At 59.0% G+C, this 113778-nt stretch carries 104 protein-coding genes and 21 pseudogenes (2 of these 125 only partly in view); 62 read left to right on the top strand and 63 right to left on the bottom strand.

Annotated features, from left to right (window positions below):
* On the bottom strand, positions 1-238 hold the 5' end (the start) of the coding sequence (locus tag WGT02_RS35380; RefSeq protein WP_208245349.1) for a transglutaminase family protein. It extends 572 nt beyond the left edge of the window; only the first 238 of its 810 coding nucleotides appear in the window; the start codon lies at positions 236-238; its stop codon lies beyond the left edge, outside the window.
* A gap of 299 nt (positions 239-537) precedes the next feature.
* On the opposite strand from WGT02_RS35380, the gene WGT02_RS35385 reads away from it, so the two are divergent.
* From WGT02_RS35385 to WGT02_RS35400, 4 genes are read left to right on the top strand one after another with little or no spacing between them, the layout of a single operon-like run.
* Positions 538-999 (top strand): transposase, encoded by a 462-nt coding sequence (locus WGT02_RS35385; RefSeq protein WP_375678551.1) that lies wholly within the window; start codon positions 538-540, stop codon positions 997-999.
* Positions 996-1349, top strand: coding sequence for an IS66 family insertion sequence element accessory protein TnpB (gene tnpB / locus WGT02_RS35390; RefSeq protein ID WP_208245196.1), 354 nt, complete (start codon positions 996-998; stop codon positions 1347-1349). The genes WGT02_RS35385 and tnpB overlap by 4 nt, the downstream gene beginning before the upstream one ends.
* A gap of 45 nt (positions 1350-1394) precedes the next feature.
* Positions 1395-3053: an IS66 family transposase gene (locus WGT02_RS35395; RefSeq protein WP_208245348.1), complete on the top strand. Its 1659-nt coding sequence runs from the start codon at positions 1395-1397 to the stop codon at positions 3051-3053.
* 2 nt (positions 3054-3055) lie between these two features.
* On the top strand, positions 3056-3640 hold the full coding sequence (locus WGT02_RS35400; RefSeq protein ID WP_208245634.1) for a plasmid pRiA4b ORF-3 family protein: 585 nt from the start codon (positions 3056-3058) through the stop codon (positions 3638-3640).
* A gap of 334 nt (positions 3641-3974) precedes the next feature.
* On the opposite strand, the gene WGT02_RS35405 is transcribed toward WGT02_RS35400, so the two are convergent.
* The 11 genes from WGT02_RS35405 to WGT02_RS35455 form a co-directional block, all read right to left on the bottom strand.
* Positions 3975-4220, bottom strand: coding sequence for a hypothetical protein (locus WGT02_RS35405; protein WP_024315579.1), 246 nt, complete (start codon positions 4218-4220; stop codon positions 3975-3977).
* Positions 4221-5130: 910 nt separating this feature from the next.
* Positions 5131-5685: a DAK2 domain-containing protein gene (locus WGT02_RS35410; RefSeq protein ID WP_208245347.1), complete on the bottom strand. Its 555-nt coding sequence runs from the start codon at positions 5683-5685 to the stop codon at positions 5131-5133.
* A gap of 62 nt (positions 5686-5747) precedes the next feature.
* Positions 5748-6743, bottom strand: coding sequence for a dihydroxyacetone kinase subunit DhaK (locus tag WGT02_RS35415; protein ID WP_208245345.1), 996 nt, complete (start codon positions 6741-6743; stop codon positions 5748-5750).
* Positions 6744-6762: 19 nt separating this feature from the next.
* Positions 6763-7479 carry an amino acid ABC transporter permease gene (locus WGT02_RS35420; protein WP_024315577.1) on the bottom strand — a complete coding sequence of 239 codons (717 nt, stop codon included), beginning with the start codon at positions 7477-7479 and terminating at the stop codon, positions 6763-6765.
* 1 nt (position 7480) lies between these two features.
* Positions 7481-8128, bottom strand: coding sequence for an amino acid ABC transporter permease (locus tag WGT02_RS35425; protein ID WP_024315576.1), 648 nt, complete (start codon positions 8126-8128; stop codon positions 7481-7483).
* Positions 8125-8901: an amino acid ABC transporter ATP-binding protein gene (locus WGT02_RS35430; protein ID WP_208245342.1), complete on the bottom strand. Its 777-nt coding sequence runs from the start codon at positions 8899-8901 to the stop codon at positions 8125-8127. The genes WGT02_RS35425 and WGT02_RS35430 overlap by 4 nt, the downstream gene beginning before the upstream one ends.
* Positions 8902-8956: 55 nt before the next feature.
* Positions 8957-9598, bottom strand: coding sequence for an ABC transporter substrate-binding protein (locus WGT02_RS35435; protein WP_263623174.1), 642 nt, complete (start codon positions 9596-9598; stop codon positions 8957-8959).
* A gap of 41 nt (positions 9599-9639) precedes the next feature.
* Entirely contained in the window at positions 9640-9825 is a 186-nt protein-coding gene (locus WGT02_RS35440; protein WP_225040480.1) for a hypothetical protein, read from the bottom strand.
* 33 nt (positions 9826-9858) lie between these two features.
* On the bottom strand, positions 9859-11013 hold the full coding sequence (locus WGT02_RS35445) for an FAD-binding oxidoreductase (RefSeq protein ID WP_208245341.1): 1155 nt from the start codon (positions 11011-11013) through the stop codon (positions 9859-9861).
* Positions 11000-12385, bottom strand: coding sequence for an NAD(P)/FAD-dependent oxidoreductase (locus WGT02_RS35450; protein WP_208245339.1), 1386 nt, complete (start codon positions 12383-12385; stop codon positions 11000-11002). The genes WGT02_RS35445 and WGT02_RS35450 overlap by 14 nt, the downstream gene beginning before the upstream one ends.
* On the bottom strand, positions 12382-12696 hold the full coding sequence (locus WGT02_RS35455; protein WP_208245337.1) for a (2Fe-2S)-binding protein: 315 nt from the start codon (positions 12694-12696) through the stop codon (positions 12382-12384). Before WGT02_RS35455 ends, WGT02_RS35450 begins: the two co-directional genes overlap by 4 nt.
* A gap of 144 nt (positions 12697-12840) precedes the next feature.
* Between WGT02_RS35455 and WGT02_RS35460 the strand changes: the two genes are divergently transcribed.
* Together WGT02_RS35460 and WGT02_RS35465 are read left to right on the top strand one after the other, a co-directional pair.
* Positions 12841-14172 (top strand): MmgE/PrpD family protein, encoded by a 1332-nt coding sequence (locus tag WGT02_RS35460; RefSeq protein WP_024315571.1) that lies wholly within the window; start codon positions 12841-12843, stop codon positions 14170-14172.
* Between the two features lie 63 nt (positions 14173-14235).
* Positions 14236-15066, top strand: coding sequence for an IclR family transcriptional regulator (locus WGT02_RS35465; protein ID WP_024315570.1), 831 nt, complete (start codon positions 14236-14238; stop codon positions 15064-15066).
* Positions 15067-15102: 36 nt separating this feature from the next.
* Here the strand turns inward: WGT02_RS35465 and WGT02_RS35470 are convergent, their stop codons facing one another.
* The 3 genes from WGT02_RS35470 to alr are packed head-to-tail and all read right to left on the bottom strand — an operon-like array spanning position 15103 to position 17944.
* Positions 15103-15984, bottom strand: coding sequence for a TIGR01459 family HAD-type hydrolase (locus WGT02_RS35470; protein ID WP_024315569.1), 882 nt, complete (start codon positions 15982-15984; stop codon positions 15103-15105).
* Complete coding sequence (locus tag WGT02_RS35475; protein WP_024315568.1) at positions 15981-16859, bottom strand: DMT family transporter; 879 nt, start codon at positions 16857-16859, stop codon at positions 15981-15983. Before WGT02_RS35475 ends, WGT02_RS35470 begins: the two co-directional genes overlap by 4 nt.
* Complete coding sequence (alr, locus tag WGT02_RS35480) at positions 16856-17944, bottom strand: alanine racemase (protein WP_040680832.1); 1089 nt, start codon at positions 17942-17944, stop codon at positions 16856-16858. Before alr ends, WGT02_RS35475 begins: the two co-directional genes overlap by 4 nt.
* Positions 17945-18072: 128 nt before the next feature.
* On the opposite strand from alr, the gene WGT02_RS35485 reads away from it, so the two are divergent.
* A complete protein-coding gene (locus tag WGT02_RS35485; protein ID WP_225040478.1) occupies positions 18073-18750 on the top strand; it encodes a hypothetical protein in 678 nt (225 codons plus the stop codon).
* Positions 18695-19237 (top strand): hypothetical protein, encoded by a 543-nt coding sequence (locus WGT02_RS35490; protein WP_225040475.1) that lies wholly within the window; start codon positions 18695-18697, stop codon positions 19235-19237. The genes WGT02_RS35485 and WGT02_RS35490 overlap by 56 nt, the downstream gene beginning before the upstream one ends.
* Here the strand turns inward: WGT02_RS35490 and WGT02_RS35495 are convergent.
* Complete coding sequence (locus tag WGT02_RS35495) at positions 19234-20301, bottom strand: C45 family peptidase (RefSeq protein ID WP_341353347.1); 1068 nt, start codon at positions 20299-20301, stop codon at positions 19234-19236. The two genes, WGT02_RS35490 and WGT02_RS35495, sit on opposite strands and share 4 nt — an antisense overlap.
* A gap of 579 nt (positions 20302-20880) precedes the next feature.
* Between WGT02_RS35495 and WGT02_RS35500 the strand changes: the two genes are divergently transcribed.
* The 4 genes from WGT02_RS35500 to istB (WGT02_RS35515) all read left to right on the top strand — a co-directional run bounded on the left by WGT02_RS35500 (position 20881) and on the right by istB (WGT02_RS35515) (position 24344).
* On the top strand, positions 20881-21012 hold the full coding sequence (locus tag WGT02_RS35500; protein ID WP_258579645.1) for a hypothetical protein: 132 nt from the start codon (positions 20881-20883) through the stop codon (positions 21010-21012).
* Positions 21013-21436: 424 nt separating this feature from the next.
* Positions 21437-21622 carry a hypothetical protein gene (locus WGT02_RS35505; protein WP_024315564.1) on the top strand — a complete coding sequence of 62 codons (186 nt, stop codon included), beginning with the start codon at positions 21437-21439 and terminating at the stop codon, positions 21620-21622.
* Positions 21623-22039: 417 nt separating this feature from the next.
* The gene (istA, locus tag WGT02_RS35510) at positions 22040-23560 is read left to right on the top strand and encodes an IS21 family transposase (RefSeq protein WP_208180357.1); all 1521 of its coding nucleotides are present in this window, start codon (positions 22040-22042) and stop codon (positions 23558-23560) included.
* Positions 23550-24344, top strand: a complete 795-nt coding sequence (istB, locus tag WGT02_RS35515) for an IS21-like element helper ATPase IstB (RefSeq protein WP_208245060.1) — start codon at positions 23550-23552, stop codon at positions 24342-24344. The genes istA (WGT02_RS35510) and istB (WGT02_RS35515) overlap by 11 nt, the downstream gene beginning before the upstream one ends.
* Here the strand turns inward: istB (WGT02_RS35515) and WGT02_RS35520 are convergent.
* Positions 24345-24657 (bottom strand): annotated as a pseudogene (locus WGT02_RS35520) (substrate-binding domain-containing protein); the annotation flags it as partial.
* On the opposite strand from WGT02_RS35520, the pseudogene WGT02_RS35525 reads away from it, so the two are divergent.
* A pseudogene (locus WGT02_RS35525) lies at positions 24654-24836 on the top strand (hypothetical protein); the annotation flags it as partial. The pseudogenes WGT02_RS35520 and WGT02_RS35525 sit on opposite strands and share 4 nt — an antisense overlap.
* Before the next feature lie 223 nt (positions 24837-25059).
* Here WGT02_RS35525 and WGT02_RS35530 read toward each other — a convergent pair.
* The gene (locus WGT02_RS35530) at positions 25060-26724 is read right to left on the bottom strand and encodes a Na/Pi cotransporter family protein (protein ID WP_024315562.1); all 1665 of its coding nucleotides are present in this window, start codon (positions 26722-26724) and stop codon (positions 25060-25062) included.
* Between the two features lie 297 nt (positions 26725-27021).
* Between WGT02_RS35530 and WGT02_RS35535 the strand changes: the two genes are divergently transcribed.
* From WGT02_RS35535 to WGT02_RS35550, 4 genes are all read left to right on the top strand, one after another.
* Positions 27022-27408 carry a hypothetical protein gene (locus tag WGT02_RS35535; RefSeq protein WP_208245335.1) on the top strand — a complete coding sequence of 129 codons (387 nt, stop codon included), beginning with the start codon at positions 27022-27024 and terminating at the stop codon, positions 27406-27408.
* Positions 27409-27666: 258 nt separating this feature from the next.
* Complete coding sequence (locus tag WGT02_RS35540; protein WP_208245333.1) at positions 27667-27999, top strand: hypothetical protein; 333 nt, start codon at positions 27667-27669, stop codon at positions 27997-27999.
* 342 nt (positions 28000-28341) lie between these two features.
* Complete coding sequence (locus tag WGT02_RS35545; RefSeq protein ID WP_210363023.1) at positions 28342-28530, top strand: DUF982 domain-containing protein; 189 nt, start codon at positions 28342-28344, stop codon at positions 28528-28530.
* Between the two features lie 235 nt (positions 28531-28765).
* Positions 28766-29026, top strand: a complete 261-nt coding sequence (locus WGT02_RS35550) for a hypothetical protein (RefSeq protein WP_024315558.1) — start codon at positions 28766-28768, stop codon at positions 29024-29026.
* A 413-nt stretch (positions 29027-29439) separates the two neighbouring features.
* Here the strand turns inward: WGT02_RS35550 and WGT02_RS35555 are convergent, their stop codons facing one another.
* The 4 genes and pseudogenes from WGT02_RS35555 to WGT02_RS35570 form a co-directional block, all read right to left on the bottom strand.
* Positions 29440-29697 carry a hypothetical protein gene (locus WGT02_RS35555; RefSeq protein WP_208245329.1) on the bottom strand — a complete coding sequence of 86 codons (258 nt, stop codon included), beginning with the start codon at positions 29695-29697 and terminating at the stop codon, positions 29440-29442.
* Positions 29698-30252: 555 nt separating this feature from the next.
* The gene (locus tag WGT02_RS35560; RefSeq protein WP_051166794.1) at positions 30253-30510 is read right to left on the bottom strand and encodes a hypothetical protein; all 258 of its coding nucleotides are present in this window, start codon (positions 30508-30510) and stop codon (positions 30253-30255) included.
* Positions 30511-30636: 126 nt separating this feature from the next.
* Positions 30637-31092, bottom strand: a complete 456-nt coding sequence (locus WGT02_RS35565) for a hypothetical protein (RefSeq protein ID WP_375680021.1) — start codon at positions 31090-31092, stop codon at positions 30637-30639.
* 85 nt (positions 31093-31177) lie between these two features.
* Positions 31178-31264, bottom strand: a pseudogene (locus WGT02_RS35570) (alcohol dehydrogenase); the annotation flags it as partial.
* A gap of 233 nt (positions 31265-31497) precedes the next feature.
* On the opposite strand from WGT02_RS35570, the gene istA (WGT02_RS35575) reads away from it, so the two are divergent.
* Positions 31498-32970: an IS21 family transposase gene (istA, locus tag WGT02_RS35575; RefSeq protein WP_208245170.1), complete on the top strand. Its 1473-nt coding sequence runs from the start codon at positions 31498-31500 to the stop codon at positions 32968-32970.
* Entirely contained in the window at positions 32967-33863 is an 897-nt protein-coding gene (gene istB, locus WGT02_RS35580; RefSeq protein WP_208245168.1) for an IS21-like element helper ATPase IstB, read from the top strand. Before istA (WGT02_RS35575) ends, istB (WGT02_RS35580) begins: the two co-directional genes overlap by 4 nt.
* Before the next feature lie 49 nt (positions 33864-33912).
* Here istB (WGT02_RS35580) and WGT02_RS35585 read toward each other — a convergent pair.
* Positions 33913-34809 (bottom strand): annotated as a pseudogene (locus WGT02_RS35585) (zinc-dependent alcohol dehydrogenase family protein); the annotation flags it as partial.
* A gap of 159 nt (positions 34810-34968) precedes the next feature.
* Between WGT02_RS35585 and WGT02_RS35590 the strand changes: the two are divergent.
* From WGT02_RS35590 to WGT02_RS35630, 9 genes and pseudogenes are all read left to right on the top strand, one after another.
* Positions 34969-35145, top strand: a pseudogene (locus WGT02_RS35590) (hypothetical protein); the annotation flags it as partial.
* A gap of 850 nt (positions 35146-35995) precedes the next feature.
* Positions 35996-36177, top strand: a pseudogene (locus WGT02_RS35595) (integrase); the annotation flags it as partial.
* Positions 36146-36253: pseudogene (locus WGT02_RS35600) on the top strand (prevent-host-death protein); the annotation flags it as partial. The pseudogenes WGT02_RS35595 and WGT02_RS35600, both read left to right, overlap by 32 nt.
* Positions 36250-36700: pseudogene (locus tag WGT02_RS35605) on the top strand (type II toxin-antitoxin system VapC family toxin). The pseudogenes WGT02_RS35600 and WGT02_RS35605, both read left to right, overlap by 4 nt.
* 211 nt (positions 36701-36911) lie before the next feature.
* A complete protein-coding gene (locus WGT02_RS35610; protein WP_225040471.1) occupies positions 36912-37199 on the top strand; it encodes a cell division protein ZapB in 288 nt (95 codons plus the stop codon).
* Positions 37196-37498, top strand: coding sequence for a hypothetical protein (locus WGT02_RS35615; protein WP_225040469.1), 303 nt, complete (start codon positions 37196-37198; stop codon positions 37496-37498). The genes WGT02_RS35610 and WGT02_RS35615 overlap by 4 nt, the downstream gene beginning before the upstream one ends.
* Complete coding sequence (locus tag WGT02_RS35620; protein WP_225040467.1) at positions 37495-38088, top strand: hypothetical protein; 594 nt, start codon at positions 37495-37497, stop codon at positions 38086-38088. The genes WGT02_RS35615 and WGT02_RS35620 overlap by 4 nt, the downstream gene beginning before the upstream one ends.
* Before the next feature lie 261 nt (positions 38089-38349).
* Positions 38350-38544, top strand: a complete 195-nt coding sequence (locus WGT02_RS35625; RefSeq protein WP_225040465.1) for a hypothetical protein — start codon at positions 38350-38352, stop codon at positions 38542-38544.
* 238 nt (positions 38545-38782) lie between these two features.
* A complete protein-coding gene (locus WGT02_RS35630) occupies positions 38783-40183 on the top strand; it encodes a transposase (protein WP_375680022.1) in 1401 nt (466 codons plus the stop codon).
* A 6-nt stretch (positions 40184-40189) separates the two neighbouring features.
* Here WGT02_RS35630 and WGT02_RS35635 read toward each other — a convergent pair whose 3' ends face one another.
* Entirely contained in the window at positions 40190-40528 is a 339-nt protein-coding gene (locus WGT02_RS35635; RefSeq protein WP_024317801.1) for a hypothetical protein, read from the bottom strand.
* Positions 40529-40788: 260 nt separating this feature from the next.
* Here WGT02_RS35635 and WGT02_RS35640 point away from each other — a divergent pair, with 260 nt between their 5' ends.
* The 6 genes and pseudogenes from WGT02_RS35640 (at position 40789) to repC (ending at position 51152) form a co-directional block, all read left to right on the top strand.
* Positions 40789-42462 (top strand): transposase, encoded by a 1674-nt coding sequence (locus tag WGT02_RS35640; RefSeq protein ID WP_208245323.1) that lies wholly within the window; start codon positions 40789-40791, stop codon positions 42460-42462.
* Positions 42463-43045: 583 nt separating this feature from the next.
* A pseudogene (locus WGT02_RS35645) lies at positions 43046-43962 on the top strand (recombinase family protein).
* 1532 nt (positions 43963-45494) lie between these two features.
* Positions 45495-45726 (top strand): annotated as a pseudogene (locus WGT02_RS35650) (hypothetical protein).
* A 1611-nt stretch (positions 45727-47337) separates the two neighbouring features.
* Entirely contained in the window at positions 47338-48543 is a 1206-nt protein-coding gene (gene repA / locus WGT02_RS35655) for a plasmid partitioning protein RepA (RefSeq protein ID WP_024317803.1), read from the top strand.
* 75 nt (positions 48544-48618) lie between these two features.
* A complete protein-coding gene (gene repB, locus WGT02_RS35660) occupies positions 48619-49632 on the top strand; it encodes a plasmid partitioning protein RepB (protein WP_024317804.1) in 1014 nt (337 codons plus the stop codon).
* 155 nt (positions 49633-49787) lie between these two features.
* Positions 49788-51152: a plasmid replication protein RepC gene (repC, locus tag WGT02_RS35665; protein ID WP_208245322.1), complete on the top strand. Its 1365-nt coding sequence runs from the start codon at positions 49788-49790 to the stop codon at positions 51150-51152.
* 33 nt (positions 51153-51185) lie between these two features.
* Here the strand turns inward: repC and WGT02_RS35670 are convergent, their stop codons facing one another.
* Positions 51186-51428, bottom strand: coding sequence for a hypothetical protein (locus WGT02_RS35670; protein WP_024317806.1), 243 nt, complete (start codon positions 51426-51428; stop codon positions 51186-51188).
* A gap of 124 nt (positions 51429-51552) precedes the next feature.
* Entirely contained in the window at positions 51553-51774 is a 222-nt protein-coding gene (locus tag WGT02_RS35675; protein WP_024317807.1) for a hypothetical protein, read from the bottom strand.
* Positions 51775-52140: 366 nt separating this feature from the next.
* Between WGT02_RS35675 and WGT02_RS35680 the strand changes: the two genes are divergently transcribed.
* The 4 genes from WGT02_RS35680 to WGT02_RS35695 all read left to right on the top strand — a co-directional run bounded on the left by WGT02_RS35680 (position 52141) and on the right by WGT02_RS35695 (position 53902).
* Positions 52141-52875 (top strand): NYN domain-containing protein, encoded by a 735-nt coding sequence (locus tag WGT02_RS35680; protein WP_024317808.1) that lies wholly within the window; start codon positions 52141-52143, stop codon positions 52873-52875.
* 148 nt (positions 52876-53023) lie between these two features.
* Entirely contained in the window at positions 53024-53230 is a 207-nt protein-coding gene (locus tag WGT02_RS35685; protein WP_027511051.1) for a cold-shock protein, read from the top strand.
* Positions 53231-53566: 336 nt separating this feature from the next.
* Positions 53567-53707 carry a hypothetical protein gene (locus WGT02_RS35690; protein ID WP_374046211.1) on the top strand — a complete coding sequence of 47 codons (141 nt, stop codon included), beginning with the start codon at positions 53567-53569 and terminating at the stop codon, positions 53705-53707.
* 69 nt (positions 53708-53776) lie between these two features.
* Positions 53777-53902 (top strand): hypothetical protein, encoded by a 126-nt coding sequence (locus WGT02_RS35695; RefSeq protein WP_374046212.1) that lies wholly within the window; start codon positions 53777-53779, stop codon positions 53900-53902.
* A gap of 6 nt (positions 53903-53908) precedes the next feature.
* On the opposite strand, the pseudogene WGT02_RS35700 reads toward WGT02_RS35695, so the two are convergent.
* Positions 53909-55061 (bottom strand): annotated as a pseudogene (locus tag WGT02_RS35700) (site-specific integrase).
* Between the two features lie 85 nt (positions 55062-55146).
* On the opposite strand from WGT02_RS35700, the gene WGT02_RS35705 reads away from it, so the two are divergent.
* The 3 genes from WGT02_RS35705 (at position 55147) to WGT02_RS35715 (ending at position 56777) form a co-directional block, all read left to right on the top strand.
* Positions 55147-55425 (top strand): type II toxin-antitoxin system Phd/YefM family antitoxin, encoded by a 279-nt coding sequence (locus WGT02_RS35705; RefSeq protein ID WP_024317813.1) that lies wholly within the window; start codon positions 55147-55149, stop codon positions 55423-55425.
* Positions 55412-55843, top strand: coding sequence for a plasmid maintenance toxin (PemK-like) (locus WGT02_RS35710; RefSeq protein ID WP_208245321.1), 432 nt, complete (start codon positions 55412-55414; stop codon positions 55841-55843). The genes WGT02_RS35705 and WGT02_RS35710 overlap by 14 nt, the downstream gene beginning before the upstream one ends.
* Positions 55844-56360: 517 nt before the next feature.
* On the top strand, positions 56361-56777 hold the full coding sequence (locus tag WGT02_RS35715) for a UPF0158 family protein (protein WP_208245649.1): 417 nt from the start codon (positions 56361-56363) through the stop codon (positions 56775-56777).
* Between the two features lie 160 nt (positions 56778-56937).
* Here WGT02_RS35715 and WGT02_RS35720 read toward each other — a convergent pair.
* From WGT02_RS35720 to WGT02_RS35750, 7 genes and pseudogenes are all read right to left on the bottom strand, one after another.
* Positions 56938-57166: pseudogene (locus WGT02_RS35720) on the bottom strand (GNAT family N-acetyltransferase); the annotation flags it as partial.
* A gap of 259 nt (positions 57167-57425) precedes the next feature.
* The gene (locus WGT02_RS35725) at positions 57426-58241 is read right to left on the bottom strand and encodes an oxidoreductase (RefSeq protein ID WP_208245320.1); all 816 of its coding nucleotides are present in this window, start codon (positions 58239-58241) and stop codon (positions 57426-57428) included.
* A 985-nt stretch (positions 58242-59226) separates the two neighbouring features.
* The gene (gene iolG, locus WGT02_RS35730) at positions 59227-60225 is read right to left on the bottom strand and encodes an inositol 2-dehydrogenase (protein WP_208245319.1); all 999 of its coding nucleotides are present in this window, start codon (positions 60223-60225) and stop codon (positions 59227-59229) included.
* 61 nt (positions 60226-60286) lie between these two features.
* Positions 60287-61090 (bottom strand): TIM barrel protein, encoded by an 804-nt coding sequence (locus tag WGT02_RS35735; RefSeq protein ID WP_176703624.1) that lies wholly within the window; start codon positions 61088-61090, stop codon positions 60287-60289.
* Positions 61091-61109: 19 nt separating this feature from the next.
* Positions 61110-61910, bottom strand: a complete 801-nt coding sequence (locus WGT02_RS35740) for an ATP-binding cassette domain-containing protein (RefSeq protein WP_024317821.1) — start codon at positions 61908-61910, stop codon at positions 61110-61112.
* Positions 61911-61912: 2 nt separating this feature from the next.
* Positions 61913-63034, bottom strand: a complete 1122-nt coding sequence (locus WGT02_RS35745; protein ID WP_208245318.1) for an ABC transporter permease — start codon at positions 63032-63034, stop codon at positions 61913-61915.
* Positions 63035-63147: 113 nt separating this feature from the next.
* Positions 63148-64085, bottom strand: a pseudogene (locus WGT02_RS35750) (substrate-binding domain-containing protein).
* Positions 64086-64294: 209 nt separating this feature from the next.
* Between WGT02_RS35750 and WGT02_RS35755 the strand changes: the two are divergent.
* On the top strand, positions 64295-65287 hold the full coding sequence (locus WGT02_RS35755) for a LacI family DNA-binding transcriptional regulator (RefSeq protein WP_024317823.1): 993 nt from the start codon (positions 64295-64297) through the stop codon (positions 65285-65287).
* Between the two features lie 213 nt (positions 65288-65500).
* Here WGT02_RS35755 and WGT02_RS35760 read toward each other — a convergent pair whose 3' ends face one another.
* On the bottom strand, positions 65501-65725 hold the full coding sequence (locus tag WGT02_RS35760; RefSeq protein ID WP_225040537.1) for an MATE family efflux transporter: 225 nt from the start codon (positions 65723-65725) through the stop codon (positions 65501-65503).
* 59 nt (positions 65726-65784) lie between these two features.
* Here WGT02_RS35760 and WGT02_RS35765 point away from each other — a divergent pair, with 59 nt between their 5' ends.
* Positions 65785-66090 carry a hypothetical protein gene (locus WGT02_RS35765; protein ID WP_208245317.1) on the top strand — a complete coding sequence of 102 codons (306 nt, stop codon included), beginning with the start codon at positions 65785-65787 and terminating at the stop codon, positions 66088-66090.
* Between the two features lie 495 nt (positions 66091-66585).
* Here the strand turns inward: WGT02_RS35765 and fabF are convergent, their stop codons facing one another.
* Both fabF and WGT02_RS35775 read right to left on the bottom strand, forming a co-directional pair.
* Positions 66586-67851, bottom strand: a complete 1266-nt coding sequence (gene fabF / locus WGT02_RS35770) for a beta-ketoacyl-ACP synthase II (protein ID WP_029710350.1) — start codon at positions 67849-67851, stop codon at positions 66586-66588.
* A 191-nt stretch (positions 67852-68042) separates the two neighbouring features.
* Positions 68043-68630, bottom strand: coding sequence for a TetR/AcrR family transcriptional regulator (locus WGT02_RS35775; protein ID WP_024317826.1), 588 nt, complete (start codon positions 68628-68630; stop codon positions 68043-68045).
* Between the two features lie 98 nt (positions 68631-68728).
* Here WGT02_RS35775 and WGT02_RS35780 point away from each other — a divergent pair, with 98 nt between their 5' ends.
* The 6 genes and pseudogenes from WGT02_RS35780 to WGT02_RS35805 all read left to right on the top strand — a co-directional run bounded on the left by WGT02_RS35780 (position 68729) and on the right by WGT02_RS35805 (position 76420).
* The gene (locus tag WGT02_RS35780) at positions 68729-69841 is read left to right on the top strand and encodes an efflux RND transporter periplasmic adaptor subunit (protein ID WP_024317827.1); all 1113 of its coding nucleotides are present in this window, start codon (positions 68729-68731) and stop codon (positions 69839-69841) included.
* Positions 69841-72938: pseudogene (locus WGT02_RS35785) on the top strand (efflux RND transporter permease subunit). Before WGT02_RS35780 ends, WGT02_RS35785 begins: the two are co-directional and overlap by 1 nt.
* 142 nt (positions 72939-73080) lie before the next feature.
* Positions 73081-73695: a TetR/AcrR family transcriptional regulator gene (locus WGT02_RS35790; protein ID WP_024317829.1), complete on the top strand. Its 615-nt coding sequence runs from the start codon at positions 73081-73083 to the stop codon at positions 73693-73695.
* Positions 73696-73756: 61 nt separating this feature from the next.
* Positions 73757-73996: pseudogene (locus WGT02_RS35795) on the top strand (IS110 family transposase); the annotation flags it as partial.
* Between the two features lie 321 nt (positions 73997-74317).
* Positions 74318-75223 carry a tyrosine-type recombinase/integrase gene (locus tag WGT02_RS35800; RefSeq protein ID WP_208245313.1) on the top strand — a complete coding sequence of 302 codons (906 nt, stop codon included), beginning with the start codon at positions 74318-74320 and terminating at the stop codon, positions 75221-75223.
* Positions 75224-75226: 3 nt separating this feature from the next.
* Positions 75227-76420: an IS91 family transposase gene (locus tag WGT02_RS35805; protein ID WP_040680937.1), complete on the top strand. Its 1194-nt coding sequence runs from the start codon at positions 75227-75229 to the stop codon at positions 76418-76420.
* Between the two features lie 407 nt (positions 76421-76827).
* Here WGT02_RS35805 and WGT02_RS35810 read toward each other — a convergent pair whose 3' ends face one another.
* The 3 genes and pseudogenes from WGT02_RS35810 to WGT02_RS35820 form a co-directional block, all read right to left on the bottom strand.
* The gene (locus WGT02_RS35810) at positions 76828-77937 is read right to left on the bottom strand and encodes a sulfite oxidase (protein ID WP_210363019.1); all 1110 of its coding nucleotides are present in this window, start codon (positions 77935-77937) and stop codon (positions 76828-76830) included.
* Positions 77938-78147: 210 nt separating this feature from the next.
* A complete protein-coding gene (locus WGT02_RS35815) occupies positions 78148-78819 on the bottom strand; it encodes a DUF938 domain-containing protein (protein ID WP_024318632.1) in 672 nt (223 codons plus the stop codon).
* A 205-nt stretch (positions 78820-79024) separates the two neighbouring features.
* A pseudogene (locus WGT02_RS35820) lies at positions 79025-80082 on the bottom strand (IS256 family transposase).
* 490 nt (positions 80083-80572) lie between these two features.
* On the opposite strand from WGT02_RS35820, the gene ltrA reads away from it, so the two are divergent.
* Positions 80573-81982 carry a group II intron reverse transcriptase/maturase gene (ltrA, locus tag WGT02_RS35825; RefSeq protein ID WP_208245311.1) on the top strand — a complete coding sequence of 470 codons (1410 nt, stop codon included), beginning with the start codon at positions 80573-80575 and terminating at the stop codon, positions 81980-81982.
* On the opposite strand, the gene WGT02_RS35830 is transcribed toward ltrA, so the two are convergent.
* Positions 81951-82412, bottom strand: a complete 462-nt coding sequence (locus tag WGT02_RS35830) for an aminotransferase class V-fold PLP-dependent enzyme (protein WP_225040456.1) — start codon at positions 82410-82412, stop codon at positions 81951-81953. The two genes, ltrA and WGT02_RS35830, sit on opposite strands and share 32 nt — an antisense overlap.
* A gap of 10 nt (positions 82413-82422) precedes the next feature.
* On the opposite strand from WGT02_RS35830, the pseudogene WGT02_RS35835 reads away from it, so the two are divergent.
* Positions 82423-82883: pseudogene (locus WGT02_RS35835) on the top strand (NADPH-dependent F420 reductase); the annotation flags it as partial.
* A 16-nt stretch (positions 82884-82899) separates the two neighbouring features.
* On the opposite strand, the pseudogene WGT02_RS35840 reads toward WGT02_RS35835, so the two are convergent.
* The 7 genes and pseudogenes from WGT02_RS35840 to WGT02_RS35870 form a co-directional block, all read right to left on the bottom strand.
* Positions 82900-83240: pseudogene (locus WGT02_RS35840) on the bottom strand (PfkB family carbohydrate kinase); the annotation flags it as partial.
* Positions 83237-84904, bottom strand: coding sequence for a GH32 C-terminal domain-containing protein (locus WGT02_RS35845; RefSeq protein ID WP_024318635.1), 1668 nt, complete (start codon positions 84902-84904; stop codon positions 83237-83239). The gene WGT02_RS35845 and the pseudogene WGT02_RS35840, both read right to left, overlap by 4 nt.
* Positions 84905-85018: 114 nt before the next feature.
* Positions 85019-86374: a NosD domain-containing protein gene (locus tag WGT02_RS35850; protein ID WP_024318636.1), complete on the bottom strand. Its 1356-nt coding sequence runs from the start codon at positions 86372-86374 to the stop codon at positions 85019-85021.
* A gap of 139 nt (positions 86375-86513) precedes the next feature.
* Complete coding sequence (locus WGT02_RS35855) at positions 86514-87656, bottom strand: ABC transporter ATP-binding protein (RefSeq protein WP_024318637.1); 1143 nt, start codon at positions 87654-87656, stop codon at positions 86514-86516.
* A gap of 13 nt (positions 87657-87669) precedes the next feature.
* Positions 87670-88506 carry a carbohydrate ABC transporter permease gene (locus WGT02_RS35860; RefSeq protein ID WP_024318638.1) on the bottom strand — a complete coding sequence of 279 codons (837 nt, stop codon included), beginning with the start codon at positions 88504-88506 and terminating at the stop codon, positions 87670-87672.
* A complete protein-coding gene (locus WGT02_RS35865; RefSeq protein ID WP_024318639.1) occupies positions 88499-89380 on the bottom strand; it encodes a carbohydrate ABC transporter permease in 882 nt (293 codons plus the stop codon). The genes WGT02_RS35860 and WGT02_RS35865 overlap by 8 nt, the downstream gene beginning before the upstream one ends.
* Before the next feature lie 63 nt (positions 89381-89443).
* Positions 89444-90703 carry a sugar ABC transporter substrate-binding protein gene (locus tag WGT02_RS35870; protein WP_208245648.1) on the bottom strand — a complete coding sequence of 420 codons (1260 nt, stop codon included), beginning with the start codon at positions 90701-90703 and terminating at the stop codon, positions 89444-89446.
* A 171-nt stretch (positions 90704-90874) separates the two neighbouring features.
* Here WGT02_RS35870 and WGT02_RS35875 point away from each other — a divergent pair, with 171 nt between their 5' ends.
* Positions 90875-91894: a LacI family DNA-binding transcriptional regulator gene (locus WGT02_RS35875; RefSeq protein WP_024318641.1), complete on the top strand. Its 1020-nt coding sequence runs from the start codon at positions 90875-90877 to the stop codon at positions 91892-91894.
* Positions 91895-92032: 138 nt separating this feature from the next.
* Here the strand turns inward: WGT02_RS35875 and WGT02_RS35880 are convergent.
* From WGT02_RS35880 to WGT02_RS35915, 8 genes and pseudogenes are all read right to left on the bottom strand, one after another.
* Positions 92033-92458 (bottom strand): annotated as a pseudogene (locus tag WGT02_RS35880) (IS6 family transposase); the annotation flags it as partial.
* A gap of 214 nt (positions 92459-92672) precedes the next feature.
* Complete coding sequence (locus WGT02_RS35885) at positions 92673-92897, bottom strand: hypothetical protein (RefSeq protein WP_208245309.1); 225 nt, start codon at positions 92895-92897, stop codon at positions 92673-92675.
* Between the two features lie 35 nt (positions 92898-92932).
* Positions 92933-94285, bottom strand: coding sequence for a cytosine deaminase (locus tag WGT02_RS35890; protein WP_208245307.1), 1353 nt, complete (start codon positions 94283-94285; stop codon positions 92933-92935).
* A gap of 25 nt (positions 94286-94310) precedes the next feature.
* Complete coding sequence (locus tag WGT02_RS35895) at positions 94311-95291, bottom strand: LysR family transcriptional regulator (protein ID WP_208245305.1); 981 nt, start codon at positions 95289-95291, stop codon at positions 94311-94313.
* Between the two features lie 2 nt (positions 95292-95293).
* Positions 95294-96289, bottom strand: a complete 996-nt coding sequence (locus WGT02_RS35900) for an isopenicillin N synthase family oxygenase (RefSeq protein ID WP_208245303.1) — start codon at positions 96287-96289, stop codon at positions 95294-95296.
* An 86-nt stretch (positions 96290-96375) separates the two neighbouring features.
* Positions 96376-97170: an ABC transporter permease gene (locus WGT02_RS35905; protein ID WP_208245647.1), complete on the bottom strand. Its 795-nt coding sequence runs from the start codon at positions 97168-97170 to the stop codon at positions 96376-96378.
* 4 nt (positions 97171-97174) lie between these two features.
* On the bottom strand, positions 97175-97948 hold the full coding sequence (locus WGT02_RS35910; RefSeq protein WP_024316425.1) for an ABC transporter ATP-binding protein: 774 nt from the start codon (positions 97946-97948) through the stop codon (positions 97175-97177).
* A gap of 5 nt (positions 97949-97953) precedes the next feature.
* Positions 97954-98943 carry an ABC transporter substrate-binding protein gene (locus WGT02_RS35915; protein ID WP_208245301.1) on the bottom strand — a complete coding sequence of 330 codons (990 nt, stop codon included), beginning with the start codon at positions 98941-98943 and terminating at the stop codon, positions 97954-97956.
* A gap of 767 nt (positions 98944-99710) precedes the next feature.
* On the opposite strand from WGT02_RS35915, the pseudogene WGT02_RS35920 reads away from it, so the two are divergent.
* The 10 genes and pseudogenes from WGT02_RS35920 to WGT02_RS35965 all read left to right on the top strand — a co-directional run.
* A pseudogene (locus tag WGT02_RS35920) lies at positions 99711-100107 on the top strand (type 1 glutamine amidotransferase domain-containing protein); the annotation flags it as partial.
* Between the two features lie 546 nt (positions 100108-100653).
* A complete protein-coding gene (locus tag WGT02_RS35925; RefSeq protein WP_024316420.1) occupies positions 100654-100962 on the top strand; it encodes a putative quinol monooxygenase in 309 nt (102 codons plus the stop codon).
* A 185-nt stretch (positions 100963-101147) separates the two neighbouring features.
* Entirely contained in the window at positions 101148-101492 is a 345-nt protein-coding gene (locus tag WGT02_RS35930) for a DUF2282 domain-containing protein (RefSeq protein WP_208245299.1), read from the top strand.
* A 74-nt stretch (positions 101493-101566) separates the two neighbouring features.
* Entirely contained in the window at positions 101567-102466 is a 900-nt protein-coding gene (locus WGT02_RS35935) for a DUF692 domain-containing protein (RefSeq protein WP_024316418.1), read from the top strand.
* 15 nt (positions 102467-102481) lie between these two features.
* Positions 102482-103468: a hypothetical protein gene (locus WGT02_RS35940; RefSeq protein ID WP_208245297.1), complete on the top strand. Its 987-nt coding sequence runs from the start codon at positions 102482-102484 to the stop codon at positions 103466-103468.
* The gene (locus tag WGT02_RS35945) at positions 103465-104313 is read left to right on the top strand and encodes a DNA-binding domain-containing protein (RefSeq protein WP_318246604.1); all 849 of its coding nucleotides are present in this window, start codon (positions 103465-103467) and stop codon (positions 104311-104313) included. The genes WGT02_RS35940 and WGT02_RS35945 overlap by 4 nt, the downstream gene beginning before the upstream one ends.
* Positions 104310-104822 carry a DoxX family protein gene (locus WGT02_RS35950; protein WP_208245295.1) on the top strand — a complete coding sequence of 171 codons (513 nt, stop codon included), beginning with the start codon at positions 104310-104312 and terminating at the stop codon, positions 104820-104822. Before WGT02_RS35945 ends, WGT02_RS35950 begins: the two co-directional genes overlap by 4 nt.
* Positions 104823-104874: 52 nt before the next feature.
* On the top strand, positions 104875-105522 hold the full coding sequence (locus tag WGT02_RS35955) for a sigma-70 family RNA polymerase sigma factor (RefSeq protein ID WP_208245293.1): 648 nt from the start codon (positions 104875-104877) through the stop codon (positions 105520-105522).
* A gap of 2 nt (positions 105523-105524) precedes the next feature.
* Positions 105525-106193 (top strand): NrsF family protein, encoded by a 669-nt coding sequence (locus WGT02_RS35960; protein WP_208245291.1) that lies wholly within the window; start codon positions 105525-105527, stop codon positions 106191-106193.
* A gap of 63 nt (positions 106194-106256) precedes the next feature.
* On the top strand, positions 106257-107663 hold the full coding sequence (locus WGT02_RS35965; RefSeq protein WP_208245290.1) for an adenylate/guanylate cyclase domain-containing protein: 1407 nt from the start codon (positions 106257-106259) through the stop codon (positions 107661-107663).
* 519 nt (positions 107664-108182) lie between these two features.
* Here the strand turns inward: WGT02_RS35965 and WGT02_RS35970 are convergent.
* From WGT02_RS35970 to WGT02_RS36000, 7 genes and pseudogenes are all read right to left on the bottom strand, one after another.
* On the bottom strand, positions 108183-109409 hold the full coding sequence (locus WGT02_RS35970; protein WP_208245289.1) for an SLC13 family permease: 1227 nt from the start codon (positions 109407-109409) through the stop codon (positions 108183-108185).
* Positions 109410-110192: 783 nt separating this feature from the next.
* Positions 110193-110480, bottom strand: coding sequence for a hypothetical protein (locus WGT02_RS35975; protein ID WP_208245288.1), 288 nt, complete (start codon positions 110478-110480; stop codon positions 110193-110195).
* A gap of 440 nt (positions 110481-110920) precedes the next feature.
* Positions 110921-111556, bottom strand: a pseudogene (locus WGT02_RS35980) (helix-turn-helix domain-containing protein); the annotation flags it as partial.
* Positions 111557-111696: 140 nt separating this feature from the next.
* On the bottom strand, positions 111697-112023 hold the full coding sequence (locus WGT02_RS35985; protein ID WP_024316411.1) for a hypothetical protein: 327 nt from the start codon (positions 112021-112023) through the stop codon (positions 111697-111699).
* A 1-nt stretch (position 112024) separates the two neighbouring features.
* Complete coding sequence (locus tag WGT02_RS35990) at positions 112025-112384, bottom strand: hypothetical protein (RefSeq protein WP_024316410.1); 360 nt, start codon at positions 112382-112384, stop codon at positions 112025-112027.
* The gene (locus WGT02_RS35995; protein ID WP_208245287.1) at positions 112384-113604 is read right to left on the bottom strand and encodes an Nramp family divalent metal transporter; all 1221 of its coding nucleotides are present in this window, start codon (positions 113602-113604) and stop codon (positions 112384-112386) included. The genes WGT02_RS35990 and WGT02_RS35995 overlap by 1 nt, the downstream gene beginning before the upstream one ends.
* On the bottom strand, positions 113601-113778 hold the 3' portion of the coding sequence (locus tag WGT02_RS36000; protein WP_037070913.1) for a hypothetical protein. It continues 254 nt past the right edge of the window; only the last 178 of its 432 coding nucleotides appear in the window; its start codon lies beyond the right edge, outside the window — the gene reads right to left on this strand; its stop codon occupies positions 113601-113603. The genes WGT02_RS35995 and WGT02_RS36000 overlap by 4 nt, the downstream gene beginning before the upstream one ends.

Genomic DNA, 113778 nt, shown 5'->3' on the forward strand with positions numbered 1-113778 from the left:
CGCTGTCATAGATTTCAAACGACGTGGAGATAGTCGTCATACCAGGAGGCGCAACGATTCTGCTGCATGCATTGCCGAAAACATCGTTATAGCCCCACGCTTCGATGGTACGGTCGAAACTTAAAACCTGTTCAGTCAGAAGATCGACGCGTCGGGAGGGATGGATGTTGAGCACAAGAAGCATCGGCGTTTCGTGTTCGCATTCGTAGCCCAGATGAAAGCCTGCGCGAATCTTCATGTGGCACTGGTCCTTTGGCATGAGCGATCATCAAGATAGTGAACGCACGGATATGGGGAGCCGTTCCGCTCACCGGTGTTTGCACGTTCATGCTGTCGAAATCGACTTGCCGCCAACGGGTCCTGCTTTAAGTTAACGGCTTCGGTGACATCTTAGGTGAAGGGAAAGCTGAGGGCATGCGTGTCTATCTCAACGAGGGGAATCTGCGCTGATAATCAAGGCGGATCCCCAATTTCGACGTATGCATCCGGGGGAGGCCGCCTTGCTGAGAAGTGAGCGGAATTGGATGATCTGTCTATATGGACGTCAATATAGACGGTGTAATAGCGATGGACGTAACGATAGAGGGCCGGCCGCAAGTCAGCCGGATGGAGATTGTCGACAGTGGGCGGCGTCGCCGTTTCAGTAACGAGGCCAAACTTGCGATCGTTGCGGAGAGTTATTCCGCTCCCCAGCAGGTCACGGCAACGGCACGGCGACATGGCATCACGCGCTTTCAGTTGAACGATTGGCGTAAGGCAGCACGTGAGGGACGGCTTGGCAGTGGCCGTGGCATTGAGGGGTTTATTCCTGCCCTGTTGGTTCCGGAGCCAGGCATCCCGGTCGCTGCGACCAAGCCTTCGATGGCACAAAGTGGCCTTATGGCACAAAGTGGCCTTATGGAGGTGCTGAGCGCGAACGGCCGCCGTGTGATCGTGGACCGCGATGTCGACGTTGAGGCTCTGCTGCGGATTGTCCGAGGACTGGAGACATTGCGATGAACCCGTTTCCGATGGGAACAGGGGTCAAAGTCTGGCTTTCGACGGGGTATACGGACATGCGCTGTGGCTTTCCCTCTCTGGCGCTTCGGGTGCAGGAGGTCTTGAAGCATGACCCGCTCGGCGGTCATTTGTTTTGCTTCAGGGGCCGGCGCGGTGACCTGATAAAATTGGTTTGGCATGACGGCCAGGGCAGTTGCTTGTTCACAAAAAGATTGGAACGCGGGAAGTTCATATGGCCTTCTGCCGAAGGTGGTGCGGTTGCAATATCACCTGCACAGCTCAGCTATCTCCTGTCTGGCATAGACTGGCGCCATCCGCAGGAAACATGGCGTCCAACGAGGGTTGGATAGCATTATTCCATTGAAAATACAGTGAGAATCTGATCGAATGACTTCATGACTGTGAAGCCTGACGATCTTCCTGCGGACCTTGCCGGCGCCTATATGGCGCTGCTGGCCGAGCGCGAGGTATTGCAGGCTGAACGTGATGTGGCGGTTGCCGAAGCTGCTAATGCGCAAGCCCTGCTGTCCGACCGCGACGCCCTGATCGCCAGTCTTGAATTGAGGATCGACAAGCTCAAGCGCGAACTGCGCGGTCAGAGCAGCGAGCGCACGGCGCGCCTGATCGACCAGTTGGAATTGCAGCTTGAGGAACTGGTCACGGCAGCTACGGAAGATGAGATTGCAGCGCAGGCTGCCGCCGCCCGGACCTCGTCCGTGCGTCCGTTTGTGCGCAAACGGCCGGTGCGAAAGCCCTGGCCGGAGGATATCGAGCGCGAGCGCGTGGTGATCGATCCTCCGATCAATTGTGTATGCTGCGGTGGCTCGCGCCTGTCTAAACTGGGTGAGGACGTCACCGAAACGCTGGAAGAGATCCCGCGCCGGTTCAAAGTGATCGAAACAGTGCGGGAAAAGTTCTCTTGCCGTGATTGTGAGGCGATCAGCCAGCCGCCAGCGCCTTTCCATGCCACGCCGCGCGGCTTTATCGGCCCTCATCTCCTGACGACGATCCTGTTTGACAAGTTCGGCATGCACAGCCCGCTCAACCGCCAGAGCACCCGGTTCAAATGCGAAGGGATCGATCTTTCGACTTCGACGCTAGCCGATCAGGTTGGTTTTGGAACATCCGCTCTCATGCCGGTTGTTGATCTGATCGAGAAGCATGTCTTTGCGGCTGAGCGGCTTTTTGGCGACGACACCACCATTCCCATCCGGGCCAAAAGCAAATGCACGACCGGGCGCATATGGACCTACGTGTGTGATGATAGGCCCTATGGCGGCGGGGCCGCGCCGGCGGCGATCTACTATGCTTCAAGCGACCGTCGGGGCGAGCATCCGCAAAAACATCTGGCCGGATATGGCGGCATTCTACAGACGGATTGTTACAACGGGTTCGAACCGATATCGGTTGCCGAAAAGAAAGAAGTGCCGATCACGTTTGCTTTTTGCCATGCCCATGCGCGGCGGAAATTCTTTGAGCTGGCCGATATCGAGAAAAGCGCCCGCGATAGCAAACGCAACGGCAGGCCGATCTCCCCGATCGCGCTGGAGGCGGTCAAACGATTTGACGCCCTGTTTGAAATCGAACGACAGATCAACGGCTTGAGTGCAGCAGAACGACTGGCCGTGCGGCAGGAAAAGAGCAAGCCTCTGTTCGACGACATGCACGAGTGGCTGAAACGCGAACGTGCCGCGCTCAGCAGATCCTCCGACCTCATCAAAGCCATGGACTACATGCTGAAACGTTGGGATGGTTTTGCCCGCTTCCTCGAAGACGGAAGAGTTTGTCTCACGAATAATGCCGCCGAGCGCGCGCTGAGAGGTATTGCATTGGGAAGGCGGAATTGGACCTTCGCCGGTTCCCCGCGCGGGGCCGATCGTGCCGCCGTCATGCTGACGCTCATTACGACCTGCCGCCTCAACGACATCGACCCGAAAGCCTGGCTCGCCGACGTCCTGGCCCGCATCGCTGATCTTCCCGCCTCTCGCCTGCACGAACTGCTTCCATGGAACTGGAAAAGTGCGTCGGCGACAGCTCATATGCTGGCGGCCTGAAGATGGCTGCCTCCGTCGTCCGCCTGAAGGTCACCCTCGATCAAGTCGATCCAATGGTGATGCGGCGTGTTGTCGTGCCATTCCGTATCAGGCTCAGTCGGCTGCACGAGGTGTTGCAGGCGGCGATGGGCTGGACCAACAGCCATCTTTATGAATTCCGCATGCGTGACGTCGGTTTTGGATTGCCTGACGAGGAATGGGGGGATGGTCCCATCGACGCTCGCAAAGTCTCGCTGCTGTCGGCAGTCCAGGACACCGGCGCGAAATCGTTCAAATACCTTTACGACTTTGGCGACGGCTGGACGCACAGCATCAAGATCGAGCGCACCTTCCCGGCAATCGGCACGGAAGGCCCGATGCTCCTCGAAGCGGCAGGACACTGCCCACCCGAGGACGTCGGTGGCCCATGGGGGTATCAGGAGTTCCGCGAGGCGCTTGTCGATCCGGCACACGAGCGACATGCCGAACTCGTCGAATGGTGGGGCGGCAGCGATTACGATCCTGGCAATGCCAACCTCAGCCAACTCAACAAAGCCGTCGACGATCTGGCTGCCAAATGGGCCCGAAGAGCGCGCCGAAAAATCTGAAGGCATGCAAAAGGACCCAACTTGAACCGTATCACTCGATCATAACCCGGCTGAAGTTCACGCGCGAGCCTTCATCCCGCGTGATTGCTCGGATGCATACATTTCGACACGCGGCTCGGACGACTTAGTGGCGGTGTCGATCGACACGACGCAGGTTTCAAAAACGCGTGAATCCAGCCGACGCGACCCGGTTGCGGAATGAGATCCAGACTGCAAGTCAAAGTGTCTGTTCGAACTGTCGCAAAGGGCACGTCAGCCGACGCTAACCGAAAGCCACCTGCCTCTTTGCATTCTTCCCTGAGGTTTCACAGCGCACGGCCGCCACGGCTTCTGGTCATTCGCCCCGGCGCCTCAGCGGATAGCCGGGATCGTCATAAAGCATGCGGATCTGCCTATCGTCGAAACGCGCCTCGTCCACTTCCAGCACAGACCCGCGCAGTTGTCGTATTGGCATTTGCTCGATGGCGAAGCGTAGGGCTTCTGCTGCGGTTTCAAACCGCCTGTAACGGGGAGCACTGACGCCACGGAGCTTCTTGCCAGCGTAAAGTCCGGCTCCAGTCGTATAGTCGAATTCAACCATGTTCATGATCCAATGCGCTCGCAATACAACCGAATGCGCGCATATGAGGAGGATGAGGATAGCACAGGCAAAGAAGTGTGTCCCTATTGTCTTGACGGGGCCAATGGCTTCGTGCGCCAAAGCACAGATTTGTGCAGTTTCATCCAGCTGAGAACGCCTCAGTTCCGCGCACTTCCTGTCGCTGGTGCTTTTTGCTGATCGGCGCAAGCCTCACGCCGAACCTCGCCCATTCGGGCAATGCCGGCTCGCCCAACGCTATTGCCAGGGCCAATTCGATCCGATCAAGTTGTGATCGGGGGCTCTCGTCGGACCCGACTTCAACGCAAACCTCGACAGCGTCAGCAGCCGGCCATTCCGATGGTCCGAGTGCTCTGTTTTTCGTGTTCGAAGCTAATCCGAGGTCGCGAGCGTCATAGATGCCATGAAGATTCACAAGATCATCGTGGCCTTCAATCAGATGAACGGAAATTCCGACGAGCAGGCCAGCTGTTGGTCGTCACCTGTAACTCTTGCCGGGTGACCGCTACCTGGCCAAGGACGTCTGGAGCTTCCCGGAAAGACCACGCTGGATCGGGCCCCTTCTCGCTTTAAGTGCGAGCGGTGCAACAAGAAGAACTATATGGCGCTCAAGCGGCATTTCCCTCACGGGAGCGAATACGGCCAAACCGAAATCCGGCGTTTGAAAGCCGCCAAGACAATGCGCGTCCCCGTCTGGCGGGGCGATAAGCTTTTGACGCGATGGATGGCGAGTTGATGCAAGGGCTTGGCTCGCGCTCGCTTTATGTCCTATGTCGTTCGGCCTTAATCCTCGACACCGATCCCTGTGTCGTCCGCTCGTGCGACACTAAAATAGTTTCGGCGTCGGCCGACGTTTCGTTCACTTGCACACAATAGGCATTTCAGGAGGCGGTCACGGGTCCGAGTGTGGTGTCCCAATCGCTCGCACTATGCCTGCCAGAGCTACCATGCCTGGATCATCAAGCTTCGTGCTCTGCTCGGTCCAGATGCGGGCGCGGCCGACCCTGCAGGGCTTTCCTTTGAACTCTCGGATTGCGTGTTTGGCCGCTTCATCTGCAGCCAGCGCAAGCTCGTCCTGCGTGGTCCGCCCTTCGATAGCCATCGCTACCGCATGCAAACCGTCGATGATTGTTTTGTCACCCAGCTGCGAACGACCAAGTGACAGCATCTCGTCCCTGGCTGTTTTCAGCAATGCCGACAGTTCGACGAGCGGGAGTTCCGAACGACTTCCGCAAGATCTGCTCATCGAAAACAGCGCCGCACTGATAAGGGTTCCAAGACTTGAACCGGTGCTCTCCGCCGCAGCCATGGCCATAGCTGCGAATGTGTCTCCAAGGTTCTCCTTATCCAAGTCAGCGGCTTCGATGGTCGATAGTAAGCGTGCGAGCATCGTGCCGGTGTCACCATCACCCAGACGACTGTCGGCTGCGTTGAGCTCGGCTTCCATCGCTCGTGCCGCGATCGCACTACGGTTTGCGGCGGTGATCACGTCTTGGTAGGTTAGAGATCTCATTGAATGCTCCAGAATGGTGAACAGGCGGGCGCCGAAAACAGAGGTTCGATCTCATCATCGATGAAGCAGACGCTAATCGACATGCCGGCCATCTCCATCGATGTGGCGAAAGACCCGACGAACGACCGCGCAATCGAGATGTCGTTTGCTGTTAGCACCTCGTGAGCACGTCGATAGGCGATAAAGAGCTCGTCTACCGGCGTGGCACCGAGATTGTTGACCATCAAGACGACTTTGTTGCCATCGCTTTCAGGCAAGCGGTCTTCCAGGAGCCTCTCAACCATCTCCGCGACCAACGCATCAACTGGCGCCATTGGTCTTCGCCAAATTCCTGGTTCACCGTGAATGCCGATCCCCAATTCGACGTCACCGTCGCTGATATCGACAAGCGGTTCATCTGCGGAGGGCAGCCTGCATCCGGCCCAGGCAATGCCTATCGAATGTGTCCGCTCGACGGTCTTTTGTGCGATCCGTGTGACCTCCTCCAGCGGGGCTCCGCGTTCCGCAGCGGCGCCTGCGGACTTAAAGACGAGGGTAAGTCCGGCCACGCCACGGCGCTTGTGACGCTCATGCGGTCCCGCGCTCGCGATATCGTCAATCCCAAGGACAGTGCGCACCTGCTCCACCCGGGTCATCTTCGATGCCATGTCGAAATTCATCCGATCGCCACCATAATTGCCGTAGAGAAGCAGAACGCCGGCCCCTGCATCCGCCATATCGATAGCGTCGAGGCAGGATTGCAACGTCGGCCCCTCAAAGACGTTACCAACCGCACAGGCATCCAGCAGCCCCGGACCGACGTAGCCGCAGAACAAAGGTAGATGGCCAGAGCCGCCGCCCGTTACGATTCCGACCTTACCGTTCCTGGCGCCGCCACGGCGGACGATCGTGCGGCCGGCCTTGCCCGCCCGAACGAGGTCGGGATAGGCAAATGTCAAACCCGAAAGGCTGTCATCGACGTAGGTCGAAGGGCTATTCATCAACTTCTTCAATAGAGTCTCCCTTAGGTGCTCAGGTGGGCTGCGCCAACAGTGCGTTTGACGCAGCGATGGGTCTTGATGACTTCACACCGCGTGCAAGCCGTCGTTCGACGAACCTGACGGCAAGCGAGGCCGGCCATGCCATTGCGAAATACAGACCCGCCGTCAGCGCAAACACGTGGAGCGGCAAAAAACTCTCCGACATGATCGCTCGCGAGGTCAGTGTCAGCTCGGGCACCGCAATCAGCGCGCAGATCGAACTGTCTTTCAGCAGCGAGACAAGGTTGATCAGCAAGGGTGCGAGCATATGCCGGATCGCTTGGGGCAGCAGGATAAGACGGAACGTCTGGGCGGGCGTCAGCCCGGCGGCGAGCGCCGCCTCACGCTGCCCTGGCGGGATCGCGTTCAAACCCGCTCTGAACACCTCGGACAGATATGCGCCGTAGACGAGCGCCAGTCCGAGAGATCCTGCAGCAAAGGCCGACAGGACGATGCCTGTACCCGGCAAGCCGAAGTAGATCAGATAAAGAATGACAAGGATAGGAACGCCGCGTGCCGCGATGACATAGGTTCCAGCAGCGGCCCGAACGACAACAGAATGGCGCGACCGGAGATATTGCAGCACCAGCCCGAGTGCGAAGGCGAGACCGAATCCAGCACATGTCAGCGCAAGACTCACCCCCAAAGCGTCGACTAGTCTCGGGCCCCAATCTACGAGATTGGCGATGATTGTCCGAAGGAAACCCATATCAATACTCCAGCCGACGCTCGACCAGGATGAAGGCCTGGCCAACAACGAAAGTTAGTGCGAGATAGAGAACTGCTGCGGCGCCATAGACCCAGGCGGTCGCGAAAGTCTCGTTTACGATCTGGCGCGCATTGAACATCACTTCGGGCGCGGCGATCGCGGCAACAAGAGACGTGTCCTTCACGAGACCGACGGCGTAATTGCCAAGCGGCGGCAGTGCGAGGCGCAGGCCCTGGGGCAGAATGACGAGGCGGAAGGCGGCCAGGGGCCTCAGGCCGATTGCTGCGGCAGCCTCGTTCTGTCCTTTCGGAACCGATCGGAAGCCAGCCCTAAATATGTCAATGACGACAGCGCCGCCGATCAGCCCGAGGCCTATGACAGCGGCGGTCATCGATGACAGGCGCACGCCGACCGCCGCCAGCCCAAAATAGAGGAGGAACAGGAATGTCAGGCTAGGCACGTTTCTCAGTGACTCGACATAGGATCGAATGAGGAAGCTGATTGCACGATTGACAGTAAGGTGCTCGATCGTGGCAAGCGTCAAACCGATCACGAGCGCCACGGCAAGCGCACCAACGCTGACTTCGACAGTGACGATTGCTCCGGTGAGCAGCGCGTCGATTATTCTGTTCAGCAACACCTCGTTCATGAGCACGCTCCCCGCGAGGACAGACTGGACAGAAATTGCCTGAGCCTGGGCTCCTGAGGCCGATCGAGAATCTGGCGGGCCGGACCCTCTTCAACGATGCGACCAGCGTCCATAAACAGGATCCGGTCGGCGACCTCGCGTGCAAAGGCGATCTCATGGGTGACGAGCACCATCGATCGCCCTTCGCTGGCGAGTTCCTTGATGACGTTCAACACCTCCCAGACAAGTTCGGGGTCAAGTGCTGACGTAGGCTCGTCGAAAAGCAGAAGCTTTGGACGTTGCGCGAGTGCGCGGGCAATCGCGACTCGTTGTTGTTGCCCGCCAGAGAGCCGCGAGGGCATTTCGCCGGCCTTGTGGCCGAGATGAACCTTGGCGAGCAGTTCCTCGGCGAGCTCTGTTGCCGCGGCAGCCGGAAGGCCGCGCACCTTCCTGGGTTGAAGAGCAACGTTCGCCCTGACATTCAGATGCGGCCAGAGGTGGAAGTGTTGAAACACCATGCCTATGTCAGCGCGCTGCGGTGCCAGTTCCGCATCGGTCATCCGCCGGCCATTGGGTTGTTGACCGATCAGTCGACCGTCGATCCTGATCTCGCCACTGGTCGGAGGATCGAGAAAGTTGATCGCCCTGAGGCAAGTTGATTTCCCAGATCCGCTGGGACCGATCAGGGCTATGCGCTCTCCGCGCCGAAGGGAAAACGAAACATTTTTGAGTACAGCCAGCTGGCCATAGGATTTGTTGAGCTTGTCGACAGTCAAAAGTATGTCGCCAGGCATGGGTGCCTCCACGTGAAAGAAAGATGCGACCGGCGCGCCGGTCGCAGGGGACCGATTATTGGCTGCAGACGGGCGGTTTCCAGTCGACTGGTCGATCGACACCAGCGCGGAAGTTTTGCGCCGAAGGTGTATAATTCGCCGCGCTGACGTTGCCGTATCTGCTGCCGATCGCCTTGACCTCGCAGGCGGTCCAGAGCTTGCGGATCTCTGCACTGATTGCGTCGGCAAGTGTCTTGTTTTCCTTGGAGAGGCCGAAAACGTACTGGCGGCCGACGCCGGTCAGCAGGGGGAAATCCGACTTGTTGTCGGTGAAAGGCAGATTGGCGAGGCCCCAGGCGGGGTTCTTCGAAATCGCATAGTCGATGACGGGTGGATCGCCGACAAGGGCCTGAATGCGCCCTGCAACAAGATCGCGCAATGCTGCATCCGAGCTGTCATAGAGCGACAGTTCAACACCCGAGATGCGCCGCAACTCCGGCAGAAACGAAAAGCCGGTCATTGAACCGACCGTCTTGCCTTCGAGGTTTGTGAGCGTATGCCAGCCGTTCTCCGTCTTCGACGTGATGCCGTTCTGGAAGTAGCCGGTGGGGTCGGTGAGCGAGAGCGTGTTCGCCCGCTGCTCGGTCCAGGCGACGTTGCCGCCAATGATATCGACGCGGCCAGTTTGGACAGCTGCAATTGCCCCCGACCATTCCATCGGGACGGGCTTGACGGTAAGGCCAAGGCGATCGGCGGCGATTATCCGACGAGCTTGCCATCCCGGGCGACAAGTCCCGGCATGTCACCGGTTATCGCGACCGACAGGATCCCTGGTTCGACAAGATTGTAGGCAGCATTATCCGCCGCACTCGCCGGTGGGGCGCTGAGCGCCACCAGGAGTGCCAAGGCGCCAGCCGTCATTCCGGTCATCGTTAAAGGCTGCATGATCGTTGTTCCCTTTCCTTGTTTTGAGGTTGATCAGGTTTGACCGGCAGCAGCACGTGCTGCCGGATTGGTGGGCCGCCTGATGAAGCGGGTCATGGAGAGGCCTTCGAGTGAGGTTGGAGAACCGCCGTCGAGACACAGTTCCGCGAGCACTGCGCCGACCGCAGGCCCAAGCTGGAACCCGTGCCCGGAGAATCCGAAAGCGTGAAAGAGGTTGGATGTGGTCGGGCTTGATCCCACCACAGGCAGTCCGTCCGACATGCGCCCCTCAATACCGGTCCAACTGCGAACCAACAGGACGTTGGCGAGGGCTGGAACCATCTCGATCGCTGCCTTTGCCGCATCCATCGTGACATCAGCAAGCGGTCGGGCGCGCAGAGTGTCACGATCGGCGACGCCGAGTCCTGAGCCGAAGATCACGCTCCCGTGTCCCCTCGCCTGCCTGATATACATGCCGCCGCCGCAGATGCCGAGGTTCGGGCCGATTAGCGGTGCTATCGGTTCGGTGACACACATGTTTGGCGCCATCACATCTTCGCGCACGGTGTCTCCGAACCATTCTGCGACGCGCGCCCCCCATGCGCCTGCGGTGTTGACCAGCCGGCGCGCATGAACGGGCGTGGTGTCGCCAGCAATGAAGAGTGCAAAACCCGTGTGCGAGGCCGCTGCGCGCTCGATCGTGCATCCCTCACGGATCACGGCGCCAAAACGCTTTGCGGTGCGCGCGAAAGCGGGCGTGACAAGCCGGGGATTGGCCTGACCGTCTTCGGCACAAAGCGAGCCGCCGACAAATCCTTCGCCGAGATAGGGGTAGCGGCGGCGCAAGTCCGCACGCTCGAGAACATCGAGCGTCAGGCCATGCTGGCGGGCGATCTCTTGATGGGCGACCAGCTCAGCCATATCAGGGTCGCTCCGCGCAAGCTTGAGATGGCCCGTGACAGCAAACTCGCAGTCGCTTCCGACAAGTTCGGCGAGCCTTCCCCAAATTTTCCGGCTACGTTGGGCCAGCGGCAATTCAGCGGGGTGACGGCCTTGCTGGCGTACGCCTCCGTAATTGACGCCGCTGGCCTGCGCGCCGCAGCGCCCGCGTTCGAGCAGAACGACGGAGGCTCCCTTCCGACGCGCGTGCAACGCGGCCGAACAGCCGGCAAGTCCGCCGCCGATGATGGCCAAATCAAATACCGTCATGGGCGCCTCCCGCAAGGGTGGTAAGCGTGAGCGGTTTAATCGGCGCCTGTCCACGCAAGCGGCCAGCCTGACTGACATGGACGGATCCTTTGGCGGCGATCAGTTCGGCAGCGACCAGCCCACAGATGCGCCCTTGGCAACGACCCATGCCTAGGCGCGTGAACGCCTTGATGCGATTGATGTCGCACTCTCCCGATGCTGCCACGGCATCGCGCAAAGCATGAGCTGTCAACCCCTCGCAGCGGCAGATTACGGTCTCGTTTGGAAGTTCGGCCGCCAGCTGCTGGGGAAACGGGAAGACTTTATTGAGAGACCGTCGAAAACGATCCATTCGCTCGAGACCGCGGCGTAATCGCGCGGCGCGCGACGCATCCGCCCGTCCGGCATCTGCCAAAACTGCCAGGGCTGCAAGCTCACCTGTCATGGCCGCGACTTCGCTGCCACGGATCGCGAGCCCGTCGCCGGCGAGATAAACGCCGTCAACGGAACTGCGCCCGTCCCCGTCTGTGACAGGAAGCCACTGACGGTGCTGTTCGTCGAAGCGAAAATCGACCCCGAGTAGATCGGCAAGTTGTGTTTCCGACGTCAGCCCAAAGCCAATGGCGAGCGCGTCGCAGGACAAGGTGGTCTCAGCCTTTGACTGACGATAGAGCAAGCCGGCGACACGACCGTCTGAGGCTTTGAGGATCTCGAGTGGTTGGACGTCTGTTTTGATGGGAACGCCGTGTGTGCGAAGCCAGGCCATGTAATACAGGCCTTTGGCAAAGATCCGTCCGCCGACCATCAATCCTGGAAGGGCGGACACGTGTCGCAACGGCCTGCCGGATTCGAGGACGGCCACGACCCGTGCCCCGGCTCGCGCGTACTGGTATGCCACCAGGTAAAGGAGCGGCCCGCTGCCCATAAAGATGACGTCGTGGCCTATTGTCGAGGCTTGGGCCTTCAGGGCGATCTGCGCCCCACCCAGCGTGAAGACTCCTGGCGCCGTCCACCCGTTGATTGGCACGATTCGATCCATTGCGCCGGTCGCAACGATCAGTCGTCCCCATGGCTGTCGCATCACCTCGTTTCTGCGGGCCAGGTGAAGAACCCCAGGTTCGACACCCCAGATCAAGGTCTCGGCGCGATAGGCAATCGAGGGCAAAATGGCTGCGAACTGATCGCGCATCCTGCATGCGCGACCAGCATCGAATCCGTAGAGATCCCGGTCACTTCGCCGCAGCGGAGCCGGCGGACGGCGGAAAATCTGGCCCCCTGGAAACACTCCTTCGTCGATCAGAACAGGCTTGTGGCCGGCCGCTACCAAGGTGCGGGCAGCGCTTACACCTGCCGGGCCTGCACCGACGATGACGATAGGAACCCCGCCGCTCATGCCCTTACCTCCGGCGCGACGGTTGATAGCGACATGCCCGCTTCAACGAGGCTGGTGCACGCGCGGATACGTTCGCCCGAAGTCTTCCACAGCCAGCAATCTTGGCAGGCTCCCATGAAACAGAAGCCAGCCCTGCGTTCGTGGTGGAACTCAAAGTTGCGGACATGCCCAAGCTCGGTGTTGAGCGCAACAAGTACCGTTTCGCCGGCGCGCGCCATGACGGATTGGCCATCGACAGCGAATTCGATGACGGGCGGAGCAATTGCGCACAGCCTCTTGAAGCTTTTTTCTCGGCATTTTTCCAAGGTCATGCCTCTTCCTCCCCATTGTCAGCCCAACCATATTAATCCATAATGTGGATGTCAATTGGGAATGGAATCCACGCTTGTCCATCTCTAGCCACGGCTGTTCGAAACTTTGAAACCACCTGAGGTAGTATCGAAAGGAAGTCCGCCTTGCCGAACGCAATATCCGAGCTCGCCGCCTTTTGCGGCTCAATTGAAACCGTAGGCGAAACGACCTTAAAGGCCGCCCGCAGAACGGTTCTTGACACGATCGGGGTCGCCGCCAGTGGTGCTGCCACGCCTGGAGGTCGCGCCTCCTTTAAAGCTGCGAGCGCCATCTGGGGCGCCGGGGCGTCATCGATCTGGTTCTCCAGCATGCTGCTCACGCCAGCCGGTGCCACCTTCGTCAACGCCACCTATGCGGCAAGCCTCGACCTTGACGACGGTCACCGCGCTGCTGCCGGACATCCGGCCGCTGCCATCGTTCCAGCAGTACTCGCGCTTGTCGGCTGCCACGTGGTTTCGGGTCGCCGGTTGCTAACGGCGATTGCCATTGGATACGAGATTGCGGTTCGTGCCGCGGCCTCCCGTGACGTCAATAGCCTGCGCACAACCGACACGGGCCTCTGGTGCGGTTATGGCGCGGCCGCCGCCGCCGGCTGGCTCATGGCGCTTCCTCTTCCGGCGATTGCGCATGCGATGGCGATCGCAGGTCAGACTGCGACTGGTCAATTTTCCACGGGCTGGACGCGTGTCGGCCACACGGTAAAGGAAGGAATTCCCTGGGCGGCAGCAAACGGTATTCAGGCAGCATATCTCGCTGCCGCCGGCCATAGGGGTCCGCTCGATCTGCTTGACGAGGAACCTGTCTACAACAGGACGCGGCTGCTTGCGGGGCTCGGAGACGCATGGGCTGTCGAACACGCGTATTTCAAGCGCTATAGCTGCTGCCGCTGGGCGCATGCCGCGATCGACGCAGCGGTGCTTCTACAGGACGAGCGCAAGCTACCCGCCCGCGCGATCGAGGGGATCGTCGTTGAAATATTCGACAGAGCGCTCACCCTGCCGAACCAGGTTATACCCACCTCGAACGAGGCTGCGCAGTACAGCATTCCCTTCTGCATCGCCGTGGCGCTTCTACACGGGCAAACCGCGTTGTTGCCGCTCGAGGATCGCCACCTCGCAGACCCCGATGTCATCGCACTCGCTTCGCGGGTTCGGCTGGAAGCTAGCCCAAGATATGTCGGCGCTTTTCCAGCAACGACCCCTGCCACAGTCAGTATCTCGGCAGGCGGCGAGATGTCTGCGCTTGAGATCACCTACCCAAAGGGAGAGCCCGCCAATCCGATGAGTGATGCAGAGCTTAGGGAGAAGTTCGCCACGCTGACATCACGGCTGCCCATGCCTTTTCTCCAGGCGCGCTCCATTTCCGATGCGGTCAGTGCACTGATGGACGGGACGGTAACGACTTCACTCCTCGACGCCCTTTGCAACGCCTCATAGTCATTCTACAAAGCTGCCATTTGATATACGAATCCGCCAAACCGGCAGACGGATGAGGTTGAAATGGCAAGAGACGAGGTCGCGGCAACAGGAACACAGCTGCTCGACAGAGCGGTCGCGATCTTGAAATTCCTCGGCGATATCGGACAGCACGGCGCGACGATGGCGATGATTGGCGATGTGCTTGGCCTGAAGCAGCCGACCGCCCATCGCATCATTACTGCGCTGGAGCGCCACGGTCTGGTCGATCGCGAACGCGAAACGAAGCGCTATCGCCTGGGGCTCGCGCTCTTTGCCATGGGCGCTGCGGCGGCTGATGGGACGGGATTGCGCGTGCTCGCTCGCCCTGCCCTGATGCGGATTTCGGCGGCGACCGGCGATTCCGTATTTCTGATGGCACGTGCAGGCTTCAACACGGTCTGCGTCGATCGTCAGCAGGGCTCTTACATCATTGACAGCTTGACCGGTCATATCGGGGGACAGATCCCGATGGGCGTCGGCCCTGCAAGCCAGGCGATCCTCGCCTTCCTGCCGTCAGCGGAGGCAGCGGTGATTGTTGCGACCAATGCGCCTCTTTACAAACAGTACGCACCGCTGACCGAACGAAAGGTCAAGGATGCTTTGGCGGCTGTCAGACAGAACGGCTACGCCATCGATCACGGAGAACTTGTGGCCGGCATATCGGCGATCGCCGTGCCGATCCTGCCACCCGGTCGTGACGCTGTGGCGGCAATCGCCATCAACCTAACAAGCGCCCGCTTGACGGAGGAGCGGCTCCCAACCCTGGTCAACATGCTGCAGAGTGAAGTCCGCCAGATCGAGGAAAGTCTTAATCCGCTTGACGAGCCACGTTTGGGATCGGCTGCCGCGGCCATGGTTTCGCCGCGGAGATGATAGACCCTGTTTGCATTCATCACGGTCGCGCTTACGTCATGATTGAACTCGCCTCCCCCACGTAAAGGCCGGCATAACGAAATCAGGCAGACGCTCGTGGCCTAAGCACAGGCGAGCGAGCCTGCCCCAGAGCACGTGGCCAGTCTTGGGATTGACGATTTGGTCATGATGGATGCCGGTCAGCACCAGGGCCGCATCCATTCCGGCTCTGCGCGCTCCAACGATGTCGGTTTCAAGCCCATCGCCAATCGCCAGAACATGGTCTCGGGCGAGGCCGAGGACTGAGAGGGCCCGATCATAAGCCGGTAGGAGCGGCTTTCCGTAATAGAGAACGGTTCCCCCAAGACACTCGTAGTGCGCGGCGATCGTACCCGCGCAATCGACGCGCGTCTTGCCGACCATGACAGCGTGGTCGGGATTGGCGCAGACCATGACAAGTCCTCTCACCTGCGCGTTCCCCAAGACGCGTTCAGCCTCCTCAAGAGCCTGGTTCCCACTTGCTCCCGTACACAACAGGAAGTCGGCCTGATCAACCGCTTCTGCGCGTTCCCGCCCGGATCCATCAAAAAGGCCGGACAATTCCGGTGGGCCGATATGGAAAAAGCGGCGTCCAAGATCTCGGTTAGCGTCGTTCGACAAGGCCTCGAAGGCAAGTTCACCGGACGTTACCAGGCCGCGGTATAGTTCTGGTGCGAAGCCCATTTGAGCGAGACGGGCGGCAACGTCCTCGCGCCGCCGAGGCGAGTTGGACAGGAGACACACGGCAATCTCACCTCGACGAAGCATGCGTAGGGCGTCGATGGCCCCGTCGAGAGGATTGAGGCCGTCATGCACCGTACCGAAAAGGTCGAGAATGATGCCGCGGTAACCCGAAGCGATATCCCGAAGGTTTGTCAGGACCGATGGCCGGCCAGTCATGGCGGACACCTCCATTGGCGATCTGCATCTCGCCGCCATCGCGTCAGAATATGACCGATGGCGGTCGTAACGATGATCGCGCCGCCGAGTACGCTTGGTAGTCCCGGCCGTTGGTCGAACATCAGCCAGACCCATAGCGGCGAAAGAGGGACTTCGACGAGTGAGAACAGCGCTACTTCGGCGCTGGGCAGCAATTGTGCTCCCTTGCTGTAAAGCACCAGGCCGAGCACCATCTGGATGAGCGCAAAGCAAGCGAGAAGGAGTGCCTCGTTAAGATCAATGCTGATGCTGGGTGCGAAACAGAGCGCAACAATTGCGGCAATCACATTGGATGCCGCGATAATCCAAAGAACCGATCGGCCCCGGTCGGCGCGCAACGCCACCGTCATGAACGCGATCGATATTGTCATTAGAAGTGCCAGCAGGTTGCCCAACTGACTGGAGCTTCCGCTGGGAGAACCGGTGAAGATGACTGCGGCGCCGACAAGTGCTGCGCCTGAAAAGAAGACTGTTGGGGGCGACGGTCGCTCACGAAGCGTGAGGGCAGACGCGATGGCGGCGAGGACAGGAAGCGATGCGTGGACCATCGCAACATTGGCGACCGATGTCAGATGCAATGCGGGGATGAAGGCGACCATTCCGAGCGCCGAGCAGCAGGTAGCGACAAACCACGATCGTCTCAAGACGCGTGGATGAAACGCTGCGTCACCGCGCATCAAGGCCGCTCCGCCGACCGCGATCGCCCCAAAGAAGCTGCGCCAGAAGAGAATTGTCCAGACGTCGAGTGTCACGAGCAGACCCATAAACAATCCGGCGGTGCTCCAAAGCATGGCTGCCCCGAGGATGTAGAACGTTCCCAGTTGCTGAACCTTCATGCGCCTACTCCGATGGACGGTTCCTGGCAGAGGAGCGCGTAGTGACGGGGACAACTTGATCCGAGCCGAACCAGTAGCTCTTGTGGGATTGTACCGGCTGCCCTTGCCATCGCTTCGACAGACAAACGAGGGCCCAGAAACTCGACAGCCCGCCCCGGCCTGCACAGAGCTAGGGGAACATCGCTGAGATCTATCGCGACATACTCCATGGCGACGCGGCCAACGACAGGAACCATGTATGAGCCGATCGCCGCGGCGATGGCGTTTCCCGCCGACCAGGGCAGGCCAACCGCGTAGCCCAGGGCGACGATACCAATACGCATGGAATGTGCGGCGCGAAAACTCGCGGCATATCCGACCGCCTCGCCGCGCTGGACGGTCCTGACATCGGCAAGGCGCGCAAAGAGCTGCACAACGGGCAGAAGAGGGTTTGGTTCTACGCGTGCATTGTTTAGTCCAAAGAGCGCGGACCCTGCTCGAACAAGATCGAAATGGAAGCTCTGATCGAGCCAGACAGCAGCCGAGGCAGCCAGGCTGCGCCTTCGCGGATCGAGCACTTGGCACATCGCTACGAAGCGGTCTCGTTGCAGACGGTTTGTGGGGTCATTGCGGGCATCAGCGCATGCGAGGTGGCTAATCACAAGATCAGGTGGGCGTTGCGAGCTGTGCACAAGGGCCCGTGCCTCGGTGAATGTAAGGCCGAAGCGTGAAAAGCCGGTATCGACGTTGATGACCAATTCAGGAAGTTGACGGGACGCAACGAGCGCGTCGGCCAGAGAATGGCAAACGGGGGTCAAGCGGAGGCTGAGACATGTTTCCAACTCGCTCTCTTGGGCCCCTGAGAGGATATAGATATGAGGCAGGTTTGCGAGCGTTCGGCGAACGTGAACCGCCTCGCGAAGGTTAGCGACAAAAATGCTCTTGCAGCCCGCTGCGACGAGGGTTGGAACGATCAGGTCGATACCCAAGCCATAGGCATCACTTTTGACCACGGCGGCGATTTCCGTGTCCGACCCAACCAGCGATCTTAGACGGTGAAAGTTTGCTCCAATCGCTGACACGTCGATTCGCAGTTCTGCTGACATGGACGACAACCTGAAGGGATATTAAAATATCGTTGCAATCTACGGTAAAATGCTCCAGATTGCTATCTGGAAATGTGAAGGACTATTAAATTCGTCTCTTGGTTGCTGTCAAATTGGAGGAGATCGCAATGACTGCGAGTAGGAAAACACCCCGTATTCTCATTATCGGCAGCGGTGTGCTGGGTGGCGATGTTCTTGATTTTCTGCTTCAGAGCGGGCGGGACTATGCGTTGACTGTCGGCGCTCGAAGACTCGAAACCGCGTTGCTGCGGGTTAATCTCGCGCGCTATACAGCGATGAATCTCGGCCGTGAGCCACAGGTCGATATCATGCCTCTCGATTTGATGAACATCGAGCAGACGGCCGAGCGCTTGGACAAGCTCAAGCCCGACATCATTTTCAATGCGGCCACGTTACACAGTTGGTGGGTTATCACCAAACTACCGTCTGAGGCATACAAGTGTCTGGACATGGCGCGTGGGGGCGTGTGGACGCCCATGCACCAGGTCCTCGTGCGTCGCCTGATGAAGGCAGTGCGACTTGCTGACAGCCCCGCAGTCGTCGTCAACGCTTCCTATCCCGATGTCGTCAATGCGTCGCTTGCCGCAGAAGGGCTGGCGCCTGCGGTTGGCATCGGCAACATTGCAAATGCGGTCCCGGGTATTCGCCTCGCCGCAGCTTACATGCTCAGGCTGGGATCCAGCAGCGATCGATATCCGCTTCTTTGCCCATCACTATCTGAGCTACCGAATGCCAAGCACCGGCGGAACGGATGGTGCTCCCTACCATCTGACAATTTATGCTGATGGCGCCGAGGTCCCCGCGGCCGAGATTGATCACACCATTCTGTTTTCTCATGTCGCCGGGCGGTTCCGGCGGGTCAAAGGGCTTGCCGGGCAGTCCGTCACCGCATCCTCTGCGACCGCGATGCTCCATGCGGTCGCCTCTCGCTCCGGCCAGGTCGTTCATGGACCTGGGCCGCTCGGTCTTGTCGGCGGCTATCCGATCCGTGTGTCGCCGACGGGTTTTCTCGTCGATCTGCCGCCCGGTCTGACGCTTGACGAGGCAATCGACATCAACCGGCGATGCCAGCGCTACGACGGTATCGAGAGCGTCGATGATGACGGCACTATTCGCATGACGGAAGCGTCGTCGAAGATCATGAGGGAGGTGATCGGCTACGACTGCCGTCCGTATCGGCCGGAAGAATGCGAGGAACGAGCCGAAGAGCTTGCGTCCCGCTTGGCTGAATATGCTCGTAGATTGGGCATCAGCGATCTTGTCGTGGCCTAGGCCGCCGCGGTCCATGCGGTGTCGAAGGCGTGAAAATCACCCCGGTCCGGCCGTCCGAGGCAAATCGATGCGCGGCGGCTCCTGCAATCGAAGATGACGGAAAATGCAGTCTGTGTCGGTTCTCGCGAGGACGCGGTCTTGCATATCGCGTCCGGCGAACCGTTGGTGTCCGACAGAAGGCGGCGGATACCAGCGACGTCACTGATGCAATGGAGCTTGGCGGCTCGAAGACGCTCTCGGCTGGAGGGATAGACACGTGCCACTGTTTCTATGTCCTCCATGATCGCAACCGCCGGCGTGACAGGATGATTTGTATGAACGATTGGGTTTCCCGTGAGGGTGACAGGGCCGATTGATGGTGAAATCTCCACACCGTCCACCTGGCCCGAGGCGTCTGCGAGGAGGTAGCAGCGTCCGGACAGGTGGCTGACCCGTCTAAGTGTCGCCAGCGCACCGGCAGCGTGGCGCTCCTTAAGGATCAGGCGTCTGACCACGAGGCTTGGTATTCCATGGGCGGCAGCATCAAGCATGAGATCGTTCGTCACGAACGCCAACCCGGCACGATTCATCCCAACCCAGCCGAGCGTGCCGGGGGACGTCACCATGATCAGGCCATCATGATCGTCAGTGCCATCGTGGACGAGAAGAACGAGCTCCTCTTCCGTGCCAGGATGCGCGTCCCAGTTTTGCGCCAAGACCGCGCCAGCTCCTGTGGCACATGCCACCGTCGTGCAGCCGCTGGCAATCGCACCATCGAAGAACTCGAAAGCGGAAAGGAGATAGATATCAAGGGGAGCCAATCCACTTCCGTCAGCGATACCTTTGATCTCCGCGACAAGGGTAGGCGCCACGCTCTCAAGCAACCTCCAGGAGTTTGCCGCGCGCCGCTCCGCGCACAGCCAGCTCCGATCCGCCGTCGATCGCCTGAGGCGCCCGAACGACGTTTGGATCGATGTGGACAATGCAACTCCGTGTAGCCTTCCGCGGGTGTAGGCATCGCCGCGCAGATGGAGAATCGGAATCTTACCAGAACTCATAGGTGGCCCGCTCTTTCGAATATGCATCCACAATATGGATTCTCGTTTTTTCCGAGTCTACGCGTGTACAAGCTGTCGCTGTGCGAAAGTTGAGTGCTACTACGGGTCGAGGTTCGGGCTCGTTTTGAAAAAGTAAGGTTCTTACCCCCAGACAAACAAACAAGACGAGATCGAAGCTTAAATAGCCGCACGGCGAGGAACCGGTGTTGCCAGCTCAACTCGCCGCGCGTCACCGTCGCCAACAACGATCGGCGCCAGGTGATTCAGATCGTCGGTGAAGCGGCGGCCCACTCACGGCAAACACTGCTCAACGCTATGAGCCGACCTCGCGCTGGTCGTTTTGGGAACGGGCCCAGCGCATTTTGATGTGGGGATTATAGCGTCTGGTTTCTAGGTTCCCCAACGTACGAAGTGAGATAGCAAAGCGGTAGGCAGCGTGCCTGTGGTCAGGTTGCAGGCGCATGACCTCCTGGGGCTGTTATTACCTTATCTTTGATCGAGCTCGATGCCGTCCTGCCTGACGTCGCCCACCTCAACACGAAGGGAGTTAGCTCGATAAGGAACTCTCCATCCTCGGCGTGCGTTCACGTCACGAGGAGACAAGGCATGGCACTTGGAATTGCAGTCGGAATTGGCGTTGGGACGGTCATCGGCGCCGCACTTTATGACATCTCCATCGGCACCGCGATCGGCATCGCGATCGGCGCAGCAGTTGGCGCTTTGCGTTACTCGATTTAACCATCTCAAATAAGCAAACGCGGAGAGGAGCCAGTGTACGTCGCTGTGCTCTCCGCCTGATCGCCCTGTCGCCGCACCGCCGCCCCGCCAGGTGATGGGATGGAACAGGAAACTTGAGCATGAGTTGCATGTTCATGCGGCTCGAGGAGGAGATGGGTTTCCCATGAACAACGTTATTTGGTTTGTCGGTGCGATCGTTATCGTTCTCGCCATTTTGAGCTTCTTCGGCCTGCGCTGATCCGTCGGGGCCACGAAGCTAAAGCTGGTCTCCAATCGTCCGGCCCCATCCACTGGTCGAGCGTCCGTCGCAGGAGGATTGCGCCTGGCGCTCGCTGCAAGGTCCCTAAAATTTCACGGAGCATGTCTTATTTTATTGCAAGCTAAAATAGACTTTAGTAGCGTCCTCACGTCAGGGGAGGATTTCATGCAGCAAGTAGAGCTTGAAGGCACCAATTCCATCATGGCGACCAGGGTCTGGAGCGTGCCGGAATTTTGCGCTCGCCACCGGTTGGACAATAATGAGGAAGCGAGGCTGATCGCGCTGTTCGGCCCGTTTGCGACGGCAGCTGAGCTTATGCACAACATGACACGTGCGCCAAAGTTCAGGTAAGAGGTACTTACATTTATCGCTCACGCGGGCTCGGTCGCAAATGAAGCTGCGCACCGATACCGAAACCCGGCGCTTTGGCCGGGTCCAATTCCGATCTTGACCATAAGTGATGCATAGGCCTGTGGCGATATCCGGATATGGCGTGGCGCCTCGTTTACCTTCTGGGCTGAACGACGCCGTTGTCTGACGCTCTGTAAACATCCGCGACACCCACGCATGGGCCGGCAGAGCGGCGTTCGATAATTCTGGAGGCGATATTGATGCGGCGGGCGGGATCGCCCGGCAGTCGCTGCCTCTCGATGCGTGTTGGTTTCCACGCAGAACTGAGCCGGTTAGGCGCATAATTTCCATTGAGAATTGAGCCATGTGAACCTTCCCCCCAACGCGGTGAGCGACGGGGGCCACGGAGTGATCCACATGGGACTTTTAAACATCATCCGTCGGATGGCGCTGCGCGAGAAGCAGTCGATCCGCGAGATCAGCCGGCGCACTGGGCTGTCACGCAACACGATCGCGAAGTATTTGAGCGCTGGTACGATCGAGCCGACGTTCACGGTACCGGAACGTCCGAGCAAGCTCGATCCTTTTGCCGACAAACTTGCTGGCTGGCTGAAGACCGAGGCCGGGAGGTCGCGCAAGCAGCGCCGAACGCTGAAGCAGCTTCATGCGGATCTGGTGGTTCTCGGCTTTACCGGCTCCTATGGTCGGGTCGCCGCGTTCGCCCGCGACTGGCGGGCTGAGCAGCTGACAGCGGGCCGCGGCATATTCGTTCCGCTGTCTTTCCGCCCAGGCGAGGCATTCCAGTTCGATTGGAGTGAGGACTATGCCGTGATCGGCGGCGAGCGCACGAAGCTTCAGGTCGCACATATCAAGTTGTCGCACAGTCGGGCCTTTCTGGTCAGGGCCTACCTGCTGCAAACGCACGAGATGCTCTTCGACGCCCACTGGCACGGCTTCCGTGTGTTCGGCGGCGTACCTGGTCGCGGCATCTACGATAACATGAAGACGGCGGTCGATCGTGTCGGTCGCGGCAAAGAGCGGCAGGTCAACATCCGTTTCCTCGCGATGACGAACCACTACGTCTTTGCGCCAGAGTTCTGCAATCCCTCTGCCGGCTGGGAGAAGGGGCAGGTCGAGAAGAACGTCCAGGATGCTCGCCCACGACTGTGGCAACAGATGCCTGACTTCCCGGATTTGGCGGTATTGAATGCTTGGCTGGAACAGCATTGCCAGGACCTGTGGCGGGAGACGGCGCATGGCACCTTGCCCGGCACAATCGCAGATGTTTGGGCTGATGAGCGGGCAGCATTAATGGCACTGCCACCCGCATTTGACGGCTTCGTTGAGCAGAGCAAGCGCGTCTCACCGACATGCCTGATCACCTTCGAGCGCAATCGTTACAGTGTGCCAGCATCGTTTGCGAACCGGCCTGTCAGCCTGCGCATTTATCCCGAGAGACTGGTCGTTGCGGCCGAGGGCAATATCCTATGCGAGCATGAGCGGGTCATTGAGCGGAGCCACGATAAGCCGCCACGAACGATTTACGACTGGCGACATTACCTTGCCGTCATCCAGCGCAAACCCGGTGCCTTGCGCAATGGTGCGCCCTTCCTGGAATTGCCGCTGGCCTTCAGACAGTTGCAAGATCAGATGCTTCGCCGCCCCGGCGGTGATCGTGAGATGGCCGACATCCTCGCTCTGGTGCTTCATCACGACGAACAGGTCGTCGTCAGGGCCGTGGAACTGGCTCTGGATCAAGGCGTGGCGACCAAAACGCATGTGTTGAACCTGCTGCATCGGCTGATTGATGGCAAGACGACCGACGGTCCCGACATCGATACGCCACAGGCACTGACCCTGCTGCGCGAACCCAAGGCCAATGTAGAACGCTACGATGGCTTGCGGGTCCGGATCGTAGGAGGTCGTCATGCGTCATGACCCCGCAAGTGCTGCCGTCGTCATCATGCTGCGTAGCCTGAAGATGTATGGCATGGCCCAGGCCGTCACGGACCTGATCGAGCAAGGTGCTCCCGCCTTCGATGCGGCCGTGCCAATCTTGTCCCAGTTGCTGAAAGCCGAGATGGCCGAGCGTGAGGTCCGCTCGATTGCCTATCACATGAAGGCTGCTCGCTTCCCAGCCTACAAAGACATCTCCGGATACGACTTCGCCGCCAGCGAGATCAACGAGGCCACCGTGCGCCAACTGCACCGATGCGAGTTCATGGATGGGGCGCAGAACGTTGTCCTTATCGGTGGCCCTGGCACTGGAAAAACGCATGTCGCGACCGCTCTTGGAATCCAAGCCATCGAGCATCATCGCCGAAAGGTCCGCTTCTTCTCGACCATCGAACTGGTCAATGCTCTCGAGCAGGAGAAGGCTAAAGGCAAGGCGGGCCAGATCGCGGAGACCTTGGTCCGCCTCGATCTGCTCATCCTGGACGAGTTGGGATACCTGCCGTTCAGCGCCTCAGGCGGAGCACTACTCTTCCACCTGTTAAGCAAGCTCTACGAGCGGACCAGCGTCGTGATTACCACCAACCTCAGCTTCAGCGAGTGGGCAACCGTCTTCGGCGACGCCAAGATGACGACCGCTCTGCTCGATCGTTTGACCCACCGTTGCCATATCCTGGAAACCGGTAACGACAGCTTCCGCTTCAAAGCCAGCTCGGCTGCCGCAGCACAGAAGAAAGGAGAAAAAGCCAATCCCTTGACCAAATCCTGATCAGAAAACCATACTTAGAGGTGGCTCACTTCTTGGTGGAAAAACCGGCTCAGTTCCGCGTGGAAACCAACAGATGCGCTCAAGCAGAAGGCGCAGACCAACTGCGCCGCACTCCTGACCTTCCATGCGCGCAGTCGTTGGTACGAGCGTGATCTGGATTGCCGGGGAAAAATCGCCGAAGCAGACAACCGAGATGTCATCGGGAATGCGATAGCCCTGGCCAATCGACCAGATACTGGATGACGGCCTGGCCGGCCTCGTGATCGGTGCCGGAGACCTGATCTGCCTGCTCCAGCGGATCGACCCAGCCGAAGAGGCGGCAAAACCAACGGTGCCTTCTTCGCCGCACTCATCGGATGGAGCGGACGCAAAAAACACGTGACGCTATCGAACACCAGTCTCGTTGCACGGATCCATTCGGGCGAAAAAGCCAGCTTTCTCCGGTTGGTCAACCCGACACGGTCAGCGCAGTCAACGGATGTGACCCTCGCTGTGTTGAGGGCTTAGGCTCGACCACTTCTATGACGGCCGAAAAACCGAGGTGCCGGCGTGCGAAGCGCTGATCCTTGCTCTCGGCTAGCTGTGGGAAAACCGGAGAGTTCGCGATATCGTTTTGATCCAACACTTCTGGCAGAAAAAGGGCTCACGAAGCACGCTCGATCTGGCCCTGCCGGATGTTCGGCTTGCGTGGCAAGCGTTGCGCAAAGAGTCGAGGTCACAAGCTCAGCCCATCATGGCCACCGCGGCCGAGGAGATGCGTCGCCGAACGCCAGGCATGATAGGCGATCCGGTCGAGCCGACGGGCAGCATCGATCCGCGCAAGGGCATCCGCGGCGGTCAGCTCTCCCGGCGCGACGGAGGCAAGGGTGGTGGCGCGATGATCTCGCTGTAGGGTATCGAGCTCCCTTGACGCGCTCTCCAGCTCAGCGAGCGCCGCGGCAACCTCCGACGAAACGTTCCAGCCGATTGGATCCGCCTGTGCGCTGAGAGCGCATTCCGAGGTGATCGAGCCACCGACCGCCTGTGCGGCATGCATGGCTTGTGTGCACAGCTCGGTGGCACGAAGGTCATGGGCGGAGCCGGCTGGCTGTCCTTCGAGCCTGCCCTCCTCCATGGCTTCCACGAGACGGGAGGCGTGATCGAGCGCGTGTAGCGTGCTCGTCATGCGGAGCCGCTCGGCCTCCGTCTCGGGCGGCTCCTTCAATTCGGACAGGAAATCCCGCACCTCCTCGAGCTTGGCGGCGGCGCTAGTGCTCTGTGCCGCGGGGCCGGCTCCGCCCGAAAGTGCTGCGGAAACCGAGGCGGCGGTTGTCGAAAGGACGTCTGCCACGACACGCCGGGCGGTCTCGACCGCGACCACCGGACTAGCGAGGGCGCTTGGATCGAGCGCGCGTTGAAGCGCCGTCTGCTTGGCGGGCAGGAGCCGCTCCACGACGCGGGTGAACCACTGCGTCGCCGGTAAGAGTACCGCGACCCCTACAACGTTATAAGCCGTGTGATAGGCGGCAAGGAGCGTCATTCCGTCGACCGACACAGACAAGACTTTCATCAGCGCCGTCGTGAACGGGAAGGCGGCGATCGCGATAAGCGCCGCTATGACCTTGAACAGTACATAAGCAAGGGCAAGGCGCTTGGCCGTCGCGCTAGCGCCGATGGCCGCCAATGCGGAGCTCGTTGCCGTCCCGATATTCTGGCCGACGATCAGCGCTGCGCCCTGCTCCAGGCTCACCGCCCCGGCGTAGAAGGCCGAAATGGTGACGGCGATGGCGGCCGTAGAGGACTGCATGACCGCGGTCATGGCCAGGCCAACAACGATGAGGGTCATGAGACCGACCGAGCCTTCGACCCAGCCAACTCCCGCTACGCCGAGCACTGCGGGCAGGTCAGACGGATGCAGGCTCTGCGCAAGACCTCCCATGCCTTGCTGGAGGGTGGTCAGCCCGTAGAGAACCAGCGCGAAGCCCGCGAGGGCGCCGCCCACCGCCGCTGTACGCCCGCCCGCCAGCAACTTGGCAAGCGCGCCAAGGAAGATCAAAGGCAGCGCATAGGCCGAAAGCGAGACGCGCACACCGATCAGTGCCACGAGCCAGCCCGTGCCCGTCGTGCCGATATTGGCGCCAAAAACGAGACCGAGTCCTTGCGGAAAGGTCAGAAGGCCGGCGTTGACGAGACCGATCGTCGTCATCGTCACAGCGCTCGACGACTGCACAAGCAGCGTCACGATGGCGCCCCAGAAAGCACCTGACAGCGGCGTAGCCGCCGCCTTGCCAAGGGCGGTGCGCAGGGCGGATCCCGCCAACGCCTTCAGGCCGTCCGTCATGACGGTCATGCCGAGCAGGAAGAGCCCGACGCCGCCGAGTACGGCAATTGCTGTCGACATGCACGCCTCTTCCGGTCTGCGCTTCGGCCTTGAGCGCGTTGAAGTTGTACTGCCAGCCGACCCTATGCCGCTAGCCTATTCACGGCAATGACGCCCTCAGCGTCGGAAACGGGTGAGTTGCGAATAGCGATGCTCAGCGGTCCGAGTACCTGGAATTGGCGCCGAGCGTCGATTTCGCACTCCGATTCCTCCAGTGGCCTGTGCGTTGTGCTCCAGGGGAGAAGGTTCTATTCGTGCTGAATCGGCGGCTTTCTCCGGCTAGTCAACCCGACACGGTCGGCGCAGTCAATTGCGAGCTTGAAACCGGATGACGTCAGGCTTGCCAGGGAGATGTTTGTCGCCGCAATCGACGATGATCCCGGCTATGCGCGCGGATACCTGGGCCTCGCCTGGCTCGAAATACGGAAGCTGAAATGGAACGAGCGTGTCGATCTCGAAGCCACGCTGGCCAGCGCCTTTGCTTCGGCGAGCAAGGCGCTGGAGGTTAGCCCCTGTGACGCCGACGTGCACTGGGCGCTTGGCGTCATTTACCTGTGGCGGGGGGAGGCCGAACGGGAAATAGGATGTCACGAGCGCGGCCGCGAATTGGCTTCCAACAACTGTGATCTCCTCGCTGAATATTGTGATGCCTTGGGCTATCTCGGACGCCTGGAGGACGCGATCAGATTGGTGAATTGGCCTTGAGGCTAAACCTAGCCGACCCGACTGGTATCTCTGGAACATCGCCGCCAGCAAATACCTTTCCGGAAACTATCTGGAGGCATTGCCCCTCTTGGAGAAGATGCAGACCGCGGGTCGGCTTACCGCCTGCCGGCGGCAACATATGCCCAGCTTGCCCGTTTCGAGGATGCACGCCGCGCTGCGAGCGAGTTGCTAAAACTCAATCCGGAATTCTCTATCGACCGATTCAGCTCCCGGGCCCCTATCGGGACAAGGCTCTCCTTGCCCGATACGTCGAAAGGCTGCGGCTTGCGGGTCTGCCGGGGTGAACGGCCGGTCATTGGCAGGTCAACCACTTTGCAACAAATGACATCAGGTTTTGATGGCCTGCACCTAGTCGGTGACCACGCGCGCTCGCGCTTTGAAATCCTCCGATCGACATTCGCTACAGGCTCAAAATGCTCCCAGCCGGCTCGACATGCCCTGGTCGGCGATAACTTCGCTTCCGCTCAGGGCGGACGCCTTGTTCGAAAGCAGAAAGACCGTTTGATGAACTTCCTCACCGAGGTCGACCTCACTGACGAACAACTTGATACGGTGACGTCTGCCATCTAGGCATGGTGCGCGAGACAGCATGATGACCCCGAGGGGGTTTCAGCCCGTGCGGCTGCTGCTCTTGCCCTCGAACTGCTTTCAACACACCCGTCCGCAACATCGGCAGAGTTGCTTGATTTACTCTCGAACCGACTTTCTGGCGTGGATAGCAAGTAGCATGGAACTCCTAGCCATCGTGATGGTTCACAGAGTGGATCACCAGGTGAGGTTTATCCCCTTGTGCCAGACGCTGGCTAACTGCGTGGTCCACCATTTAGCCCATCACTCCAATGTAGAATCGGAGAGCCTGTGTCGGCACCTGGGTGGATCGCCGTAATCGTTGAGCGCAACCAAGCGTTCCACATGATCGGATCCGCAGAAGACGCCCTTGATCTACTGTTTACGAATTGGCCGGTCTTTAGCGGCACCGCCTTCGTCTTAGCCATGGAGACCTGCGCGGGCACAGCGACGGGCGCGGTGACTCAAGGAGAAACCCTGTCCGCATTTCTTGCAGCGGCTCATGATGCGAAGGTCGTCTGCTGGATCGCTTAGTAGGTTGGACAAAATAAATAGGAGTCGGCGGAACAAACCTTCTAGCATAGGGTTTATGCACCGCGTTGAGAACGTAACTCCTCTCAATGTCCACACAATCCCCTTAAGCCCCGCGCTCTCGGTGGGGCATTTTTTTGCAACCTTGCGAAACAAATTAGCGACAATTGCGTTAATATTCTCGCATTGCTTGCATTTAGGACCCGCGTCAGTTTCATTGCAAAACGGTTCTCGGAAGATGGAATCCTTACGCTTCGACAGCTTTCGCTATGGATTGGCGGCTCTTCTCATGCGCCGCCCACACCTCCGTCCCTATGCCCATATTGCACACCGGTGGACCGAAGATATCGAGAACTACGGCGACGCAGTCAGGTTCCGGGAGAAGTTGCGTGCTGGGGATGGCGACAAGATGCTCCTGGAGGAATGCGAGCGCCTCTGCATCGAGCTCGAGGATGAGGTGCAGTCCAATTTTGCCACTTCCGGCCTCGACCTGCCGTGACGAATTCTCTCCCCAACCCACCGCCATGAACGTACGATGGCACTTATGCCAACGACGCTTCTTTGGCTTCAGGTGAACCCTCCTTAGCCCGCCCGAAGTCTCACTGGTGTCCTGTCGTCAACGGCAGGATGCGTTGAGGGGCCAGGTTTTCGACAGCTTTCCGATGCTTGCGCGCTGCTGTACCTCCCCCTCGATTTTCTTGCTCGTCTAGGACCTTGGTCCGACTGGCGCCCCCCATGATTGGAGTAGTCTTTGGGTGTCCTGATCCTTGATAGGCAGGATAAAAAGGGAAGCCCCTCGCCATCCCATCCGGGGCTTCCCTTCACGGGGTGAGCCGAATCCTAAGGCAGGCGTCGCCTCTATCGTCTCTATCGTCTCTATGGTTCTGTTCGCTCTCTCCTATCGGGTGATGATCACAATGTGGCGAACGATGTCGGCAAATGCGACACCCAGCGCCATCCTTCCGATCCCAATGACCCTCGGTATGCAATGCCGCGAGCGTCCTCGCGTCGTAGACACCTGCAACCAGCCCCTAGCACAAAACGCTCGACGCGATCGTCGAAGCCGTTCTTGCCGCCGTTGATCTTCTTGGTGATGGTCTCGATATCGCCTTGGCCGGCATAGCGATTGAGGTTGTAGCTCTCCTCCCAGAGCTGTACGAGCCCTCCCATAGGTCGGTGTTGACCAGATCCGGACTGGTTAACTAACTCCGAATTTTTCACCGAAAGGTAGGCAACCTACGCTAATGGACGAAGTGCCAACAATGAGCGGTTGTGGTTTTATGAAGCCGACCGAGATGCGGTCAGTTTCTCTTGTAACGCGTTAGGAAGCTCGCCCGCCCCGGCGGGCTTCTTGCTGTCAGGGCCGATGGGAGCGAGGAAAGCCAGTAGCACCGCGCCCGAGGGTGCGGCGGCGCAGCCACGGTCCCTATCAGGTCCTCAAGAAGCAGAACGGAGACGATCCACATGCGGGCATGGGCGAGGCAGGTGTGGGAGATCTGCCAAGGCATTGACAGCGCAGGACGCGGATCGGCGTGCAGCGGCGATTGGCGTCTCGCCGCCTAAAGCTGGCTGGACGTTGCGAGTGGTAAGCACGACCTTGCCATGAGCACGATGGACACAGCAGTGCTGCAGGATCCACTATCCAGGTGAACCACTGGCGGACGGTCTCCGCAGCCGTATTTGAAGCTGGCCGTGTCAGAATATGTTCTTTGGCAAAGTGAAGCCTCAGTGGCGACGTAAAGAAACCTCTCCAACTCCGCCGATCGCCAATGGAGAAGTTCTACGCGGAATCGCGTCGGCCCCGGGATAAACATCGATCAATCTGGCCGCGATCTCCTCGGCCGTGTTGATTCCCGCGTTATGGAGAGCGATGGCAGATCTGCAAAGAACCTCCGAACGAGACACGACGGGCGACACGTCGTAATAGCGGTGCCACAAGACCACTGCCCTTGAGAGCATCTGGAACTCGTCTTTTGTCATCATAGTCCTCATTCTCCCGAACCCAAGCGAAAGGGGCTTTGTCGGGCGGCAGTTGGTGATGGCCAGACGGCAAACAATGGCTGCCACCTTTCAAACCGACAGGGCGCCGGGACGTTCCAGGATTGGGACTTAAGTCGGAGGCGCGTGGGCCTTTTGTCCAATAATGGCCGAGGGAATAGACAGCCGACCAATCGCCGCGTGGTCGAGCGACAGCCGGCTTTCCCGTAGATGCTTCGAATGGCTGTCGCGGCCTTGTGTCGAAGCGCGATACTCTTCAAGATTCGCAATCAGTAAAGAAGAGCTGATCTGGTTGGTTGAGCGCGTCAAGGTCGCGAACGGCATTCTTAGCGCCGTCGAAGGCCTGGTCTTGACCAACCGCATGCGCAGGCTCCTCGACAAAACCACGAGCGACGCCAGGCGATCCGCGCGCAGTTCGCCCGCAAGCCCGCCGAAGCGTTGGTCTATACCGCCGAATCCAATCCCCTCTGTTATCCCGGCACGATCGTGCTCCGGAACAAGCTGGACCTCACGAACCAGGACGAACTCGACGAGTTCGAGACCTATCTCCCTCTCGTCGATGGTCAACACGCGATGACGTAAGTCATCGCCGTCTCTTTCAAGGCGTTTGCCACAATTGCTACAAAGGCGCCGGTACCTGCAGCGATGCGGATTAAGTTACAAGGACGGCCGCGCCATTGAGACGACCTGCTCGCAAATCCACCAGTGCATCGTTGGCCTGCGCCAAGGGATAAGGGGTTGTGACTGCGCGGCGACAAACAAGGTGAGACTCAGCGTCAATCAGGATGAGACTCGGCGGCGGGGGTGTGACGAAGGGAGGGCGTAGCCCGACTGGAGTTACACCCCCGCCGCGGCGCAATTTTTCGGCGTCTCATGATCGCGGTTGGCCCGGTAGCGTCGGTGATTTTCTGAGAATGGAGAATCACCTTTGTGCCGGGTCGCCATGTAACCGATCATCAGACGAGGCTTTTTATGAAGTACCGACAAAACAACCCCATTGAGGTCGCTGCCGCCAAGGCGTCGATCAGCCGGGCGACGGCTTACCGCATCGAGAAGGATGCGCGTCTTCCATCGCAGACCAAGCCGCCGCGCGACCGGCGTCGCCCCGATCCCCTTGAGCACATCTTCGACGCCGAGGTTGTTCCGCTCCTCAAGGCCGCGCCCGGCATCCGAGCGGTCGCCGTTTACAACGAGATGCTGCGGCGTCATCCAGAGCTGTCAGAAGGTGTTCGCCGTACGATTGAGCGTCGTATCCGATCATGGCGGGCTGTTCACGGTCAGGAGCAGGAAGTGATCTTCCGTCAGATGCACGAACCCGGTCGGTTAGGACTGTCGGATTTTACCGACATGGGCAGCCTCGGCGTGACGATCGCCGGCCAATCGCTCGATCATCTGCTTTATCACTTCCGGCTGGTCTGGTCGGGCTTCGAGCATGCCCATGTCATCCTGGGTGGAGAGAGCTTCGTCGCTCTGGCCGAGGGGCTGCAGAACGCCCTGTGGTCGGTTGGCGGTTCGCCGCTCTATCATCGCAGCGACAGCTTATCGGCCGCCTTCCGCAACCTCGATGCCGACGCCAAGGTCGATCTGACGCATCGCTACGACGAACTGTGCGCCCATTATCGCATGACGCCGACGCGCAACAACAAGGGCGTCGCGCACGAGAACGGCTCGATCGAAAGTTCCCACGGCCATCTCAAGAATGCGATCCGCGATGCTCTGCTGATGCGCGGAACCAGGGACTTTGGCGACCTCGGATCCTATCGCGCCTTCATCGATGAGATCGTCAGCCGCCGCAATGCCGCACATGGCAAGCGCATCGATGCCGAGCGCACGCATCTGCAAGCTCTTCCCGATCGTCGCACCACCGACTTCGAAGAGGTCATCGTCACCGTATCGAGCACCGGCGGCTTCGCCTTGCGCAAGGTCTTCTACACCGTGCCTTCCCGTCTGATTGGCCACCGGCTGCGGGTGCGTCTGTTCGACGATCGCCTCGACGTCTTCATCGGCGGCACGCATCTGCTGACATTACCCCGAGGCCGCGCCCATGCGAGTGGCAAGCACGATCAAGTCGTCAACTATCATCACGTCATTCATTCCCTGCGCAAAAAGCCGATGGCGCTTTTGGGGCTCGTCTATCGCGACAAGCTCTTCCCCAGGCCGGAATATCGCAGGACTTTCGACGCGCTCATCGAGCAACTGCCCGAGCGGCAGGCTTGCAAGATCACCGTGGAACTGCTTGCCTTGGCTCACGATCGCAGTTGCGAGCGTGAACTGGCCGAGGAGCTTGCCAAAACGCTCGACGCCCACAAACTGCCTGATCTGGCGGCTTTGAGAGCGGTCTTCAGCCCGGACCCGGATCAGTTGCCGATCGTTCATGTGCAACTCGCGTCGCTCAATGGTTATGAAGCCCTGATCGGCACGGCCTATGCGGGAGAGGTCGCATGAAGAGCAACATCCACACAGTCGATGAAGCCCGCCTCGGCATCATGCTCAACGAACTGAGGCTGCCGACGATCAAGACGTTCTGGCACCAATTTGCCGAGCAGGCCGATCGGGAAGGATGGCCTGCTGCCCGTTTCCTCTCGGCCATCGCCGAGCATGAATTGGCCGAACGCGCCCATCGCAGGATCGAAAGACACCTCGCCGAGGCCCACCTGCCACCCGGAAAGACGCTCGACAGCTTCGCCTTCGACGCTGTTCCCATGGTCTCCAAGGCCCAGGTCATGGCGATTGCAGCCGGCGATAGCTGGCTCGCCAAAGGCGCCAATATCCTGATGTTCGGTCCGCCCGGCGGCGGAAAGAGCCATCTCGCCGCAGCCGTCGGCCTCGCGCTAATCGAGAACGGCTGGCGCGTGCTCTTCACCCGCACGACCGATCTCGTCCAGAAGCTTCAGGTCGCGCGGAGGGAGCTTCAGCTCGAAGCCGCCATCGCAAAGCTCGACAAGTTCGATCTTCTCATCCTCGACGACCTGGCCTACGTCACCAAGGACCAGGCCGAAACGAGCGTGCTCTTCGAACTCATCTCCGCAAGATATGAGCGGCGTTCCATCATGATCACCGCCAATCAGCCCTTCGGAGAATGGAACCGCGTCTTTCCAGACCCGGCCATGACGCTTGCCGCGGTGGACCGACTTGTCCATCACGCAACAATCTTCGAGATGAATGTCGAAAGCTACCGGCGGCGTTCGGCCATGGAAGCCAAACGCCAGCGCGGCAGACCCGCCTCATTCGCGACAATCAAAAGCTCTTCCCAGCTTGTCGCGGAGCGGCAATCAGAACACGATGAAACTCTTGCCAGCGACAATCAACATGATAACTTCGCTCCAACCGCGACATAAGAATCTCATCCAGATTGTCGCTCGCGTCTCATCCTGATCGTCGCGCTATAGTGACAGTTCGAATGTTTGCTGCTCGTACGACCTTCAGGAACTCGTGAGCATCAGTCCGGGTAAGATTGGCCACTGACACAACTCGTCGTTCGCCCCACAGTAGGCGATAGGGCATGGCAGGAATATCGCTCATGTGGATGCCACCGCAGACGACGACACCACCCTTCCGAACGGCAGCCAGTGCCTTGGGCACCAGCTCGCCCGCTGGAGCGAAAAGGATGGCAGCGTCGAGCGGTTTCGGCGGAACTTGATCAGACGATCCCGCCCATACTGCTCCCATTTCCAATGCAAAGCGTTTTCCTGCATCGTCTTCCGGTCGGACGAACGCATAGACCTCCTGCTGTTTCCAGCGGCACACTTGCGCCAAGATATGAGCGGCCGCACCGAAACCATATAGCCCGATGGTTTTCCCGCCACCCGCCATCTTCAATGATCGCCATCCGATTAAACCCGCACAAAGAAGCGGCGCAGTAGCAATCGGATCCGAGCTCTCCGGTAGAACGAACGCGTAATTTGCGTCGGCGGCAACATGTGTCGCAAACCCGCCGTCGAGCGTGTAACCCGTGAAACCCGGAGCGTCGCAGAGATTTTCCTTTCCACCACAGCAAAACGAACAACTGCCGCACGTGTGACCAAGCCACGGGACGCCAAACCTTCGACCTAGCAACGTTTCCGGCGCGCCGGATCCGAGCGCGACGACGATCCCTACGACCTCATGGCCAAGTACCAGGGGAAGCTTTGGGTCTGGAAGATCGCCATCGAACACGTGGAGGTCCGTGCGGCAGACGCCGCAAGCTTCAACCCTGATCAAGACCTGTGCCGCCGACGGAGACGGATCCGGCAGCTCGACAAGGCGCAGAGGCGTCCGAACTCGGTCAAGCATCATCGCCTTCACCTCAGCCTCCATTTATCGAAAGGGTAACTCTAATCAGCAACACACCGAACGCTCCTGCCTGGACCCGGATCAAAGACTCCTGCCCTATCGCGCGATAGAAATGGTGCATCGGCTTAACTGAAGTCGATGCGCTTGCGACGACGAGGAGGAAGGCAACGAGCGACATTTGAGAATCCCGACCTCGTCGTTGTCTGCGTGAACGGCGACGAGGAGGCAGAAACCGGACCGTTGGTCACAGCGTGGCACTCCACGAAGTTCCTTAATCCGGCACGCGACGGCGCAATCCTGCCTATTCTTCACCTCAACGGCTACACGATCGCTAACCCGACGATAGTGAGACTAAAAGGTCGATTTTATGGTCGGTTTATGCATTCCTCGCAGATGCCGTATTCCATCGAATTATCCTCAGACGGCGCGACTTGCTTTCTGCAGCATAGACAGGTGACCGATTCCCGACGACGCGTCGGGCATCGGGGCGGAGGAATGATTTCCATTTTGGTGCTGCAGTCGCGAAACCCCTTCGCGCGTTCCATTTTCGCCACTCCTCATCCGCGTTAACCTAGAAATGGTAACTGCGAATGATCGAATCTAGGTCTGCGCTTTACCGCCGTCACAATCCCTGTCTTCGGAACCTCGGTTCTACCCGTGTGCTCTCCCAGCTTCGCGTCGACGGCGGCCTCCCCCAATGTGCGCGTGGCGTCTCCCCGGGCACGCGACGGTGCCAGGTTGTCGAGCAGCTTGCGCTCCGGACCCGCGAGGTGCGTGCCCAGATAGGGATATCGCCTGCCACGTTGCCGCGGCACCCTTCCGGGTATTGATCGAAAGGCCCGGCAACTCGATGATCAATCGGCTGCGGTCAGCCGAGACGTAAGATCACGTGGCGACCGTTCTGCACATGCTGGACGGGTCTGGCCTAGATGCCGCTGCGGTTCGTGACAACCGCGCCCGGCACGAGCTTGGCCACCAGTCGCGGCCAGTTGCGTCGTATGACCATATCGTCCGGCTCAGCTCCCTTCTCAAGGTACACGCCATTCGCAAGCCGTCGAAGCTCGCCCGCCTCATAGTGTCGTCGGATGCGGAGCGATCCTCGGCGTCGTCTCCGGATGGGGTGAAAAAGAGGCTCAATTCTTCCTCCTAAGGGGTCGACTAAGATCCGGTCTGTCCGCCCCGATCGCATAAGCCGATCGAATTCGCCCGGCTCGTCAAGTCAGCGGCCCTTGCCGCCGGTGTCTCCGCGGCGATCTCAGCGAAGGCGAGCGCGCGGCAAATTCTCCGGCCATTCGCTGCGCGCCGGTTGCCTCAGCCGAAATGACCCGTAAATATCAACGCCGCCGTGACCGCCTCCGGATCAACGCTCGCAGAGTTTCTGATGGAATCGCCGCTACGCGGCGCTGATCTGGACCTTGAGCGTCAACGCGACGAACCACGTGATCCGCCTCTGTGAGACTGCTGCTCGACACCAATGTACTTTCCGAGGTGACAAAACCGCGCCCCGAAGCCCGCGTTTTGCAATGGCTGGATCGGCTTGATGAGGATCGCGCCTTCATCAGTGTCGTGTCGATTGCAGAGATTCGCTGAGGCGTTACCCTGATGGACAACGGGCGAAAACGCGATGCGTTGGCTGAATGGCTCGCCGGGATCTCCCACAACGTTTTGAGCGCCGCGTCATTCCGGTAGATAAGCCGGTTGCTCTCGCTTGGGGTGACCTGGTAGGGCTTGCGAAGCGAAGCGGTCGCGGGCTGGCGTCGGTGGACGCTCTGATCGCTGCTACGGCGATTGCCACGACCTCACTCTCGCCACGCGTAATGCCAGGGATTTTGAGGGGCTCGGAATCGAGATCATCGATCCATGTACCATGTACCACATGACATGCGTTTATTGCCGACAATAGGTTGAAAAAAGGTGGACATGCTTGCTCTCATTGAAAGTCGCCCTCGTCCGGGCGCAACCGGCTATCGCGGCTGTCGAGGGTAAGTGGGGCAGATTGAGTGGCAGCTTTTTTCGTCCATGAAGCAGACAAGTGTGTATAAGCGCACGCTTTGATAGCTGCCTATCGTCATGAGGGATTCCTCGGCTGGGGCAAATCATGATTCAGTCCCGGGATGACGAAGAAGCGGCTTCGCTCGTCCGAGCACGCCGATACGCTTTCACTGAATGCGTTGCGCAGCTTGGTGGCTGGACTTGTTGATCAGGTCACCGCTCTTTCAGCGGAGGTCAAAGAGCTTCGCATAGAGAATGCGGCCCGTCGCGAAGAGAACGCAGAACTTCGTCTGGAAAACACCCGTCTGAAGGTCGACAACCAGTTGCTGCGCGACGAGATCGCACGGATAAGGACCTGCCGCCACGCCCGCCCTTTCGCCCGTCCGGCATGGAGAAGGCAACGGATGTGAGTGCGGGCGATAAGCAGGCGGGCAAGAATGCGCCGCGTGGCCCGAAGCGCGATGTCGAGCGAACAAGCCGAGAAGAGGTTTTGCGCGTCAGTGTCCCGGTTGGCTCGCGTTTCAAGGGATATAAAAGCTGCTTTGTTCGAGACGTGGTACTTGCGGCCGAGCTTGTGCACTATCGGCGTGAATGCTGGATCACGCCTGACGGTAGGACGGTTACTGCATCGCTGCCGCAAGGCATCTTAGGTGGCTGTGGCCCGAACCTGAGGCGGCTTAGCCTGATGCTGCATGCCCAGGACAGGTGACCACAGGGCGGCTGACGACCTTGTTGAACGGTATCGGTATCGACATATCGAAGCGCCAGGTCGTGGGCCTTCTGACCAAGGGACTGGATGGTCTTGTCGCCGAGGATACAGCGGTGCTACATGCCGGCATGGTTTCTGCACCTCATGTCACAGTCGACGACACCGGCGCACGTCACGCTCATGACAACTTCCACACCACCCAGATCGGCGGCGAACATTTTACTGTGTTTCGCACAACCGCATCGAAATCGCGGCTGAATTTCCTATCGCTGCTGCGCGGCAGTTATCACGACTATGTCCTCAACGACGCCGCATTCGACTATCTGCACGGCCACCCCTCCTATATGGCCCTGACTGCCAGGTTGCGGGCACCTGAGCCACGGCGCTTTTGCAACCAGGTGCCCTTTCTCGAATATCTGGCAAGGAAAGGCGTCGACATCTTCGACAAGGCTGCGATCCGCATTCTGGGGGAGGCGGGCATTTTGGGGTTCTATCCGCCATCACGGCCTTGTGGGCGAGACGGTGATCATCTCCGACGATGCCGGCCAGTTTCGTGTCGGCAATCATGCTTTGTCCCGGGTTCACACTGAACGCCTTCTGCAAAAGCTGATGCCTGCAAAGCCGAAGCACGCGAAATCGGTCGCTCTGGTTCGCGATCTAATCTGGCGCTTCTACAAGGCGCTGAAAGCCTGGAAGCAAAAGCCTTCGCCACAGGCTGCCAGCGGATTCCGCCAAAGGTTCGACAGGATTTTTACCCTGCACACCGGCTATGCAGAGCTTGACGCATTGCTGGCGCGTCTTCACCGGCGCAAACATGAACTGCTGCGCGTGCTCGATTGGCCGACGATCCGTTGCATACCAACGCGTCGGAGAACGACCTGCGCAGCTTCGTTACCAAGCGAAAGATCTCCGGCGGCACTGTCAGCCGGGACGGCCGCGTTGCCCGTGACACCATGCTTGGTCTGGTGAAGACCTGCCAAAAGCCTAGGCTTTCCTTCTATCATATCTCGGCGACCGGCTCGGCAGAGACGGCTTCCCTCACCTGAGCATGCCGAGACGCTTTCGCTTAAGGCTTTGCGCAGTTTGGTGACCGGCTTGCTGGAAAGAGCGGAGCAGGCTGAAGTTCGCCTTGCGAAACTCGAGGCCGAGAACGCAGCCCTTCGTGAGGAAAACGCGGCGCTTCGTCTGGAAAACACCCGGCTGAAGGTCGAGAACCAGCTGCTGCGCGACGAGATCGCGCGGCTGAAAAACCTGCCGCCGCGCCCGCCGTTTCGACCGTCCGGCATGGATAAGGCAACGGATGACAAGCCGGGCGTTCAACAGGCGGGCAAGAAGAAGCCGCGTGGACCGAAGCTCGATGTGAAGCGGGTCAGCCGGGAGGAGGTTTTACGTGCAAACGTACCGTCCGGTTCGCGCTTCAAAGGATACAAAAGCTGCTTCGTGCGGGAACTGGTTCTAAAGGCCGAGCTTGTGCACTACCGGCGCGAATGCTGGATCACGCCGGATGGGAAGACGGTGATCGCGCCGTTACCTGCGGGGATCATTGGCGGCTATGGCCCGAACGTCAGGCGGCTCTGCCTGATGCTGCATGCGCAAGGACAGGTGACGACTGGGCGGCTGGCGACATTGTTGAATGATGTCGGCTTCGAGATCTCGAAACGGCAGATCGTGCGCCTTCTGACCAAAGCGCTGGATGAGTTTGTCGCCGAGGACGCGGCGGTGTTGCATGCCGGCCTGGTGTCGTCCTCCTATGTCACGGTCGACGACACCGGTGCCCGTCACGCTCATGGTAACTTTTATACGACGCAGATCGGCAGCGACCACTTTACCGTCTTCCGAACGACAAAATCGAAATCGCGGCTGAACTTCCTGTCGCTGCTGCGCGGCAACTACCGGGATTATGTCCTCAATGACGCGGCCTTCGAATATCTGGAAGAGCGCCGGGGCGATCCGGGCCTTTTTGCCAGACTGCGCACTTTCGAGCCGCAAGGCTTCTGCAATCAAGTGCCGTTCCTGGAATATCTGGCCGGCAAGGGCATCGATATTTTCGACAGGCAAGGGATCGGGGTCCTGGCCGAAGCTGGTCTCTGGGGTTCCCTCCGCCATCACGGTCTGCTGGGCGACGTGGTGATTGTCTCTGACGATGCCGGACAGTTTCGTGTCGGAAATCATGCCCTATGCTGGGTCCATAGCGAGCGCCTTCTACAAAAGCTGATGCCGGCCAAGCCGAAGGAGGCGCGATCGGTTACTCTCATCCGCGATCTTATCTGGCGCTTTTACAAGGCGCTGAAGGCCTGGAAACAGAAGCCCTCCCCGCAGGCAATCCCAGGCTTCCGACGACGGTTCGACAGGATCTTTACCCTGCACACTGGCTATGACGCCCTCGATCAACTGCTGACGCGCCTGCATCGGCGAAAAGACGAGTTGCTGAAGGTGCTCGAGTATCCACATATTCCATTGCACACAAACGCGTCGGAGAACGACTTGCGGACCGTCGTCACCAAGCGAAAGATCTCGGGCGGCACCTTGAGCCGGGACGGCCGCGTTGCGCGCGACACCATGCTCGGTCTGATGAAGACCTGCAAAAAGCTCGGGCTTTCGTTTTACCATTATCTCGGCGATCGACTTGGCATCAGCGGCCAAACCATCCCGCCACTGGCAGGCCTTGTCGCGGCAAAAGCCTGAGTGCTGCTACCTGGCGCCGGGCTTTGTAAACGGCACGACACGGCCGTCTTTGGACGCCTCTCCATCCAGGCCATGCCGGCCCACAAGCGTCAGCAACGACGGCGAGACGTTCCAGTGCTTCTCATCGTCGGTATGAACCGTCACGGTCTTGCGATTGCGGCGGATGACGATGCCCCTGATCGTTCTCCCATCCGGCCCTTCGAACACGACACCGCTGCCGATCTTGATCTCCTGCAGGGCGGCGGCGGTCTTTTGCTGATGCAGAAAATGCAGCCTTTCGACGATACGTCCATGCAGTGCCATCAACGTGGCTTCGTCGAGCCCCTCGATATCGATCTCGCGCATCTTGCCGCTACCCACGCCTCTGGTCCCAATGCCGTCTTATGCTCTGCCATCGAGTATGGTAGAAGAGCATCGACAGCACAATTGCCCAGCGCTTCGGCAGTGCCCCCAAATCAGCCCCTTTTACCCCGGTGTAAGCGGGGCAAAATCGGTGGCAACATTTTAGTACTCTCTTATGAAAAGTGTGCATAAGCCGCCGCGTGGAATCCTGTTGGTCGGCGCAGGGATTCCTAAAACGCGGCAAATCATGATTCGCTCCGGGGATGGCAAAGAAGCGGCTTCCCTCACCCGAGCATGCCGACACGCTTTCACTGAATGCGTTACGCAGTCTGGTGACGGGTTTGCTAGAACGGTCGCAGCAGTCGGAAGCCCGACTCGGGAAGCTCGAGGCCGACAACATCCAGCTGCGGGAGGGAAACGCTGCCCTTCGGCTGGACAACACCCGCCTGACACTCGAGAACCAGCTTTTGCGCGACGAGATCGCCCGACTGAAGAACCTGCCGCCGCGCCCGCCGTTTCGCTCCTCCGGCATGGACAAGGCAACCGACAGCAAGCCAGGCGATAAGCAGCCATCGAAGAGAAAGCCACGTGGCCCGAAGCTGGACGTAAAGCGGGTGAGCGGGCAGGAGATCCTGCGCGTCAATGCACCGGCCGGCTCACGCTTCAAGGGGTACAAAAGCATCTATGTTCGCGACCTGGTTCTCAAGGCGGAGCTCGTGCATTACCGTCGCGAATGCTGGGTGACGCCGGATGGAAAGACGGTACTGGCAGCCTTGCCGGCGGGGATCATCGGTGGCTATGGCGCCAATCTCAGGCGGCTGTGCCTGATGTTGCATGCACAAGGACAGGTCACGACGGCGCGTCTGACGACATTGCTCAATGACATTGGTATCGACATCTCAAAACGCCAGATCGTACGGCTTTTGACCCGGCAGCTGGATGGCTTTGTTGCCGAGGACGCGGCGGTGTTGCATGCCGGCCTGGTGTCGTCGTCTTATGTCACCGTCGACGACACCGGCGCCCGACATTCCCATAATCCATGTTACGCCACACACATCGGCGGCCCGAATTTTACTGTCTTTCGCACCACAAAATCGAAGTCCCGCCTGAATTTCCTGTCGCTACTGCGCGGCGGCTACCAGGATTATGTGCTGAACGATGCCGCGTTCGATTACCTGAAAGAACGCCGTGCGGATGCGGCCACTACTGCCGGACTTCGCGCTCTTGAGCCGCAGCGCTTCTGCAACGAGGTGCCATTCATGGCCCATCTGGCCGACAAGGGTATCGACATCTTTGATCGCCAGGAGATTGGCACGCTTGCCGAGGCCGGCCTCTGGGGCGCCATCCGCCATCATGGCCTGGTCGGCAACATGGTGATCGTGTCCGACGACGCCGGCCAGTTCCGAGTCGGCAATCACGCCCTGTGCTGGGTGCATGGCGAGCGCCTTCTGCAGAAGCTGATGCCGGCGACCGCGAAGGAGGAACGGCTGCTCACGATGGTCCGCGATCTCGTGTGGCGCTTTTACAAGGCGCTGAAAGCCTACAAGCAGAATCCTTCCCCTCAGTCCGCACCCGCGTTTCGACGACGGTTCGACAGGATCTTTACCCAGCGCACCGGTTATGAGGCCCTCGACAGGTTGCTCGAACGGCTGCATCGACGAAAGAATGAGCTGCTGAAGGTCCTCGAACATCCCGATATTCCGTTGCACACCAATGCATCGGAGAATGACCTGCGAGCGTTTGTCACGAAGCGGAAGATCTCCGGCGGTACGATGAGCGAGGATGGTCGTGTTGCGCGCGATGTCATGCTTGGTTTGATGAAGACGTGCCAGAAGTTGGGGCTTTCCTTCTACCACTTCCTTGGGGACCGGCTCGGCATTGGCACCATAGGTCACACGATCCCGCCGCTGCCGGCGATCATTCTCGCCAGGGCCTAAACACCGGAGCCGCACGGCTCGGCCGCATTCAGCGACGTTGCCCAACGATCCGGCAGTGCCACCAAATCTGCTCCACGTACCCCCGGTTACCTATCGAGGAACGGTTTCGCTAACCCATAATGCTTTGAAACTATGGTAAATAGCGCATTAACCAGAAGCAATATGCAGGATTACTTCCGCTACGCGTGCTTCGCCGTGCGATGGTCATCGCTTAGATAACTCGAATCGGTAATTGGCATTTTTTCACTTGGATGGCCGGATTTCCAGGAAATTCGGGTCTTTCCCTCGATGGTCATTGAGGTTCACTAATCGATCTGCCTCGCGACGTCCCGATCGGCTTTTCTGCCGAAAAGTCCGGAAGTTCGCGGTCGTTGGGCCCCCACCCTCGAAACTCCCCTTCTCGCTCAATTTCGGCCACAGGAGACCGCCAGCGCGCTTGGATGTCTCTGATGATCTGATGCTCGGCCGCGGCTCGCTTTTTCGCTGTATGGCCTCCTATTTCGATCGTAAAACACGCTTGCAAAGGAACCTTTTCTCATACAGTATTTCTCTGTACACAGCCCTGAAACAGGCCGCCAATTCCATGGCAAAAGCTTCGAGCGCCGGTGCCCCCGCCCTGTCCCGGAGACTGATCGGTTATGCTCGCGTTTCGACCGACGATCTGGTGAATGACGCCCAAGTCGACGCGCTCCGAGCTGCGGGCTGCGAGCGGATACATCAGGAACATGGTTCCGGCGCGTCGCGCGCAAGGCCGGTCCTGACTAAACTGCTGAAGGATCTTGCCGCTGGTGACGTGCTCGTCGTAGTCCGTCTGGACCGCTTAGCCCGCTCGGTCAGCCATTTGCTTGACGTCATCGAAGACCTCCAGAAGCGAGGCATGCATTTCCGCTCGCTCCTCGATCCGATCGACACCTCTACGGCCCAGGGGATGTTTTCCTTGCAGGTGCTTGGCGCCGTTGCCCAGCTCGAGCGAGCGCTTATCGCCGAGCGAACCAAGTCCGGCATGAAAGCCGCCAAGGCGCGTGGCAGGCTTGCCGGCAATCCGGGCCTTCGGGAACGAAGACCAGAAGCGGTCAGAGCGGTTTCTGCGGCGCGTAGGCGAGCCTATCTCGATGAGCTAATTTCGTCGGCGCAGACATGGCTACCGACGGTGCGGCAGTTGCGGCCGCGGCATAGTTGGGACGATGTCGTGCGGATTCTCAATCGCCGAGGTCACGACTGGACGGTAGAACGCTTGCGTCGGGCCGTTCATCGAATGGTGGGGGAGAAGCTTGCGGAACCAGAACTGTTAAGCAGATCTCCTCGACGGCCACAAGAGGACTATCTCATGCGGCTGGTCGCCGGGATCGCAATCGCCGATCCTAAACTGTCAATTCGCGAGATTGCTGCCCACTTGGACCAGATGGGAGAGCGACCCCCACGTGGGGCCGGAATTGGCAGCCGTCCTCCGTCAGGGCGTTTTTGGATGAGGCCCGCCGCTTCGGCCTCGTTCGCCCCTGAGTACCTGGTGTATGAGGCGGACTGGCTCATCTACCAGCGACCGCTCACAGCAGATGGACACCGGCGCTTGTCTGCGATGGAAACAGAAAGCGGACAACAGTATCGGAGTTCGCACCTTCTGCGCTCAATCGCGGCCAGCCAATTTGCCGGACACTCCGTTGAAGCCCGCGTCAATAATTTTACTAAACATCCTCTCAGTAGCCTTGGGCTTTGACGTTGTGCAGGCGAAAGAGCCTGCGATAAGGTACCTGCGCTTGCGCAGAGGCGATTTCATCGCTTTTGGGTTCGGCTCCCTTTGGATGGTGACCCGGAAATCGGCTGGGCCGTATCAATCCTGCTGACAACAGCACAATCGACATTCCGGTTGGGGGCAGTCGGGCCATATAGGGGAATCGCAATCGGAGAGCGCGGCTTTGGTGCCGGACAGCAAGACCATTCATAAGGTCGATCCGCAGGCGAGCCGGGTTGTGATGCGCCCCCCGCAGACTTATCCGACAGCGAAGGCACCATTGGTGTCGGCGCGGGGGCGGTCTGGGTTGTCACAACGGCCAGGAAGAACGTCACTTCGAAAGACTATAATCGCGAGCTTAGCCGCTTCAACGGCCTCAACTGGTGTGTTGGAAGCAACGCTGCCATTGCCCGCGGTGGGCTCCCGCTCCGCGCTTCCTGGCATCCGGTGAAGGGGTCAGTTTGGGTCGCTAATCAGGGCGACGGCGGCGGATCGACAGGAGGAGCAATGAGGATCGCAACGATTGAGGCCGGCGCGGTCGGCGGCGGTGGGGGTATCACGATTGGCGGCGGTTCGCATAGGTCGTCTCCCCTGAGTGGCCCGTCACCAAAATCGATGCAAAGAGCAACGAGCTGTCGAAGAATTCAGTGCGCCTAGGAGCGAGGAAGGCATTATGGGAGATGCCATCCGGTACGGCGCTGGCTCGGTATGGGTTTCGGGTAGAGCGCTCTTTCGGATCAACCCCTAGCGATAGAGTCTGAACGACCGCAAACTCCCCGTGCGCGTCGTGGCAGAACGACGCGCACGGGTCCGCTGTTGGGGTAACGTTGCCGTTAGCGGTCCATCGTTTGTGCAATGGCTGGTGGGCCGTTGCGATCAACTACTGAATGCCGAAGTACCCTTTAAGTCGCATGGTGTGTTCGATCGCCTCAAAAAAGTGAGTTTGCCAATGACGTACAACGGAGGCCTACCTGCTCCAGGCTAGCGTACGAATATTCAGAGCGTCTCGGCAGTTCTCAGCTGAGAACTTGGAAAGAGGCGAAAGATGCCCACCAACAGCAGTAGCGAAAGTCCGGCTGGCCCGTAGAAAGACCAATCGAAAATCCTCTTCAAGTCGGCTCGCGTTCGAAAAGTTCTCAGCTGAGAACTTTCGCAACCAAGAGCGCGCAGTAGGAACCTCTACGCTTAGTATTTCTTAGGTTTTAGAGCAGGCAGTCCATGCAAAAATCCCGCCAATCCCAATTGCGCGGGGAACATTTGCTGCGCAATTCATTGGAACGCCGACACAAAGAGGATTAGTGACATGAAACCCCAACGGCCGCCTCTCGAACGGCGTGGGGCGTTGCGCGGCCCTGCCTATTCGCTGACAGAATTTCAACAAAAAGTACGGGCTTGGCCACGCCGTCGCCGAAGATCTTTTCATCCGGTTCGGCCCCTCGGCGGTGGACCTCGATCTTCTGATGGCGGCAAAACGGCAGAAGCCATGGATCACTGCACTGACTAGAGATACTACGCTTTGGTCGTCGGTATTCTGACGGGCGGCCTATCGGCCTGGGTTTTGGCGAACTGACCTTTCGCGTCTCCTTCAGGATTGCTCATTGATGACCCCCGTTGCTTCAGCGCGTCAGACACCTTCTTCACCTCGGGGTCGCTGCTACGTTCGCCCTTGGCATCCGCTCTGCCTTCCCATCGTCGCTCTCCTCTATCGTCGAGATAACAAGCCAACGCGACGCGGGATCCAGAGCCATAGCTGCTATTTCTCCAACCGTCAGACCCGTCCAAGGGTTTAAACTGCGGGTGTTCAGTGCCCTCCTCTGATCATTCGCCGCCGCTTTCACTATTCGGAGCACCCATCTTCGCGCGGGCCTCGGCGAGCATTCCGGCAACGACTTGAAGACCTCGTTTTTTCCCACAGCCACGTGAGGATTGCCGCGGAGAAAGGCGGCGTGAACTCGCTTGTGACAGTTGCGCCGAAAACGGAGGATTTCGCACTGATGCCGCAAGCAGCGATATGTTCGAACTCGAATCCAACAATCGGCGTTTGGGCGATCTGACGATGCCACGAAGGCTTTTGCTCAGCAGATGATCACCGATCATCAGAAAGCCTCTGACGAAATGAAGGGCCGCTCTTCAGCGGAAAGGTAAAAGCCAGCGCTCCAACGCGCAGAAAAGCATACTAGACAAGCTGAGGGGACTAAGGGTGATGACTTGACGCCGTGGATCTGTCTAAGCGCCATGGTGATGAACGTGGGAATGCCGTCCTAAAGGCTTGGGCGGCCAAGATGTGGCCGGCACTCGAATATCATCTGGAGATGGCAAAGGAGCTGAATAAGGGATCAGAACCATCGATCGGCCCCGAGGCTGTCATTCGGTAGCATGAGGAGATCGTTCCGACCCGTGCAGCATTTAGAAATACACCCTTCAACGTGCAAACCGGGGGGCTTCTTGGAGAGGCCCATCACGCTGGAGAATGACGCTGGGTGGCTGTCCCTCCTCGCCGAATTCGTCGATTGCCGGCGGCAGCGCTGATCAATAGCCCAGCCAAAATCCCTTTCGAGCGCCATCGGAGTCGCATCGGGTCTCGAAGTCATGTCTGGCCGCGAACCGGCTAGGCCCGATCGACATTGCCGCAACTCCGTTCGACAACTTTCTTCCCCACGCGCATACGTTCATTCTTTACCAACCAACAGGGTCGTCTGTTGCAGTCCTCCCGTTTCGTCTTTTTGCATGTAGTCCGATCGTCCCGGGTATTTCTCCAACGGTCGCGATCGGCGCGATGGAGCAGCCACAGTCACTCGCAAATTTGCGGGTGGATTGTCGTGGCGATCTTCGCACCTGTTGCGACCAGGAGGCAGATGGGAGGCAGTGGTTCCATGGGGTATCGACGGACTCTGAAGGTGATTTTGTCTTCCGAAGGTTTGACAGCCGTGCAAACGGCGAAACTATCCAAAAAAATCAATTGGTTGATTCGATTCTCGCGCACGCTTCTTCGAATTTGAACAGATCGAGCCTCAACCCGGGATAGCCGGAGGTGATTAAGGTTTTGTTAACTAAAAATTTCTTGCGGAAGCTTGAGAATCGCATCTAAATCACGCTTGTGGTCTAGATAGCTTGAGAAAAGCGTTATTCCGGGGAAATGGCAAGAAATGAACATGGCTCCAGCCTTTATCGAAGACCTCGACTTTGACAGGGAAATACTTGAGCAAGGCGAGTTGATCTCCGACAAGCTGAACATGCTGCGGCTCGAGCAGTATCCTCCAAACGCGCTGAAAGGGCTACGCCGCTTTTCGTCTGCCGAGGTCGCTGATTTTCTGGGCGTTACGCAGAATCACATTAAGAAGCTCCACCTCGAAGGGAAGGGGCCAGAACCGCAAGTATCGGGGTCCGGTCGTCGTTCGTACACTGCCGAGCAAATGATGGAACTGCGGCAGTACCTCGACAAACATGGCCGCTCGGATTTCAAGAAGTATGTGCCGCAACGCCGCCGCGGCGAAGATCTTCAGGTCATCTCTGTCGTGAACTTCAAGGGTGGCTCGGGCAAGACGACGACTGCGGCTCACCTCGCGCAGTACCTTGCACTGACCGGCCACCGCGTTCTTGCGGTCGATCTCGATCCGCAAGCCTCATTGACGGCCCTCCATGGCATCCAGCCGGAACTCGACCGCAATTTGTCTCTGTACGAGGCGCTGCGTTATGACGAAGAGCGCAAATCGATCAAGGAATTGATCCGCCCCACGAACTTTCCGGGCCTTGATATCGTACCCGCAAATCTCGAGCTCCAGGAATATGAGTACGAGACGCCGTTGGCTGCTACCGGCAGGCACCAGCCGGAAGGCAAGCTCTTCTTTACGCGTATCTCGCAGGCGTTGAAGGAAGTTGACGACAGATACGATGTTGTCGTCATCGACTGCCCTCCACAGCTTGGCTATCTGACCCTCACTTCGCTCAGCGCCTCGACGGCAGTTGTCATCACGGTTCATCCGCAGATGCTCGACGTGATGTCGATGAGCCAGTTCCTGCTGATGCTTGGCGGCATTCTCGAATCGATCAAGGCAGCGGGGGCTTCCGTCAACCTCAAATGGTTCCGTTACCTGGTGACACGCTATGAGCCGACAGATCAGCCACAGGCTCAAATGGTTGGTTTCTTGCAGGCCTTGTTCAACAAACGAATGCTCAAGCATCAGATGTTGAAGTCGACCGCGATCTCCGATGCTGGGATAACCAAGCAAACCCTCTATGAAGTCGAGAAGTCGCAATTTACGCGCTCGACCTACGAGAGGGCGCTCGAAAGCCTGAATGCGGTCAATGGCGAGATTGCTTCCCTCATCCATAGCGCATGGGGGCGAAAGTGATCCTTTTGACAGCCGTGCAAATGCTGAAAAACAGACGACCTTTCAACATGATGATCGCCAACGCGGGAGATGGAAATGGCTAGAAAGAATCTCTTGGCACACATCACGGCGACGATCGGTGACGATGCCGAGCGCGGCGCAAATTCTGACACCGAAGCTCGTGCTTCCTATACGAGACGAGGTGCGTCCCGCTCGATGATCCAATCGCTGGATGAACTTGCCGAAACGTCGATGCGCATTCTCGACGGAGATACCATTATTGCGCTTGATCCTGTTGAACTTGACGGGTCGTTTGTCGCCGACCGAATTGGTGACGACGACCAGGCCTATTCCAGTTTGAAAGAGGCGATTCGCCAGTCTGGTCAGTCGACACCGATTCTCGTGCGTCCCCATCCGAGCGATGACGGGCGCTATATGATCGTCTTTGGTCATCGACGAGCACGAGTTGCACGTGAGCTGGGTGTCAAGGTCAGGGCAGTGGTCAAGCCGCTCGCTGATATTGAACATATAATCGCCCAGGGGCAGGAAAACACCGCAAGAGCCGATCTGACCTTTATCGAAAAGGCGATCTTTGCAGGCAAGCTGCTTCGCAGCGGCCTGTCGAAGGATGTTCTTAAGTCGGCTTTGACAGCCGACGATAGCCTCCTATCTCGCATGCTGTCGGTCGCGGATGTTGTTCCGGACGTGGTTCTTGATGCGCTTGGATCTGCCAAAGGCGTCGGCCGAGATCGCTGGGAAGAACTGAAGAAGCTCGTATTAAATCCGGCGGCCGCGGCGCGCGCTAGGGAACTGGTACAGGAAGAGATGTTTCTCTCCCAGACGACCGACGAGACCCGATTCCAGCACCTGGTTGTAGCCCTCAAGGCTGCGCAGAAGGCGGGCAAGCGCGCAAAGCAGAAATCAGCGCCAGCCGCATGGATGCCGGCTGATCAGTCGGTCAGTGTGGTCGCACGGCAAAAGCCAAACAGCCTTGTGATGGAATTCGGGAATCCCAAGGGCAAGTCCTTTGGGAAATGGCTCTCCGGCAACATGGATAGCCTCTTCGAGCAGTACTCGAAAGCGAACGGGGAACAGGAAACAGGAGACTAATCCGCAAAAGAAAAAGGCCCCCTTAACGTTGCCGTCGTGGAAGCCTTCCTCTCGTGTGGTAGCTTGAGAATCGCATTTCCCCGAATCCCAGTCAAGAGTCTTTGGCACCGTTTTTGGTGAGCGGATTTCTTTTGCCTCTTGGAAGGTAAAGGAAGATGCAAGGTGGACATGTAACGACGCCCTTTGGGCGGCGGCCGATGACGCTTGCCCTGGTGAAACGACAGGTCGCTGTAACAGGAATGACGCCAGGCAAGTCGGTCGACAAATGGAGCGTCCTTAGAGACGTTTCGGAGGCCAGGGGAGTGCTGGGATTGCAGGACCGCAGCCTGGCGGTTCTCGATGCGCTGTTGAGCTTTTATCCGGGTAATGAATTGCGCCAGGACGCGCAGCTTATCGTCTTCCCATCCAATGCGCAGCTGACGCTGAGGGCCCACGGCATTGCGGGGGCGACGCTTCGCCGTCATCTGGCACTCCTTGTCGAGGCGGGAGTGATCATTCGCAAGGATAGCGCCAATGGCAAGCGCTATGCCCGCAAGGGTGGGGCAGGGGAGATCGAAAACGCATTCGGCTTCGATATTTCGCCTATGCTCATGCGCGCCGAAGAACTTGCCGGCATGGCGCAACAGGTTGCAGCCGATCGCGTTGCGTTCCGCAGGGCAAGGGAGAATCTCACGATTTGCCGGCGTGACGTCCGCAAGTTGATTACCGCGGCTCTTGAGGAAGGCGCATTCGGAGACTGGGAGATGATTGAAGAGGTTTATCTTGGTCTCGTCAGCCGCATTCCGCGCTTACCAACACTTGCCGAAGTTGCTGCCATCCTGGACGAGATGGACCTCCTTCGCGATGAGATCGTCAATACGTTGGAAATGCAGCAGAAAACTCAAGATATTGGCACCAATGATGCTCATGATGAGCGCCACATACAGAATTCAAACACCGAATTCATCAATGAACTTGAACCTCGCTCTGAATACGAGCAGAGCGAGAGGCTGAGTGAAAGTCGCCCTCCAAAGAGCGAACCGAACCAGACGGTCCCGTTGGGACTCGTGCTGAAGGCCTGCCCGGATATCTGTGCCTATGGGCCGGGCGGTGCGATCAACAGCTGGCGGGATTTGATGAGCGCGGCCGTCCTCGTCCGTTCGATGCTTGGCGTCAGTCCGTCGGCCTATCAGGACGCGTGTGAGGCCATGGGGCAGGAGGATGCTGCAGTCGCAATTGCCTGCATTCTGGAGCGAGGCGACCAAATCAACTCGGCTGGTGGATATCTGCGGGATCTGACACGCCGAACCGAGAGGGGAGAATTCTCGCCCGGTCCGATGCTGAGGGCGCAACTGCGCTCAAATGGCAAAATGGAGCAGGTTTCCGGTGTGCGCCCGAAGAGCCGCGACGCAGAGGTCCGGACTCAAAAGCGAGCGGATCCCGTTCAGACGCGGTTGCATGTTCAGGGCTTCGTCATCGAAAATTTCACCTCCGCCGCCCCTCCTAAAAGAGAAGCGGAAAGAGATTTGGCGAGCAGATGAACTAGAATTGCCCTTCACGGGCAGACAGACGCTCTATCGTCCAGACAGGTCCCGCAGGATTGAAAAATTGGCGCAGCTTGCCTCGATATTGCCGATACGGATCGCATGCTCGGACCGGGGCGTCAGAAGCGACAGATGTACGTTTTTGGCGCCCTTTGCCCTGACCAGCAGTTCCTGGCGAGCAAAGATAAGGCCCGCTCGGTCCGAAAGCTCATAGGCAACGGTTTCGCTGTATCCGTCATCCGCAATGGTGATTGTCGCCAAACCAGACTGCATTTGTGAGTGTTCCTCAGTTTTTCCACAGATTGTTAGAAAACTGCGGGCAGGGTCAATGACACCGACCGGTTTTCGTCGCAATATCGAAATTACAGCAACTGCTGGCACGCACGCGAGGCGAGGGCTACTCGTCGACTTCCGGCACGAGGACGTCGAAAACCTCCAGAAGGGCCGCAGTGATGGCTGCACCGAGCGCATTTCCGCTCTCAGCAATTGCCTTCTCGTCCATGTCGCGGGACGCGATCGCCAGATTGCCTCCTTGCTCGCCGACGATTGCTCGGGCTCGTTCGATCGCCCACTGGGCGAAATCACCCCGGTTCTCGATGGTGACCGTCTCAGTTTCCATGTCACTTTCCCCTTTCAGGATTTGTTCAGGACTGCCAGGCAGAGTGCGATAGCGCGTTGAGTTGCGCGTACGCGCTACCTTATCCAACCCGAGCAATCAACAGCGCAGCCGACCTGCTGAACCCTCGACCCGACACTGAGGTTGCTTTCTGCATCCACCAAATACGACGGCCGGCGAGGTGACACTGGAGCGGCGCCGAACTCCGGAAGCAAAGGCGGTCAGTGGGATGGCGCTGTCGCGAATACAAACGATGCTATAGCCGCCCCTGGTTGCAAGTGCCCGTCAGGACGTTAAAGAAGCCGTTTGGCTGGTCCGAATGGTGCCCCGGTGTTAGGTTCGTGTCCGTTCCGAATACGAGGAAGCGATATGCCATCTGAAACTCGGTCACCGCGCTTGGCGGTCCTGATCGACGCCGACAACACTTCGGCCAAAATCTCCGACGGGCTGTTTGAAGAGGTCGCCAAGATCGGCGAGGCGAGCGTCCGCCGGATCTATGGCGATTTCTCCGGCACGCGCTCGAAGGGGTGGGCGGATGTGCTGGCAAAGCATGCCATCATTCCACAGCAACAGTTTGCCTATACGACGGGAAAGAATGCCTCTGACATCACTTTGGTGATTGATGCAATGGATTTGCTACACAGTGGCCGCTTCGACGGCTTCTGCCTCGTTTCGTCGGACAGTGATTTCACGCGACTTGCCGCCCGGATTCGCGAGCAGGGCGTCGATGTGTTCGGCTTCGGCGAGCAGAAGACGCCGGAGAGTTTTCGCCAAGCCTGCCGGCGGTTCGTCTATACCGAAAACCTACTTCCCGGAGCCATCAAGGACGAGCAGAGCACTGCGTCTGCCGATAAACCCCTGCAGCCGGCCAGCGCCGCCGTGCCCTTGATCAAAAAGGTGCTGTCACAAGAGGACACCGAAGATGGCTGGGTCAATCTGGGCACCGTCGGCAAGCAACTGTTGAACCTGGCGCCGGACTTCGACCCACGCACCTTTGGCTTCCGAAAACTCAGCGATCTTATCCGTAAGACAAATCAGTTCGAGGTTCGCCAAGCCGAGGGCCGTCCCATCAGCATCCGTGTGAAACAACGAGGCAGAAAGTAGCGGCCACCAGCGCGGCGATTGGCATGAGCGGGAAATTCAGAGCAACCGCGACAGTTCGTATGGCTTTTCGTTGCGGTCGGAAGCGTCTATCGGTACTAACGCAGTCGAGCCCAGAGGTTCGGCAAGTCGATGATCAAAGGAAGATGTTATGGCGACCGGTACAGTAAAATGGTTCAATGCGACGAAGGGTTTCGGCTTCATTCAGCCGGACGACGGCAGTGCCGATGTCTTCGTTCATATTTCGGCGGTGGAGCGGGCTGGAATGCGCGGTCTTAACGACGGCCAGAAGATTACCTATGAGCTGGTGAAGGATCGCAAGTCCGGCAAGATGTCGGCCGACAACCTGCAGGCCTAAGGCTGTTTAAGACAATCCACCAGGAGGCCGGGTTCGCCCGGCCTTTTTCGTTTGCGGCGCGAGGGATCCAACATCGATGCAATCGCGAGACTTGAATTTGCTGCAGCGCAACATTATCTTCCGAGTACCGAAGCGATTCACCTCCTCCCGAGCCGCTTCGGTCCGACGGACAGCACTCCTCCTCCCAAGCTGTCAGTCACTATCGAGGCCCGGCGCACCTCCTCCCGCGCCGGGCTTTTTCGTTGAGCAAGCGGACGATCGCCGCAGGGCAGGGCGCCTCGCGATTTTGCCATTGTTGTCGATCACTGCCTCGCTTGAACAATGCAGCGAGGGATCATGGACATCGGCGCCAACGACCGCGAACTCATCGCGGTGATGAGACGGTACTTTGCGGCGAAGGCCGAGCTACAAGCGCTGAAGGCGCAGTTGGAAGCAGCGCGACAGGCGGGAGGGCCGGGCGATCGACGCCTTCTATGACCCGCGCAGCAACTTGAACCACGCCCGCGACCTGCAACGATCCTATCGCTTGAAAGGCGGAAAGGCGAGATGGTGTCGCTGATGCAGCGCGCCGAGGCCTGGGGCAGGATAGAGCTTGCCGCCGATCGCGCGGAGACGCGAACCGGCTTGGACGAACCGTCCGATGGATCAGTCGATGCGCCACTCGGCGCCTAGTCGCACTCAGACGATCAGTCGCGCCGCACGCCCGTTCTTGCGTTCGACGTTGTTGTAGTAACTGGCCGCCTGCGTCACTGACTTGTGCAGCGACTGCTGCATCGCTTCGAGGAGCGGAATGCCACGGTTGGCGGCCTCGGTCAGATAGCCGGAGCGCAGGCCATGCGCCGAGAATGCCGCTGGATCGTTTGACGCGGGCCTTCAGGATGAGGTTGACCGATTGCGGCGTCAGCGCCCGCCGGTCGATATTGCCCCACTGATCGATGCGTCGGAATGCCGGTCCGGTGTCGATTTTGGCTTCAGCAAGCCAGTGCTTCAAGGCAGTCACCGGCCGGCCGATCAACACGACGTGTCCGTCGTCATCGGCCGTCGTCGTCTTGGTGCGGCCCAGATGGATCGTCAGGCAGGGCAGGGGAGGGGAGCTCTTGTCGGCCGGATCGGTGCGTACCGGCTCCTCGTCGACCAGATCCTCGACCCGCAATGCCGCCACCTCCGAACGCCGGCGGCCGCCGGAAGCGAAGGCGACGAGCAGCAATGCCCGATCACGCAGATCGACTAGCCGATCGCCGGCGCAGGCGGACAATAGCTTTGCCAGGACATCCCCTGTCACCGCCCTTTTGCTCTTGCGCTGCCGCGGCCGTTTGCTCGCATTCACCGCCAGCCTTAGCGAGGTTTTCACGGATAGGGCGGCAAAGGCGCCGGACAGGCCGCGCCAGCGTGTCAAGATCGACCAGGAGGTCAGGCGCCGACGCACCGTGTCCGGCGCGTGCGGACGATCGGCTCGCAGCAGCCGTTCCGCCCGCAATCCCGTTTCCACGGCCGCCGGCATGCCGTGGCTCGGATCCTCGGCGCGTTTGCCGGGTCCCAGAGATGATGCGCGACGAATTTTATCAGCAAGCTTTCAGGCGCGGGCCAGGGCAGGGGGGGCGCCGGTGGCAAGTCCGCACCAGGCCTCGAGATAGCCAAGGTCGGAGGCGAGCGCCCGCAAGGTGTTGTCGCCCATGCCCTGCTGCGCCAGATATTTGAGTGTCGCGACGTCCTCGTCGGTCAAAAGTGCCGCCAGCTGATCGCGGCGACCGAAGGGCAGGATGGCGTCGAGCGCATCAAGCTCTTCGGCGCGTCGGATTTGGATGGTTTTCTGCTCAGAGGTCTTGGCCATGGATCGCTACTCAGTCATCATGGGCGACAAATAACTTGTCAAGAATCCGGAAATCCCGTAATTTACGGAAAATTGGAGATGCGTTATGACGTCGACTGTGACCGCCGCTGCAGTGTCGAAGAATTTTGGAGCCTATCAGGATGCGGCCGTGCGCGAGCCGGTGATCATCACCAAGAACGGTCGACCGCGCACCGTTTTGATCGCCTATGAGGACTATCTCCGCCTGGCAAAGCGTGATCGTCGGGTCGAGCTGACGACGGCGCTCGGTGACGATGAGCTTGCCGCGATCGAGGCGTCTGAGATGGAACCGGGTCTCGATCATCTCAATGCCGAACTGCTGACGGACAAGCATGCTGCCGACTGAACCGAAAGTCGGCTGGGTCTTCAGCTATTCTTATCTTTGGCATTGGCAGCATCTCGAAGGTCGGGAGGAGGGCGACAAGGATCGCCCGGCTCTCGTTCTGGCAATTGTTGCCACCCTCGACGATGGAACGCCAGTTGTTCGGGTTCTGCCCATTACGCATTCGCCTCCGTCCGATCCGCGAGACGCTGTTGAAATCCCGTCAGCCACCAAGCTGCGCCTCGGCCTCGATGACGAACGCTCCTGGATTGTACTGACGGAGAGCAACCGATTTATCTGGCCCGGACCCGACGTCAGGCCGATCGACGGTGAAACCGGCTATTACGGGGCGTTGCCACCGGCCCTGTTTGGAGAGGTCAAGCGCCGGTTTGTCGAACTGGCGCGGGCTGGGCATCATCGCGCAACGGCCCGCAGCGAATAGCTGCCGTTTCCTCGTCGGCAAGAACGTCCGATTCCCCATCGTGCGTTTCGTTTCAGATGCCAATTTGTGATCGCCGCGACCGTGATTTGCCCCGACTTTACCCTCTCTGCGAGTCAGAATCTATCACTATCGATACGCGATACTTATCGGCAGCGAGGCGTCGCAGCCGTTTTTGTGTCCAATGGCAGAAGCTATCGGCGATATCGCTTCTGGTTAATGGCACGTTTACCATGATTTCAATGTTTTGAGATCTCGCAACATTGCCCGTCCAGAGGTAACCGGGGGTCCAGAGTAACCGGGGCAGATCTGGAGGCAGTGCTGTTGTGGCTTTTACCTCCCGATTTCAATTGAAGCTCTAAGCTGAAATTTCGTCCCTCGTTTTCGACCTAACGGCTTCACGCAGGGCAGGGGGAGGGCAAGCAGTCTCCTTTGTAAGTGCAGGAGACTCCCACATTTGCGCCCGATTTGGGATCGAGTTATATACGGCGACGACAGGCTCGTGAGCGGCAGGACGGGAATGGCGGTGGACTTCAGCGAGCTTCTGGATGCGTTCGAATTCGTGAGCTCCGTCGGAAGCGGCGAAAACACGGCTTATCTGTGCAAGGAGACGGGCAAGATCTACTGGCATTCGGACTGGGCGGACGATGTCGAAGAACTGCCTGACGTGGAGGACAGCGAGAAATACATCCCCATTCCGGAGAAGAGAGAACTCGATCTCGGCAAACCGCTGGTGCTGAAGTTCGCGCGCCACCACCTGCCCGACGATTGCGATAAGGTTCGGGAGATCTTCAGCCGGGCCGGTGCCTATGCCCGCTTCAAGGATCTGTTGGAGCACAGGCACGCCATCGATCGGTGGTACGCCTTCGAGCAAAAGGCCACGGAAGACGCTTTGAGGATCTGGTGCGAGGATAACGACATCGAAGTCAGCGGTTGAAGTTGAAAGTGTCTGGCGTCAGGATCGTTCCGATGACTGGCTCCCAGGGAACAGTAGCCTGAGCTGTTTCCCGCACAGCTTTCCGCAGTCACGTGGCCCGAGCGTCGTCCGAAAAAAGCGACACCAGTTGAAATTCGCTGGAGCACCACCGTCCAGAAATTCAGGCCCGGGACATCATGTGGCGCTTGGCGTCTATTGCAAAGCGCTCCTTGATTCTGTCGACGGGCGTCCCATCGTGAAGTGCAACCTGGACCAGCCTGTCATAGGTCTCAAAGCCCATCCTCGCGTAGTAGGAGACCGCTGACGTTGTCGGCACGAATTGTCGCGTTGATGAATTCGAGCCCGAGCTCTTCCGCTGCGCCCCGGGTTGCGGGAAAGAGGGCGCTGCCTGCGTGGCGGGCTGTCCCTCAAAAGATTGCGACATCAACCGGCGGGTTAGGAGGCGTCGCGCGACGGATATTTGACGAAGTTCACGGGCAGACTTTGCACTCGCCCCACCAAAGGCCGCCGGGGCAAGCGTTCGCGCCAAAACGGCGCCATGTTCCCTGCGTCGATGCTTCCATTTTCATGAGATGTCCTTTCGCTAACCATCTCCTGAAGTACGCCCAAAACGCCTGCCTCATCGAGTGGAACAGGATGTCGTCGACGTCAGACCGGCAGACCGAGCTGCTTTCGCAGGCTCTTGTCGAATGCCAATGCGGGGACGAAACGGCGCAGAAAACTGACCTGGCGTGCCATTTTCCCGGCCGCATAGCGCCTCTTCGGAGCGGCATCGGTCGCAGCCGCCAAAACGGTCTTGGCCACCACGTCGGGGGCGTCGCCTTTTTCCATCGCTTTCCCCACGATTACATTCATGCCAGCGCGCGCAGAGTCATAGATATCAAGCAACTGATCCGGCTTGGCGAGATTGTCTTCGAATGACGTCCGGGTATAGGCGGGCTCCACCAACGAAACGCGAATGCCGAAGGCGCGCAATTCGTGATCGAGCGACTCGGAATAACCCTCGATGGCATGTTTGGTCGACGAGTAGAGCGCGAAATAAGGTGCGGGGATGAACCCCTGTACCGAGCTCAAATTAACGATCCTGCCCTTCCCTTGGCGTCGCATTGCCGGCAACACCGCGTTGGTCACGCGGAAAACGCCGAAGACGTTCACATCGAATAGCGACTTAGCCTGGGTCATTGAGGACTCCTCCGCGCCACCAAGCAGGCCCATGCCAGCATTATTGACAAGAAGATCGATGCGCCCGGCCTCTGCCAGTACGTCATCAACCAGTTTCGCCACAGAGGTATCGTCGGTCACGTCGCAAGTCAGCATGAAAACGCCGTCGCTCCTCTGGGCAGAGAGACGGCGACTGGTTCCGAAAACGCGAAAGCCCGCGTTCTGCAGGGCGGCGGCGGTTGCATACCCGATGCCGGTGGATGCCCCAGTCACCAGGGCGACGCCGAGATTGGTCTTGTTCATGGAAATCACTTCTTTCTGTGTGCTGAACCGCGTTTTTGAAAATGTCGGGCGGGCTGTCTGCGACTTAGGTGCCCTGTCACCTTTTTAGATTGCGATAGAAATCTATGCGCGATATAGAGCTCGAACGCAATCTAAAAAGGAGATGTGATCCGCAAATCTTAGGCGCATCGCTCCGGCGGCGCTGCATGGTGGTCTACTACGCCTCGATCGACGCGATCTGCTGGAGGTCACCGTCAACTGCACGCCGCCGCAGGTCGTCACGGGCTTCGCCGAGGGCGTCCCGTGGCACTATCATGCCAGGCTATCGGGACTCGGTATACGCGTTGTCAAGCTCCGGCCAGGAGGTGACGGTCTCGATCGCCGTACGCCGCCGGTATGAGCGCCTCGGTGATGTCCTGCCCACTCTCGAACTTACCGTCGTGATCTGTTCATCCCGAGGTGGGTAAAGTATTTGCGCTTGAGGACTTTTTACGGTTCACAGGCGGCGGGCCGCGGTCTTGCCGTCCAGGCGGCAGTTGGCCACGAAGAGGCGGTCGCCGAACAGATTGCAAGCTGCATGTGCATATTATCGATCGGAGGAAGCCTTGCATTTCAGCATTATTCGAGCGAAATAGACCCGAAATCGTCAGCACTCTCTTTGTTGTTTAATCGACCGCATCTATTTCTTCGCCGGTCAGTTCCGTTTCGACAGCGGGATCGAAACCGAACTTCATTCTGAAACATCTCACGCGCTTCTTTGATGTTCGAGAAGCCGATCATACTGACAAACCTCAACACCGTCGAGCTTGAGACCCCGGCACGTTTTGCAATGTTATTGGCAGAGCTAAAGGCAAGCACGTCGGGGCAATCCAAGCACAATCTTGCAACTTCCTCGACCCGAGCGGGGAAGAGCAGCTCTCGTTTAGCGATCTGGTCTTTGAGGCTCCGGAAAGTGGAATCCGGAGCCATGGCCGTTTCGAGCGCAGGCATGGCTCCCCACCAGCCTTCAGAATATGTCGGCAAGGCGAACGGTTTGTCCGGTTGCCAGGGAGCGTGTCGCCGCCTCCGCGACAGCGAGCGCTTTGACGCCGTCATCAAGCGAAACTGGCAGCGCTGATCCGGACGTAATGGCTTCGACGAATGCGTTCCATTCGATGGAATATGCTCGCATGTAGCGTTCGAGGAAGAAGAATTCCGGCTTGGCGCCTGTCACTCCATCCTTGGTGGCCTTGGTCAAGGTATTCTCCAGGATGTTGCCGGCTGCCAGCAGCCCCTCCGAGCCCAACAACTCAATACGCTGATCGTAGCCGTAGACGGCTCGCCGGCTGTTCTTGATGACGGCGATGCGGCCATCGGCGAACTTGAGCGTGACGGCGGCGGTATCGACGTCACCGGCGGCGCCGATATCAGCATCGACGATCGAACTTCCGATGGCCGTGACAGTCTCAGGCGCTCCACCGAAGATCCAGCATGCCATGTCGAAGTCGTGGATCATCATGTCCCGGAACAACCCGCCAGAGACCCTTATGTAGGACACCGGAGGCGGTGCAGGATCGAAGGAGGTGATCGACAGCAGTTCCGTCTTGCCGATCTCGCCCCGGTCGGCGGCAGTCTTGAGAGCCGCGAAGTTTGGATCGAAGCGGCGGTTGAAACCGATCATCACGGGTTTGCCCGTTGCAGCAGCTGCGATCTGGCATGCGCGTGCCCGTTCGAGGCTGAGATCGACAGGCTTCTCGCACAGCACTGCCTTGCCGGCCTTCGTCGCTGCCTCTATCAGGTCCGAATGGGTGTCCGTCGATGTCGCTATAAGCACGGCGTCGATGGCGGGATCGTTGATGATGTCGAGGCTGGAACGGGCCTCGGCTCCGTATTGGGCCGCGAGCTTTGCGGCGGCGTCCGTGTTGACATCCGCGACCGCGACCAGCGCGCTTCCGGGATTGGACGTCATCGCTTTGGCGTGGACGTTACCAATCCGCCCTGCACCGAGAAGACCAACTTTCAGCATTTGCATTCCTTTTGACATGTCGTCGCACGTGCCTGACGAACGGGCGCGCAGAGAGGGATCGTTAGAGGGTGAACGCCTGGCGGAAACGGCTCAGCGCCAGCTCGTCGTCTTCGGATGGCCAGGCTTCTAAACCGATGACGCCGGCGTAGCCCATGGCATCGAGAGCACGGGCGATGGCAGGATAATTGATCTCCCCGGTGCCGGGTTCCTTGCGGCCGGGCACATCCGCCACCTGGATTTCACCGATGAACGGAAGCGCCTGACGGCAAAGCTCGATGAGATTCCCTTCCCCGATCTGTGCGTGATAGAGATCGAGGTTGAGCTTCAGCGATGGCCGGTCGATGGCTGAAACCAGTGCGATCGTGTCGGCCGCCTTGGCGAAGGGCGTCTTCGGATGATCGACCGCTTCGTTCAGGTTTTCGAGAACGAAAGTCACTCCCTCTTCTTCGCCAAGATCCGCGATGCGGTTGAGCGTATCTCTCGCCTTTAGCCACATGGCGCCAGTGACGCCTTCCGACTTGACCACCGGCAGCCCCTGTCCGTCGAGGCCTGTCCCGTGCAGATTGAGCCTGGGGCAACCGAGTTCCTTTGCAACAGGGATAGACAGGCGCGCCGTCCTGATCAGCTCATCGGCGCCCTCATCGTCCGCGAGCGTGCCGGTGATGTACCCCGTCATCGACGAGAACGTCGCGCCGGACCGGGCAAGCGCAGGAATGTCATGCTTGGTCCAGTCCCAGATCTCGGCGACAAACCCAAGCTCTGCAATCCGCTTCAGTCGCTCCGTGACCGGCAGGGAGCGGAAAACCATTTCCGCGCAGACTGCCAGCGTGAAAGGCCCTGGATGTGCGTGTTCTTCCGTCATCATTTCAGTCCTGTTCTATGAATTAGATGGTGCCGCCGAGCTCGTTGGAGAGCGCCTGCAACTCCTTGCCGCCGGCCATCATGTTTTGAAGCTCGTCGATGGAAATCTCGCTCTTGGCATAGGTGCCCAGCGTCTTGCCCCGATTTAGGATGGTGAAGCGATTGCCGACGGCGAAGGCGTGGCGCACATTGTGCGTGATGAAAATAACCCCAAGTCCCTTCTGCTGCACATGGTTGATGTATTTGAGAACCATGGACGTCTGTGCCACGCCCAGCGCAGATGTCGGCTCGTCGAGGATGAGAACCTTCGCCCCGAAATAGACTGCACGGGCGATCGCCACGCATTGCCGTTCGCCGCCCGACAGGGTTCCGACTGCCTGGTTCGGATCACGGACATCGATCCCGATCTTGTGCATCTCCTCCCGGGTCACGGCATCGCAATGCTTGAAGTCGATGTAGCGGAAGGGCGGGATCCCCTTGCGCGGCTCACGCCCCATGAAGAAGTTGCGCGTCACGGACATCAGCGGGATCATGGCCAGATCCTGGTAGACGGTTGCAATGCCGGCATCGAGCGCGTCACGCGGGCTGGAGAACGTGACAGGCTTTCCTTCGACGAGCAGTTCGCCACCGGACGGTTTGACCACGCCGGACAGCGTCTTGATCAGCGTCGACTTGCCGGCGCCATTGTCGCCGAGCAGGCAAAGGACTTCGCCCTGCAGCACCTTCATCGAGATTCCCGACAGCGCGATGACCGAGCCATAGTGCTTCACGATGTCCTTGGCCTCGATGATCGCGGCTGCGGAATTGGATTTCATGTCAGCCATGCTCAGCGCTCCCCTGTGACCTTGCGACGGATGAAGTTGTTGAAGAGGACGGCAAGCAGCAGCATCGAGCCGAGAAAGACTTGGAACCAGTCCGAGTCGAACTTGGTGTAGGTGAGGCCAATGGAGACGAGGCCGAAAATGATGGCTCCGAAGAACGCGCCGATGGCCGAACCATAACCGCCCGTCAGCAGACTTCCGCCGATGACAGCTGCAATGATGGCTTCGAACTCCTTCTGGAAACCGCGCCGGGCGTCAGTCGATCCGGCATCGAGCACCGTGATGATGGCGACGAGGGCGGCAGCACATGCGGTCAAGGCAAACAGACCGGTCTTGACGCGATCGACCGGTACGCCGGAGTTTCGGGCAGCATTGGCATCACCTCCGACGGCGAAAATCCAGTTCCCAACCCGGGTGCGCAACAGGACCCAGGTCGCGACGCCGGCAAGACCGATGAACCAGACCACGGAGACCGGCACGCCTGCGACCTTCGGCACGCCATTGTCGAATTTCTCGATCAGGTCGTTTTCGGCAAGCCAGGCAAAGAAGCCTTGGAAGGCCAGGCCTGAGAACAGGCTCGCAATGGGGGTGTCGCCAACGGCTTCGCTGATACCGCGAAGCTGCGTCGATCCGCCGGTGGCCCATTTCAGGCCGACAAGCGTCAATCCGCGCAGGATGAACAGAAAAGCCAGGGTGACGATGAACGAGGGAAGCCGCGTCCGTATGACGATCTGCCCGTTGACGGCGCCGAGCACGGCGGCAAAGAGCAAGGTGAAAAGAATCGCGATCCAGAGTGGCTGGCCAAAATTGACCAAGAGGCCACCGAAAATCAGACCTGCGAAGGCCACCATCGAGCCGATGGAGAGATCGAACTCGCCACCGATCATCAGCATGGACGCTGCGATGGCGAGGATGCCCAGCTGCGACGCCGGCGCCAGGATGGTCATCAGGCCCGACAAGGAGAACATCGACGCGTCGGCGGTGAAGAAGAAAAAGGTCACCACCATCAAGAGGCCCGCAACGGCGCCAAGTTCGGGACGTCGCATCAGACTTGTCAGAACACTGACCTTCTTCATGCGTTCGTCGGATTTAATCGGTGTGGCTGGAATTCTGCTAATTTCGGTCATGGTTCCTCCCGTGGGCGTCATACGCCACAGCCATGCAGGACAATGCGAAAGGGTGATCGGCAGCCCTCCTGTTGGCGGGGCTGCCGACGCGCGCTAGCGCGACTGGAGATGGATCAACGGATACCCTGTGCGGACAGCTCGACGACCTGAGCGGCCTTATCCTTGGTGATCAGGTTCGGACCCGAGGGTACGTTGCCACCCGGGATGAGGCCGTATTTCGCGTTGTTGGCCAGGAAGACTAACCCTGCAGGAACTGCTGCTGATCGATGGCAAACGCGGCTTCGCCCGCAGCGACTGCTTTCAGGAAATCGGCAGAAAGATCGAAGGTCGCCACACTGACCTTGCCTGTCTTGCCAACGTCCTTGACGGCTGCGAGAGCGGGCTCGCCGGCAGTGCTTGCACCCAACGCCATGATGGTGTCGACCGCATCGTTCGCGCTCAGAGCCGCTGTGACCTTGGCTTCGACTTCCGCCGGATCGTTGGACACGGGAAGGACAGTGACAGTGCCGCCAAACCCATCCGAGAAGCCCTTGCAGCGCAGGTCGAGCGAGACGTTGCCGACTTCCTGGTTGATGCAGATGCCGGTCTTGCCGCCCATCTCCTTCAGCTTCTCTCCGGCAGCTTTACCCGCACCGTACTCGTCCTGGCCGACATGCAGCAGAGCGCCGAGTTGCTTCGATACATCGGAGCCGGAGTTGATCGAGATCACCGGAATACCAGCAGCAACGGCTTTTTCGATCGACGGTCCGAGAGCCGAAGCATCCGGGATCGACACGATCAGACCATCGGGCTTCTGGTTGACCGCAGCGTCGATCAGCTGGCTCATGGCCACCATATCGAACGTTTCGGGCGCGCGATAATCAACCTGGACGCCGGCATCCATCGCACCGGCTGTCACACCATTCTTGACCACCGACCAGAAGGGGTCGTTCGCCTGGCCATGTGTCACAGCAATGATCTTGATGTCTTTTGCGGACGCCAGGCTTCCGGCACCCGCAACAGCTGCAACGATCGAAACACCGAGCGCAAGCTTCTTAATAAGCGATTTCATAAAAACTCCTCCCAAAGGGCGTCCCACACCTCGCGAGAACCACCAAAACGCCTCAGACGGCGCCGTCCTCCAACTTGCTACCGGGTGCATATTTTTTGCTACCGGTAGCAAACGTGCATAGCTATAAGATTCTTGCTAAAAGAAATCAACCATTCATTTCGCCATTCGGCAGAAATGGAATAAACGTTTCGAAAGGGAGAAGATCGACCATGAAGCGAGCGACGGCGCAAAATGTGGCGTTAGAGGCGGGCGTTTCAAAGTGGACGGTCATCCGCGCATTTACCCCCGGTGCATCGATCACGGAAGCAAGCAAAGCCAAAGTGCTGGAGGCGGCAGCACGACTCAATTATCGGCCAAACCTGTTGGCTAGGAGCCTTGCCACCAATTCTACACATCAGGTCGCGGTTCTCATCGACGACTTTGAAAACCCGCACAAGCTTCCGTTTCTTGAAAAGCTGACCGCCAGCCTGCAGGCTGAGGGGCTCGTGACGATGCTGATCAATATCAATCAGCACTACAGCCACGTGCATGCCATATTGAATGCCGAGCAGCGGCAGGTTGATGCGATCGTGCTATTTGGCACAGCGTTTCGCGACGAGATGTTGACGGACCATAAGCTGGGACGCGGCGGCCCTCCGATGTTTGTTCTCGCTCGGGATAGCCAGATCGAAGGTGTTCCCGCCATCTCCTGCGATGCGGCCGTGGCGATTGCCGCGATCGGCAAGCACCTATTAAATAGGGGGTATCGGAGGCCGGGATTTATGGCCGGAGCTCGCTCCCTGTCTACGGCGCTTGGCAGGCGCAGGAACTTTAAGGAGTTCTGGCGAACCACTCTCGGCGTCGAACTCGTGGAGATGTCTGCCGAGCGCTATAGCGCAGAAGCAGGTGCGCAGGCAGCCCGGGACTATCTGTCCCAAGTTGCGCCGGAAGACCGGATCGATGTCCTCATGTGTGAAAACGATGCCCTCGCGTTCGGAGCGATGGATGTTGCCCGCAGCGAGTTCGGCTTACGTGTTCCCAACGATCTCGCCATTGTGGGCTTCGATAACGCTGCCCCAGCGGCGTCACCAGCATACGGCCTGACAACCTATGAGCAGCCGACCGATCAGATGGTCAAAGCGGCAATAGACATGATTTTGGAAAGAGCACCGAGAGAGACAGTTAACCTCCAGGGCAAGCTTGTTGTGAGAGATTCAGCTTGATTGATCAAACAATAAGGCGCGGTCGATTTACTTACACTTGGTTGTGCTCGGAATCCTCGCGCTCGAAACATCCGACGCGGAAGAACGGTTGCGGCTGTGAGCATTCCGTAAGCGAGCGCCGCCACGGCGACGGTTTGGAACAGGACGCCGACGCTCGCTCCATACCAGATCACCGCGGACCATCCCAGACCCGCAGCCACAATCATTCACGGTTCAGGCCAGTACGGGAAGAAGCACACGCTTGGTTCCCTGGCTCCCGAAGTAAAGGGCCAGACCCAATCCAATCGCCCCGTATGCAGGTGCTACCGTTCGCAGATAAAGGGATCCCATTTCCTGTACGTTCGGGTCGCTGGTGAACGGCTTCATCCAAACATGCGGGAACACCGCAGCGAGGAGGCCGATGATCAGTGTGACTCCAAACGCAATCCCTGCGCCAATCCAGGCGACCCTGCGCGGCCGCTCGACCTGGTCGCTTCAGAAGTGGCAGGCAGAGAATCATGCTGCTTGAATATAGATTGCGTTTAAAATCTAAATCACGTATAGAGGTTGGGCGCAATCTAATTTTGATGGTGAGCGGACGCGCCACCCGGGGCCATACAGGAATGACGAAAGCGATATTCTTTGATCGGGAACCGATCGCCACCGACATCGCGGAAAACCCCATCGCCAATGATCTATGCTTTGTACTTCAACGGGCCAATCGCATTATTTCGCGCGGCGCTGACTCTGCATTGCGAGCGACAGGACTGACTGCCGAGCAGACATTGCTGCTTGCGGCAATCGCCGAGGCGGGGGTCCCCTAGAGCCGCCGATCTCTCCCGCAGCCTCGGCATCGATGCTTCGACGATTGCGGCGAACCTCAAGCCTCTGATGAGGCAAGAATTGGTTTTTGCGCCGGTCGATGTCACCGACCGCAGAGCGCGGCGGCTTTTTCTGACCGTGGCTGGGAGCGAACGGCTTGAGAGGGGGATCAAGCAGCTCCAGGAATACGAAGGCGGCCTGGCATCAGAGTATGACGGAAATACCGATCACTTGGCCTCTGTCAGGCTCTCAGCAGTCTGGCAGAAGCATGCCTTTAAGTAACACGCGCCCGCCTTCATGCCTGTCTTCTTTCCCCAGGAACGTTGCTGACCTCACCCACGCCAATGACGGCAATCCTTGGCTGGAGGGGACGTATATTCGGTGCAGTAACCATCGTTTGGTTCATAGAAGGTCAGCTCCCAAGCAAGGGTAGTTTCAGGACGGGGCGGCCGCTGCGATGAGTGTCAGCCAACGGTGGATTGCTACCACTAATCCCTTTATGTCCACCGTCTGAAGAGTGCGCTGGCATTGACCCCGCCAAAGCCGAAACCGTTGGATATTGCGTATTCAGCGTCTAATTGGCGCGCTTGGTTTGCGACGAAGTCGATACCGTCGGCTTCCTGATCCGGAGAACTCAGGTTCAGGGTCGGTGGCGCGATCCGGTTCTTGAGCGCCAAAATCGTGAAGATAGCTTCCAGTCCACCAGCCGCGCCGAGCAGATGTCCTGTGGCTGATTTCGTACCGCTCACAGCGATGGTGTTGTCGGAACCGAACACAGTCTTGATGGCCCTGATCTCACCGAGATCTCCAACTGGTGTCGAGGTGGCGTGCGCGTTCAGATGACCGATCTCATGCGCGGCTATTCCAGCCTGCGCGATAGCGATCTCCATGGCTCTGCGCGCGCCGTTCCCATCTTCGGGACCGGAGGTAATGTGATGGGCGTCGGCTGTCGTGCCGTATCCGACGAGTTCGGCAAGCGGCGTGGCACCGCGAGCAAGTGCATGGCTCAACGCTTCGATGACTAACATGCCCGATCCCTCGCCCATAACGAAGCCATCGCGCATCATGTCGAAAGGGCGGGATGCCTGGCTCGGGGTTTCGTTGAAGCCGGTCGATAGCGATCTGGCGGCGGCAAAGCCCCCAAGACTGACGATATTCATGCAGGCTTCCGTTCCGCCGCATATCGCAATGTCAGCTTCATTGGATCGGATTAGCCTGGCGGCATCGCCGATCGCCTGAACACCGGCAGCACATGCCGTCACGGGCGCGCCGAGGGGACCCTTGAAGCCGAAACGGATCGAGACTTGTCCCGCTGCGAGGTTGACGAGAAACGACGGTATGGTGAAGGGCGAAAGACGGCGGACACCGCGTTGATCGACGGTGCGGACCGCTTCGGTGATTGCGGGAAAGCCGCCGATACCCGAAGCGATGATCGTCGCGGTTCGCAGCCGGTCATCATTCGAAACCGGCTTCCACTTCGCCTGCGCGAGCGCCTCTTCAGCGGCCGCCAGTGCGAAGATGATGAACCGGTCGACCTTGCGTTGGTCCTTCGGCGCCAGGACCGTATCCGGATCGAAGCCGCCTTCAGGATCTTCAGTGAACGAGGGGACCACTCCCCCTATTTTTGACGGGAGGTCTCCGACCACGTCGTCTCCCAGTCGCCGAATGCCGCTTCGACTCGCAAGGAGACGTGCCCAAGAGATACCGACATTGGCTCCAAGGGGGCTGACAGCTCCCATTCCTGTTACAACGATACGACGCATCTGTTTTCCACTTGTCTTCTTATTAAAAATTGGCACGCCTCAAGCGTGCCGGCCGACGATACCGCCAGACCCATTCTCAAATCATGCAGTTTGCGCAAGAGTTCAAAGGGCGGGCGCTGTGCCCGCACATTCGGGCGATAGCTCAACGCGGGTCCTCATCCGCACCAGGTCATCGAACCCAACGACAGCCTTCAGGCGACATCATCACCGTGCGCAATGCGCCTGACTTCGCCAGCAGCTGCGTCGAGGATGCCTTGCGACAAACTCTCGTCCTCCATAATCCGCGACAGCGTGACGGCGCCCACCATGAGAGACAGTATCGCCATCGCCTTGCCGCTGGGATTGGAGCTCCGGGCGTCGCCCATCAGTTCATCCAGCACCTCAAAGTGAGCCCGGATCCCATCCTCGAAAGGGCGTCTAACTTCTGCATTCTGCCGGGCCGCGTCCGATCCCAACGCCACCAAAGGGCAACCGTCGGCCTTTTCCCCGAGATGGCCCGGTGAGAGATAGAACTCCATGACTGCTTCAAGGGGATCGGAGCTGGTCGCGGCCGCCGTCGACCATCTCCGCGTAGCGCTTTCCAGTGCGCGCCTGGACGCCTGGGCTGCGAGATCGTCCTTGGATGAGAACTGCTTGTAGAACCCGCCTTGCGTCAGGCCGGCACCCTTCATCAGATCCTTGAGGCCAATACCATCGAAGCCGTGCTCTCGAAACAGACGGCTGGCGACGTTGATCACGGTCTCTCGATTTTCCTCGGCCTGTGCGCGGCTCACTCTCATATTGATCTCCGATTAGATTTCATTTGACATCTATAACGCAAATAGAGTTAGATCGCAATCTAAATCATCCCGGTCGCTGGTCAAGAAGAGAACTTAAAATGAAACGCAAACATGTCCTGACTTTCGTGGGTCTCGTTGCAGCGGCGGGGGCGGCTGCCTTTTTCCTGGTTTTCGAATCCCCTAAGCGGGAAGCCGAGGCTGCGGACCCACGGACGGCTTCACCACTGGTAAGGGTGGCAGAAGCGACAAAGACGGAAACGGCGGAGCGCTCGTTTACCGGCACGGTCGCTTCGCGCGTACAGAGCAACCTCGGGTTTCGGGTCCCGGGCAAGATCGTTCAGCGGATGGTCGATGTGGGCCAGCAAGTGAGACAAGGCCAGACCCTGATGCGCATTGATGAAACCGATCTCCAGCTCGCGCTGACAGCGAAGCGCAATACGGTTACCGCAGCGCGTGCCGTCCTGACCCAAGCACAGGCAGATGAAAAACGATATGCGACGCTGGTGAAAAATGGATTGGCTGCCACTCAACAGCGTTATGAACAGGCAAAGGCGGCTCTCGATACGGCCTCCGCACAGCTCGCCGCGGCTGAAGCCGACGCCAAGGTTGCGGAAAATGCGGCCACCTATTCCGTTCTTCTCGCAGATTCGGATGGAACGGTCGTCAATACGCTTGGAGATCCCGGGCAAGTCGTGACAGCAGGCCAGACGGTGGTTCAACTCGCGCAGGCTGGACCGCGGGAAGCTGTTGTGTGGCTACCTGAGACTTTACGACCCCGGCTAGGGTCCGTGGCGGAGGCCAGTGTCTACGGAGGCGACGGTCTCAGCGGAAAAGCTCGTTTGCGACAGATTTCCGACGCTGCCGATCCCCAGACCCGGACTTATGACGCGCGTTATGTTCTTGAAGGCTCCGCCGCATCTGCTCCGCTCGGCTCGACGGTGACGATTAAAATTCTGGACGCGGACAGGCAGTTGGAGGTCGCTGTTCCCGTAGGCTCCATCCTGGACGACGGTAACCGCACGGGTGTGTGGGCTGTTGATGGCGGCACATCCACCGTTAAGTTCACCCCGGTCAAAGTTCAGCAGATCGGCGAGGAAACGGCATTTGTCACGGGAATTGGAATTGGCGAGCAGGTTGTTGCTCTGGGCGCGCATCTCCTCGACGATGGTGCGGCCGTCAGGATTGCCTCGCAGCAAGAGGTGACGAAATAATGAGCTTCAATCTTTCCGCCATCGCTGTCCGCGAACGCGCCGTCACGTTATTCTTCATAGTCCTCTTGGCCGCCGCAGGAGCCTACGCCTTCGTCAAGCTGGGCCGGGCTGAGGATGCCTCCTTCACCATCAAAACCCTTACGGTCACCTCGGTTTGGCCGGGCGCTACGGCGCGAGAAATGCAGGACCTTGTCGCTGAGCCGCTTGAGAAGCGTATCCAGGAACTCACCTGGTACGACCGTGTCGAAACAACGACGCGGCCTGGCTACGCCTTCCTCACCGTGACACTGAAGGATAATACTCCGGCGAGCGCCGTCGCAGAAGAGTTCTATCAGGCTCGCAAAAAGCTCGGCGACGAAGCCCGAAATCTTCCGCCCGGTGTCATGGGTCCCTTTGTCAATGATGAATACTCGGACGTGAGCTTCGGACTTTACGCACTGAAGGCGAAGGGGATGCCGATGCGCGACCTCGTTCGCCAGGCGGAGGTCATCCGTCAGGATCTCCTGCATGTTCCGGGCGTCAAGAAAATCAACATTCTCGGAGAGCGCCCAGAACAGATTTTCGTCGAATTCTCCTATGCCAAACTGGCAACACTCGGAATATCGCCGCAGCCTTGCAAAGACAGAACACGGTCACGCCGGCCGGCTCTATCGACACGCGTGGCCCCCAGGTCTTCATCCGTTTCGACGGAGCCTATAACAGTGTGCAGGCGATTGCCGACACGCCGATCGCTGCGGCCAGCCGGACGCTGAAGCTCTCCGATCTGGCGGATGTGCGGCGCGGCTATCAGGATCCCGCAACCTACATCATCCGCCATGAGGGCGAGCCGACAATCATGCTGGGTGCAGTGATGCAACCGGGCTGGAATGGCCTTGAGCTCGGCAAGGCGCTTGAAGCGCGGTCCGCCGCGATCGCGCAGACACTGCCGCTCGGCATGACGCTCACGAAAGTCAGCGATCAGGCCGTCAATATTGACGAGGCGGTCGGCGAGTTCATGCTGAAGTTCGCCATGGCGCTTGGCGTCGTGCTGTTCGTCAGCCTGGTCGCTTTGGGCTGGCGCGTCGGCATCGTTGTGGCGCTTGCTGTGCCGCTGACGCTCGCCGTCGTCTTCCTCATCATGCTGGAAACCGGACGGTTTTTCGATCGTATTACGCTTGGCGCATTGATCCTTGCACTGGGGCTTCTAGTGGACGATGCTATCATCGCGATCGAAGTCATGGTCGTGAAGATGGAAGAGGGCATGGACCGCATCAAGGCGGCCGCCTATGCCTGGAGCCATACGGCGGCGCCGATGCTGTCCGGTACGCTGGTCACGATTATCGGGCTGATGCCTGTGGGCTTCGCTCGATCGACGGCTGGTGAGTACGCTGGCAACATCTTCTGGGTCGTGGGGTTCGCCCTGATCGTCTCCTGGATCATCGCGGTGACCTTTACGCCATACCTCGGTGTAAAAATGCTGCCGAACATCAAACCGGTCGAAGGCGGACACCACGCCATCTATGATACGCCGAACTACCGGCGCCTGCGCTCCATCATCAAGTTTGCGGTTCGCCACAAGTTCGTGACTTGCGCTGTGGTCGGCATCACGATGGCTGTTTCGGTCGTCGGGATGGGAAGCGTAAAACAACAGTTCTTCCCGACATCGGATCGGCCCGAGGTGCTGGTCGAAGTTCGTATGCCCGAAGGTACGAGCATCGAAACCACGACAGCCGCAGTAGAGAAAGTCGAAGCCTGGCTGCAAACGCAGCCGGAAGCGAAAATCGTAACCAGCTATGTAGGGCAGGGCGCTCCCCGCTTCTTCTTTGCCATGGCGCCGGAACTTCCCGATCCTGCTTTCGCCAAGGTCGTTGTGCTGACGCCCGATGCCCATGCACGCGAGGATTTGAAGCACCGCCTTCGCGCCGCCATTTCGGAAGGGATCGTTCCTGAAGCATCTGTCCGTGTAACGCAGCTTGTATTTGGCCCCTACACGCCGTTTCCGGTCGAGTTTCGGATCATGGGACCGGATCAGGATGAGTTGTACAAGATTTCCGAGCAAGCCCTGGCAATTATGAAAAGTGTACCCGATGTACGACAGGCCAACCGGGATTGGGGCAACCGAACCCCTGTGCTGCGGTTTGTTCCGGATCAGGACCGGCTCAATCTGATCGGTCTCTCACCCTCGGAGGCAGCCCAGCAGATGCAGTTGCTGCTCAGCGGCATTCCGGTCACACAGGTGCGCGACAACATCCGCAACGTCCCCGTTGTCGCACGCAGCGCAGGTGATAACCGACTTGATCCGTCACGGCTGAGCGATTTCTCGCTCATGAGCAGGGATGGCCGTCAGGTCCCCCTCGATCAGATCGGGCATTCGGAGATCCGGTTCGAGGAGCCAATCCTGAAGCGCCGTGACCGCACGCCGGTGATCACGATACGCTCCGATATCAACGAGTCGACGCAACCCCCGGAAGTTTCCCAGCAGGTCATGAAGGCACTTCAGCCGCTCATCGCATCGCTTCCGGTTGGATATCGCATCGAGATGGGCGGCAATATCGAGGAGTCGCTCAAGGCCAATGTCGCACTTGTTCAGGTTTTTCCGCTGATGATCGCGGCCATGTTGATTGTCATTATCCTCCAGGTGCGCAGCCTGTCGACGATGACGATGGTGATGTTAACCGCGCCCCTCGGACTTGCCGGAGTCGTCCCGACCCTGTTCCTGTTCAATCAGCCTTTCGGCTTCAACGCCATTCTCGGACTGATAGGATTGGCCGGTATCCTCATGCGCAACACGCTGATCCTGACTGAGCAAATCAAGGAAAACAAGGCGGCTGGCCTCGACGACTATCATGCCGTTATTGAAGCGACGGTGCAGCGGACACGACCCGTGATCCTGACTGCGCTGGCAGCCATTCTCGCATTCATACCCTTAACGCATTCGGTGTTCTGGGGGTCGATGGCATACACACTGATTGGCGGAACGGCAGCGGGCACAGTGATGATCCTGCTCTTTCTGCCAGCGCTTTACGCTGTGTGGTTTCGGATCAAGCCAACGAGAGAGGAGAGACATGGAGAAACGATTGATGAGCTGGAGCCACCGAGGGCGATGGCCGCTGAGTAGCGTTTCGTGTTCAAGACGTCGCGCCGGTTTCTCACGTGCTATTTCCCATGCCTGCCGATGTGCGTCAGAGAAGCGGACCACCGGCAAAAATCGGAGGTGTCTAGGAACGCCAGTTGGTTAGAAACTTCGCGCTGGAGACGCCATGAGCCGCCGTACCCGTATAGAGATTGACGTCGACCTCTTTCGGGAGCGGATTCTGGATGTGGCGGAAGAGCACTTTCGCCGCATCGGTTACCAAAAGACCTCGGTGGCCGACATTGCATCCTGCCTCGGAATGAGCAGCGCCAATATCTACCGTTTTTTTCCCTCGAGGGCGGCAATCAACAGGTCGATCTGTGGCCGCTTCTTCGCGGAAACTGCTCGGCGCGCAGATGCGATCGCCCGGATGCAGGCGCCGGCTCACGAGAAGCTCGTAGATCTTTTGAATATCCTCCACCAGAAAAGAAAAACGACGTTCATCAAAGAGAAGCCGGTCCACGATCTGATCGTCGCAGCAACGGAGGAGAACTGGGCAATCATCAGAGCCCATAGTGACCAGATCGTGGTGATCATCGAGACGATTGTTCGCGAAGGGATGGCCGCACACGAGTTTGGTGTTGAAGATGCCGCGCAAGCCGCCCGAAGTATAATGAACGCCTTCATGCCGTTCTACCACCCCATTCTCGTCGAGCAGGGAGTCCAAAGCGGTGAACATACCGAGGCGGGCTTGCGTGACCAGATCCGTTTTATATTCAGAGCTCTCGGCTGTCCTGACTAGCATCCTCCGCTAGACGCAACCAGAGTTATGGATTCGGCTCGATTGCAATTGCGGTCGCCTGGGCGTCTCAAAAGCGGGTAATCCACGGCTGCGAACGGCGATGGTCGAGCTTGCGTGGTTATGGCTGCGCTACCAACCGGGTTCAATGCTCTCGTGCTGGTTTAAGGAACGCGTCGCACGCAATGGCGGACGCTTCAAAAAGTCGATGATCGTGGCGCTCGCCCGCAAGCTGCTGGTGGCGCTATGGAAATATGTAAGCGCCGGCGTCGTCATCGAGGGGGCGGTCATGAAATCCGCCTGAGCGACGACAGCCCAGCGGCAAAACTATTCCAATCCCCAGGGCCTGATCAGCGCTGGCGGATCCAGTTGAACGTGTGTGGACGCCCCGGTAAATGCAAGCGATGCGATGGAAACGAGCCGTGCACAGTCTCGTGGACGAACGGCACTCTTGACCGAGAGCGACGTCCACCCTTAGGTCTGTGAACGGCAGCACTGCGCCATCATGCACGAACCCGCTTCGCGGGAGGGCGTGCGCGGTGAGGTTGGTGTGATTATCTGAAGTTCTGGGCAGGCTGTTGGTGTTGCCTGACCATTGAGTTCCCTTCAACGAGAGGAACGTTCAATGGCCAGCTTCTCCAATGATGCCCCGACCACCCCGCTTCGCCAGCGCATGCAGGAAGACATGGTGATGCGAGGGTTGGGATCCCACAGTCAGCAGGACTACATCCGTCATGTCCGGCGCTTCGCCACGTTTCTTGGGCGTACCCCTGACACCGCAATGGTCGAGGACATACGACATTTCCAGTTGTATCAGCATGAGAACGGTGTGGGTCCGGCCACGATCAACGGCACGGTTTCGGCGCTACGCTTTCTGTTTGCGGTGACGCTAAAGCGGCGGGATCTGGCGCGAGCGCTGGTGATAACCCGCAATCCACGCAAGCTACCCGATGTGCTGAGCATGGAGGAAGCTGCGCGGTTGCTCGAGGCGGCGCCAGGCATCAAATACAAAGCGGCGCTTGGCGTGGCCTATGGCGCGGGCTTGCGCGTCTCCGAGGTCGCGCATCTCAAGGTCGATGACATCGACTCGACGCGCATGCTGATCCGCGTTGAACAAGGCAAGGGACGCAAGGATCGCAATGCCCTGCTTTCTCCGCAACTCCTTGAACTGCTGCGACTGTGGTGGCGCGAAGGAAAGCGGCGCGGCGTGATGCTGCCTCATGGCTGGCTGTTTCCGGGGCGCAGTCGCACCGACCCGATCTCGTCGCGGCAACTGCATCGCGCGGTTCAGGAAGCTGCGGAGGTCGCCGGCATCCACAAGCGCGTCAGCCCGCATACCCTACGGCACAGCTTTGCCACCCACCTTCTGGAGGATGGCACCGATATCCGCGTCATCCAGGTTCTGCTCGGACATAGCAAGCTGGAGACGACCGCGCTCTATGCGAAGGTCTCCACCCGGACTATTCACGCGGTCGCAGGGCCCCTCGACCGGCTGATGGCGCTGATGGAAGGCAAAACGCCCGACGGCTGAGCCATGCGCACCTCGATTGAGGTCGCCGATATCTTCCGTGTTGCCGGGCCGACCTATCGGAAAGCCCATGGGGGACACCTCAGCTTGGCCCAGTTCAAAGTGATGTCGGCGGTCGAGCACTGCCGCACCGCTGCATTGGGCGGCCATGTCGAGGCCTGCGAGGATTGCGGAGAGTGGCGCATTGCCTACAATTCCTGCCGGAACCGGCATTGCCCGAAGTGCCAGGGCGCCGCCGCACGCACATGGCTCGCCGAGCGCGAGGCTGATCTCTTGCCGGTCGGATACTTCCATGTCGTCTTCACGCTGCCTGCCGAGATCGCCGCGATCGCCTTCTACAACAAGGCGCTCGTCTACGACCTTCTGTTCAAGGCCGCATCGGAAACGATGCTGACAATCGCCGCCGATCCGAAGCATCTCGGCGCGCGCATCGGCATGACCGCCGTGCTGCACACATGGGGATCGGCCATGACCCATCATCCCCATGTTCACATGATCGTGCCAAGCGGCGGCATCTCCCTTGATGGGTCACGCTGGATATCGTCACGTCCTGCATTCCTCTTGCCGGTGCGTGTGCTAGGCAAGCTCTTCCGGCGCTTGTTCCTCACGAGACTGCTCCAACTCCACGATGCCGGGCGGCTCGCCTTCTTCGGTTCGGCTGCGCATCTCACTGACCGTCGGGCATTCGTACGGTACCTGTCGCCGGTGCGAAAGAAGCGTTGGGTCGTTTATGCCAAGCCGCCCTTCGCGGGACCTGAGGCGGTTCTTGCCTATCTGTCACGATATACGCACCGGGTGGCCATCTCGAACAGTCGTCTGATCTCGTTCGACGAGACCGGTGTCACCTTCCGCTACAAGGACTACCGCCGCGACGGCCGCGACCGGCAGCAAATCATGACGCTCGCGACCGTCGAGTTCATTCGCCGCTTCCTGCTCCATGTCCTGCCGCGCGGGTTCCACCGCATCCGGCATTACGGTCTGCTCGCCGGCAGCTCCCGAAAGATCAGCATCGCTCGCGCCCGCGAACTCCTGAACGCTGTCCCGCCGCCCGCTGACGACGCAACCGATGAGCCGAACGATATCCGCCCGCCATGCCCATGCTGCGGCGGACGTATGATCGTCGTCAAGGTGTTCGAACGCTGGCGGCAACCGCGCGGACCGCCAGATAAGGCAACAACGAACCGGGAGAGTGCGTCATGACCCGGCATGGCAGATCCATTCATATGGTCCACTCAAAACAGAGCCGGCCAACGGGAGGGCCTGCGCCAGTCCGAATGGCGCTGGCTTCCAACCGGCCAAACGCTCTCCCAATCACCACGAAACTCTCGGCCGTCACACCCGAAAACACCAATCTTCACCCGCTGGGACCGACAAGCGACGCTGCGAGCAGCGGCCCGCCGGAAGATCCGATACACAAAACCCCATAGCTCACGGAATGCCGACCGCGGGTTCCTGCATGAGAGGCTTTCGTACGCCTGACGGCACCCGAAACCCTTCACCATAGTGGTCATCGAGCCACCGGCCGCCGTTGCTGCAAAGCGGACATGACGCAGTGACAACGCGGGCCGCGTTGCGCCAAAAGCCGCCATTGCGCCCCATGCGGGTGATTAGATCACGAATTCCTCCTCGTACGTCTGTGGCTCGGCAACGACACTAACCTCCACCGGAACGATCCAATTGGCCGCGTAGCTCTCGCAGTCGGAACGCTGGAGGTCGGGCTGCACGCACCCCGCCCCATCGATCGCGCGACATCGCAGTATATATCGCCCCACTTCTTCAGGGGTCCACATGTACTCCCACAAGCGCCATGCAAAGGGACGTTCTGTTTCGAGGAGCCTCCCCTCGCGCCAGCCCCTGCCATCTCCGGTGCAGACCTGCACCTGCCGGATAACAGCCTCTCCGCTCCAGGCGGCTCCGAAAATCCGGTACGGTTGGCCGACGATGAGATGCGCCCCCTGTACGGGACGCGCGATCTGCGCTTTGACCTCCATCTCCGCAAGGGGGACCAGCCTGGGTTCCCCGAGGCTGCGCTCCCAACGGAAATAGTCGCGCGCCTGCCAGTAGCCAAGGAACGGTTGCTCCACAACCGTGATATGCGTGATCCACTTGACCCAAGCCATGCCGAACCAGCCACCCACGACCGCGCGTAGCGGGTAGCCGTGATCGCGCGTCAACGGCTCCTCGTTCATCGAATAGGCAAGGATCGTGCTGTCAGCGATGGCCTTCTCAAGCGGTAAACTGCGCGCAAAAGCGATGGGGCCGGGAGAAGCCGTTTTCTTGTTCGTGTCGACGACGCCGCTGTCGGCGCCTGCGAGCAGAACCTCACGTGCGGTTCGCTTAACGCCCGCCATTTCCAAAATCTCGCGCAGAAGAACACCTGTCCACGCGGCATTGCCGACGGCTCCGTTCTGCCACTGCAACCCCTCCTTCGGCGGCACATAGTAGACGCGCCCGTTCCCTGCACACTCGACGACGGCGGTGAAAGTCGTGCTCCGCATCGCCTTGATGCTGTCGAGGTCAAGTTCGATCGGCCGCTCCACCGCCCCGCCAACGCGCAATCTCCAGTCTCGCGCATCGAGGTCCGGCGATGGGAAATGGTTTCGCACGAAGAACAGCTCGGTTGGGATCAGCCAATCGGAGAGCGACGCAAACGGAAACTCGATGTTCTGTGGGGATTTCTGTCGAACTATTAGACTGGGCTGATGTGGTGTCGGCATCGTCCTCGTCTCCCCTTTCAAGAGCACAACGTCGGCTCTCGGTCGCGCGAATTCCGGTACGATCACACCGCCCCTCGCACCGCGTCTGTCGCATTCCGCCTTCGGGCCGCATTCTAGCACATACCGCACGTTCCTCGGATCGACCTCGAACGGCAGCAAAGGGGCCGAATGCTGCTATAGGCCCACGTCTCTTTCGCGCCCACTTGTCGTTCAGGCACTACTGCTGGAGAAGACCAGCAACATATTGTTGGTAGGCATCTCAATCGTCTCGCGGAGATTAAGTCCAGCGGCCTCACCCACTTGTTCAAGATCAGCGATATCACGCACACCCCAGGATGGGTTGCGCTCCTTTAGAGCCGCGTCGAAAGCAGCGTTCGAGGGGGCGTTGTGTGCCCCGTCGCGCATGAATGGACCGTAGAGAAGAAGAAGCCCACCAGCGTGAAGCAAACGGCCAGCTCCTGCGAACAATCCTAAGCTTGCCGCCCATGGCGCGATATGGATCATATTGATCGACATGATGGCGTCAAAATGCCCCGTTTGTTCGACGCCCCATTGTCCTGAGCACACATCAATATCCCGCGGTGCCAGCACATTCTTCAGCCCTGCGAATTTGATCCAGCTAGACGTGCAGGTGCGGGCGTCGGCATCCGGATCGCTCGGCTGCCAGGTGAGGTTGGGCATTGCTCCCGCAAAACACACGGCGTGCTCGCCGGTCCCGCATCCAATCTCCAGCACGGCGCCATGTGTTGGAAGGACACGTTTTAGGACCGCGAGGATCGGCGCCGAATTTCGCGCAACAGAAGGCGAGAACATGCGCTGGTCGGCGCTTACGTCGCGCTGTTCCAGCGCAACAGGCGAACGGTCCTTCTTCTCTGGGGGCATTGGCCTTGAATCCCCTTTGGGCGATGTCTCCCACCTTATAGCTGAAATGATGGGACTGAAACCAAGGATTTCGGACTTACGAAGGGGGCGTCGGCGCGTGCGTTCGAGGGCGACCGAACGTCCACTTCGCGTCAGATCATGCGCCCGCCAGGCTCAAGGTCTGCTTTCGAAAAGATGATGTCCCAGGGAGTGGTGTAGCTCGCGGCTAATGGCCGTGCTTTCCGGCAACAGCCGGAGGGGGATATCGGCGTGCGACTGCAGGCAGGCCGATTTGCGGATCATCGCTCATCGACGCCATAGTCTCAAGTGTCATGTACCTAGCCCGCTGAACGGCCCACTCATCGCTCTGTTTGAGCAGCAATGCGCCGACGAGACGGACTATGCCTTCGTCGTTGGGAAAGATGCCAACAACCTCGGTGCGGCGCTTGATCTCGCCATTGAGGCGCTCGATTGGATTGGTCGAGTGCAGCTTTGCCCGGTGCTCTTTCGGGAACGTCATGTAGGCCAGCACATCCTCTTCCCGGCATCTTTGCCATGTGGCGCTGAGAACCTTGGTGACCGCGGCCTTGAGCCCTTCATGCGCATCTGAGACGACGAGCTTCACGCCGCGCAAACCTCGGCGCGTAAGCTTGCGCAGGAACTCCGTCCAGATCGGCTCGGCTTCGGACGTACCGACTTCCATACCCAGTACCTCGCGCCGGCCATCACTGTTGACGCCGACGGCGATGATGACCGCAACGGAAACGATGCGACCGCCGCGTCTGACTTTCAGATAGGTGGCATCGATCCAGAGATAGGCCAATCTCCTTCGATGGGTCTTTCGAGGAACGCCTTTACCTTGACGTCGATCTCTTCGCACAGGCGGCTTACCTGGCTTTTGGAGATGCCGCTCATGCCCATCGCCTTGACGAGATCGTCGACAGAACGGGTCGAAATCCCTTGAATGTAGGCTTCTTGGATGACCGCCGTCAGGGCATTCTCCGCCATGCGACGCGGTTCGAGGAAGCTTGGGAAATAGCTGCCCTTGCGCAGCTTCGGAATGCGAAGCTCGACCGTTCCGGCGCGTGTCTCCCAGTCCCGGTCGCGGTAGCCGTTGCGTTGCGCCAACCGCATCGCATTCTTCTCGCCGTAGCCAGCACCGGTCGCACTGCCGACTTCCAGCTCCATCAGCCGCTCGGCCGCAAAGCCGATCATCTCACGCAACAAATCGGCGTCAGCACTCTTCTCAACAAGCGAGCGCACGTTCATCATATCGTCGGTCATCGGTGGTCTTTCCATCAGGTTGGTCTTCAACAACCCGACCCTACCGGAAAACACTGGTGACCACCGCTACCCTGCTACACCACTTCCTGGGAGTACGTCATGCCAAGCTGATAACTGCTTGTGGGTGCAAGTCCCATCCGGCCAAAGCCCGAGCAGGCAAGCCGGGACCGAGTCTTGCGGGCGTCGCGGTAACGCGGGGTCTGAAGTGTAGACAGGAGCCATGCGGGGTGCGGGAATGAGCCTCGAAAGGTGGATGTTCACGGAGGCCGAGTGTGTTCCCTAAACACGAAGGCAACATGAGTATCGTCGTTACGCGAGATGATGCCGCTCCGTCGGGGTCGATGGCCGGATCACGCATGGAAGGCAGTTATCGGAACATGAGAGGCCCGACCGGGTCCGCCAGACTGGTCTCTGGTGGGGGTCAGCAACAAGGCACTGCCGGAGTTGTTGACCGAGCTGAGGTCGGGAGTCGGACTGGTTCATAGTACCAATGAAACCGTTGAAGGAAACGAAACGCGTGGAGGGAAGGGACCGGCCCGAGAGGATCTCGCAAGAGGAGGCCAGGGTCCGGACGCAGAGCCGGGTTATCCTGATGCCAAACCTCGAGCGGGTGAACGCGGCAGCCAGACATGCTGCCCAAACTCGGTTCACTGCACTGCTGCATCACGTCGATCTGAATGCGCTTCATCGTGCATTCAGACGGCAAAAGCGGCAGGCAAGCGCAGGCGTCGATGGGATGACTGTGGCGAAGTACGAGGAGAGGTTGGAGCAAAATCTCCACGATCTCTGCGAACGGGTCCACACGGGTCGCTACCGGCCACAGCCGGTGCGACGTGTTTACATTCCAAAAGCCGATGGCGGAAAACGGCCACTTGGAGTGCCCGCCCTGGAGGATAAGATCGTCCAGGGCGCGGTCGCTGAAGTGCTTAGTGCCGTCTATGAGGCCGACTTTTGCGGGTTCTCCTATGGCTTCAGGCCAGGGCGTAACCCGCACATGGCACTGGATGCATTGCATACAGCGATCATGAGCCAGCGCGTGAATTGGGTGCTCGATGCCGACATCCGCAGCTTCTTTGACTCGGTTGACCACGAGTGGCTGCTGCAGATGGTGGCGCACAGGATAGCCGATCCCCGTATCCTCGAGCTTATCAAGCTGTGGCTGCGGGCGGGAATCCTTGAGAGCGGCGAGACGTATGAGACTGACAAGGGTACCCCGCAAGGAGCTGGCATTAGTCCGCTCCTCGCCAACATCTTCCTGCACTACATCCTCGACCTGTGGGTTCATCAATGGCGTCGACGCTATGCACGCGGCCGAATTGTGATCGTGCGCTATGCCGACGACTTCGTCATGGGCTTCGAGAACAAGGATGATGCGCAGGAAATGCTTCTGGCCCTCAAGGAGCGACTAGGCAGTTTTGGCCTGGCGCTTCACGAAGGCAAGACGCGGCTGATCGAGTTTGGCCGGTTCGCGGCTTTGACTCGGCAACGGCGTGGCGAGCGAAAGCCCGAGACCTTCGCCTTCCTGGGCTTCATTCACTATTGTGGAGTGACCCGTGATGGCAGGTTTATCGTGAAGCACAAGACGGAAGGGAAACGCCTGACGCGAAAGCTGAAGGCGTTGCGCGAGGGAGCATGGCGGCACATGCACATGGCGTTGGCTACCCAGCACAAGTGGCTTGCCGCTGTGCTGCGTGGACACTACGGCTACTACGGCAGGCCGCATAACTATCCAGCGCTCAACGGGTTCTATAAGCAAACACGCCGCATATGGTTCCGCTGCCTGAGGCGGCGAAGTCAGAAAAGCCGGCGAATGAGTTGGTTGGAGTTTGAAATCCTGACCGCACGCTTCGCGCTGCCAGTCCCACGTATTACTCGAACTTGGGCGCAGGCCAGGAGATGACGCGGGTTACTCTCGGGAAGAGCCGGGTGCGGGAAATCCGCCCGCCCGGATCTGTGAGGGCGAAGCCGAATGGCATAGCTACTCGACCATCATCGGCTGGTTGGTCAAAAGGCGCCAGCAAAGGCCAAGTCCGGTCGATCTGGCGTTCGTTGACAATTAACATGCCGTTGCCGACTGGTGCGCCAAGCCATTTGTGAAAGCTGGTGATGAAGAAGTTGCAATCGAGTTCGCGAAAGCTGACTGGCATTTGAGCAAATGTCTGTGCGCCATCGACAATCGTTATGATTTTGCGCTCCCGCGCTATCTCGCAAAGTCGTTTGACGGGAAGGACACGTCCATTCCAGTGGTACGTGTGGGTCAGTTGAAGGATGCGGGTCTGCGGCGTGATGGCTGCGGTATAGGCTTCTACTATATCATCGTCGCTATCCATCAGGCCGAAAGCGCAGTATATCCCGTTTCGGGACGGAGCGATCAGCGACGTCGATGGTGGCAAACCGGAAGCGGTCTGGGTCACCGAGCAGATCAAACGACCCATCATCAAAGCCTGGAACGCGGTGCTTGCCGCGACCCTGCGGAAAGGGGCCTCGACAAGACGCAGCCCGGTCGCATCGCCCTTCCGGTAGCAGGCGATGATCCCGAAAAGAAGTCGCGCCTCATGGAACTGGTAGAGGCGACTGGCTTCGACGCGTTCGACGCTGGGGGCCTTGCGACATCATGGCGACAGCAGCCAGGCACACCTGCTTATTGCACGGAACTGACGGCCGATGAGTTGAAAACGGCTCTCGAAAAAGCAGACGCCAACCGCTCGGCGGATAACCGCGAGACTCTGATCAAGGGGTTCATGGAAGGGGGCGACAGCCTGACTCACGACGACATTGTCGCCCGCAACCGCACCGTGACTGTGCCTCCGAAGGCGAGAGCACCGTCAGATCATCGGGACCAAGCTGTCGTCCCGCCGAATTTTCGTCGAAGAAGCAGTAACTCCCTTGGCCTCCTTCGAGGTTGACGAAGGCAAGCGTCGTTGGCCGGCCAGATACCATCACATGCGATGTGTCGACCCGGCTTTCCCGAAGCGCGGAGATAAGTTGCTCTCCGAACAGATCATTCGACAGGCCGGCCAACATGCCGGTTCGTGTCCCAAGTCGTCCCAAAGCAATTGCAGTGTTGAAGACGGCGCCGCCGGCATGAGGTATGAATCCCCTGCTTCCGTCGATGCCGGAATCATGTCAATCAGAGCCTCGCCGCAGCAGAGGATCATTTCGAATACCTTTCCAGTACCTGCGCTGAAGCGGACGATGAGATGTCCAGGTGATCGGGCTCGATATTCGCGTAGCCGCGGCGCGTTCCGCAAACACTTCCACCGTCTGCAAAAATCTCGACAATTCCGCGGTCATGAAACAGACGAAGGTCTTTCCCGCAGCCAAGCTCCGCCACGTATTGGATCGAGCCGTCGTCCTGGGCGAGCCGGATCGACAGGATACCGTCGGCGACGCTCACCTCGAAAGCAAGTTCGCCGCCCTGCGTCGCGACAAGCTTGCTGCCCTCCAAGGCTCCGGAAAGCCTTATTTCAATGGGACCCTTCGGTAGCGAGAATGTGCCGCTTTTGTCCTCGACGATAAGATCGGCGACAAGGTGCTCGTCGACCTCCATCGCCGGCAGCATGCGCAGCCTCTTCCTGTCTTCACTCAGGCTTAGAACACGGGGCAGGGACATCTCGCCAGAATAGGATGAACCCTCAGGCTTGCGGTATTCCCAGTTGAAAAGCCAGGCAAACGCGATCTGACGTCCGTCTGACTCGACACTCTGCATCGCGTAATAGTCAGTCCCGAAATCCAGCAATTGCAGTTCCGGCGTGTCGGGTACGAAGCAGTCGTCGACAAACTCGCCGATCAGGGCATAAAGGAGATTGTGGCGCCGTGTTCGTGGTTCGACATGGCCAACAAAGCCCATCACCAGAACCCACTTATCCTCCAGCCGGAAGAAATCCGGGCATTCCACTGCACGCGCACCTTCTTGGCGGAAGTTAACCGGCGCGCGGTAGAGCGGCCTGAGATATTGCCATTCGAGGCCGTCGCCGGAGCCGAACAACAACACTGCGGGATCGCCCTCCATTGATGCGCCGAGGACCATACGATAGGCGTTGGCTGCGTCGTCCCACCAAACCTTTGGATCGCGGAAATCGTGCTCGACCCCGTCGGGACGCTGCTCCAAAACCGTCACAATCCCTTCCGCCTTGATCATCCGCCGATCTGGGCGCGCTAATTTCTGAATTTCCCGATACCCCTTGAAAAGGTCATAAGCGGGCAGGCGCTCGGTGTAAAAGAACATCAAGCTTCCATCTCGATCCCGAAAGGCGTTACCGGAGAATGCGCCTCCTGTGGCGCCGAGCCGCCACAGGTTCTGTTCTGGATGCAGAAATACCGGCATGTGAAGCCAATTGACCAGATCGCGGCTGGTCGCATGTCCCCAATGCATCGGTCCCCAACCACTGCCGCTCGGATGGAACTGGTAGAACATATGCCAGGTATCGCCGATCTTGCAGAGACCTACGGGGTCGTTCATCCAATGACGGATTGGCGAGAAATGAAGCGCAGGACGATCCGGATCGGACCGAAGCCAATTTTCAATTTCCGCACCCGTGCGTTGAAGGATCCCTCTGTCCGAAAATTCAAACACCGTTATACCGGTCTCGTTCACGGTTTGAGGCTGATACCCATAGGCCCAAAGAACTGCGTCCGGCGCATTGGTGACAATGGTGACCTCGCAAGCTTCCCTGTGGTGATACTTGAAAAACTCCGGATGGATGGCAAATGACGGAATCTGCCAAACCGTTTTCCCATCAATGTTGATACGAAGAAAGCCGTCGCCCGCGGCCCAAAATTCCAAGCGGTACCCCGAGGGTAGGAATAGGTTTTGCTTCAACGGGCCGTCTTCCCGTTTTCCATTTGGTTCGTCATGAACACCACTCCGAATAGTCACTGAATTTTGACAGACGCTCTAGCTACGCTCGGTCCGCTTTGAAACTTTGCCGACTATCTATTGCCGAGGAACCGGAGTACCCCTGAATGCATTCATTGTTCTGTCCATCTCGACCTGGTCGTCACTGCCTGAATCCAAGACTGTATTCCGCACCGAACCCCTTTGCACCAGCACTGCAGTTACTTCGAGCGTCTTCAAATTGTTCGTTGACAGCAATGCGCCTACCTGTGTCGAAAAACAGGCACTGTTTGCTGCATCATTGATGTGCGACATTTCGGTTGTGGCCACGATGTGATTATTGGCTATGTAGTTGCCGTTGCCGGCAACCACGTGGACGATCACGGGCTTTACGCCGAGAGGCTTGATATATTGAGTATCGATCGTCTCTGAAATGTGGTTGGCGATGAACGAATTGTTGCTGCCATCAATGTGCAAAAGTCCGAACAGATCATCCAGACCGTTATCGTACTTCTGCATGGGTGCCCATGGCTCGCGATCTCGCAAGAAGTGATTTGAGGAAACAAGGTTCTCGCAGGAGTTCGCAGCAAAAACCAGCATTCCGGGGTAGAAGGAATGGAATCTATTTCCTGTGATCGAGGAACGCACCACGCCGGAAAAATAGATGCTGCTGGCGCCTCGAGGGAATACGTTGTTTGAGGATACGAGAATGCCCCCATAATTCTCAGCGTAAATGGAGTGTCCCCTATATCCGGCTCCGACAAAATTATTTGCTATTCTTGAGGCCTGCCCCATACCTTTCAATTCGATACAATTGCCGCACTCTGCAATGAAATTGTTGTCTATCGCCAGCGCATCTGCATCATGGACAGTAACACCATGCTCCAGATAGATAAGCCCCATCCCCGTTATTCGAAATGAGTCATTGGCGCTGCCTACATAGATTCCCGTTTTGCCATTCTTGTATGTATTTTCTGCATCATTCTGCCCCGAACCATCGTCAATGAAGTGCAGGCCATCGATGCAAAAGTCAGCAAACTCCACGGAGCTTATACGAGGATTTCCGGTGCGCTTAACGTAAAACGCGGCTCCAGCAGCCTCACCGTCGGTGGCCTCTGGAGAAATGTCTACACGTATGCGACTTCCGCCCGGCCACACTTCGCGCCACTGTGCCAGCTCGTCTGCGGGTGTGTTGAAACGGATGCTCGACGACGTAAAACCATGTCCCGAGCCTGCAATCTTCAGATAGCTCACGTCTATAACGACTTGAGTGACAAGACGATAATCGCCTGGCGGTATATAGATCACTGCTCCAGGCTTTCCGCCGCCATTCAGGTCGGGAACCGTTTGCCTGCTCTTAATATCCGCAATGATGCTGTTGATGACCGATCCGATATCCTCATAGGGGTTTCCTGCGTGATAGCATGTTACGTCGTAAAAGTTTTCACTTGCCATTGTTCATCTTTCCTCGGCCATTTCCTGCTCCACAGCGAGAGCGACCGATGTTCTTGATTGGCTTGTCGTGCGAAAGCCGCCTGGGATATGCGTGCAACCGGCTCTCTCGTTCGAGTTTGGAACAAAAGCCCGCGAACCATCACCAGATGCTGGTGCGGCTGTCGGGTTGAAAGAAATGGAGTTCGTCGGCATCGACAGCGATGCGCGCGATGTCACCTGCGCGTACGGTGCTCTTTGGGGAAAAGCGGGCTACAGCAGCCTTTTCGTCGCCGATGTCGGCGACGGCGTCCGGGTCGCCAGCATCCACCCAGGGTGCGTCGATATTCAGATGCACCATGGATTCAGAACCTAGCGCCTCAACAAGAGTGACCGGGGCCGAGATCTCGGCCGAAGAAGGCCGGACTGCGGCGTCGTTCATGTGCTCGGGCCGGATACCGACAATGACCTGCCGGTTAGACGCACCATTGAGCGAGGGGCGGTATTCGAAAACCCGGTCAGGGATTTCGAAACTGTTGCTGCCCAGGGTCAGCGTCCTTCCATTCAGAACGGCCTCGTACAAGTTCATCGAGGGCGATCCGATAAAGGCGGCGACAAAGACATTGTCAGGGCGATTGTACAGGTTTTGCGGCGTGTCGACTTGCTGCAGCACGCCGCCTTTCATGACAGCTACGCGGTCACCCATCGTCATCGCCTCGACCTGGTCGTGGGTCACGTAAATCGTAGTGACATTCAGTTTTCTTTGGAGGCTGGCGATCTCGGCGCGCATCTGCACGCGCAGCTTGGCATCGAGGTTCGACAACGGTTCGTCCATCAGGAAGGCCGCTGGTTTGCGGACGATCGCTCGTCCCATGGCGACACGCTGACGCTGGCCTCCTGAAAGGAATGCCGGCCTGCGGTCGAGCAAAGTCGTCAGTTCGAGGATGCGCGCGGCTTCGTCTACGCGGCTGGCAATCTGGGTCTTCGGCAGGCCTGCCATCAGCAAGGGAAAGGCAATGTTCTGCCGCACTGTCTTGTGCGGGTAGAGCGCATAGGACTGGAAGACCATGGCGATGTCGCGATCCTTGGGATCGACATCGTTGACTAACCTGTCACCGATCCTGAGTTCACCGCTAGTAATGCTCTCCAGGCCAGCGATCGTCCTCAGCGCCGTCGACTTTCCACATCCTGACGGACCGACGAACACCATGAACTCGCCATCCCTGATGTCGAAGCTCATATCGTGCAGAGCGTGAAAGCTGTTTCCGTAGACCTTGTTGATATTGCGCAGTTCTATGCCGGCCATACCTTTGCCTCCTTCATCCCTTTACAGCGCCGAAAGTTAGGCCGCCGACGATTTGTTTTTGAAGTGCTAGCGTTACGATGATGACCGGCAGCGAGTAGAGGACGGCTGCGGCGGTCATCGCCCCCCAGGCAAGCCCGTAGACCGAATTGTATTCGGCGATGACGATCGGCGCCGTTTTGGTCGCCTCGGACGTCAACAGCAGCGCGTAGAGAAACTCGTTCCAGCTTGTGATGAAGGTGAAGAGCGCGGTGACCGCTATCCCCCCTGTCGTGACCGGAAGGACGATCTTTCGAAACGCCTGGAATCGTGTGCAGCCATCCATGCGCGCCGCTTCTTCGAGCTCCTTCGGTATGCCCTCGAAGAAGGCGGACATGAGCAGCAGGGCCAGTGGTACCGCGGCCGATGTGTGAGCGAGCACCAGGCCTGGAATGGTATCGAGCAGACCCAGCGACTTCAAAAGCTGGAACAGTGGCACCCCAAGCGCCACCGACGGCACCATGCGCGTCACCAGTGCGAAAAGCAGGAAAATGGTGGTGATCCGGCGCCGGTACTGGGTGGCAACGTAAGCAGCAGGCACGGCCACTGACAGTGAGAGAGCAGTCGTCAGCACCGCGACGGTGAGAGAACTGACGAAGGCTCTCGGCAAGGTTGAGGATCGCAGCACTTCGCGAAAGTTCTCGAATGACACGACAGCTGGAAAGAAGCTTGGCGGGATCTGCTGGACATCAGCCGCCGGCTTTATGGAGGTCATAAGCAGATAAATGTAAGGCAGCGCGTAGGATAGCACTAACACGAGGGCTGCCGCGTTGATCAGGACTCCACTGACATTGAGGCGGGGAGCTCTATGCATGTACCGGCCTCCAAATCTTCCAATAGGCGACCGCCGCCAAAAACATCATCACGATGAGAAACAACGTTCCGGAGGCGGACGCCTCCCCAAGATCGCCGAACCGAACCATGCGCTGGTAGATATTCATCGAGAACACCTCAGAAGCATGACTGGGACCACCCTGTGTCTGTATCCAGATCAGGTCGAATGTCTTTGCAGCATCCACGCCCCGCACGATCACGACGACGGCGATCACCGGCCGCATCAGAGGAAGAGTGACATGCCAGAAGCGCTTGAGCGCATTCGCCCCGTCGATCCGTGCTGCCTCCAGCAGGTCTTTTGGGATGTTCGTCAACCCCGCATAGGACACAAGGGCGACAAAGGAGGTGGTCAGCCAAATGTCAGCAAAGGAAACAGAATAGATGACGATATCTTCGCTGGACAACCATGCGATAGCGTCGGGATCGCTGATGAGACCCAAGCGGACGAGTCCATAGTTCAGAATGCCGATATTGCCGACGAGCAGAAATCGCCACAGCAAACCCGCGACAATGGGCGGAACCATCAACGGCAGAGCGAAGATCGTGCGATGCCACCGCGATTTACCGGCAAGCGCCGAAAAAAGCAGCGCCGCAGAGAAGCCAAACGTAAACTCGAAGAACAGCGCGAAGACCGAATACTGAAGGGTCCGCAGAGCGCTCTCTGCGACACGTTTCGATGTCAAGGCGTCGACATAGTTCTGCAGGCCGACCCATTCGCGTATATGAGGCGTGATCGTATCGACTTTGAAAAACGAATCGAATACCAGAAGCCCAACCGGATAAGCGACCAGCAGGCCGAGGATGGCGACTGCGGGCGCGAGCATGCAAAGTACAAATCGGTCTTCACCCGACATGTCCGTCTCCGAAAGCTAAGGGTGGGGCATATTTTGCCCCACGATGTTGAGGAATGTACGAGGCTAGTTGAGAATGTCCTCGATCGTTTCCTTGGCTTCCGTCAGGACCTCCCCGATATCTGCCTTGCAGGTGAGTGCCTGCTGGATAGCCGGCAAAACAGCTTCATCGACTATTTCTTGATATTTTTCATTGATCGGCCGGCCCTGCGTGGCAGGAGCACTCAGCGTCTCAAGAAGCGGGGGGAAGTGCTCATAACCGGTCTTGCCTGAATAGCTACGATAGGCGGAATTCGTCGCGGCGAGGCCGAGGGGAGCTTCGATACCCAAGGCATTATTGGCGATGGCAAACGAGATGAATTTTTTCGCCGCGTCCTTGTGCTGGGATGTTGAGGGAACGACGTTGTACCAAGGGCCGGGAATAGCGGCGATTCCGGCGTCACCGGCCAGCATTGGCACCACGCCGACCTTGCCACTGACCTTTGAATCCGGAGGCGTCATCTTGTAGGCGTGCGCCCAAAACTTCATCATCGCGGTCTTGCCCTGGTAGAACAGGTTCTGCGCCTCGCCCCAGCCGATCTCGTTCACATTTTCAGGAACAGAATGATCAATACAGTGCGGCGCGATGTAAAATTCAAGTGCCTTCTTGTGGGCCTCATTGTCGATGATGACTTGCCCGTCCTTATCGAGGATCACCCCTGGCGAACCCGCCTGCAGCACATGCGTCATCCACTCCTCTGAGAACGTGCCGATGGTGTCGGCGCCCCAGAAGTCAGTCTTTCCATCACCGTCAGTGTCACGCGTGAAGAATTTCGCAATGTCGCGCCACTGTTGCCAGGTTTTGGGTGGCGCCAGAGGATAGCCATACTTGGCCTGAAAAGCTTCCTTTTCCTCTGCCTTTTCAAATAGATCCTTGCGGTAGAACACGATCTCGGCATTGGCCCAGGCAGGCATGCCGATCAGCTTGTCACCGACCTTCGCATCGGCAAGCAAGACAGGCGGCAGATCCGCACGAACCGCATCGGTGAAAAGAGGTGCGAGGTCTTCGACATGGTCTGCAAACTTCGCATTCCACACGACGTCGATCGTCACGACATCGAACGCGGAAGAGCCAGAGGCGATTTCGGCTGAGAACTTGTCAAAGACACCCTGATAGGGAACGATCGTGAAGTTCACCTTGATGCCTGTTTCGGCAGTAAACTTCTCGGCGACCGCCTTTTGCAACATTTCGCCGCCGCCCTCGACCAGGATATTGATGGTTTCGGCGTTGGCAGCGGCGGCCATGAAAACAAGCGCGAGTGCGCTCGCACCAAGCAATTTCTTCATCGATACCTCCCATTTGGCTCGTTGCGCCTTGCACTGAGCCCTCCTTCTTGCCGCGAACATAGTCCCCGTATGACGACGTTGTCAACGTCTGATGTCGACGTTGTCATAGAAATATGTCGACGTTGTCATGAGCTTGCTTTAAAAGGGACCCCAACAAGGAGAGAAGCGGGTATGGTCAGCATAGTCAGCGTCGCGAAAGTGGCGGGGGTTTCCAACAAAACCGTGTCTCGGGTCATTAACGGCGAACCATATGTGACCGAGGAAACGAGGGAGAGGGTAGAAAGGGCAATTCGAGACCTCGGATACGTACCCAATATGGCCGCGCGCCAAATACGCTCAAGTCGCTCCAACACATTTGGCATAATCGCTGACTACGTGTCGACGACGCCATATTCAGTGGATATCGTTCGCGGGATACAGGATTGGGCTAATGTTAACGGCAAAACCATCCTGATGGCAAACACCGGCGGTGCGTTCGAGCAGGAAATTAAAATTTGGAGAATGTTCCAATCGCATCGCATCGACGGTGTTCTCTACATAACGATGTACCATCGCATCATTGACCCCGAAACCGGCGATGTCAGCATCCCCACGGTGATGATCAACTGTCGGCCTCAAACGAGCGAGTTGTTGCCATCGATCGAACCCGATGACTACCAGGGTGCTCAGGATCTGACACGCTATCTGCTTGAAAGGGGCCATCGAAAGATCGGCTACATCCGGCTCAATCCCATTTTGCTTGGCGCGGAGCTGCGGCTCGATGCATTCCGCAAAACCGCCGGGGACTTCGGCCTTGCAGAGAGCGATCTGACTATCCGTCTCGGGATGGAAGGACCGGTAGGAGCAGAGAAGAACTACGTTTTTGCTGCCGCCACCGAGATGCTTCAACAAAAGGATCGACCGACCGCGATCATGAGCGGCAACGACGAAATGGCGATCCAAATCTACATCGCGGCCATGGCGTTGGGTCTCCGCATCCCCGAGGATGTCAGTATTGTCGGCTTTGACGATTTCCGGACGGTTTCCTTGGCGCTGAAGCCGGAACTGACCACTGCGGCCTTGCCTTATTACGATTTAGGTCTGGAAGGGGCGGAATTGTTGAATAGCGTGGTGGCGGGAAGCAAGGCTCGTCCGAGCAGTCGCGTTATGCCCTGTAAACTGGTCGAGCGAACTTCGGTGTGCTCGTTGTAATCTGACTCACGAGCGGGAGCGCCTGGTTGAGCGAGCATTCGGCCGATTTTTCAGCGCGTACGCGGCAAGGAAAGAGGTAATTATGAGGACATGGCGGATAATAACTGGATGTTGAAATAGGCCCCGCTGGTTCAGCCAGGCTGCGTCGTAGGATCTGACTTATCGGTGATCATGACACGCGGTGTGACGCACTGGCCCTCCAGGAGCTTTCGCATTAGCTTCAAGGCCGCCTTCTTGTTCCGGGGGCTTTGGATCAGAGCATCGAGACATAACCATTGGCATCGATGGCGCGCCACAGCCAGTATTTGTTGCCCTTGATAGCAACGACCATTTCGTCCAGATGCCATCTGTCGGCAAAACTTCCCCTGGAGCGCAGCCGGATGGCACGGGCATATTTCCGGCCGAACTTGGCAGCCCATCCCGCGAGTGTCTGGAACGAAACTCCAATGCCTCGCTCAGCCAGCAGATCTTCAACGTGACGCAGGTGGAAAGCGGAAGTAGAGCCACACAGCATGCGCTATAATCTCAGCGGGAAAAACCATGACGCTTGTAGCGGTGCGTCATAACATCGGTCGGCGGGTTCGGGCTCCTGCCTGTAAACACCGCCGCAAATGTTAAGGCGACGCTGCCTTCTGATCTGTGCAGGGGCGACGGTCATCTCTCTCGCAATTTGAAAGGATTACCCGATCGAGTCATGGCCTTTCCACAGACAAACGGCCATCCGGCGCTGACCGAAATGTTCTCCAGGGAAAATACGGGTATCTCTTCGCCAATTTGGCTATTCATTCTTCCATCTGCCATAGCGGCTGCCATACCGGCGCCCGCGAAAGGCGCCTTGATCGGCCAGGTCCTCTCTGGGCGCGCGCGCCAGCGTTCCTTCATCTCGATCTTCACCGCGACCGGACCAACACTGCCGAACATCGCAAAAACGAAACGCCGCCATGAACACGTGGCGCGAGATCACCCTGTCGACCGCGGCATAAACTGGAACCATGGTGGCCATGCTGTGCCCCAACCAAGTTAAGGCGACGCTACCGCTTAGGCCAGCTGGAAATCGCCGAGCATGCTGTAGGAGGGTAATGCCCTATTGGCATAGAGGCCGCGGCGGAGGATGACGCGGTCGGAATGCGGGCGAGCAACGACCTGGTCAAGGCTCCATGCTTCCAGGATCATCAGGTCTGCGGGACGCCCGACGCCGATCCTGCCGGTGTCGATGCCCAAAATGCCGGCCGGTGCCGGTCCGGCAAGCGCGGTCGCATCCGCGTAAGGGTGGTCGAGATGCAAGATGCGCACCGATTGCCGCCAGGTGTCGAGCATGTCGTGATCGCCATAGGCAAAGAACGGGTCACGGCAATTGTCGCCGGCGACTGCTACCGGAATGCTGGCCGCCCGCATCTCCTGCACGGGCGTTACCCCGCGCCAGCGCGGCGTGCGGCCACCTTGGCGGTCCTGGAGATACATGTTGACGGTTGGCAACGTGATAATCGAAACGCCGGCATCGGCGATCAGGGCGATCCTGTCGCGCAACTCCTCTTCCTTCAACAGTGCAAGCGAGCAGCAGTGACCGCACGTCACGCGACCCTCGTAGCCATGGCGGATGGCGGCGCGCGCAACATGCGGCAGCGCATCGGCCTGTGCCGCCTCGTCGACATGCAGGTCGACATCCAGTTCCCGCTCCTTCGCCAGCGCAAACAGCCGGTCGAGCAGCTGGTCGATATCGTCAAGGCCCGAGGCATGCGTGCCCCCGGAGGCGCGCGTCACGCCGCCGAGCAAGCCGCCATGGCCGGCAACGATATCGGCAAGGCGAGCGCCATAGTCACCGCGATAGGCATCGAGCGGGACGAGGCCGGCAGCCTGCAAAAGGATGTGGCCTTTCCAGCGTTCGCGAGCTTCGGCAAACACGTTCCAGGTGATCTCCGCCTGCCCCTCGTGACTGTCGAGATGAGTGCGAATGGCTGCCACGCCATGAGCGTCGGCCGTAGCAAGGCCGAATTCCATCCGTCGCACAAGGTCGTCGGCAGTCCAGTGGGCAAGGCGGTCTGCCGTCGTTGCAGAGCGCGCGCCGGGGTGTGTGCCGCCAGAATCCGGCGCCCGTCCCAGAGTGTGACCTTTGTCGAGATGAGCGTGGGCGTCGACCAGAAGTGGCCAGACATGGCGGCCGTCCAGAGCGACTGCATCGTCGCTGCTATCGGCAACGGCGGGCGTTATGGCGCCGACCCTGCCATCCTCGATCAGAATATTGACGAGAGCTGAACCGTCGCGGTCCATCTCTGCGTCAACAGGCATGCCATCGCAAAGCAGCGCCACCGGCACGCGCGCCTTTGTGAGACGGATGCGTTCTGCTCTCGCCAGACGGGCGGCAAGGCGTGGAAACATGGAAAGATCGTTCATGGCGGGAGTCTCTATCGGATGGTTGCTAAAGCGTTCCACTCTCGTCGAACGAGGCGAGCAGACGCTCCTGCGCGAATTGCATGAAATGGCTGCCGGCAGGCGAAAGCGAGCCGCGGGCGCGGTGGAGGATATTGAGCCTTTGCAGCGAGCCGGTTCCCGTCAGCGGGATGAAGACGAGGTCGCCGGACGCCATTTCTCGGTCGACGTCGAGCCGGTTGAGGAAGGTGATATGCGGGGTTGTCTTGGCAAGGCGCTTCATCAGTTCCATCGAATTGGTCTCAACGACAGGAACAAGGCTAGCACGCGCCGGCGCGGTTGCCTCGACGACCTCGCGCAGCGACAGCGATCGATCCGCCAGAACCAGCGGATAGAGGAGACAGTCCGACATGCGCACAGTCTTGCGCGTCGCGAGTGGGTGGCCAGGTGCGACGACCGCTCCCAGCGCATGGCGGAATTCAGCGGCACGTTGCAAGCGGGTATCGTCCGACAGGTTATAGGCGATGGCGAGATCGGCCTGACCGAGCGCCACCATCTCCGCGACGGTCGTCCTGTCGCCAACCATGATCCGTAGGCTGACCTGGGGATGCTTTTCGCGGTAGGCGGCAACGATCTCGGCAATCCGGCCGGCAGCAAGTGTCGCCATGGTCGCCAGCACCACCTCGCCGCGATTGAGCCCTTTGAGGGACTGGATCTGTGCCCGCATCCGCTGATGCGCCTGAAGGGTCTCGCGAATGTGCTGGATCAGGATCTCGCCGGAACTCGTGAGCTTCAGGCCGCGCTGCAGGCGCTCGAAGATGGGCGCCTGCAGCTCTTCCTCAAGCTCCAGAATGTAGCGGTTCACCGCAGAGGCGGCGACATTCAATCTCTTCGCCGCCTTGCGAATGGAGCCCTGTCGGGCCACCTCGTCGATGTAGCGCAGCGCGCGTCCATGAAGCATGATTGGTCCATTGCCTGACGGGAGTCGGATTGACTGTTCCACGATGTCACCGCAGCGGACCATCTTCAACGTCACTTCTTGGCGAAATTGGCGTTGATGCGCCGGGTCAGGTATTCGCCGGCCGTGATCGCTTCATATTTGCCGAGCGGCCCCTGCATGATGGCATCACGGTTTGCCTGGCAGAAGAAGGGCAGGGACAGGCGGCGTCCCATATACTCATCCTCGCGCGGCATGCGTACCCGGTGCAGCGTCGACTGCAGCTGGTCATCCGACCAGCGCATCAGCATGTCGCCGATGTTGCAGGTAATGTAGCCCTTGCGCGGCGGAACATCCGTCCATTCATGCAGGGCGGCATCCTTGCCCGGGCACACCTGAAGCCCGCCTTCGCCTTCCTTCTGGTGAAGGATGGTCAGGCAATCGAAATCCGAATGGGCGCCGGCACGCCACGACGTGAAGTCCTCCGGCTTGGCGCCTTCCATCGACATATAGTGGATGAGACGCAGCGTCGACTGATATTGGTCCGAAGACGGATCATGCGCCTTCGTGAAAAAGTCCTCGGTGAAGCCCATCGTCAACGCAAAGCAGGAGAGAATGCGCATGCCGAGTTCCCAGTTCTGGCGCTCGAAGCGCAGCATCTTGTCTCGGAAGGTCGGAAGGTCGTCTTCGCTCGGCCACAGGTTCAGGCGGATCATGTCCGGCCGGGTAATCTGGAAGCTTTCCTTGTTATCCGGCGTGCCGGTGGAGGGGCGGACCTGCGCCTTGAATTCCCAGCCGGCATTGATGCCCTTCGGCATCGGCGGTTTCGCCTTCACCTCCGTCGGCAGTTCGAAGAACGTCCATGCCGTGTCGAACGCCGCGTCGATACCGTCCTGGTCGATGCCGTGATTGTAGACCTGGAAGAAACCGATCTCGACCGACGCCTGCCAGAGCGCGTCGGCGATCTCGTGCTTGCGGTTGTCGAAATCCGCAAGGTCGATGACGGGGATTTCCCGGTCGACCGTTGTGCCCACGCCACCGATGATCGCTTCCTTGGCCAGTTCGGCGAGTGTGTCTGTCTGGATATTCATGCCATTCTCCTGGGTGAATGCCGGCGAACCGGCGGTTGAGGAGCAATGTCCGGGTGGTGCCCGACTGCTTCTACTCCGGGGTGGGTTCAGCCGTTTTTCGGCACGCTCCAGGGAAAGAGGAGCTTCTGTGTCAAAACGACGGCCTGAAACAGCAGGAGCGACATTGCGGCGAGCACCAGCAGCCCGGCCCAAGCTTGTGGAAGCTTGAACAGCGACGTCGACAGCTGAATGAAATAGCCGACGCCAGCTTCCGACGCGCAGAACTCCGCAACCACGGCGCCGATGACGGCAAGCGTGATCGAGATTTTCAGGGCCGAGAAGATGTAGGGTACCGCAAAGGGCAGGCGGATCTGGGTGATCTCGCGCAGGCCCGTGGCGCGCAAGCTGCGCGACAGCTCGATGAGTTCCGGTGGGGTTGCCGCAAGGCCCGTTGCCGTGGAGACGACAATCGGGAAAAACGTGATGAGAGAAGCGATGACGATGCGCGGCGCATCGCCGGCCCCGAGCACCACGATGATGATGGGCGCAATCGCAACCACCGGCGTCGACTGCACGACGACTAGCAGCGGATAGAGCGTTCGCGATAGGAACGGCGAGCGCATCATGAAGACCGCGAGCGGAATGGCGATGGCAATAGACATAGCGTAGCCGATGAGTGCCACGCGCAGCGTCGCAGCGATGTGACCCGCCCAGCGTTCGAAGCCGATAGACGAGAACGAGCCAAGTATGGCGCTCGGGGCGGGCAGCAGATAGGTCGGGATCGACAGAAGCCATGCTGCCCCTTCCCACAACAGGACAGCACCGACCAAGGCTGCCACAGTCGTGAGGCCCGGCAATGTTAGCACGTGCTTGAGCGGGGCGACCGGCTTTCCGCTCTGCACGACGTCATGCCGCGTGACGGTTGAGGAGTAGATCGCGGAGGTAATCGGAGAGGTCATGGATCGCCTTGTCCTTTGCAGTTTCGGGGCTGCGCGTGCGGCCGACGGGAACGGTGACTTCGGTCAGGATCGAGCCTGGCCTTTCGGTCATCACCAACACGCGGTCCGACAGCAGCGCCGCCTCGCTGACGGAATGCGTGATGAAGACCACGGTTTTGGGACGCTCGGAGAAGATGCGCAGCAGATCAAAGCCCATCACCTCGCGCGTCAGGGCATCCAGCGCCGAGAAGGGTTCGTCCATCAAGAGGATGTCCGGGTCCATGAGGAGCGCGCGGGCAATACCAACGCGCTGTTGCATGCCGCCGGAGAGTTCCTCCGGAAGGCGCTTCTCGAAGCCGGAGAGCCCGACCATCTTCAACAGTTCGCCCGCCCGCTCGCGGTCCTTTGGCGTCACCCTGCCGGTCTTGTGGCGCGCTGGGAACACGACATTGTCTTCGACATTCGCCCAGGGAAGCAGCGTCGGCTTCTGGAAGACGATACCGATGTCGTCACGCGGAGCTTCCACCCGCAGACCGAAGACGGCCACCGAGCCGGATGTCGGCTTCAACAGGCCGGCGATCATTCGCAGCAGGGTCGATTTCCCGCATCCCGAAGGGCCAAGGATCGAGACGAACTCATGCCGTGCCACATCGAAACTGACGTCGCGCAGCGCTTCGGTGGGTCCGGACCGGGTCTTGAAGACCTGGCCCAGCTTGTCGAAGCGGATAGCGGGCATCGCCATGGCGGTTACTCCGTTGCGGCCAACGTGCGGTTGACCACGGTTTCGGGATCGAGCTTGGCCGGATCGATGTCCTGCGCTTGGGAGACGCGGCGCCAGGTCTCGGCGAGGCGGGCGATTTCGAAAACCCCAATGCCATCCTTCTTCGTCACCTCGTTGAAGATGAGCGGCAACGTGTCCTTGAGCGATCCTTCCACATCTTCGGAGCCGAGCTCCGGGACGATGGCGGTTACCGCCTCGGCGGCCTTCGTCGGATTCCCCTTGGCGAACTCGACGGACTTCTTGTAGGCCGCGACGAAGCGGGCGGCGACCTGCGGACGCTTGGCAAGGAAATCGTCGCTGGCGATGAGAGATGCAGAATAGAGCTCAAGGCCTGCCGCGGACCACGGCAATGCAACGATCTCCTTGCCGGCTTCCTTGCCCTGGTTGCTGTAGCGCGTCAGGTCCGTCATCCACGCGATGATGCCATCGGCATGGCCGGTCATCAGCATGGGGCCGAGCGCGCCGGGATCGGCCTTGATGAGCTTCACATCCGCCATGTCGATACCGGCATCCTGGAGCACCAGTGGCAGATAGACATTCGAGGACGTGAAAGGCGACGTCGCGATCGTCTTGCCCTTGACGTCCGCAACGCTTGCGATCGAGCCGCCCTTGGCGACGTAGAAGGCATGTGGTCCCTTGTTGAACAGCGACATGACGGCGGTGACCTTCACACCTTCATTGGCGCGCGCAGCCATCAGGGCGCCGATATCGGAAACACCGATGTCAGAGGACGCGGCGGCAAGGCGCGAGATCGCATCGGTCGAGCCACGACCCGAGGCAATCTCCACGTCCAGACCGGCCTTCGAACAGAAGCCTTCGTGGATGCAGACATAGATCGGCGCCTTGTCACCACCAGGCAGCCAATCGAGCTGAAAGATCACCTTGTCGGCGGCACATGCCCCGCCGGCAGAAAGGGTTGCGGCCAGTGCATAGAAGACAAGCTTGGTGCGAGGCATGGGTCGACCTTTCGCAGTTAGTGTTCTGTTTTTAAGAACGGATAGAGATTGGCGATGCGCTCTGGATCGAAGCCATCCGCGACGAGCCTGGCAATCGCGCAATCGCGCTTTGCGGGACGCTTGCTGCTCAGACACGCAAAGCAGCGGTGTGAGCGAAGTTCGTCAGATGCGGCGTCGATCTCCACGAGTCCCAGGGCGGGATAATGAAATTTCCCTCGCATTTGAACATCTCCTCGACAGATTCACCCGTCGAGCAATGTCCAGAACCAAGGTTCAGACCGCTTCTACTCGCAGGTCTTTGTCCCATGATTGTCAGGCGTTCTGCAAGATTTTTGATGCATTAATTCTTATGCTGAAAAAGTAGGCATTATGCCCCATACTCTGGTTCGAAACCTGCAGCGCCGTCACTTAAACATTGAATCCAAAGACGAAATTTCGCCGCGGTCGATCGGGGAAATGCTGAAGAAATTAGCGTCCTAATATTTAGGACGCTCGGCACGTAATTTTCTTGTCGTGCCCTCGACTTGCAACAGCATATTTCGGCTCATTTTTTTGAGCGATCGCCGCATGAAGCCTCGGCGTCTTCGATGGTCTGGCACGGCGCCTAGGGGCGAGGCCTCCGGGGTGACGATAGTGACATCCCTTTTCCATGACGCGATCGAGCTTGTTTCGCTCAGAAACCTGGAGGCTGACGAGCGTTTTTCGGTTGACCTTCAGGTGAGGTTCAAGGTTATGACTGCTCGTCATTGAGCGAAGGAGGGGAAACGGTGAAACGCAATTTGCACGTGGTCAGCACCGTTTCCCATTTCGCCCGATCCTGCGCATCCGACCGGCTTATGGCTCTCCGAGCTGACTCACCCCCACGACGTCTTCGCCGCCATTGGATACGAGCAACGTATCGTCAGCCCCAAAGGTGGCGTCTCGGCTCTGGAACCACGCGCACTTAAATGGCCGCTTCTGGGCGCAGCGGCGAAGGAGCTCGACGATCCGAAGCGAATGGCACTGTTATCCACGACCGCCCACCCGAACGACATCAATCCGGCCGACTACGATGCCATCTACTTCACTGATGGCCATGCGTTCATGTGGGACTTTCCCGACGATGAAGGACTGCAGCGGATCACTCGCGTCATCTGGGAAAAGGGCGGAATCGTCTCGTCCGTCCAGGACCGACGGCAACTACCGTTCCTACGATCGGGAGGACCTGTCGTTCAGCTTGCGGTTGTAGTACCGGCGTCGAACGCGCCGTCCTGACGCATGGTCACGTTGTGCGGCCTTCGCCATGAGCAGGGCCTTGTCTGCCGGATCGCGACGCCCAACGAAAGCGCACGTCACCCTGCAAGCGTATTCAGCGTCATTGGGACACGCGGATCCGGACCAAAGGTCCGCATGGGAGGTCGAACACTGCCGTTTGAGGTCACGGCCACTTGCCTCATCGAAAAACATCGGCGCGTTCGTCGGCGAGGCGGTTCTGAGCGCAGGGATGGGCAGCGTGATCCCCATTGCGGCGCTGATCCTGGTTCTGGTCGTCCGTCGTGGATCTGCGAGCGTGCCGGCGATCGAGGCCCGAATAGGGAACTGCGACAGGTTCCATTACGAGCCAAAAGTGTCCTCCTGGCTCATGAAGCGGAAGACCAGATCGGCGCATTCGTCTGATCCCGCGTTACCTCTCCGGGCTCCCCAGCGAACGCCACAGAAAGGAATTCATCCATGACAAGAATAGCAGGCGTCGTCGTGTTCAAGGCCAAGCCGGGCCTGGGCGAGGAAGCAGCAAAAAGAATCGCGGCAGCACTGCCCGCGGTCGAGGCGGAAGCAGGCACGACGCTCTGGCTCGTCCTGCACTCGAACGCCAGTGCGGACACGATCTACCTCGTCGACCTCTTCGACAGCGAAGGAAGCCTCAACGCCCATATGACGGGCAGCGCCGCAAGCCAGATTTTCGCGACCGTGCCCGAGTTGCTGGCCGCAGAACCCGAACTGCATCCGAGCACGGTGATTGCGTCGAAGCCAGCCGCATAGGGCGTCTGGAGGCTCAAACCCCGCTTTTGCCGACCATCTCCGGGCATCAATATTGGCCAGACAAATATTTCTCCGAAGCTGCGTTACCTCGGGGGAACCTGCATCGAACTTCCATACAGACAGGTCGAAACCGGCCGTCGCAGTCAGCAATCGAAAGCGCTGGCTTAACCTTCAGGAGAACCAATATGTCTGATCGTCTGATTTCTACGCTGGTAGCTGGCGCCTTCGCTGCCGCCTTCGCTGCCGCCTTCGGTACGCTTACGGTCGCCCCGGCCCATGCCCAGGACTTCACGGAGCAGCAGAAGAAAATCCAGGCCGGCAACACAGTCAAGGTAAAGTCCGGCAAGGTTGAGCCTTGCTTCGGCGTCGCGCTCAAGGGCCAGAACGATTGCTTTGCTGGCGCCGGCACGACCTGCGCGGGCACCAGCGCCGCCGACTACCAAGGCAATGCCTTCAAGCTGGTTCCGACCGGCACCTGCACGGGTATCTCGACCCCGAATGGAGCCGGCAGCCTGAAGCCCAAGGTCTAAACGCCTTACTGGCCGGGCCGCGAAGGCCCGGCCTTTCCCAACTTATCGGTCCTGTATAAGTCAAGGTAATTGCCATGCCGGAACGGACATTTATATCCTCGCAGACAATGATGCCGGAACGTGCGGGCGTCGGCCTGAAGGCTGAGCACTACCGGACGATCATGCAGACCTCGCCCGATGTCGGCTTCTTCGAGGTGCACGCAGAGAATTACATGGGCGCAGGCGGGCCACCGCATCGCTACCTCTCGGCCATCCGCGAACGCTATCCGCTATCGTTGCACGGCGTCGGCTTGTCGATCGGCGCTGATCGGCCCCTCGACAAGGATCATCTCGCTCGCCTCACGGAGTTGATCGATCGCTACTCTCCGGCACTGTTCTCCGAGCATCTCGCCTGGTCCAGCCACGACGTCGGCTTTCTCAACGACCTGCTTCCTCTGCCCTATACGGACGAGACACTCATGCGCGTCGTGGAGCATGTTGATCAGGTGCAAGAAGCACTTGGGCGCCAGATGTTGCTGGAGAACCCTTCCACCTATCTGGCCTTCGCCGAAAGCACCTGGACAGAGACCGATTTCATTGCGGAGATTGTCCGACGGACCGGATGCGGTCTTCTGCTGGACCTCAACAACATTCACGTCGCCTGCACCAATCAGAACTGGAACCCGATCGCCTACCTCGATGCCTATCCGCTTTCTCATGTGCAGGAGATCCACCTGGCCGGGTTCGCGCCCGACGTCGACGAAGAAGGCCGCCCGCTGCTGATCGACGCTCACGATCGCCCGGTTGCAGAGACCGTCTGGGGTTTGTTCGCCCATACGATCGAGTGCATCGGCCCGGTTCCAACCTTGATCGAATGGGATGCAAATCTGCCTGAGTGGCCGACACTGAAGGCCGAAGCAGAACGCGCGGAGTTGATCATGGCCGACATCGGCAACATTCGCCAGCGTGCAGCCATCCCCGTCTACGCGCGCTAACACTGGAGGAGGCGCATGCCAGCCCGGAGAGTTGCGATTTATTACGCCTGGAGTCGGCCTGACGAGGCGAAAGCTCCGCTCGACGTCATCGAGGATCGCTTTCCGGCGCTCTTCGAGAGCCGCCGCATGCTCTTCCCTCGGTTCGAGGAACTGAGTGATCCTTCGCGCTTCGATCAGGGCATTGCTGGGTTTCTTGATCACATTGTGAAGAAGAACTTCGCCGCCGTGACGCTCAGCGAGGCGATAACCTGCGCACCGGTTATCGAAATCGAGCGGGTCGATGAGGACGGACGGCTTACCCCCATAGTCCCGGAAAATCTTAAAGGTACCGACACGCTCGTCGTTATCAGCTTCGATTCTCGCCGGACCGTTCAGCAGGCAAGCCAAGCCGAAATCACTTTCGTTCGCTCGTTTCTCTCCATTCCGGACCATCTCATTTTTGTCTGTCCCCACCACGACATTGGCGAGGAACCGTCTGTTTCGCATGAGAAAGCAATCTTCCGGCAAGTTGCGGACTTTTTGCATCATGGTGACAAGACAATTCCGCCGCGACAGGGGTTTGGCGGCTTCGGGCGCTCGTTGCTCGCCGGTCTGGGCGTTCCCGTTGAAAACAGGTTTGGACTGCGTCCGGCCTCCGAGGCCGATGGCACGCCTTTCCCCATCGAAGCCGAGGCATCTCTCGACCGCCTTCATCTGCTCGCAGGTGTGGACACCTTCAATCTTCATCCCCATCTGCCCCACTTCGAGCGCATGGACGCGGCCATCCCGAAACTCGATGTGCTGGCGCGCCAGAAGATAGACCCTGCGGCTCCACCGCATCCATTCACTGCTGACGGTCGCACCTCCTTCGACGCATTGCTGCAGTCGAAGCCGGACACATTCGCGGGGACGCTCTTGGTTGGCGACGCAACCCTGTGGAGTTCAACGGCCGGCGGTGTCGACAGCCTTCGCGCCTTCTGGACCAACGTTGTTCAGCGTCCCCATCGAGGAGACCACCCGTGACCGGCGCGATTCGCAAATTGACTCCGAGCTGGGTGGGACACGCTGTTGGCATGAACGGGTTCGCCGACCGCCAAGCTGACTTCGCCAGAGCACTGCTCAATCCGGAAATACCGGTTCCTTCAGGTCTGGTCGGTCCGGACGGACTGCCAAGCGTCAAGCGGTTCGCCGTCTACCGCAACAATGTCGTGGTCGGGTTGGTCCAGACCCTGAAGGCGGCGTATCCTGTGGTCCACCGCCTCGTTGGCGAGGAATTCTTCGCTGCCATGGCGCGTTTGTATGTGTTGGCAGAACCGCCGGCCTCTCCGATCATGCTCGACTACGGATCTGGCTTTCCCACCTTCATCGCAGGCTTCGAACCCGCAGCGGTGCTCCCCTATCTCGGGGACGTTGCCCGGCTCGAGCGGGCATGGGTGAAAGCATACCACGCAAGCGAAGCAACGCCGCTGCCACCTTCTGCTCTCAGTCGGGTGCCGCCAGCCGACCTGCCAGCGCTACGGTTCGCCCTTCATCCTTCCGTCCGGATCGTAAGGTCCGTTTTCCCGATCGTGAGCATCTGGCAGGTGAATATCGATGGCATCGAAGGTGCGCAAATCGATCTGGAAGAGGGCGGAGAGGATGCGCTCATCGTTCGTCCCGAGGCGGATGTCGAGGTTCGGCGTCTACCGGCGGGTGCAGCCGCTTTCATGGAGGCTCTGCAGGCAGGTTCGCTACTCGTCCACGCCCTCAAGCAAGGGCTGTCCGCCAGTCCGTGTTTCGATCTTGCCGGCACGCTCCGTGGCATGATCGAGTCAGGTGTAATCATCGGCTATCATATGCAGCCGATCCGGTCGTTGGAGATCGCATGAGTTCGCAACCGACATTGCTGAACAGGATCGTCGCGACCATCCATCAGGCGCATCTTCAGATCAGAATGATCGCACGATGGATCGCACCGTCGGTGTTGCGCATCGCCCTGGCGCTTCCCTTCCTTCGCTCCGGCCTCACACGATGGGACAGTTTCCTGTCCCTCTCGCCGGGCACGCTGTTTCTGTTCGAGGAACAGTTCAGGCTTCATACCTTCGGCGGCGAGTATGCCCTTCCCGCACCAGACCAACTCGCGTCGTTAACCGCGACTGCAGAGATTTTGTTGCCCATACTGCTGATCTTCGGCCTCGCAACGCGCTTTGCCGCACTCGGCCTGTTGGTCATGACAGGCGTGATCCAATTGGTGTTTCCGGATGGCTGGGCCAACTTCCATCTCTATTGGGCGGCTTTGGCCCTGGGCGTGATCGCGATCGTCCCCGGCGCAATTTCCGTCGATTGCGGGTTCAGACGCATGGTCAATGGCTTCCGTCCGTCGGGATCGAAATGGTAATGTCCTGGTGTAAGAGCATGTTCAACCGGCTCGCGCCTGTGAGGGTGCGGGGATGAAGGATGAAAAGCGCAAGCGCCTTACCGTTGTGACCTCAGATGGGGAGCGCACCCGAACGAAAGAGAGAGATCGTTTGCAGGACGAGGAGACCGCCGCATCACGCGACCTCGACTGGACTATTCTCATGGCGCGTGCACAGGATGGCGATACCGTGGCCTATCTCCGTCTTCTTCAGGAAATCACGCCTTATCTCAGATCACGGGTCAGACGATGGCATAGGGACCCTTGGGAGATCGAAGATACAGTGCAGGACATCTTGCTCACCCTTCATTCGATCCGGCAGACCTACGACCCTTCACGTCCGTTCGGTCCCTGGCTTGTCGGCATCGCCAATCGTCGCGCCATCGACCGGTTGCGTCGCCGTGGTCGGCAAACACAGCGCGAGGCTCCGCTCACTGCCGAACACGAGGCAGCAGCAACGGCGCCCGATGAAAACGATGGCATGCTCGACAATCGCAAGCTGACTGAAGCCATCAAGGTGCTGCCGCCGATACAGCAAAGGGCCGTCGATCTCCTGAAACTCAAGGAAATGTCGTTGAAGGAGGCCTCCGATGTTGCCGGGGTGTCAGTGGCATCCCTGAAAATGGCAACGTATAGGGCACTTCAGAATTTGCGTGCCCTGCTCTCGGATCGGAGGGATTAGTGATGGAGACGTCCGACTTGATCCACTCCCTCGCCACCAATGCAACCCCCGTCAAGCGTCTTCGGCCGCCGCTGGTCCGTGCCGCCGGCTGGCTCGTCATCGCGGCGGCGATCATGGCTCTGATGACGATCAGCCATGGCGTGCGGCCGCAATTCACTGAGCGCATGCAGGACACAGTATTCACCATCAACGTGATGTCGTCGCTACTGACGGGGGTTCTTGCGACCTTCGCCACCTTCTTCGCCAGCCTGCCGGACCGGCCCCGCCGATGGCTTCTGTTGCCCATCCCGCCGCTCGTCGTCTGGCTCTCGACCATCGGCTATCAATGCTTCGCAGGATGGGTGCCCATACCACCGGGAGCAGTTACGGTCGAAGCGGCATCGAGTTGCGTTGCCACACTCGTCCTGACCAGCCTGCCGCTGTCGCTTTTGATGCTGGCGATGCTGCGTTACACGGCTGCACTCCGGCCAACGTCTGTCATTCTCATGGGAAGCCTTGCCGTTTCGGCAGTCACCGCGACAGCCTTGTCGATGTTCCATCCGCTCGATGCCACCGCAATGATCCTCGGATGGAATCTCGGCACGGCCGTTCTGTTCGTCGCGGGCGCCGCGATCGTCAGTCGGAAAGTGGGAAGGTCGAGCGATGAGCGGAAAGACCGATCGCCAAGATGATGTTGCCAGTGAGCACACGAGCGAATGCGTCGTCACGACAGCCTCTGAAAGGTGATTAGTCGGATGATCGCCTCAGCGGCTCAATTTTCAATCCTGAGACAGCGCTGCGATGGCCGAACTTCGGAGGCCATCGAACGTTTTTTGTGCGAAGCGTCGGACTTCCGCGTGAACCGCATCAATCCGCTCGCTTTCGCCATGGAGGCCGGCCTTGACGAGACGGCCTGCATCGGCGCCTTCCTTCACGCGACCCAAATCGGGATGGTCGATCTGGCCTGGAACGTCGTTTGCGGCGGGTGCGGCGGCATCCTGCATTCGGCTAATTCCCTTAAAGCAATAAACGATCTGCACTATCGATGCGGGCTCTGCGCTGTCGACTGCCAGCCGAGGCTCGATGACAGCGTAGAGGTGACCTTTACGGTCAGTCCGCAATTGCGCGCCATTTCTGCCCACGAGCCGGATACCCTGCCACTGTGGGACTATGTCCGCCAGGTCTACTGGAGCTCCGGGAGCGATCTGCCCGCAGACCTCCGGCCGGTGGTCGACGGAGTCGCGCTGGATGCGATCGAGTTGCCGGCCGGCTCCTTCGCGACCCGAACGCTGCGGATGGCCGAGGGGTTCGTGGTGGTTTTCGACCCGGTCACACACAGCTCGACCCTGCTTCGCGTCGTTGGGACACCGCAGGATGCTAAACAAATGCTGACGATCGCTCTCGCCGTAGGAGTGGAAGAACGCGCTCAGATAGAGGTGGCGCCGGGCCTGCTTGAGCTCACGCTGGAAAATAGGACAACACAACGTGCAATGCCGATCCTGTGGCTTGCGGGCGACGCATTGCGCACGCTAGTCAGCCGACGGGTGCCGTCTTTGAGCGCCAAGCGGTTGCTCAGCCACCAGACATTCCGCGATCTATACCAAACGGACGTGCTCGATATTAACCAGCAGTTCCGCATCACCAGCCTGACATTCCTGTTCACCGACCTGAAGGGATCGACGGCGCTTTACAGGCGCGTCGGCGATCTCGCAGCGTTCGATCTGATCCGGGCACATTTCCTTGTGCTAACCAATATCATCGCACGGAATTCCGGGGCGGTGGTAAAGACCATCGGCGACGCGGTCATGGCATCGTTCCCCACACCGTCCGATGGCATGGCGGCTGGACTGCTCATGAAAAAGGCGATGATCGAACTCAACGCACAGCACGGCAGCGAAGACATTCTCCTCAAGATAGGACTACATACCGGCTCCTGCATTGCCGTGACCCTCAATGAACGGCAGGATTATTTTGGGCAGACAGTGAACATTGCATCCCGCGTGCAGGGACTGGCCGGAATCGAGAAGATCGTTGCTACCAAAGCTGTACTGGAAGACGCGGGCGTCCGGGCGCTGTTTGGGGGGCGCGAAGTCGGTATCATTCATTCCCGCCGGCGGCTACGCGGGTTTGACGAAGAGATTTCTGTCTACGAAATTGCGTGAAGGAGTGGCTCCCTTGACGGATGTAACCACTCGCCTTGGTTTTGAGGACGTAGGAGAGCAGCGATGAGCTATCACGTCGGATTGAACGTGACACTTCTGACGCCGAATTCAAACTGCTATACGTGATCAACGAGTCCACACCTGCCCGCGCTGCTGACCAACGCTGAGCGGTGTGAGAAGTCGAGAATTATGCTCCACATGTGCAGATTCGTTGGTGTGGGACCCTAAATATCGTAGCCACTTATCGCGGCATCTCGAAGCGGGAGGCCGTCTTCGTGCCGGTCCTTGGATACCTCGACGACATCGTCATCGTCCCGTTGGGCATTCTCCTGGGCGGTCAAGCTGATCCCGCCCCACATCCTGGCCGAGCGCCGTGCGACGGCGGCGTGCTCGGAAAGACCCCTGGAGTCGCGCCGCCATGGTCGCCATCGTCGCGATCTGGATTGGCGTCGGGCTGATCGCATCGACAATGATGCTGAAGGCGATCTCAGCTCGAGCCTGAGGATTTGCCAGGCATCCCTAAAGGTGCATGAAGCCGCCGAACCACAACCAAAGGCCGGCGAAGATCATGGACAGAACCGTGATCGGTACACCAGCTTTGGCATGATCCCGAAAGGTCAGCCGTACGCCTTGGGCTGACGCACGCTCGGCCACGATCAGATTTGCAAGGCTTCCGACCAGAAACAGGTTTCCGGCCAGCGTCGAAAGAATGGCGAGGCCAACCAGGACCCCCTCCGGAATCCCCTGCCAGACCTTCAAGATCATCACCACCGCGGGAACATTGCCGATGGTGTTGCTCAAAAAGAGCGAGATCGGCACAAGGAACGAAACTCGATCGGGAAGGAGGCCATGGGCGGCGAGCATCCGCACCGCCTCCTCCGGAAATCCTGTTCGGGCGAAGGCGTCGTTGACGACGAACAAAGCCGCAAACAGGATCAGCAATGGCAGATCGATTTCGCCGAAGAGCTGCCGGGTCGGAAGTGTGCGGCTTACGATCAGGCAGGCGGCGACCAAAAGAGCCGAAATCTCGCGTGGCAGCGGCGTGGCAAACAGGACAAGCAGCGCCAGAAGGGCGATGGCACAGATTCCGACCTGAACGCGGTCGAAGGCAACAGGCTCGAGGGGTGCGCCGTCGTCTGCCGCTGCGAGACTTGACCGCCAGATGAACGCGATGCATCCGAAACTGAGAGCAAGAGCTGCGATCGCCGGGGCGACGGCCTGTGCGAAATAGGACCAGAACCCCAGCGCGCCGGCCTGGCCGATGAGGATGTTCTGCGGATTGCCGATCAAGGTGGCCGCCGAACCCGCGTTGCTGGCGGCTGCAAGACCAAGCAGGAATGGCCTTGGGTCGAGTTTCCGCACTTTGAGGCCGGTACACAGCAGCGGCGTCATGGCGAAAACAACGATATCGTTGACAAGGAAGGCGGAGAGGATACCGCCGACCGTGATCGTCAAGGCGAGCAGGCGCAGGGGCCTGCCCGCCTGGCCCGCGATCCAAACCGACGCCGCATCGTAAAAGCCGCTTGCACCAACACGCGCGGAAAGGATCATCAAGCCGCCGAGCAAAAGCAAGGTCGGAAAATGGATCGCTTCGCTCATCCCGTCGACGGGAACTGCCCCGAGAGCTACAAGCGCGACTGCGACGATCATCGCGATACCGGCGCGGTCGATCCTCAGTCCTGGGACGCGTCCTAATGCCATCCCGAGATAGGTGAGCCCGAAGAGAATAACGACGAGGTTTGTCATTGTGTGAAGCCGTCCATCGCGTCCGTTTACGATTGGACCACTGTGTCGACAAAGGCGAGCAGTCGGTCAAGCGTCTCCTGACCTGCCCACATCATTGTTTCGCTAATTTCCAACGCGTGAGGAGACGCTCTCCGCCAGCATTTATCCAGCTTCGCATCGTTCCCCCTCCCACCTTATTATGTTGGGACGGCGGCTGCGTAAGGGAGGGCGTCGCGTTGAAAGTACGCCTGGCAACGCGGCCTTTATCAACCAAAACAGCGAAACCCTTGCCGGAAACGATGCTTGCAGTTGCCAACATTCGGATCGCTGAAGATATGATCGTGACTCCGGGATGATGAACAATATCGGCGGTTGCTGGAAGGCGTGGTGTGGCTGGATGAGAGAACAGAGGCCGGTTTGATCCAGGTCATGCGAGTGCCTCGGCCAAGGAGCAGCGTAAATAAGATCATCGGTGCCCACCGCGCTGCTTCGTAGTTGCGCGTCCGAGCTGGAGCATCATCGCGGCTTCAAGCATATTTCACGTCCGCCACGGGGACGGTGGCTGGTCAGCAATGGCATTGGGGCCGAACTCAGCGAGGTGGCGCGCTTCAGCGTTTGTCACTCCCGTCGTAACCACGGCCAATCTCCCGCGCCGCTCTGACCTGAATCAAACGATCTGAGACGCCGCCTTGCACCTTGCACTCAATGTTGATGCGGCATTTCGTCCTTTGCCATTGCCAGGTGGTGCGGCTGATGATGCGAGCTCGCTCACGAGCAGTCCAATAAAGCCGAGACCGCGGATGTCTACCTCCTGGGGGTGGTCGACGTGACCGTCAAACGCACGCCGCCGGGCAACGGTTCGGTCTTGGCACGCCAGCCGTTCATTTGATTGAGCTCTTCAGCATGCGCAGGCAGCATCCGCTGAATGGCGGCGGACGTGCGATCGTCTCCCGTGATGTCAACCTGCAGGCCGCCGTTGACCGGTGTCGGCGCGGCGTCTGCCTTGAGTGTCACCTCGTTCATGTCGATCAGATGCTGACGCAGCGCTTCAAGGTCAATCTTCGACCAGTCGGTCGCCGGATCGGCCTCCACATGCGGACGATTTCCTGGATCGCGCCGAAAGCGTCCTGACCCGCCATGGTCGGTATGCTCATGCGGGAAACCCGCCCGCGTGGATCTGTGCGGGGGGCGCCCAGTAATGGGCGTCCCTACCGCGATACGCCGTATTGCCTCATTGGTGAATGCTCCTTGTCTGCCGGATCATTGCCTCACGAGATTGCTCCCTTTCGCCTCGGTGTAATCGACGGGATGCTGGGCTGTTTCGGAACTCACGCCAAAAATCATGGCATGGGCTTTATTTCGACGCCACTCCTTCACGCGCCTTTGGACTGTTCGCAGGAGGCCATCGGGATATTTATTCGGATAACGCTTCTGTAATCGTTCCAGCAGCTCGCGGCCTGTCCGCCATGGCTCCTCGTCAAACCATGAGCGTAGATCGTCCGTGACCCCGATGAGAGGGTCTGGTCTACGCCGCTGGCGAACGGCAGGCCGTTGTCGCTACGGATCGCGCTTGGCAGGTCATGTTCGGCAAACAATCGGCGGAACGCCTCGAACACACCCACCTCCTTTGTCGATTCGAAGCCGCGCTGGCAAGCAGGTAACGTGACGCCTGGTCGGTGACCGTCAGCGGGTAACCCTAGCGGCCGTCACCGAGCTTGAACTCGCCCTTGAAGTCGGCACACCACAATGCCTGAGACAATGCTGTCCCTTCGGCTCGATGGCGTTGTCGTTTTACGTGCATGGGCGACCGGCCCGTGCCGGTCAAGAACGGCATGCACCGTACTCTTCGACGGCACGCGCACATCGCCGGCCAGACGCTTCACCAGCAATTCTCTGATCTTCCTGGCACCCCAATGCGGCTTCTCCTTCTTGAGCCGCACGATCATTGCCTCCACCGGCTCGGGCAACTGGTTGGCGTAACGCACCGGCTGTCGAGACCGATCCGTCAGCGCCTCCAGGCCGTCGTCCTTGTAGCGATTGAAGATTTTGTAGCCGGTCTTGCGCGAGATGCCGAACTCCCGGCACACGTCGCTCATGCCTTCGCCCTCAAGCAGCCGGGCGACGAAACGTAGACGTTCCTCCATCACCGAAGTCTCTTTCCACGGCATCAACACCTCCCGCAAAAAGCGAAAAGTGTTACCCATGTCTCCGGTACAAAACGTCACCTATCTCTCAGGCCGGACAAGGCCGCCATTGGCCTGTATCGCACCAAAAGCTGTTGCGAAGTCGCTCGCGGACACCGCACCGGCTATCTCTTCATATGGCTTCCGCCCAGGGGGGCAAGTTCCTTTTCGTCGCAAAGCAGTTGTAGCTCGCTCTTGTCAAGTTCGATTTGATTCCAGCGTATGCGATAACCGCGATGCTTGCGGCGCAGGCGGAAAAGACCCAAGAGCTCTTTGCCTATTGGCGATGCAGACATTCGCTCCATGGCTGCGTACAAGCCGACATGGAATTCGGTTATGACAAGATCTGGACCGTCTTGTTCCGCCCGTACCTCTTCAATATGACCAATTGTTTTCCCTGACCTCGATAAGACGGCCCGACCCACCAACAATTCGATATTGATCTCAACCAATTTATGCTCCGGGAATTTTACTCACCACTCTGTCTCGTAACCAGTCTTGCCAATCAAAAATTGCGGTATCGCTCACGGCCGCGTCCAACTCAACGTCAAGCCCAATATCGCGGACGGCGCTCCATGCAACGCGATGGGGTCTGGAGTGTCCATCTCCGCCGAGTTTGGATGCGAGCCAAGTTATCCATTGCTGTGGCCGTCGGCCAAATCGACGGGCCAATACAATAGCGCCGACCTCTATCGCGACCACCCGGGGCGGGGCGCCTCGCCGAAGTTCGGCGACGATGCCGTCTACCTTGCCCATCTTCACGCCGTTTCGATCGACCAGTTGCTTGTCGAGAACATCACGCAGCAAATCCATCAGATGCCTCCGAGTAGCTCAAGCGGGATAGTCACAATCGCCAAGATAGAGCCCAGCATGATGATCAAGACGACTGCCGAATTGGAGATGGTTCCGTTCCCATGTTTTCCAACATATCGCTCATCATTCATCAGGAATAGAAACGGGATGACTGTTAGCGGGAGCGTTGCTGCGGTCAAAGCCATGGATAGGATCGTCAGATTTAGCGGATCGAAGCCAAAGACGATCGGAATGGCCGCAAGCAAAAGTGCCAGAGTATAGGCAGCGCTAAATCCTGGGTCTTCGCTTGGTTTGCGGTCTTCGCCCCAGTTCCAACCAAGTCCTTGAGCCGCCAGATAGGCCTGCTGTAACCCGAGTTCCAGGATCGCGCCGAAACAGGCGATACCCAAGGAAGCAACAAACAACCAGTATCCCCAGCGACCAAACACGGGGACCAGCATGGTCGACAACTGATGGTAATCGGTGATTTGATCCACCCCATTCGGAGCCAGCACAAGGGCGGCCACGATTAGGACGGCGATCGATATCGTGCCGCCGAAACTCATGCCCAGTCCTGCGATCGCGCGATTGGTGCCTAGATACGTTTCGTCCCACTTATCTTCGACGGCGCCAGAAGAATAGAACAAGAATAGGTATGGCGATATCGAGGCGCCGAGAATGCTGACGACCATAAACCAGTAGCTGGCATGGTCGTGCTGCGGTATGCTTGGCAAAGCACCGGCCGCCACCGCCTTCAAATCAGGTTCAAGCAATACTGCCGCAACGACGAAACAGAGGGTCACCAATCCGAGAATGGTAACGCCTTTCTCGATGAAACCGAAAGTGCCCTTCCAGAGCAACAACCACGCAAGGAACGCAACTGCCAGCGCCCACCACTGAAAGGCAATGCCCGTGGCAAGCTCCAGAGCAATGGCAGCGCCTCCTGTTTCGGCGGCAAGAACCATCAGATTGAGCAACAGGGTCGAGAGAAAAGGTAGCAGGAAAAAATTGAAACCGAACCGCTCACGGATGCCGTCCGAAATCGTGTGGCCACTTACCGCGGCGAAACGGCCAGCCATTTCAACAAGGAAAATGATGCAGATAGTGCCGAGCGCGATCGCCCAGATGAGTTGAAGGCCGAATGCCGATCCCGCTTGGGCCGCCGTCGCCAGCGATCCGATTTCAAGAAAGCCGCCAACACTCGTGACAATTCCAAGCGATATTTCCAATATCTTCTTCATGTGGATCGTCTTATACCTGAAGTCAGGCTGAGACGCTCGGTTGCATCTTTAAGGTGAACCGCCGTTTGCACGGTGTCGTGATCTCCCCGCGCAACCTGGTTCTGCGCTTGTGCAAGTAAATTAACGATGTCGGTTACGGAACTAGTCAGCAACTCGCGCTCTGTCGTGTCGACG

It is taken from the genome of Rhizobium sp. T1470 (assembly GCF_042140505.1).
Classification (GTDB): Bacteria; Pseudomonadota; Alphaproteobacteria; order Rhizobiales; family Rhizobiaceae; genus Rhizobium; species Rhizobium favelukesii.

What these genes read in the sequence shown, in the direction of transcription:
- WGT02_RS35775 (WP_024317826.1), bottom strand. Translation starts at nt 68,630, where the DNA reads ATGAGAGTGAGCCGCGCACAGGCCGAGGAAAATCGAGAGACCGTGATC.
- WGT02_RS35925 (WP_024316420.1), top strand. Translation starts at nt 100,654, where the DNA reads ATGACAAGAATAGCAGGCGTCGTCGTGTTCAAGGCCAAGCCGGGCCTG.
- WGT02_RS35755 (WP_024317823.1), top strand. Translation starts at nt 64,295, where the DNA reads ATGAAGCGAGCGACGGCGCAAAATGTGGCGTTAGAGGCGGGCGTTTCA.
- WGT02_RS35670 (WP_024317806.1), bottom strand. Translation starts at nt 51,428, where the DNA reads ATGCAGTCTGGTTTGGCGACAATCACCATTGCGGATGACGGATACAGC.
- fabF (WP_029710350.1), bottom strand. Translation starts at nt 67,851, where the DNA reads ATGCGTCGTATCGTTGTAACAGGAATGGGAGCTGTCAGCCCCCTTGGA.
- WGT02_RS35400 (WP_208245634.1), top strand. Translation starts at nt 3,056, where the DNA reads ATGGCTGCCTCCGTCGTCCGCCTGAAGGTCACCCTCGATCAAGTCGAT.
- WGT02_RS35425 (WP_024315576.1), bottom strand. Translation starts at nt 8,128, where the DNA reads ATGAACGAGGTGTTGCTGAACAGAATAATCGACGCGCTGCTCACCGGA.
- WGT02_RS35500 (WP_258579645.1), top strand. Translation starts at nt 20,881, where the DNA reads ATGGCACTTGGAATTGCAGTCGGAATTGGCGTTGGGACGGTCATCGGC.
- WGT02_RS35960 (WP_208245291.1), top strand. Translation starts at nt 105,525, where the DNA reads ATGGAGACGTCCGACTTGATCCACTCCCTCGCCACCAATGCAACCCCC.
- WGT02_RS35440 (WP_225040480.1), bottom strand. Translation starts at nt 9,825, where the DNA reads ATGCAGCCTTTAACGATGACCGGAATGACGGCTGGCGCCTTGGCACTC.
- WGT02_RS35675 (WP_024317807.1), bottom strand. Translation starts at nt 51,774, where the DNA reads ATGGAAACTGAGACGGTCACCATCGAGAACCGGGGTGATTTCGCCCAG.
- WGT02_RS35800 (WP_208245313.1), top strand. Translation starts at nt 74,318, where the DNA reads ATGGCCAGCTTCTCCAATGATGCCCCGACCACCCCGCTTCGCCAGCGC.
- WGT02_RS35910 (WP_024316425.1), bottom strand. Translation starts at nt 97,948, where the DNA reads ATGGCGATGCCCGCTATCCGCTTCGACAAGCTGGGCCAGGTCTTCAAG.
- WGT02_RS35705 (WP_024317813.1), top strand. Translation starts at nt 55,147, where the DNA reads ATGACGTCGACTGTGACCGCCGCTGCAGTGTCGAAGAATTTTGGAGCC.
- WGT02_RS35865 (WP_024318639.1), bottom strand. Translation starts at nt 89,380, where the DNA reads ATGTCGGGTGAAGACCGATTTGTACTTTGCATGCTCGCGCCCGCAGTC.
- WGT02_RS35890 (WP_208245307.1), bottom strand. Translation starts at nt 94,285, where the DNA reads ATGAACGATCTTTCCATGTTTCCACGCCTTGCCGCCCGTCTGGCGAGA.
- WGT02_RS35475 (WP_024315568.1), bottom strand. Translation starts at nt 16,859, where the DNA reads ATGAAGGTTCAGCAACTGGGAACGTTCTACATCCTCGGGGCAGCCATG.
- alr (WP_040680832.1), bottom strand. Translation starts at nt 17,944, where the DNA reads ATGTCAGCAGAACTGCGAATCGACGTGTCAGCGATTGGAGCAAACTTT.
- repC (WP_208245322.1), top strand. Translation starts at nt 49,788, where the DNA reads ATGCAAGGTGGACATGTAACGACGCCCTTTGGGCGGCGGCCGATGACG.
- istA (WP_208180357.1), top strand. Translation starts at nt 22,040, where the DNA reads ATGGGACTTTTAAACATCATCCGTCGGATGGCGCTGCGCGAGAAGCAG.
- WGT02_RS35465 (WP_024315570.1), top strand. Translation starts at nt 14,236, where the DNA reads ATGGCAAGAGACGAGGTCGCGGCAACAGGAACACAGCTGCTCGACAGA.
- WGT02_RS35495 (WP_341353347.1), bottom strand. Translation starts at nt 20,301, where the DNA reads ATGCATATTCGAAAGAGCGGGCCACCTATGAGTTCTGGTAAGATTCCG.
- istB (WP_208245168.1), top strand. Translation starts at nt 32,967, where the DNA reads ATGAAGAGCAACATCCACACAGTCGATGAAGCCCGCCTCGGCATCATG.
- WGT02_RS35485 (WP_225040478.1), top strand. Translation starts at nt 18,073, where the DNA reads ATGACTGCGAGTAGGAAAACACCCCGTATTCTCATTATCGGCAGCGGT.
- WGT02_RS35935 (WP_024316418.1), top strand. Translation starts at nt 101,567, where the DNA reads ATGCCGGAACGGACATTTATATCCTCGCAGACAATGATGCCGGAACGT.
- WGT02_RS35970 (WP_208245289.1), bottom strand. Translation starts at nt 109,409, where the DNA reads ATGACAAACCTCGTCGTTATTCTCTTCGGGCTCACCTATCTCGGGATG.
- repA (WP_024317803.1), top strand. Translation starts at nt 47,338, where the DNA reads ATGAACATGGCTCCAGCCTTTATCGAAGACCTCGACTTTGACAGGGAA.
- WGT02_RS35435 (WP_263623174.1), bottom strand. Translation starts at nt 9,598, where the DNA reads ATGGAATGGTCGGGGGCAATTGCAGCTGTCCAAACTGGCCGCGTCGAT.
- WGT02_RS35530 (WP_024315562.1), bottom strand. Translation starts at nt 26,724, where the DNA reads ATGTCGACAGCAATTGCCGTACTCGGCGGCGTCGGGCTCTTCCTGCTC.
- WGT02_RS35885 (WP_208245309.1), bottom strand. Translation starts at nt 92,897, where the DNA reads ATGGCCACCATGGTTCCAGTTTATGCCGCGGTCGACAGGGTGATCTCG.
- WGT02_RS35555 (WP_208245329.1), bottom strand. Translation starts at nt 29,697, where the DNA reads ATGGGAGGGCTCGTACAGCTCTGGGAGGAGAGCTACAACCTCAATCGC.
- WGT02_RS35955 (WP_208245293.1), top strand. Translation starts at nt 104,875, where the DNA reads ATGAAGGATGAAAAGCGCAAGCGCCTTACCGTTGTGACCTCAGATGGG.
- WGT02_RS35805 (WP_040680937.1), top strand. Translation starts at nt 75,227, where the DNA reads ATGCGCACCTCGATTGAGGTCGCCGATATCTTCCGTGTTGCCGGGCCG.
- WGT02_RS35710 (WP_208245321.1), top strand. Translation starts at nt 55,412, where the DNA reads ATGCTGCCGACTGAACCGAAAGTCGGCTGGGTCTTCAGCTATTCTTAT.
- WGT02_RS35610 (WP_225040471.1), top strand. Translation starts at nt 36,912, where the DNA reads ATGACGAAGAAGCGGCTTCGCTCGTCCGAGCACGCCGATACGCTTTCA.
- WGT02_RS35450 (WP_208245339.1), bottom strand. Translation starts at nt 12,385, where the DNA reads ATGAGCGGCGGGGTTCCTATCGTCATCGTCGGTGCAGGCCCGGCAGGT.
- WGT02_RS35695 (WP_374046212.1), top strand. Translation starts at nt 53,777, where the DNA reads ATGGTGTCGCTGATGCAGCGCGCCGAGGCCTGGGGCAGGATAGAGCTT.
- ltrA (WP_208245311.1), top strand. Translation starts at nt 80,573, where the DNA reads ATGAAACCGTTGAAGGAAACGAAACGCGTGGAGGGAAGGGACCGGCCC.
- WGT02_RS35680 (WP_024317808.1), top strand. Translation starts at nt 52,141, where the DNA reads ATGCCATCTGAAACTCGGTCACCGCGCTTGGCGGTCCTGATCGACGCC.
- WGT02_RS35875 (WP_024318641.1), top strand. Translation starts at nt 90,875, where the DNA reads ATGGTCAGCATAGTCAGCGTCGCGAAAGTGGCGGGGGTTTCCAACAAA.
- WGT02_RS35405 (WP_024315579.1), bottom strand. Translation starts at nt 4,220, where the DNA reads ATGGTTGAATTCGACTATACGACTGGAGCCGGACTTTACGCTGGCAAG.
- WGT02_RS35685 (WP_027511051.1), top strand. Translation starts at nt 53,024, where the DNA reads ATGGCGACCGGTACAGTAAAATGGTTCAATGCGACGAAGGGTTTCGGC.
- WGT02_RS35725 (WP_208245320.1), bottom strand. Translation starts at nt 58,241, where the DNA reads ATGAACAAGACCAATCTCGGCGTCGCCCTGGTGACTGGGGCATCCACC.
- WGT02_RS35505 (WP_024315564.1), top strand. Translation starts at nt 21,437, where the DNA reads ATGCAGCAAGTAGAGCTTGAAGGCACCAATTCCATCATGGCGACCAGG.
- istB (WP_208245060.1), top strand. Translation starts at nt 23,550, where the DNA reads ATGCGTCATGACCCCGCAAGTGCTGCCGTCGTCATCATGCTGCGTAGC.
- WGT02_RS35715 (WP_208245649.1), top strand. Translation starts at nt 56,361, where the DNA reads ATGGCGGTGGACTTCAGCGAGCTTCTGGATGCGTTCGAATTCGTGAGC.
- WGT02_RS35940 (WP_208245297.1), top strand. Translation starts at nt 102,482, where the DNA reads ATGCCAGCCCGGAGAGTTGCGATTTATTACGCCTGGAGTCGGCCTGAC.
- tnpB (WP_208245196.1), top strand. Translation starts at nt 996, where the DNA reads ATGAACCCGTTTCCGATGGGAACAGGGGTCAAAGTCTGGCTTTCGACG.
- WGT02_RS35850 (WP_024318636.1), bottom strand. Translation starts at nt 86,374, where the DNA reads ATGGCAAGTGAAAACTTTTACGACGTAACATGCTATCACGCAGGAAAC.
- WGT02_RS35560 (WP_051166794.1), bottom strand. Translation starts at nt 30,510, where the DNA reads ATGATGACAAAAGACGAGTTCCAGATGCTCTCAAGGGCAGTGGTCTTG.
- WGT02_RS35990 (WP_024316410.1), bottom strand. Translation starts at nt 112,384, where the DNA reads ATGGATTTGCTGCGTGATGTTCTCGACAAGCAACTGGTCGATCGAAAC.
- WGT02_RS35870 (WP_208245648.1), bottom strand. Translation starts at nt 90,703, where the DNA reads ATGAAGAAATTGCTTGGTGCGAGCGCACTCGCGCTTGTTTTCATGGCC.
- WGT02_RS35385 (WP_375678551.1), top strand. Translation starts at nt 538, where the DNA reads ATGGACGTCAATATAGACGGTGTAATAGCGATGGACGTAACGATAGAG.
- WGT02_RS35490 (WP_225040475.1), top strand. Translation starts at nt 18,695, where the DNA reads ATGCCAAGCACCGGCGGAACGGATGGTGCTCCCTACCATCTGACAATT.
- repB (WP_024317804.1), top strand. Translation starts at nt 48,619, where the DNA reads ATGGCTAGAAAGAATCTCTTGGCACACATCACGGCGACGATCGGTGAC.
- WGT02_RS35395 (WP_208245348.1), top strand. Translation starts at nt 1,395, where the DNA reads ATGACTGTGAAGCCTGACGATCTTCCTGCGGACCTTGCCGGCGCCTAT.
- WGT02_RS35445 (WP_208245341.1), bottom strand. Translation starts at nt 11,013, where the DNA reads ATGACGGTATTTGATTTGGCCATCATCGGCGGCGGACTTGCCGGCTGT.
- istA (WP_208245170.1), top strand. Translation starts at nt 31,498, where the DNA reads ATGAAGTACCGACAAAACAACCCCATTGAGGTCGCTGCCGCCAAGGCG.
- WGT02_RS35810 (WP_210363019.1), bottom strand. Translation starts at nt 77,937, where the DNA reads ATGCCGACACCACATCAGCCCAGTCTAATAGTTCGACAGAAATCCCCA.
- WGT02_RS35455 (WP_208245337.1), bottom strand. Translation starts at nt 12,696, where the DNA reads ATGACCTTGGAAAAATGCCGAGAAAAAAGCTTCAAGAGGCTGTGCGCA.
- WGT02_RS35430 (WP_208245342.1), bottom strand. Translation starts at nt 8,901, where the DNA reads ATGCCTGGCGACATACTTTTGACTGTCGACAAGCTCAACAAATCCTAT.
- WGT02_RS35740 (WP_024317821.1), bottom strand. Translation starts at nt 61,910, where the DNA reads ATGGCTGACATGAAATCCAATTCCGCAGCCGCGATCATCGAGGCCAAG.
- WGT02_RS35470 (WP_024315569.1), bottom strand. Translation starts at nt 15,984, where the DNA reads ATGACTGGCCGGCCATCGGTCCTGACAAACCTTCGGGATATCGCTTCG.
- WGT02_RS35965 (WP_208245290.1), top strand. Translation starts at nt 106,257, where the DNA reads ATGATCGCCTCAGCGGCTCAATTTTCAATCCTGAGACAGCGCTGCGAT.
- WGT02_RS35630 (WP_375680022.1), top strand. Translation starts at nt 38,783, where the DNA reads ATGGATAAGGCAACGGATGACAAGCCGGGCGTTCAACAGGCGGGCAAG.
- WGT02_RS35545 (WP_210363023.1), top strand. Translation starts at nt 28,342, where the DNA reads ATGATCGGATCCGCAGAAGACGCCCTTGATCTACTGTTTACGAATTGG.
- WGT02_RS35780 (WP_024317827.1), top strand. Translation starts at nt 68,729, where the DNA reads ATGAAACGCAAACATGTCCTGACTTTCGTGGGTCTCGTTGCAGCGGCG.
- WGT02_RS35550 (WP_024315558.1), top strand. Translation starts at nt 28,766, where the DNA reads ATGGAATCCTTACGCTTCGACAGCTTTCGCTATGGATTGGCGGCTCTT.
- WGT02_RS35735 (WP_176703624.1), bottom strand. Translation starts at nt 61,090, where the DNA reads ATGATGACGGAAGAACACGCACATCCAGGGCCTTTCACGCTGGCAGTC.
- WGT02_RS35855 (WP_024318637.1), bottom strand. Translation starts at nt 87,656, where the DNA reads ATGGCCGGCATAGAACTGCGCAATATCAACAAGGTCTACGGAAACAGC.
- WGT02_RS35930 (WP_208245299.1), top strand. Translation starts at nt 101,148, where the DNA reads ATGTCTGATCGTCTGATTTCTACGCTGGTAGCTGGCGCCTTCGCTGCC.
- WGT02_RS35915 (WP_208245301.1), bottom strand. Translation starts at nt 98,943, where the DNA reads ATGCCTCGCACCAAGCTTGTCTTCTATGCACTGGCCGCAACCCTTTCT.
- WGT02_RS35420 (WP_024315577.1), bottom strand. Translation starts at nt 7,479, where the DNA reads ATGGGTTTCCTTCGGACAATCATCGCCAATCTCGTAGATTGGGGCCCG.
- WGT02_RS35790 (WP_024317829.1), top strand. Translation starts at nt 73,081, where the DNA reads ATGAGCCGCCGTACCCGTATAGAGATTGACGTCGACCTCTTTCGGGAG.
- WGT02_RS35995 (WP_208245287.1), bottom strand. Translation starts at nt 113,604, where the DNA reads ATGAAGAAGATATTGGAAATATCGCTTGGAATTGTCACGAGTGTTGGC.
- WGT02_RS35900 (WP_208245303.1), bottom strand. Translation starts at nt 96,289, where the DNA reads ATGAATATCCAGACAGACACACTCGCCGAACTGGCCAAGGAAGCGATC.
- WGT02_RS35635 (WP_024317801.1), bottom strand. Translation starts at nt 40,528, where the DNA reads ATGCGCGAGATCGATATCGAGGGGCTCGACGAAGCCACGTTGATGGCA.
- WGT02_RS35830 (WP_225040456.1), bottom strand. Translation starts at nt 82,412, where the DNA reads ATGGATAGCGACGATGATATAGTAGAAGCCTATACCGCAGCCATCACG.
- WGT02_RS35640 (WP_208245323.1), top strand. Translation starts at nt 40,789, where the DNA reads ATGGCAAAGAAGCGGCTTCCCTCACCCGAGCATGCCGACACGCTTTCA.
- WGT02_RS35745 (WP_208245318.1), bottom strand. Translation starts at nt 63,034, where the DNA reads ATGACCGAAATTAGCAGAATTCCAGCCACACCGATTAAATCCGACGAA.
- WGT02_RS35765 (WP_208245317.1), top strand. Translation starts at nt 65,785, where the DNA reads ATGCTGCTTGAATATAGATTGCGTTTAAAATCTAAATCACGTATAGAG.
- iolG (WP_208245319.1), bottom strand. Translation starts at nt 60,225, where the DNA reads ATGCTGAAAGTTGGTCTTCTCGGTGCAGGGCGGATTGGTAACGTCCAC.
- WGT02_RS35950 (WP_208245295.1), top strand. Translation starts at nt 104,310, where the DNA reads ATGAGTTCGCAACCGACATTGCTGAACAGGATCGTCGCGACCATCCAT.
- WGT02_RS35860 (WP_024318638.1), bottom strand. Translation starts at nt 88,506, where the DNA reads ATGCATAGAGCTCCCCGCCTCAATGTCAGTGGAGTCCTGATCAACGCG.
- WGT02_RS35410 (WP_208245347.1), bottom strand. Translation starts at nt 5,685, where the DNA reads ATGGAAGCCGAGCTCAACGCAGCCGACAGTCGTCTGGGTGATGGTGAC.
- WGT02_RS35815 (WP_024318632.1), bottom strand. Translation starts at nt 78,819, where the DNA reads ATGCCCCCAGAGAAGAAGGACCGTTCGCCTGTTGCGCTGGAACAGCGC.
- WGT02_RS35690 (WP_374046211.1), top strand. Translation starts at nt 53,567, where the DNA reads ATGGACATCGGCGCCAACGACCGCGAACTCATCGCGGTGATGAGACGG.